Genomic DNA, 115,343 nt, shown 5'->3' with positions numbered 1-115,343 from the left:
TGGCTTGTACCCAACTTCCTGCTATTTCTATCAGCTGTCTTCCTTTATTTTTTCATTCGGTTCACTATTCACTTGAGTGTTTGAATTTTTTCCATTTATATTACTTTTCCTATAAAACAAAGTAGTTTTTGCAAATAGATGATTTCTTCACTAGAACACTTAATAAATTACTCTTTTATGTTTTAAGTTAAGAAAAATATATTTCCATTTTGTTTTCTAGCCTTACTTACACTTCCTGTTAATAACCAAGTATTGATTATACGTCCCATAAGAACGTCTCGATTTTCTAAACATGTACTTAGAAGAAAAATATTCCTGAACATTACACAAATACTCCAATCGTCATTACAAGCGTTAAATGATTTAATCATTGCAGTACAACCAAATACTCCAAATAAAAATTTAGTTATACGAACTATCACTCAATTAATCAATTCTTTGCCTACTGCATCTCTTACTCAAATCTCTGCGTTATTCCAATTTCTATTCCAAAATTTATCTTCGCTCATTAGTTGTTCAAATCTATCCGACCCATTTCTGCAACAAACATTCAGCTTAATTTTACAAGGAACCTTGAACAGTTCACTCTTAAATAATACTGGACCTAAATGAAATCAAGGGCCTAAAGGAGCAACTGGAACTGTTTTTTTGCGTTCCTTAAAAACTTCATATTCATAGCCCCCCTTGTATGGAATGAAGTAACTGATTAACTTTACGAACTTGAAAAACAGTCACAAATTATCTATATCACTCTCTAATCATATTTTCTAATCTTCTAAAATTCTTTTACAAAATAAAAAAGCAGCTGTTAAGCTACTTTACATTCGTTTTATCCCCAAGTGAAATGATATATATATTCTCCCGTTACCCTTTGATTAATCCCATTAATTCTAGCAAACCTCATTAAGTCCGCCCCTTGAAGAAAATACATCGCAAGCATTACTGGCACTTGTGACCACATAAACTGATAAAGCTCCTCGACTCTCAAGTTTGTCGAAACAATTAAATCATTTACAGGTCCTTGATTCCATACAGAAGTTCTAACTGAAATAAACGGAAGATCCTTCCCATTAACCACTATTCTTGCCATGCTTTGAGTTATGTCCACATCAATTCCCTCCATCATTACAAAAATCGGACCTGTGTATTTACTCCTATGGTTATAAATATTCTCGACTTTTATAAATGACTAAGGCAAACCTCTATTTTTCACTTCTATTCAAATGAATTTATTTATTACAGTAAAAAACAAATGAAATTTTAATATTACTCTCCCTCAACTTCCATGTGTATGAACATCGGTTTTTCTAGCATCTAGTTCACCTCCTTAAAAATGCAGGATTTCCCTTTCCAATATTGAATTAGTAACATTTGGAAAGGAGGTGTAACATGGCGGAAATTAAAGTGGGACTTACACAATTTTTAGACTTCACACTGAAAAATAGTGCAGCTAAAACAAATTTTGTAAAGAATTTAAAATCTCAACCTGAATATCACCCGGTTTTTGATTACTGGAAACAATTACGAGAAACTGTTATTAAATTTCATAAAAACGAACTACCTTTTGACTGTTTTGAAACTTTAGTACAAACTGTTGACCAGAAGAAAAAGCAAAACTACATTGATGTTATAAAGCAGTACAAAAAATTTATTAAAAACAAAGACGTCTCTTGGTTTGATCCAGGTAAATCACATTGGTTATCAGATAATTTAATCGTCCGCTCATCGCCTGAACTCGGTTTGCTCATTAATGATGAGCCGCATCTTATTAAACTATTTTTCAAAGGAAAAAAAGAGCGAATTGATAAATATAACATCAACTCAACACTGACATTATTAAATGAATCAACATTTTCAAATGAATATAACGATGTGAATTATACTGTCCTTAACATCCAAAAGAACAGAATGTATACGAATAACTCTATTAATAATGATCATTTAATAGCTCTTGAATCAGAAGCCCACCAGCTTTCTTATTTATGGAATAAGGTGTAAAAGGGTATAGGTATCTCTTTCAATACCTTGTTCATGCGTAATTTGGGCACAATTTTCACAAATCCAATTCGTTTCTTTTAATTGAAGCTCACCTTCTTGTTTCTCACAAACAATGCAAGGTGGGCGTTTTTGTTTCTTCACCCATTTCAACATCCTAATTCCCCTGACTTCTTAACCGCTAAATAATTCCTAAGATGTTCTTATGATCCCTTTCGCGTTCCACATCATGTTTTTTCTTTCACTCTATACAGTGCAGCAATTTCCCCTCTTGTTAGTCACGCTTCTTTCACCCATATTACTTTTTTGGGTTGTGATTATTGCTGGAACTCATATAACGCCGCCCTAATCTCTTCTCTCACAACTTCACGAATACGTTCTTATAACGATTCCTCTAAATTCATACATGCATCCCCTACATCTTTTTTTGAATTTCCTGCTTGTTGTTTCATTCACTCATAAAATTTATGAGTAATGATTATCCACCGTTTACCTTCTCTAAGTACCAGAAAGAGATTGCTTGTTTTATCCGACATTACATTTCAGTCGCTTCATAAACATCTCATAAAAATATGTGAGGAAAAGAACGTTATAGCAATGGCTATCATGAATACAATTTAAATTATCCTACTTATAATAGTAACCTTACAATTCAGAAGTTTGACACAACCCTAGAAAAAGCTTATAAAGAAAAGTGAGGTTCCAACCTAAAATATTAATAGTGAAAAAGGAGAAACAAAACATGAAAGAAATCAAATCTGAACAGGAATTCAAAGACATTATCGCAAGTGAGGAGCCAGTAGTTGTTAAGTTCTTTACTACATGGTGCCCAGATTGTGTGCGTATGGACAACTTTATCGGAGATGTAATGGAAGAGTTCAATAAGTTTGAATGGTATTCTATTAACAAAGATGAATTCCCAAGTATCGCTGAAGAGTATCAAGTAATGGGTATTCCAAGTTTACTTGTATATCAAAATGGTGAGAAACTAGGCCACTTACATAGTGCTAACGCAAAAACTGAAGAGCAAGTTACTGAGTTTTTAGAAGCATACTAAGATTAAAACCCTCTGAAAAATAATTTCTAGAGGGTTTTAATCTTTTTTCACAATTATCTTTCGTAGTTGTTTCGTCATTTCTTCAGAAGTGTAGTATACAGTTTCTTCATGACCAATGTACATAATTACACTCCTTTCCCCTTCATCTCCGAGGTATAAATGGATACCCTTCGTATCACTATTTTCATATGTAATTAGTATATCGTATTGTGGTGTTTCGCCTCTTTTCTTTTGTTTTTTCATGCCATTAAACATATTATTAATTCCATTGATTATTTGTTTGTCTTCCATGTTTAGAAAATAATTTTCATTTAATCCACCGTATCCATTAAAAGTAGATATGGATACTTTAGAAATATTATGTTCCTTCACATTTTCGTTATTTGATGAATTACACCCAATCATTATAAGAACAATACATAGTAAGAAAAATATTAGTTTTTTCATCCTCTTACCCTCCCACCCTTTAATTGTAAAACAATCCCAATTAATTTCACACCCTAACTTTGCACTTTACAACATATTTTTCCTTCACGAAACTTTGTTATCCCCTTCTTAAAAACCTAAAAAACGTCAACAATGTTTGTATAGACCCACACGAGTTTCGTTTGGTACTCTATTTATAGAAAGAAATTCCTTGTAGAAAGGTGAGTGATTAAAATGGATACTCTTTCTCATAAAGAAGCTGATAAAGGTGCGATTGTCAGCATTATGGCCTACATATTTTTATCCTCTATGAAAATCATCATCAGTTATATTACCCTCTCTAGCGCATTACGTGCTGACGGTTTAAATAACTTAACGGATATCGGTGCTTCTTTAGCGATATTAATTGGTCTAAAAATCTCTCGTAAACCTCGTGATCCAGATCATCCTTATGGGCATTCGCGCGCAGAACAAATTGCATCACTTGTTGCTTCTTTTATTATGGCAACGGTCGGTTTAGAAGTTGTTATTAGCGCCATTCAATCTTTTTTTAATCCGAAACAAGCAGCGCCTAATGTACTTGCTGCATGGGTAGCCTTATTTTCTGCTGTCGTTATGTACTTTGTATATTTATATACGAAAAAGATTGCAGCACGAACAAAAAGTAAATCATTAGAAGCCGCTGCAAAGGATAATTTATCAGATGCTCTCGTAAGTATCGGTACAGTAGTAGGTATTGTCGGTTCGCAATTCCAAATGCCTATTTTAGATCCTATTGCCGCTTTAATTGTCGGCCTTATTATTTGTAAAACTGCATGGGAGATTTTCGTAGAAGCTTCTCATATGTTAACGGATGGAATCGATCCAGATAAGATGGAAGAGTATGCTGGTGCTATTGAACATATTGGTGGCGTGGAAAACATCGTAGACATTCGCGCTCGTATGTACGGGAATCAAACGTACGTTGATATTACAATCGAAGTAGATGCTCGTATGGATGTTGGTGAAAGTCATTGTATTACTGATAACATCGAGGCTATGCTCCGGAAAAAGTTTGGCATTTACCATGCACACATTCATGTTGAACCAATGGAAAAAGAACCTATTATGACATAGGTTCTTTTTTAATGAACGCTTTATGAAATATAACACATAAAACGAGCCAGCTACCGCCAGCTGCCCATCCTGCTAATATGTCAGATGGATAGTGAACGCCAAGATATATTCGGCTAACTGAAATAGATAATACAACAAAGCTCGCTATAAAAATAATCAACAATTTTTTATGCAATGTAATACGTTCTTCTGTAATTGTGACGTATGCAATAAATCCTAAAAAAGCAGTAGCATTCATCGTATGACCGCTCGGAAAACTATATCCAGTTGCAGTAACAAGCTGCGTTACATCAGGTCTTGCTCGTTCGTACCATAGTTTAAGCATACTGTTTAAATAACGAGATCCATAATAATTAATTGTTAGAAGTAATGCACTAAGCAACTTTTTTCTAACGAGAAAATACATTACAAGAATGATGAGTAACGGAAAATATATTCTTTTGGAACCGATAAAAGACACCCAAGTAAAGTAGGCTGTCAAGTAATCGTTTCGAAAGCTTTGAATAAAATGCGCGACTATATTGTCAAATTTCTCAATACAAGCGGTATGATACGAAAGTGATAATACGACAAAACAAATGAGTAGCGTAAAACTTAACAAGTATAAATGTCGATATCGTTTCACATACATAACCTCACTATGCAAAAAAATGGAGCGGTTGTTTTAGTTTTCCTCTCCATCTCTTTTTTATGCATAGTTTATTAAAAAATATAATTGTTAATTTTTTCTTGCATTGTTGGAATATCTTCGTTCGTTACTGTAAAGCGAACCACTTTCTCGTCAAGATCAAGCGCTTCCGCAAATAAACCTGCTAATCCGCGAGATTTTCTGTCTACTTCCATAATAATTTCTAAGCGATCGTAAGCGCTTGGTAAGATTAATAATTCTAGTTCATCTAATTTCCCATAATACTCTCCGGAAACAGGAACAAACTCAAATTCTTGTGCAAACGGAACTTGCTTACGTAATCGATACGGTAATTCTTCACATTCTATATGGCGCGCTTTAAAACCTAATTGATTTACACTCTCTAACACACTATTTAATAGTGCATTAGGCAACACTTGAATGTAATCACGATCACTTGGATCTATACTGCGTTTAATATCAAGACCTGTATGCACCCAAACGGTTTTCATTCCAAGTGTAAGCGGCGTTTCAACTGGCATTATAAATGAAAATGGAATTTCTTTTTTTTCATTCGGCTCAACAGAAAAAGGTTCTGTTAAACGAACTCGCTCTAAATCATATGTTGCTGTTACTTTTTTATCATCCACTTCTCGTACATACGACGTCGATAACGTTAAGTAAATGCTTTCAATTTGTTGGCTAACTGAACCACCAGTTATATGAACCTTCCCTAGTATTTCTTCTCCAACAATATACTCATCTTTTTCAAGAACTGTATCTACTTTTGCATTACCAATACCAACACTTGCTAAAAACTTTTGAAACATGGAACCTCCATCCTTTCTAAAGCAAAAGCTATATCTTTTTTTAAATCTTGTACATTCTCATAGTACGGCGTTTTTATTTGTAACATTCGCATAAGCATCTCACGGTTATAATTTTCCAAAGTTAATTCGTCATACCATGGTTTTTCATGTTTTTCATTAGATTCATAGCCTGCATATAATAAAAATAACGAGAAATGACCAAGCGCATAAAAATCGCTACGAAAGTGAACTTCTCGCATCATAGCTTGTTCACCTTCATAAGTTGTAGCTCGTTCATCACCCTCACCCTTCAATTTAGCCAAACCAAAATCAATAATACTAATTCGATTTTCTTTCATTAATATATTCGGAATACGTAAATCTCGGTGAATAATACCTTTACTATGAAACACCGATACAATTTCTAATATTTCATATAAAATTTTAAAAACTTCACGTTCTGTATATGCATGCCCATCTAAGAAAATATAATCTTCGAAATTTTTACCAGGCATATATTCCATCACGAAAAAGCTTTTTTTCTCCCATACGAAATGATCATATAAACTAGGAATTGCATGATGATTTAATGTTTGTAAAATCATTTTCTCTTGTTCAAATGATTTTCTACCAGACTCATATCTTTGTTTACTCTGTCTTAATTGTTTTAAGACTTTATATCTATTTATTTGTAAGTCATTAACGACATATGTAACCCCATAACTGCCCATTCCAATTACTGATTCAATTTTATAACGTTCTGCAACGATTGTATTTTTTCGCAGTGGTCTATCAAATAAAGCTAGTATACGACGCCATTTCATTAGCTACTTGAAAAGAAGCTACGACTTTTACGTTTTCTTTTATAATGCTGATGCCCATAACCAGATGAACGTCGTTTATAATCGCTACTTGAATAAGAGCGACCTCTATGGCGATAATCACTACTAGAATACGAACGATTTTTTTTCCTACCTAATAAAGAATCAATAATTTTTTTGAACATCCCTTCACCTCTTGAGTAAAATTTTCTTTTAATTATACCAATAATTTCTGACTTTATTTGTGACAAGTTTGTAAAGAGTAAAAAACGACGAGTTAAGCCCGCCGTTACTTTCACTCATCCTCTTCATCAAAAACTTCATCAATCATACATTTCTCTAATAAATACTCGAATGTAATATCTGCGAGATCTTCAATTTCTTCTCGTTTTGGGACGTACCCTCTTTCAATTAGTTGCTCATAAAAAAACTCCGCAATCTCTTCCGTATCAATTACGACCTCAATTTCCTTCATGAGCATCACTCCTTTATTTCTGTTTTATGAAAAAATCTCAAAATTATGTATATGAGATTAGAAAAATAGTTTTTCTTTTTTTATAGGTCATATCCTTTGGACGAGATGCATACGATGGTAGTACAAGCTATCAAAAAGGGGGATTTAATTATGGAATACCAATATGAGGTAGAACAAGAAGTAGGGCAAACAAAAGAAGAGTTCATGCATGAAGATCAATGGGCAGACTCTCTTATTAAATGGCTTTTTATTTTTTTAATAATTGTAGGCATACCTTATACTGCATATGTTGTTGTTCAATTCATTCTCTCTTTCTAGTTAACTATTTTTTCTCTGTCAATTTAACTAAATAATTATGAACAACATCCATAACAATTTTGTATTCTTCATCTTTAAATGTATCGAATAACAATTGATAATCGTTATAAATATCAAGTAATCCATCAATGATCTCTTGACGATTTGTCTTAACACTCACTTTTTTTGAGTTGTTAATTGACTTTAATTTCCCTAAATCTAATTTATTCATACCAGCTTTATCTTGTTTCATTTTCTTCAAAATTGCATTTGCCGTTTGAGCATTAGCAAGTAACGTTAAATCTGATTCATCCGCTTCTAACCATTCACCATCCGTAATTCGTGACAATTCGTATATAGTATCTTCCCATGCGTCATTTTTATATCTCCATACTTCTGTACGAAAACCAACAATACGAAACACATCTTTATCATATCCTGTTACTTGCACGAGATCACCAAATGTGAAATTATAGTTTAATTCAATCCACTCAGTTTCACCTTTTTTCATATCTTGCTCTGAAACGTGCTGCAACGTTTGCTCTACGTAAAACCCATCGTGATTATTGACTTCGTAAACGTAAACTCCATCTAAAACCTTCATATTTGTGATTTTACCAACGGTTCCATATAGCGTAATCACGACTATGTCCCCTACGTTATATTTAGGTTGCTTTTTTCTCGCCATCTATATCTCTCCTTTTTTTGACGTCGTGATTTTGATAACAGTATATGCAACCTACATAAAAACGCTTATCACAGAAGCGTATATTCATAAATTTTTTCAATAAAAAATATCACCGTATAAAAAAATTATTTACAACGTAAAAAAAAGCTAGCAAATAGACTAGCTTCACGTCAAAAAATTCATATAGTTCTTATCTCTCTTGTATGTATAAATCCCAAGCTTCATCAAATATAGACATACTTTCTAGCAATCCACTTAACTCTAAGTATGAACTAATTTCATCATAATCTTCAGATTGCTTTGGAAAGCTTAAATCATCATACATTGCTTCTGCTAAATTCGATACTTCATTACTAAATAAAGCTGCACGATGCTTCATCATATAGTGGTAAAATGTCTTTTTCAAAAATATTCCCTGCCTTTCTAACTTGGATACATTATACAAGGCAAAAAAGAAAAAAACCAGCATAAAAGCTGGTTAAAAGTCGAAATAATTTCTTTTTAATAGACGTGGTCTTCCCATTAATTCTTCATATGTTAGTTGTTTTGGTAAATCTTTCGTATAAATTAGAAACAATTGATCTTCTATTTCTTTCACTGTTTGATCTGCTTGATAGTCCATACCACATGAGGAACAAGAAATGCATGGTGTCTCTTGGATTTCAATGGCTTTCGTACCATCTGGTAATTCCCAATATACAGTATTCAAGCTTTCTTTCGCTTCTGTACTGTCACACCACATACAATTCATACTGCATCACCCTCATTTTTTTTGTCGTTTTCTTCTAATTTAGCCATTTGCGATTGATACTTTTTATCTTTAAGTTGATCACGCTTATCACGTTTATCTTTTAGTGATGCATGAGTGTCATTATCTTCATAGTCTTTACGACGGCTCATACGCTGTAAGTCGTCTGGAACAAGGTTAAATTTCTTATCACTCATAAGACCTGCGATACCAACATCTGAACGTTTTTCTTCGTAGTTTGGATAGATTTCCTTAAAGTACCCTTCTGCTCTTCCTGGGATATAGCTCTCTGGCTCTGGATACGTTGTAATAACACCTTCAAAGTTACGAAGCACAACTTTATCTGCACTTTGCGAAATTAAATAGTTTGGTTGAAGCGCAATTTTTCCGCCGCCTCCTGGTGCATCTACAACGAATGTTGGAACCGCATAACCAGATGTATGACCGCGTAAACCTTCAATAATTTCAAGACCTTTAGATACTGGTGCACGGAAATGACCAATACCTTCAGATAAGTCACATTGATAAATGTAGTATGGGCGTACACGGATTTTTACTAAGTCATGCATAAGTTTTTTCATAATTGGAACGCTGTCGTTAATACCAGCTAAAATTACTGCTTGGTTTCCAATTGGAACACCAGCATTTGCTAGCATTTCACATGCTTTTTTCGATTCCTCTGTAATTTCAATAGAAGTATTGAAATGTGTATTTAACCATACTGGATGGTATTTTTTAATAATGTTACATAAGTTTTCTGTAATACGCTGCGGGAATACTACCGGCGCTCTCGTTCCGATACGAATAATCTCGACATGCGGAATCTCTCGTAAATTTTTTAATACATATTCTAAAATTTTATCGTTAATAAGAAGACCGTCACCACCAGAAATTAATACATCTCGTACTTGTGGTGTATCACGAATGTAACCAATTGCATCATCTAATTGTTTCTTCGGCACACCCATTCCAATTTGTCCACTAAAACGACGGCGCGTACAATAACGACAATACATAGAACATTGATTCGTTACTAAGAACAATACGCGGTCTGGATAACGATGTGTTAGCCCTGGAACTGGTGAATCTTCATCTTCATGAAGCGGATCTTCTAAATCATATTTTGTTTTATATAACTCTTCCGAGATCGGTACAGATTGCATCCGAATCGGACAGCGTGGGTCATCAGGATTCATTAACCAAGCATAGTACGGTGTAATATTTAACGGGATCGTTTTTGTTGAAATTTTAACGCCTTCTTCTTCTTCAGGTATTAAATTAATCACTTTCTTTAAGTCATCCAAAGTTTTGATCGTATTCGTTAATTGCCAAACCCAGTCATTCCATTGCTCTTCAGTAACATCCTTCCACAACTCGATATCCTTCCAGTGACGATTTGGTTTGTATACATCATGTAACATTGCTATTCCCCCTTTTTATACGCTCATCCTTTATATAAGCAATAGTTATGCCAACTCTACATTATTGATAAGTAAATGTACGGAGAACGCTATTACATAAACAAAAAAAATATTTGTAAGCACTGTATGAAATCCATACATACTATCATATTCATTACTTTTTATATATGTAAACACGCTTTTATTGGTGCAAACACACAAAAACCGCCAATTATTCGGCGGTTTTGTCGTACTTACTCAATTTATATTGAAGCGTTTGGCGAGGGATACCTAACATTTTTGCAGCTTGTAATATATTGCCTTCCGTTTCAAGTAACGCTTGATCTATTAATTCCTTTTCCGTTTGATGAAGTGCTTCTCTAAGTGGCAATATGCTCTTCTTCTTTGGCAGATTCTCTTTCCGAAATGTACGCGGTAAACAATTGGCTGTTAGTGTATCCCTTTCTGCAATAATGACAGCATGTTCAATTGTATGTTTTAGCTCACGAACATTGCCAGGCCATTGATAAGCTTGTAGTCTTTCTTTCGCTTCCTTATCCATTTGAAGTACACCTTTTTTATAACTTTTATTATATTCGTTCAAAAAATAAGACGCTAATAATAATACATCCTCAGTTCTTTCACGTAGCGGCGGAATATATAATGAAAAGACATTTAATCGATAATATAAATCCGTACGAATTTTATTCTCTCTTAAACATACTTCTGGTGGCTGATTCATTGCGGTAATAACGCGAACATCTACTTTTCTCGTCTTATTATCACCAATTCGACGAATTACACCATCTTCTAATACACGTAGCATTTTCGCTTGTAAATCGAGAGGCATTGAATTCAGTTCGTCTAAAAACAATGTCCCACCATCTACAAGTTCAAATAATCCCGCTCGTTCAATTGCCCCAGTATAGCTACCTTTCGTCGTTCCGAATAATAAACTTTCTAATAACGACTCTGGCAAAGCTGCGCAGTTTTGTGCAATAAATGGCTTGTTCTTCCGTTTAGAAGCTTCATGAATCGCTTGTACAAATAACTCTTTCCCTGTTCCTGTTTCCCCATATATTAAAACATTTGCATCAGTTGGCGCTACTTTTTGTGCTAATTCTTTCGTCTGTTTAAATCTAGCATCATCCGTCACGATCGTCTCAAATGCAACATGCTTTTTAATTGCTTTTTTTCTAGATGACCGCTTTATTTTTGACTGCAAATCTACAATTGTATCCGTAAGTTTTTGAACTGTAGAATAGTCCTTTGCAATTTCAACAGCTCCAGCAATATTTCCATCTATAAAAATAGGTAACGTCGTATTTACTGTACAAATGTCTTCCCCATTTAAATTTTGATAATGCTGAACTTGATGAACAATTGGTTTTTTTGTATCTAACACTTTCATTAACGTACTCGTTTCCCTAGATAAAGAAGGAAACGCTTCTAACAAATGTTTTCCTAACACTTTTTCAATTTTTGACCCATCGTGTTTTGCAGCTACAGTATTATAAAAAATTGTAATACCATTTTCATCTACTGCGTGTATAGCCTCATCAATACTGCCCAAAATCGCTTCAATGACTTCTTGTGTCGAAACTGCTAGCAATGTCATCCCCCCTTTTGCCGAAAATCCAGCAATCACACGCCGAATTTCCGGCATACCTATATGCGATTATAAGCATGACGATTCCGTTCTATTTTTTATACCGTACTATTTAGACAAATCTTTCACCCATATATTCATATCTTCCAGCTTATCGAAAATGTAGCAATTGTTCGCCAGTCTTCCTGTATACGTATAACCTAACTGATGAAAGGCCGCATTCATTCCGAAAGAAAGCGATCGAGCAATTGTATAGGAGCAGAAAATCGATTTTTCTTGCAGTTCTTCTTCTAACTTAATTAGTAAACTTTTCATAAACCCATGCTTACGATATTCGGGTAAAGTAGCACAATTTGTTAATTCTGCATTTCCTTCTTTTATATTCATTTCTGCAGATGCTGTACTAATTATTTTCCCCTCGAATTCGTACACATAGTATATTGTATCGTCTTCCTTCATCGTTTGTTTTACATAACTCGCTTCGTTTAAAGGCGTCGGATAAACTTCAAATACTTTTCCAAAGACAGCTGCTAATTCTTCCGCATCCACTTCTGTCGCTTTTCTTAATAAAAATTTCTCTGGGACTATTTTTTCCTTTACTTCTTTTGCTTTAACACCGCTTAAAATGGTATCTTCCTCAGCCCAATGAATACTATTTCGTCTTTCATCACTAATAAATTTCACGAAGAAGTATGCATCGTGACCTTGAAAATAATGCGGTATTGTTGCTTCCAATAAAAAACCGAAAGAGAGCCATGTAGAAACATGCTCTCCCTTTCCTTTAATAATACATTTAGTGAAAGAATGCTTCTCTGCTAATTCGTCAATTGTTTGGATAATCCTCTCAATATTTCCTGTGTAGTGGTCTACTCGAATACGTTTATTAAAATAGTCTAAAACACCTTCAACTGTATAGCCATTCGTCTGTTCTCTAAAAGATTCATAGTATTTCATTTTTTCACCTCACACCAATCTAGTAATGTACATGCAATTATTTTTGCGGCAGCTATCATTTTATCAACTTCTATATATTCGTTTGGATAATGTGCTACTTTCGTCTCTCCTGGACCAAATACTATCGTTGGTACGTTAGCGATTTGTGTAAATAAACCTCCATCAGTCCCCCACGGAGATGCTTCAATAATTGGTTTGTTCCCTTCGATTTCAACAAAGTTATGCTCTAGTGTCGTAATTAACTCATGATTTTCTTCTAGTTCACCAGGAACCCATCTCGCTCCAAACCACTCTACTTCTACAGGATTTTCAACAAACCAATTGTCCACATCATTTAATTCAGCGATCCAATTCTCAAACTCTTCTTTTGCTGCCTCTATAGTCTCATTCGGCGCAATACCACATCTTCCTTCTAAATTTAATGAATCAGGAACAGAACTTGGCCAGCTCCCTCCTTCAATTTTCCCAATATTAATTGGAATTGGAATCGGGATTCCTTTAAATAACGGGTCTGTAATTCGGGTATTTCTCTTCTCCTCCAATTTTCTCAAATGATCTACAACAAACATACTTTTTTCAATTGCACTTACTCCTTCATAACGTGTACCACCGTGTGCTGCTTTGCCTTTCACATGTAGACGAAACCACATGGACCCTTGTTGTTTCGGGAAAAACTTCATATTTGTCGGTTCTGGAATAATGACACCATCTGCTTTATATCCTCGTAATATAGTCGCTAATGTTCCTGCCCCGCCGCTCTCTTCTTCTATTACACTTTGAAAATAAATATCTCCTTTTAATTCGATACCAGATTCAATAATGGCTTCCATCGCAAGCATCAGTGCGACATTGCCGCCTTTCATATCCGTTGTTCCACGACCATATATACGATTCCCTATTTGCTCACCACTATAAGGGTGATGGTCCCACTGATTCACATCTCCTTCTGGTACGACATCAATATGTCCATTTAATATCATAGATTTCCCGTCGCCACTTCCTTTTAAAGTTGCCACTATGTTCGGGCTATCTGAAAAACTTGTACGCGGTGATACAAAATAAGGATGATCTTTCATTTTAGAAAATGAAGGTTCCCAAATATCAAGATCTAAACCTAGCTCACGTAATTTTTCAATCACAATCGCCTGCGCACCACTTTCATCACCAGATACGCTTTTTTCTTGAATTAATCGTTTTAAAAATTTTACACTTTCCTCTTCATGACTCTCGATATAATCACAAATTTTCTTTTTTAATTGCTCCATATATTACATCTCCCCTCATTCGATTACTAGTAAGTTAGAGCCAATTTTAAAATCAGCTTCTGTATGTTGTTTTATATCTTCCACTGTGTATGGACTCATTAATTCTTGTAAAATGAGTCCACCCTGCGTCACTTCCATAACTGCCATATCCGTAATAATTAAATCTACACATTTCTTTGAAGTTAATGGTAATGTACACTCCGAAACAATCTTTGCATTTCCGTATTTATCGACATGATTCATCACAACAACGACCCGCTTCGCTTTTTGTGCCAAATCCATCGCTCCCCCAATACCTGGAACGCGTTTTCCTGGTACAATCCAGTTCGCTAAATCACCATTCTCACTTACTTGTAATGAACCAAGGATCGTTATGTCTAATAAACCTTTTCGAATCATCCCAAACGCTGTGCAACTATCAAAATAACTCGCTCCTGTAATAAGAGAAGTCGGTAAACCTGCTGCGTTACATAAATTTTCGTCTTCATTCCCTTTTCTTGGCGTAGGTCCCATACCTACAATTCCATTTTCCGCATGAAACATAACATTTATATCGTCAGGAAGATGATTCGGTACAAGCGATGGTATACCAATACCTAAATTTACAATCATACCATTTTGTATTTCTTTCGCCGCGCGCCTAGCAATCTTATCTCTCACTTCTACGCCCATACCCATTTCCAATTCACTCCTTCCGACGGTACGATATAATTTACAAATACTCCTGGGACAACAATTTCTTCTGGATCTAAACTTCCAAGTGGAACGATTTCTTCTGCTTCTACAATCGTTATATCCCCTGCCATAGCTACGTGAGGATTCATATTACGAGCACTTTTATCAAACACAAGATTACCAAACGGATCCGCTTTTTTCGCATATACAATTGCAACCTCAGCAGTTAATGCTGTTTCAACTAAATATGTCTTGCCATTCATTTCAACTGTACGTTTTCCCTCTTCTACAATCGTATCAACACCTACATCAACTAATACACCTCCAAGTCCTACACCACCAGCGCGAATACGCTCTGCTAATGTTCCTTGAGGAGAAAACTCGATTTGTAACCTTCCTTCGTTTAGCTGTCTTCCTGCATTTGGATTTGAACCAATATGTGAAGTAATTAATGATTTTACTCTTTCATTCGTAACAAGACGACCAATTCCTACATCAGGAAATCCCGTGTCATTTCCTATTAAATTTAAATTTGTAACTCCTTTTTCTAAAATCGCCTGTATTAAAGATGGAGGGGATCCAATCCCCCCAAATCCTCCAAACATTAATGTCATATCATCGTGGAACAAAGAAATTACTTCCTCTATCTCTTTTAATTTATCGAATGTATTCGTAATAGTTGTCATGCGATACTATGCCCTCCTTTTTGCATCATTTCTTCTACACTTTTTGCAAAAATTGAAAGTAATTCATCTAACTCGGAATATGTAGTTGTCATCGGCGGTGCTACAAGCAGTGCACTATCTTCTTTTCCTGCTTGCCCTGACACAGCTTGGTATAATAGAAGACCATTTTTAGCTGCAACCGAAATAAGTTCCGACGCTTTTGTAAACGGTTGCAATTCTACTCCAATCAGCAACCCTTTTCCGCGCACATCAGCAATGATTGTCGATTGTTGCTGAACTTTCTGTAGTCCTTTTATTAAATACTCTCCCTTTTCTGCTGTTTTTTCAGGTAGATTATGTTTCTCCATATATTCAATAACAGCTAGAGCTGTTGCTGCAGATAATGGATTTGCACTTAACGTATGCCCACTCATTACAGAACGCGATCCACGTAAAATTGGCTCCATAACACGGTCACTTACAATCGTCGCTGCCATCGGTGTATATCCAGCTCCTAAACCTTTACCAAGAGTCATAATATCCGGTTCTACACCCCAATGCTCCATCGCAAACCATGCGCCAGTACGACCAAGCCCTGTCATTACTTCATCAGCAATAAATAAAATATCGTAATGACTACAAATATCTTTAATGACTTTATAATATTCTTTCGGCGGAACGACTGCTCCTCCAGCTGCTCCGATAATTGGTTCAGCGATAAAAGCTGCGATATGTTCTGCACCAATTCTTTCAATTGATCTTTCTAGTTCAGTCGCACAAGCAAGCTGACAAGTTGGATATACCTTTTGCACCGGACATCTAAAACAATATGGAGCTGGAATAGTTGGATAATCTTCTAAAATTGACACGAAACGTTGTCTGCGCAGTGGATGCCCAGACATTGATAAGGCTCCCATCGTAATACCGTGATAACTCATCCATCGTGACAAAATTTTATGCTTCCCTTGAATACCTCGCTCTTGAAAATGCTGGATTGCAATTTTCATAGCTGTTTCATTTGCTTCCGTACCACTATTCACAAAAAAGCTCCAGTTCAAATCTCCTACACTTAAATCGCTTAATTTCTTCGCTAATTTTTCAGCTGGTTCACTCGTGAACTGTGATCTATAAACGAAAGCAATCTCCTCTGCTTGCTTTTTTATAACATCTGCAATCTCCTTTACGCCATGCCCAATACCTGCCGTAATTGCCCCTGACGAGCCATCAAAATATTTATTTCCGTTTTGATCATACAAATACACACCTTTTCCATGTGAAATCATTGGATACGGCTGACCAACAAGTGGTTTAATTAAGTAATCGCGCATAGCGCTCCCCCATTTCTCCAATTTGTATATATATATGAAGAAAATTGACGTTTCTTTCATAAAAAAGAACCCTCTGCGAAAGCAGTGATTTTATCAAAAAACTATTATAAAATATACAAATGAGTGCTAAATATTAATTTCGAAAACAGAAAATTCAGAACTTAAAATGAAGACCAACCCTTATCTATACGCTCCAATAACCCTCCTTTATATAAAATAAACGCTTCACTACATATTTTCTTAACATAATATCAGCTTCCCTCAATTGCCGACATTGTGTAAACTTCGACGAAACTCCCTTTAAACTCCTTCCTATTCTCCTACTTTATATTGCATATTTTCAAACAAATATCGACAATTAATCCTACTAAATGCATAGCAATTATTTTTATAGAAACCTATATTTCACATACATTCTCCTCCGTTTTATACAATAAAAAAAGAACCGATTAACCACATTAATCAGTTCGGCACGACGCTCTTTTATCGGTTAATACTGCCACTTGCTAACGTAAATAGAAAAAATAATGTTACAAATTCAAGATTCATCCTACATCGTAAAGCACAAAACCTTCCATAACTCCATTCACAATTCCTTTTTGGATATCCCCATCCCAATATTTTATTCCTTTCCTTATATTTAAACTACCTTTCCTTTATAATTTATGTAGGACAATTATCACTTTGTATGTGTATTTGCCCATTATTAAAAAAATCCCTAGTTTCCTAAGGATTTTTGGACATGTTTTCGATATGTTACTTCATACGCTCTTAAGGTTTTTTATTTCGAAATATACATTGTAATCGGTACATCATCATCCAACATAGATGATATATTGCTGTATACTCTAGAAAATTATAAGGCTCTTTCGCCTAAAAAACACTTATCCATAAGCAATACTCTTTATTAATTTTCAACTTTTCTCCTTCAAAAAACAATTTTTTCGCATAACCTCTTTCTTGTTAAGCATATAGTTTTAATGATGACAAAGGAGGAATATTCATGTCTCAATCTGAAATCGAAAAATATGGACAAGAAGCTGCACGTTACGAACAGCTCGCTCGTTACTATCAATTTAAAAATCCGAAAAAATATGTAGAACTATATATGAAATATTACGATGCGCTTACGAAACTGGTACAGGCGTATGAAAAAAGAGATTCACAAGAAGCTGCTTTACCGTCACACATACGTTTTTTTCACTCTGCTTCAAATACACCTGCGGTTGACATTTTAGTAAACGGGCAAAAAGTTATTAAAAATATTTCATTTAAACAATTTAGTCCCTATTTAACATTAGTGCAAGGTAAATACCGTATAGATATTGTCCCTGTTGGAAATGAAACTCCCATCTTTTCAGCTTTAGTACCAATAATGGGGAATCACACTTATACTTTTTCCGCAATAAATAGTGATAATCATCTACAATTACAACCTATGCTTGATAATACACATTTACCAGCTGGTCAAGCAAAAATACGCTTTGCACATTTTTCTCCAGATACCCCTGTTGTAAATGTAGATTTAAAAGGTGGAGATCATTTATTTGAAAATGTACTCTTTAAACAAATAACAGATTTTTTGGAAGTTAGTCCTGGTACAGCAGATATTGAAGTTTCACTCGCCGATAATCCCAGCGTCTTACTAACTATACCGAATTTCAAAGTCGAACCGAACATCATATATACAATTTCACTTTTAGGTTATTCAACTAAAGATCCTAAATTAGAAGCCGTTATACTTACGAATTAAAACAGTCTACACCATTCATTTGGTGTAGACTGTTTATTTTTGAAATACAATTTGAAATTCTGTCCATTCGTTATCTGAACGGCACATGATAGACCCATTATGTTTTTCTACAATTTGTTTACATACAAATAATCCAATACCAGTTCCTAACTTTTTAGTAGTTACAAATGGTTCGAAAATCATTTCTACACTTTCAGCTGGAATCATTGGCCCATTATTTTTTATCACAATTCGAATCGATTGATCTTCTTCAAATACATCAATGATAATTTTCCGTTCTTCTTTCATTGATTCTAGAGCGTCAATTGAGTTCATTAATATATTTAAAAATACTTGTCTCACTTCACTCCGATAGCCAACAAGTGGAATTGGATACGGTAAATTCTTTTCAATCGAAACATTTGCATTGACCAAACTCGGATATAAGAACTGTATAATATCTTGAAACAAATCATTAAGCCAAAATTGTTCTGATTCATTCCACATTTCTTTTTTCGATACGAGTAAAAATTGCGAAATACGAAAATTTAATTGGTCTAATTCATGAGAAATAATATCTAAATAAGATAAACTTGGATGGTCTGCCTTTAATAATTTAACAAATCCCATAATTGAAGTGAGTGGGTTACGGAATTCATGTACAAAACTTGCTGACATTTGCCCTAAAATCGTCAGCCTTTCTTTATGTGTTTCGTTAATATATTGCTGTTTTTCCTCTAAATTTTTTGATATAATTTCCGAGTATTTTAAAACAGTATAATAAATTAATTTATCAAAACAAGTATGTATTTGGGCCATAATCGGTTTCAATTCACGTGCGCTAACATCTAATTCACACATCGCTTCGAAAAGTTCATTTCTTCCCACATTTGCATTATAGACAAAGTCTCCAATATTCGCATCTGCCCCTGCACGTTCAATAGCAATTTTCTCGCATAATGGCTGAAGATAATCTATATCTTTTTCTTCCATAGTAAGTTCGATAATTAACTCTAATAAATCCTCTCCATTTTGAACTGCTTCTAGTTTAAATGGATCTTTATCGGAAATTATCATTTTGTTTTTCCAGTTCTCAACGAATTGGTGCCTGTTGTTTTTCAAGTGCGAACAAAATACTTCTTTAATATCCTTATCGATTGGAAAAACCCCCATTCCCTCCATTTCCATGCGACGAACACCCTTTATATTTTGAATATTAACACAAAAAATGCGATTAGTTAATAGATTATTGTCACATTTTGTTAATATGTGTTGATAAAATTTTTTAATGTCTTTATTAATTGTTTAGATTGATACATTCCATTTCCCTTCCTTTCATTCAAAGTTTTTTACATTCAATGCGACTTTTTTTTGCATCCTGCTTCATTCTTTCGTACAATAGAAAATGAAAGGTGTGAAAAATATGGTAAATAAAAATGTGGAAGATTATCTCCAAGAAGGCATTTACGGCCAAAAGCAGAACAAACCAGAAGAACGTAATATGTATTTAACTACATTACGTGAGCGTGTAGAAATCGCTTTAACTATCGGTCAAGTAATGCAAAGTAATGTATATTCTGAAGTAGCTAGTAGCATGCGCTCTTCTCAATCATTACAAATATTCCTAAATGGTGGCATTGCTTACCCACATTTATCAAAATACATTAAATTAGCAAATGAAAAAAATGTTCCTTTTACAATTGTTCAAAATAAAGGCATAGAAACACCAATCGGTTTAGTATTATCTCATAGCACTGCTGTTGACAAAGAACAAATTTATGTAGAAGATGCTATTTTCAAACAAGAAATGAAGTAAAAGGTACACTTGGTTAAATTAAATCGTTCCGAGAAACGTAAAACAAACAATAAAAAAACGAGTATGGAATCGTAAACATTTCCTACTCGTTTTTTATTAGGATGTTTAAGCTCGATCTACTTTATTTTTTAATACACACTAATTTCATTTCTGTCATTTCTTCTATTGCATATTTAATTCCTTCACGCCCCGTACCACTTTCCTTAACACCACCGTAAGGCATATGATCTACCCTAAACGTTGGAATATCATTAATCATGACACCACCAACCTCTAGCTCATCAATTGCACGCATTGCTTTAAACAAATTATTTGTAAACACACCTGCTTGTAGACCGTAACGTGAATGATTTACTTGCTCAATTGCCTCATCAAATTCTTTAAATGTATTTACTGTCATGAGTGGACCAAATACTTCTTGGCACTGAACAGATACATACTCTGGAACATTTGTTAATACAGTTGGTTCAAAAATCCTTGCATCACGTTTCTTACCACCGTATAAAACAGTTGCACCTTCCTTAATAGCTTCTTGCACCCACATTTCTATTCGCTCTACATCTTTTTTCGAAATTAAAGCCGATACGTCCGTTTCTTCCAGCAATGGATCACCTACAACAACTGTTTCCATCGCTTTCTTTAGCTTTGAAAGAAATTCATCCATTCTCTTTTCATGTACAAAAACACGTTGTACCGAAATACAAACTTGTCCATTGTTTACAAATGCTCCCCATTTTACACGTTCAATTACTTCATCTGTTAATTCTACATCTTCATCAATAATAACAGCAGCATTTGATCCCAGTTCCAACGTAACTCGCTTTAACCCAGCCTTTGCCTTAATTCCAATTCCAACTTTCGGACTTCCCGTAAAAGTAATGGAAGCAACATCATCATTTGTAACTATCGCCTCACCTACAGTTGAACCGGGACCAGAAATAATATTTAAAGCTCCTTTTGGCAATCCTGCCTCTTCAAATAATTCAACTAATGCGTAAGACGATAATGGCGTTTGATCAGCTGGTTTTAGCACAACTGTATTTCCGGCAGCAATTGCAGGGCCGACTTTATGTGCCACTAAATTTAATGGGAAATTAAATGGTGTAATAGCTCCTATAACCCCTATCGGTTTTCGTATTGTGTATGCAATACGCCCATCTGCACCAGGTGCTGCATCAAGTGGCAGTGTCTCGCCGTATATACGCTTCGCTTCTTCCGCTGCAAATTTGTATGTCTGAACGGTACGATCTACTTCTCCCCTCGCAGCACGAATTGGTTTTGCAGCCTCTTTTGCAATAATCTCTGCAAATTCTTCTCTTCTTTCATCCATTTTTTGTGCAACCTTCTCTAAAATAGTCGCACGATCATATGCAGATAATGTATTCATTTTTTTCATTGCATTTTTTGCAGCAGTAACAGCCTCTTGTACATCTTCTTCGGTTCCTTGTGCAATTTCCGCTAACGTTTCTTCAGAATATGGTGCGTATAATGGTTTATAAGTGTTTACAGACTTCCAATCTCCATTTATATATAAATGCTTTTTCATAACTCTTCCCCTTCCAAATATATGTATACAACAATATTTCACCTAGTGAAAGGTCTGACTTATGCCATTGTATCATAGCCCTTATTCTGCCAAAAACATTATGCTCAAAAAAACCCTGCCATATAGCAGAGTCTACGAACTAATTTGTTCTTGAAATGGAATTTGTTTTTCATCTTCTAAAATAACAATTGATTCTACAGTTTTTGTAACTTCTAATCTCTTTATATAGTGTCCATCTAATTCTTTTACACAAAACTTATAATTTTCAATTTCAATGAAATCCTCTTCAGCAATTTCTATATTCTTCGTTAAAATCCAACCACCGATTGTATCAACACCATTATCATCAATTGTTAAACCTAATAACGTATTCACTTCACTAACAAGCACTTTTCCCTCTAGTATTGTTTTCGTTTCACTAACTTGTTGAATTTCTGGCTGTTCATCCGTATCAAACTCATCTTGAATATCTCCCACTATTTCTTCTAAAATGTCTTCAACTGTAACAAGTCCAGACGTACCACCGTATTCATCTATCAATATAGCAATATGCGTTCTTTCTTTTTGCATTTTTAAAAATAAGTCGTGTATTGGGATAGAGTCGATAACTAAAATGATTGGCCTAATATATTGCTCTACTTTCTTATTACTTACTGCATTATGCTGCACAAAATCTGTGAAAATATCTTTAAAGTTTACAAAGCCTATTACGTGATCTTTGTCCCCATCTACAACTGGATATCTCGTATATTTTTCCCGAGACATTTTTTGCAAGGCTTCTTCAGCAGGCATTTCTTTACTTATAATATGCATCTCAGTTCGGGGTACCATTATTTCTTTCGCTATACGATCATCAAATTCAAAAATTTTATTTACATATTTATATTCAGATTGATTAATCTCTCCATTTTTGTAACTTTCTGAAACTAACAACCGTAATTCTTCTTCTGAATGAACCTCATCGTGCCCTTTCGGTGGTTTCAGCCCTAACAACTTCGTAATAATTCGGGCTGATCCATTTAGGATCCAAATAAATGGAAACGCCATACGATAAAAGAAAATTAACGGTTTAGCAACAAACAAACTCACTTGTTCAGCTTTTTGAATCGCGAATGTTTTTGGGGCCAATTCCCCTATTACAACATGTAAAAATGTAATAAACAAAAACACTAAAATTACAGCAAAAATGTCTGCTAGTTGAGTAGAAATGTTCAAATTTACAAAAAGCGTGTCAAACATTTGCTTTAACGCCGGTTTACCAAACCACCCAATCCCCAGAGCTGTAACTGTTATTCCTAGCTGACAAGCAGATAAATATTCGTCTAAGTTTGTAATGACTGTTTTGACAGATGTTGCGCGATTATTTCCTTCTGCAATTAAATAGTCAATTCGTGAACTTCGCACTTTAACAATTGCAAATTCTGCTGCGACGAAAAATGCCGTTAAGGCAATTAAAACAATCACTATACTTATACTATATATGTCCAAATACTTCTCCTTACTTACATTGTAAGCAAGGAAGCCACCTCCTACTTAATTTTATTCAAGTGAAGTAAGCATTCTAATACTCTAAAAAAATTCTACATTAGCAACCACCTTTTTATATATTATATGCATACATAAAAAAGATATTTATCATTATGATAATCTAATTCATTTCCCTTAGTCAAATAGTTCTAAATCTTAAGATAAAACATTTTATATAAACGATATATTCTTCACAGCTTCATTTCGTGAAAAAACACTTTCTTTGCCGATTCCACACTTCTTTTGTCACACTAGAAGGGAACTTCCTTCATAGATCGAAATCATTCAACAGGATATATATAGGAGGGATTATTTTGGAATATAAAACACCATTTATCGCAAAAAAATTAGGTGTTAGCCCAAAGGCTGTTGTCCGGATTGCACAACAATTAAATCTTACGATAGAAAAAAATAAATATGGTCACTTTATTTTCACACAAGAAGATTTAGATCAAATGTTAGAATTCCATCTTTCACAAATAGAGCAGTCTCAAAACTCTCACCCTACTCAAAAAACATCATCAAATGATGTTGAAGAATTAAAAACTCAAGTAAATACAATTGTTCAAGACAAATCATCACATGAATTTGAGCAATTAGCAGCTCAATTAAACACTATTACGAGAAGGCTAGATCGAATGGAAGAACAAATGCAAGATAAGGCAAATGATGTTGTTACGTACCAACTTTTACAACATCGCCGTGAAATGGAGGAAATGTTAGAGCGAATTCAAAAGCTAGAAGCTTCCCTGAAGAAAGAAGAACCAATATATATTACTCCCGATTCAAAACCAACATATGAACGAGAAAAGAAGCCGAAGCGCCGCAAAATGATTTTTAGTATATTTGGATTATAATTTTTAGACCCTTATTAAAATAATAAGGGTCTTTTTTCATGAAGAATGACTTCATATTAAAATAGCATTCTCTTTATTATATATATTCATTTCGCTTTATTTTGTTAACATAATATTTTTACTGTATTCTGCGATTAATGCCTGTGCATGAGCATTCCCTTGAATCACATCTCGAAATTCTTTTAAAGAATACAAATGCGTAGCCCCTTTTCGGGCATGAATTCGCACTGGTACACCTTGTAAAGTATCATGAAACTGAAATGGCTTATCTACCGGTTCAATTGGGAAACCGAGTGTTAATAAATACATATACATTCTTTTTGTCACTGCTGCAATATACCATTCCGCTTTCGTTTCTAATGCATGCATAAATAAAATAGCTGTTAGTCTTTTGAAGTGTCCTCTCCCACGAGACGTTTTCGCAATACTCAACTTGCCTATTTCATACACATTTTTCAAATCTTTCACTAAATCATTTTTAGAAAACGGATAGAAAAACTCAGAATTCGATTGCTCTGGTTCCGTATACTTAATACATTCTACTGTACCAATATGATGTTCATCTTCTATTAATAAAAATCGTGATGGATTTAAATTACGTTCTACGAACATTAAGTTTCTTTCTTCACAAAAATCTCCCCATAGTTGCTCGAACCAAAAATGTTCTTCTTTTGTTTGAACACGCTGGAACATATTTACCCGCCTTTCCCATCGCCGCTCTGTTTTTGATAACGCTTTCACTATCTATCATATAAGAACAAATCTTCGTATGCAACTAAAAATATTTATGACTTATTATATTCTGTAAAACGAATTAAATTCCATCTTAATCGTCTTTTATCCCTCATGTACCGTTCTTCTAACAACATACTTATATTACTTTCAAATTCAAATCGTATAAAGTTGTCTTCCATACAGCATATATTTCTTCTTAATCTAAAAAAATCCTTTATAAAAAAGGATTTTTTTACTTCTTCATGCTTTTTAACCACTTCTCAAAAATTTGTACCATTCCATGTTTTCCGGCTAATTTCTCTTCCCCTTGTTTCGTTTTATATGGATATAATTGCAAAAACACACCACATCCAGACTCAATTTTTTTACTATGCATATGACTTCCTGGATATACACAAATAACTTCATAAATGGCCCTTCGATAATAGACTCTCTTTCCATCCTGTTCTTCTACATATTTTATAGACCAGTACTTATACATTTGCTCAGTTGCCTTCGTATTTCCAACGTGCTGAAAAATGTTGTACATTGGGCTATACTTCACTTCAATAATAATAGAAGATTGATATACGTATTTCCCTTCTTCCTTTACATAACAGTCTAAGCGAATGTCTGGCTTCTTCGTATCTTCTCCATTATAAAAATTACTCCCTTTACTTAATGCAATAAGGGGATGAGTTTCAATTAAATCATTAAATGCGACATGTACTCTAATATCATCTCGGTGTAAAACTACTGTCGTTCCATCCTGTAATCCATCTACATAAAAATGTTCTTGAATTTGTTCACGAATGGAATTTCTAGCCTCAAAACCAATTTGCTCTAACATGGAAATAACGATAAAAAAAGCGTAATATTCATACACTAAAAATGTTGGTTTATAAACAAATAATAAAGATGGAGATTGTTCTGTATATTGTGGAAGTACATCTAAATGCTGCAGTAGTTGTTGATGTGGTATCGGTAAATTATGTGAGTACATGTTACCTGTTTCGGAAACTTCTCTCCAAAATGGAGAATGCATTAAAGTTTGAAAGTATTGTACACTTTCATGTACAAAGTGCGCTAATATTTTATATTCTTGTATCTTCATAGAGCTTTTTCGCAAATCCGCCTCTTTTAGTAAATGAATATTTTTATACTTTTGTTTCTCTCTATCGGTCACTGATCCATTACGCTCAATTGTTTGTATAATCGTTTTTACAGCTTGAAATTCTTCTGATTTCTTTCTTTTTGCTCTTTCTAATATTTCAATTGTTTGGCTCAAAAAACTTTCAGCTTCAAGTAAATAGAAATAAAATTGCATCGCTTTAAATTTAAGAAATGCATTTTCCTTACTATTTTTTTGTTCTATAAACTTACGATTATAATATTTTGCATACGGTTTTCTTTCCGTCACTATGGCTCCTTTTCTCGTTGCTTTCCGCTCTTTTTCTTCCCATTTATATTCATGTATAAATTTTGAACTCGATTCTATTTTCTTAAAAATTTGCTTTATCTTTTTCATTTTTTGCGGCAACTTTCTAAGTAACACTAAATAAGAAGAATCTTCAATATCACTAAGTGCAGAGAAAGTCTTTTTATAATAACCTCTATCTAAAATCAACTCATTCAAAATTGACTTTACATAGTTTTGAATCATTTCAAATTGATCATCAAAAAAATTTTTGGGAACGATTTGAAATGCGCCATAATACGTTCTATCTTCTATATTCACTTCAAAATGATATAATCCACAACGCCACGGATAAAAGAATTCCGTTTTTCCATGTTCATATATTAATACTTTTTGTTTTTTTTCATTTATTTCATATTTTGATTCTTTTATATTTTTCTGTCCCTCATATACTTTATTCCATATAAAAGTAATATTCATTGGACTTTCATAATGGTAATGCAATCTAATTGGTTTTAATTCTTGTACTTTATAAATACATTGAACTAATGCTGTAGTAGATGTACAAAGACGATTTAATAAAATATATTCCCCCTTTGCCTCAGTTCCAATGATTAACTTTAATACAAAAGGGAGTGTTTCTTTCGTATCAACGATTTCTGTTTCATATCGCCCTTCATTTTGCATAGCCATACAGCTCCAGTTCTCTACGCTTTTCTCTTATATATGCTAAAGAGTGTTCAAATGTAGATACTCTGTTTGCAAGTGGCGATTGCAAAAGAGGTAGTAATGTCGCCCCCCTTTTTACGTCTTCAGAAAGTAAAGACCCAACCATCATTTCAGTACCTCTTATTTTCGTCAATACACGTTGCTTGATTTGTAAATCAAATCCCTCTTCTCTACTGATCATATAGGAATGATTATTTTGGAACGGTATATTTTGCAAGTAAGTAGCGATTGCGTTTGCACATCGAAATGAAATTCCCTTTGACATATCATGTGATGACAATACAACATGTAACTTATCTAATAGTTCTAACTCTTCTTCAGAAAACACCTCAATCATCGCTTTATTCCTGACCCAGCTTATACGAAATTCTCCTGCAGTTACTTTCAGAGGTGGTTGTAATACAATTTTCTCTTGTTCCATACACATCTCACAAAACGGAATCTTTTGTAACGTTATTAAATTCGTCCGATCTAATAATCGATCTGAGAGTTCTTTCGTTGTTTCATCAAAATTTACTGTACCTACAAATATAATATTTTCACCAATTTCAATTGTTGATGGAATTGGATTTTCTTTTTCTTGTACACCTTCATACAAATTTAGAATACGGTTTTGCTTTTCAAGTTGAAGAACAGATAGAAATGGAGTAAACCAATGCTCAATATGTGACATATTCATTTCATCAAAAACGATTATATATAGTTGATTTTGATTTTCTTTTGCCTTCATTAACGCCCTAACTAATTTTGTTTCACTTTCAATAAAAGTACCATTTGGGTGAAGGTAACCAAGTAAATCATGTGGTTCTTGATACGATGGTGAAATCGGAATCCAAACCAATTCTTCCCCATACTGTAATCCAAGTGCTTCTGCATAAGCTTGCACAAATCGAGATTTCCCAGCGCCTGGTATACCACCTAGAATCGTCAACATATTTGTTTTCGCACTTATATGGAAATTATAAATGTCCGTTTCATCCAAATATAGCCCTTTGTTACGTACAAAACTTTTTACATACTGTAAAAAGACGGATTCACGCTCATCCCATTCCCATTCATCCTTGTGCACTTTTATTTCCTCTACTTCTACATGCTTACCTTCTTCAGTCATTCGTTTTTTTAATTGCTCATACATGTGATTGCTTACAAAATACAATTGATCTTCTACCGCTATTTCCACATACTTCATCCAGTCATTTAAGTCTATATACTTACATTCCCGCTGCTGTTCAAAATATGCGATTGAACTAATTGATGATGACTTTAAAGATATATTTCCATATAACCTTCCATCGTGCCACAATAATTCGGGAGGCTCAAAGTCTTTCGGATATTTTGGCATTAGAAATGACAAATAGCCATTTCCAAGTTTTCTTTCTAAAGACTCTCCTTTTTTATATTCGGAAACTTTAGGTACTGGAATCATTTTATAGCCATTGGCCATTTCTCGTGGTTCTTCTGCACAAATTAACTCCACGTATATATGTCCTCTTTCATAATAGAGACGAAACATAACCAATTGCTTTTCTAATTTTCTTTTCTTTAATTCCGAAAAGACTTTTTCATTCTTTTTATTGCTACATAAACCTTCAAATACGTATGGTTCATTTTTCAATTGCTCTTGTAACGTGAATGGTATTGGCGATAGGCATTGTACAAAGAAGTTCTCTCCATTCTTCTCTCTCTCTGCTTTTGTAAACTTTCCGATAAACCTCATATAGTACATTCTTTTTATAAAACTTGGCTGAAGAGCTTTATGTAATCTCACCTTCGTCACCTTCTTTTTTTCATACTATTCTTAGTGTATGAAAGAAACGAAAAACTAGAAACAAAAAACCTGACGTTATCCGCCAGGTTCAAAATTAAAACGTATATTAATGAGATGGAAATGTTTTTTTCTCTTGTAAAATGGCATTATGAGCAATTTTCATTTTAGCAAGTACATATCGTAATCGATCTTCAGCGTTTTCATCTGTATTTTGCTGTAATTCCGCCAAATTCTCTACAGCACTCGCTAAATTTTCAATCACTCCTCGTAGTTCAGGATGATGATTAAAAAAGGATTCTTGCACTAATACTTTCCTTACTTCACTCGCTAAATCAACAATTCTGGTTAACTGTTCTTTTTCTTCCATTTTCATCCCTCCTGAATATCTTATGTATTAAATATTCTCTAGACAAAGAAAAAAGCCCTTTATTTAAAAGGACTTTTACATTTTTATATTTCCAGTTAATAACATATAAAGTGATGTGATAGCTGCGATAACAATTGCCCACATTACATATCTCTCAATACCTTTAAAACAACGATTTCCTTTTTCTTTTCTTGCATACATGTAAACAATAATCCCAATTCCATACACGATTGAAACAAGTAATAAATTTTTCAAACCTGCTGCATATAGAAGCCATACAGAATAAGTAGAAGCAATTAAAGCTAACGAACCGTTTTTTACTTTTGCATCTTTTAGTTCGTTTGTAATAACTAATTTAAATTGGAATAACGCTGATAATAAATATGGTACTAAAATTGATGTTGAAGCAATAAAATACATAATTTGATATGTTGATTCTGAAAACAGAACGATTATAAATATAATTTGGGCAACGCCATTTGAGATCCATAATGCCATATGTGGCGTTTGTTTTTTATTTGTTTTCGTAAACACTTTCGGAAACACGCCATCTTTTCCTGCTACGTGGGAAATTTCAGAAACAAGTAAAAACCAGCCTATTAATGTACCTACAAGTGAAGCAACTAACCCGATGTTAATCGCAACGGCGCCCCATGTCCCAACAACATGTTCTAATACATGTCCCATTGACGGGGTTTCTAACACGGAAAGCTCTCCTCTTGTCATCGCTCCCATAGACAAGACAGAAATTAAAATATAAATAGACATTACTAAAATAAGTCCAAGTACTGTCGCTTTACCAACATCTCGGCTATTTTTCGCTCTACCAGATAATACAACCGCTCCTTCAACCCCAATGAAAACCCAAAGAGTTACAAGCATTGTATTTTTCACCTGACCAAGTATAGAGGAAACTGATATAGTTCCTTCTCCCCAAAAATCATGTGTAAATGTATCCCAGCGAAACGCTGTTACCATTACAACAATAAATAATACGATTGGAACTAATTTCCCTATCGTTGCAATAACATTCATAATAGATGCTTCGCGAATTCCAAATAAAATTAGAAAATGAAGCGTCCATAATAAAAGTGATGCACCAACGATAGACGCAACATTATTTCCACCTTTAAAAATGGGGAAGAAATAACCTAATGTACTAAACAGTAACATGATTGTTGCAACGTTTCCTAAAATTCCTGCTAGCCAATATCCCCAAGCACTGTTAAATCCGATATACTCTCCGAAACCAGCACGTGCATAACTATAAATTCCGCCCTCAAGCTCCGGTTTTTGTCTTGCTAACGTTTGATATACGAGCGCGAGTGGAATCATTCCCATCGCTGTAATACACCAACCAATTATTATAGAGCCGCTATTTGCTCCTACTGCTAAATCATGCGGTAAACTAAAAACACCGCCACCAACCATCGTTCCGACTACTAATGCAATTAATGGAAAAAAACCTAACTTCTTTTCTATTTGTACCACCCCATCTGTCATTCTAGGTGTTATGTTCGTTCAACTATTAAAGTCACCTTTTTCTCTAATAGACGTTTCTCTTATATTTTTTCAGGAAAACATTACTTATTCTAAAAGAAAATGAAGAAAAATGGAATACTTTTTTGAAAAAATGTATAAGTATGCACAAAAAAACCGTTCATTTTGTAATGAACGGTCATTTCATACATATAAATTTGTATATTTCTTGTAAAATTAACGAAGTAAATTCTCTTTTTGTAAAAATTGTTTCGCTACTTCTTCACTACTTTTTCCATTCACATTTACTTCATAATTCATTTTTCGCATTTCTTCATCTGTAATCTTCCCAGATAATGTATTTAATACTTTTTCAAGTTCAGGATATTTCTGTAACGTCTCTTTTCTTAATAATGGTGCACCTTGGTACGGTGGGAATAACCCTTTATCATCTTTTAGCACTTTCAGTCCATACTGCTCAAGTTCACTATCAGTTGAATATGCATCGATTACGTTAACATCCCCTGATTGAATTGCACTATAACGTAGTTTCGGTTCCATCGTTTTCACATTTAAAAACTTATAGTTATATAATTTTTGCATTCCTTTATAACCGTCTTCACGATCAGCAAATTCTAATGTGAATCCTACTTTAGCATCCTGTGCCATTTTTCCTAAATCAGAAATTGTATTTATATTATTTTGATCTGCTATTTTTTTCGGCATAGCTAGTGCATATGTATTGTTATACTCCATCGGCTTCAACATAACCATATTATATTTCTTTTCCATTCCAATGCGAGCCTGCTCATATACTTCATCCCGATTTGTGCTTTTTGGCTCTTCTTTCACAAAAGTAGATAAAGCTGTTCCCGAAAACTCAGGGTATATATCTACTTCTCCTGATTTCAATGCTTCAAATACAAATGCTGTTTTTCCAAGACCTGGTTTTAATTCTACGTGTAAATCGGTATCCTGTTCAATAAGCTGCTTATACATTTGAATTAAAATTTCAGGTTCTGATCCAAGTTTTCCGGCAATAACAATATCTTTCTTTTGTGTGTTCCAAAGAAAGGGAGAAGCAATCATTATACAAGTAATACATATCGTCAATATAATACGCTTAGAAGAGCGTTTTGGACTCTCAAGCACTCGAAGTACTACATCAAAGAATAAAGCGAGTAACGCGGCTGGTACGGCCCCTAAAATGATAAGCGCATGATCATTTCGATCGATACCAAGTAATATGAGTTTTCCGAGCCCACCAGCACCTATAAGAGCTGCTAATGTAGCTGTTCCAACAATTAATACCATCGCCGTACGAATACCGGCCATAATAATTGGTAATGCAAGAGGAAGCTCTACCTTCCACAGTCTTCTCCAGCTATTCATCCCCATAGCTCTCGCTGCTTCGATTAAAGATTCATCTAACTCCCTTATTCCTGTATATGTGTTTCGTAAAATAGGTAATAGTGCATACACAACTAATGCAATAATGGCTGGGAGTTTTCCAATTCCTACTAACGGAATTAAAAGTCCGAGTAATGCAAGTGATGGCACTGTCTGCATAACCGCAGAAGTTCCTATTATAAATTCAGCCATTCGTTGTTTTCTCGTTAATAAAATGCCAAGTGGCACCGCAATAATTACTGCAAAAAATAGTGAAATAAGCGATATTTGTAAATGCTCACTTAATGCAGTTAGTAATTCTATTTTTCGCTCTTGGAACGTTTGTATAAAATCAGTCACTGTTTAGCCTCTTTCCTTCATTTGTTCAACAATGTAATTAACAATATGACGACTTGTTAAAACTCCAACATATTGACCATTTTCTTCAACTGGAACGACTTCGTCAGCTCGTACACGAACTAATGCTTCTTGTAAAGAAGAATGCAATGATAATGCATCCCCTTCTACCCGTATACTTTCATCAAGTGGCAATACATCATCTATACTTTTCCCCTCATACCAAGGTTGTCCACGATTTCCAATGAACTCTTCTACAAACTCATTTTTCGGATTATGTATAATACCTTCTGGTGTATCTAATTGAACTACTTTTCCTTCTTTCATAATACAAATACGATCTCCAAGTGATAATGCTTCTTGCATATCATGTGTTACGAATACAATTGTTTTTTGAATCTTCTTTTGCAATTGTACAATATCCTTCTGAAGCTGTTCCCTACTTAATGGATCTAACGCACTAAACGGTTCATCCATAAGAACGATTTTCGGGTTTGCGGCTAATGCCCTTACGACACCAACGCGCTGCTTTTGCCCTCCTGACAATTCATCAGGCATGCGATCGCGATATACGTCTGGATCTAGCCCGACCATCTGTAGCAACTCATCGACACGAGCTTTTATTTTTTCTTTGCTCCATTTTCTCATTTCAGGAACCACTGCAATATTTTCTGCAATTGTCATATGCGGGAACAAAGCAATTTGTTGCAACACATAGCCTATATCCCAGCGTAATTCGTTTATATTATATTGTTGAATATCTTTTCCATCGATTAAAATAGATCCTTCAGTCGTTTCAATTAAACGGTTAATCATTTTCATTGTCGTTGTTTTCCCGCAACCACTCGGACCAATGAGAACAAAAAATTCTCCCTTTTTAATTTCTAAATGCAATGAATCCACTGCTTTCATGCCATCTTCATACGCTTTTGACACATGATTAAATTGAATCACAAATACAACTCCTTTAATGTTGTTTCCTTTATTTTGATGGAATACGGCATTCATTTCAAATGATACGCTTTATAATTAAAAAAGAGCTCAAATTTGAGCTCTAACGGTCGAACAATATCGTTTTCATTATTGCAGCATATTCACGTACATACATTTTTTTCTTAGAACGCATTGGTGTTTCAGCAGCTAATGCCTCCATCTTCATGCCTAAACGCTTTGCAATTATTTTAGTTCTATATAAATGATACGTATTACTTACAACTACCGCATGCTTCACATCATATAAATCCATACTAAACTTGACATTCTCATACGTATTTGTAGATTGATCTTCTATTAAAATACGACTCTCATCTATACCATGTACCATTAAATAGTTTCTCATACTATGAGCTTCCGGTATATCTTCATCTTCCCCTTGACCACCTGAAACAATTACTTTCGCTTCAGGGTGGGAATATAAATATTCCAACGCTACATCCAAACGGTTTTGAAGTGATAAAGACGGTCTATCTCCAAATAACTTTGCGCCTAATATAAGAACGTACGGAGAGTGATTACTCAATTTTTCACGAGCAACATTTTTCATTCGAAACGTCATATAAAGAATGTATAGTGGTGGTAATAATAAGATTATAAGCAAGATCCATTTGTTCATAAATAAATTTGCACTCCCTTTCTTTTTATTATATAGAAAAAGATAGGAAGGCAGAAGTACTTTTTATACGATTGATTTATGACTCCACTCCTAGTTGTTTTTTCACCTCTTTATATACGCTCATATATGCTTTTAATTCTTTAACTAAATCATGAATTAATGGTTTTGCATCTTCTCCCAGTTCACCGTCTTGTACATGAAGTCCATCAAGCACAACTTGTTTTGGGATGGCATTTGCGTATACCCCTCTAGCAACAGTACGCATACTGTTTAATGCGTTAATTCCACCTTTACCGCCTCCTGCAACTGCAAGTAATGCGACGGGTTTATGAACAAATTCACTACTACTTAAGTAATCTAACGAATTTTTCAACGCACCACTCATTGCATTATGATATTCAGGTGTACATAGTACTACACCGTCTGCAGTTTTCACTAACGCCTTTAATTTTTTTACCGCTTCTAATTCACGTTGTGATTCTTCCCCATTATATAAAGGCAGTTCCTCTGCTGCTAAATCGTATAGCTCCCCTTCAAATTGATCGGCAATATATTTTGCCACCACACGCGTTCTACCGAATTTTCTTGGTGTACCATTAATAACGACTAGTTTCATAATTATTTCTCCCCTTTGTTTTCAAGTTATACTTATATATTATCAGAAATTTCTATACAAAACACAATATAAAGAGGGAACTAGCTTGATAAAATAGTATGATAGGCAAAAAAAGAACTCATACGAAAGTATGAGTTCTTCACAATTACGATTCTCCACCATTATGACTCAGTATACCTCTGCTTCCATTCGCTTCAAAATGGGTATACGCTTGTTCTGCTAATTTATTACGTTCTTCTGGTAAAGATATATATTTCAAAATATTTTCTATTATTTTTTCGTACGAAGTAAACACAATTCCTGGCCACTCCATCTCGTCCTCTGGATTACTATTTTCCGAAATAATAAACTTTTTATTTGCCACTGCATAAGATACCCGAGGTGTTTCAAGAATACCTGACAAGTAAAAATGAATATTTAATATAATTTTAGACCTAGCAATCAATTCATTTCTAGCAATTCCCCACGCATTATTTTTAAAAACTATATTTAAATTTGGAGCAACTGCTTTTAATTGATCTAAAATAGCTTGCCGCCTCGAATTAAGAGCACCTATAAACAGTATATCAATGTCTTCAGTGATCTCATCATCAAATGCATCTTTTTTTATTTCCAAAGTTGGAGCATAGTTCATTCCTACATGTTTTATTTCTTTTCCTATCCCTTTTTGTTTTAACCATTCTATATTTTGTTTACTATAATCCCAAATCTCCTTATCTTTTAATAATATTAAATAAAATGGATGTGCATAAGGGCTTCCTTCATATAGCTGTTCTAAATTATAAATAATTGCATTTTTCGGTAGTAGATTCGGGTTATGCGCATACGTATGTGCTCCAAACACAATTGTATTTTTCACATTTTCTAGTATTGTTTCTGATATAATTGCTGTATTTCCCTCTTGCTCCAATCGCCATTTCAAAGCTCGCGCGACATCTATAAAACTACCATACGTCTTTGGGCATATAAAAAGACAATAATCATATTCTTTATTCAAATATGCTTCCATTAGTCTTAAATTATTTTTATATAAATCCACATCCGGATATTTCAGTAAAAGCTCATTTGCATGTTTTTTTGCTACTTTATACATTCCAGCATAATAAGCAGCAATGCACCTTCTTAATTCGATTTTTTCCCGATGCTCTTCTGCTACGTCCATGTCTATAAGAAGATTTGCGATACAATACGCTTTTAAATGATCGCGATCATAATAATAATCTAGTAGTGGCATCAATTCTTCATACGTATTTCCATGCACAGATTCCCCTAATTCTAGCGCCCATCGTATTAATTCCATGATTACTCCACTACTCCTTTAACCGAAAATGTATTTAATAAAATTTCGCATTACTTTCTACCATATTTGCTATATGCAACGGTAACTCTTCTTTTTTCGATTCCAAATATTTTTGTGATACTGCACCTAAATGTTTTTTATGCGGTATATAAAAAGCACTTATAGAAATCTCATAGTCAAATAAGTAATCATACACATGATAATCTACAAATAGAAGATCATTTTTCGGAAAAGGAATTTCCTTCCCTTGCAGGGCATACATCAAAGCAATATTATTTTGAGATTTTAATCGATACATTCTTGCAAGTTGGTATAATGGTTCAGCCCGAGTTGGTCTATATTCCCACGCTCTTTGAAAATAAAGAATAGCTAATGCTGTATTTTGCTCTTCTTGATTCTTTGCATTTTCTATTTCATCAGCTTCTGTTACTTCATATTGTTTATTTGCTGAACGGTTTGCTAATTGTTCATAACAAAATCCTATTCGCAATAACGAATAGAACACCTCTTCAACCCATCCACCTGCTTCCACCCGTTTTTTATACCATTTAATCGAATCTTCAAATTGACTTAAATGAAAATAAGTTTGGGCTAAATAAAATAAATATCTTATATGCAAATCTGGCGTTGTTTCTGGATCATTTAATCCTTGTAACAACAACCTCTCATCTCTCTCAAATTTATCAGCTTTACTCCCACCATCTCCTGGATCGTTAACGACAAGTGTCTCTAGCCTAGCTACCCTCGTATTGTAATCCGCACCAACTTTGGAACGATCTATATCCCAATACTCATGAGTAACACCAACAGATTTCCATGGTAAAGAAGCTTTCAGAAGGCGTGTAAGCCAATACTTAATATGAATATCATATTGCAATGTAAGATAATGGTCTTCCGTTAAACTAGTCTTATCAAAATCAGGATCAACTTCTAATATCATATCCGCATCTAATATTAATAAATAATCTGCTTCTGGATATGTTTTTTGTGCCAATGACACTGCTAAACTTCTGTTATAACCAAAGTTTTTAAATGGTTCATGATGAACTGTTCCAGGGATTTCATTTTCTTTACACCAATTTTCAATAATTTCAGGTGTATGATCTGTTGATCCCGTATCACAAATAGAAACAAAATCTACAATTGATTTTGTAGCATTTAAACATCTTTCCATAATTCTAGACTCGTTTTTAACAATCATACAAAGACATAACTTTTTTTCTTCCCCTGCATTCTTCACTTGCTCATTTCCCATTTAACCACCTCATATTTTATTAACACGCTCTTTTCATATGTAACACCATTTCATAGCTACATTGATGACATAATCATCCTTTTACTATTTATGACAACTTCATTTTATTTATTCTTACTTTTATGTTAGGACATCTTTCATGCTTCACTATATATTTGATACAATCAGTACAAATAAACAGTGATTGACGGTGTTTTTAAAGTAGAGATGTCTTACACTATAAAAAAGAAACTTGCGCCTTTGCACAAGTTTCTTTTCGAAAATCATTTCCTATTTTTTCACAACTTCATGTCCACCGAACTGATTACGAAGAGCTGAAACTACTTTTCCGTGGAATGTATCATCTTCTTGAGAACGGTAGCGCATAAATAATGACATTGCGATTACTGGTGCTGCCGCTTGAAGTTCAAGTGCTGTTTCCACAGTCCATTTCCCTTCTCCTGAAGAGTTCATCACACCTTTAATACCATCTAGTTTTGGATCATCTGCAAATGCCTTTTCAGTTAAGTCCATTAACCAACCACGGATAACCGATCCGTTTGCCCATACTTTTGCAACATCTTCATAATTGAAATCAAAATCACTTTTATCTAACACTTCAAATCCTTCAGCAATTGCCTGCATCATTCCGTATTCAATACCGTTATGAACCATCTTTAAGAAATGACCACTTCCGACGCGGCCTGCATAAGAATACCCATTCTCTACTGCTAAATCTTTAAATAAAGGTTCTAATTGATCATAAATTTCTTTTTCTCCACCAACCATTAAGCAAGCGCCGTATCTAGCTCCTTCTACACCACCTGATGTACCGATATCAACGTAATGTAAACCAAAGCTTTTCGCTTCTTCAGCACGGCGTAACGTATCTTTATAGAATGAATTTCCGCCTTCAATAACGATATCGCCTTCTTCTAATAATGGATATACATCTTTTAATACTGACTCAACAACTTCTCCCGCAGGTACCATTACCCAAATTGTACGAGGGGCTTCTAATTCAGCAATCATTTCTTTTAATGTATGACGAGCAGTAATTCCTAAAGCCCCAGCCTTTTCAACAAGCTCTTTATTTACGTCATATACAACAACTTCATGTTTGTCTTCATATAAATGTTCCGCTAATGGGAATCCCATTTTTCCTAATCCAATTAAACCTAGTTTCATATTAATCAATCTCCCATTCTATACAAATATATTTAATAACGAAATGAGTCCAAGTGCTACAACAGATAATATTGTCTCCATTGCAGTCCATGTTAATAATGTTTCCTTCACAGTCATTCCGAAATACTCTTTAATCATCCAAAATCCAGAATCATTTACATGTGATAAAATTAATGATCCTGCACCTGTTGCAAGTGCTAATAGTTCAACGTTTACACCTGGTGTACTTGCTGCAATCGGTGCTACAATTCCAGCTGCTGTCATCATAGAAACCGTTGCCGATCCAGTTGCGATTCGGATAAGTGCCGCAATTCCCCAACCTAATAATATCGGTGAAATATGAGATTCTTTCGCCATTTCTGCGATTGTCGTTCCAATTCCAGAATCTAATAATACTTTATTAAACGCGCCGCCTGCACCGATAACTAACAGTATGTTCGCAATAGGCCCTAAGCAATCATTTGTAAATTGTAATACTTTATCTTTTGAGAAACCTTTTGCATAACCAAGACTAAAGAAAGAATATATCGTTGCAATTAATAATGCAACGATTGGATCTCCAATAAAGTGCAATACTTGTGCAAGTTGACTTGTTTTGTTTAGCGCGACTTCCGCAATCGATGCACCTAGCATTAGAAATACTGGAAGTAAAATTGTAAACAATGTATTTCCGAAACTAGGAAGCTCCTTCTTCTTATCTCTTTCAATAAATTGCTCCGCTATATCTAATGGTACTTCTTTATGTATACGAGCACCAATCCATTTCCCGTAAAGCGGACCTGAAATGATTGCAGTTGGAAGTCCGACGATTAAAGCATATAAAATTGTCTTCCCTACATCTGCTTTAAAAATACCTACTGCTGCCATCGCTGCTGGATGTGGCGGAACGAGTCCGTGTACAACAGATAAACCTGCTACTAGTGGTATACCGATTGTAATAAGTGATACCCCTGTTTCTACCGCAATTGTAAATACTAATGGAATTAACAGTACAAATCCAACTTGGAAAAACACTGGAATCCCTACTAAAAATGCAACGAACATCATTGCCCAGTGAACACGTTTCTTCCCAAAACGATCAATTAATGTGTTAGCAATTCGTTCAGCACCGCCAGATTCGGCCATCATTTTTCCAAGCATCGTTCCTAATGCTAATACTATCGCTAAAAACCCTAACGTATTACCAAGCCCTAGTTTAATAGAATCGATAATCCCTGGATCTTTTGGTGAAGTTCCAATCAATGGCATTCCCATTGCTAGCCCTACACCAATTGCTGTTAAAATTAACGCGACAAATGGATGCCATTTTACTACCGTAATAAGTAAAAGTAGTATGACAACTGCCGCTAGTACGATCCCAACTACCATTTCTCCCAATCCCCCTATTGTTTACGTTGGAAAGCAGCTATACAATCAAATTCTTCTTTCAAGCGATTGTAAAGTCGTTCATACATATAAAACATTTCTAAATATATAGCCGTATTTTCTTTATTCGGTACATGGTGATGTACAATATCAATCCAATCCTTTACCTCTTCAAGAGAATCAATTTTTCCTACAGCATATAAAGCAACTGCCGCTGCCCCAAGCGCAGATGCTTCATGACTTTCAGGAACAAGCAATTCTTTTCCCATCATATCGGATAGCATTTGTCTCCAAAATGCAGATTTCGCAAACCCTCCTGAAACGCGTATTTCAGTAAGTGGACCTGTACAATCTCTAATTGCGAGTGCCACAGAATATACGCTCATACACACACCTTCCATGACTGCTCGTATAAAATGTTCTCGTTTATGCTGAAGGTTTATTCCAAAGAATGTACCACGCGCATTTGCATTCCAGTAAGGTGCACGTTCTCCAGATAGAAACGGTAAAAATAGCAATCCACCTGCTCCAGCTGGTACACTTTCCGCATATTTAATTAATAAATCATATGGATCAATGCCAAGCTTCCTTGCAACTTCTTGTTCTGGGCTACCAAATTCATCACGTAACCATCTCAGTAATATTCCGCCGTTATTCGTTGGTCCGCCTATCACCCAGTGCTCGTCTGTTAATGCATAACAAAACGTTCTTCCTTTTTCATCTGTATTAACACTTGATGAAATTGTTCGAACCGCACCACTTGTTCCAATCGTAATTGCAGCTGATCCAGGCGATATTGCCCCAACGCCTACATTCGCAAGAACACCATCACTTGCACCAATAACAACTGGAGTATCTTCACGAATGCCCATCTTTTGTGCTAATTCAGGTTTCATACCCGATAAAATATATGTAGTTGGCACAGGTGTTGATAATTGTTCTGATGACATATGTAACATCGTTAAAACATCTTCATCCCAGTTTAATGTTTCTAAATTAAATAACCCAGTAGCAGATGCTATTGAATAATCCACTACGTAACGTGAAAACAATTGATAAATAACATACTCTTTTATGGAAATAAATTTAGAAGCGCTCGCATATAATTCTGGCTCTTCCTCTTTCATCCACAATAATTTAGAAAGCGGCGACATCGGATGAATTGGTGTGCCTGTTCGTCTATAAATGTCATGCCCATTCATATGTTGTAATAATTTTTCCGATTGTTTCGTACTTCTATTATCTGCCCAAATGATAGAACGCGTTAATGGTGCACCGTTTTTATCTACTGCAATTAATGCGTGCATTGCTGTACTAATACCGATTGAAGAAATATCCTCTGGTAACACGTTACCCTTTCCGATGGCAACGCTTACAGTTTTATATACAGCAGCACATATTACATCAGGATCTTGCTCAGCCCATCCGACCTTTGGTTGAATAATTGGATAATCAACTGCATGTGACGCAACGACTTTTCCTTTTTCTGTAAACACAACCGTTTTTGTACTTGTGGTACCGATATCAATCCCGATTACTCTCCCCCTTGTTTCCATGCGAATCTTCCCTTCGTTTCTAGCAAAATATGATCTAGTAAACCGTTTACATGAATTAGTATATAAAATATTTTTTCATTAATCAAGTTTTAAAAAGAAAATTTTTTTCACGATAAAAAATTTATCCCCCTCATTCCATTTCACTTACATACTAAATTTAGATTTTCCCCGCGGTAAAGTTGCGATATATTCGTTACGCAACACACTCTCTTTTTCTTTCATTAACAACACATACATAGTCCTTCCTTACGTTCTACTCATTTGCATGAAAAAGGAGTTGTACAGCAACTACCTCCGCAATGGAAATTTTGTGCACTTTGCTCGTTTTTATTGTATTAAGTTCACTCGTCCTTTTATCTTAATAGTCTTAGAGTGCGGATCCTACTATCACTTTATTAACTTGTAAATATATGTTCCATACTATAAAACCTAATAACATTTATATTTTTCAGAAAAATAAAACAATATTTTAGACTTTATTGTATAATGTTGTAAAAAGATGTCGGAGGGATTTAATGTTACATAAAATATCTCAATTCACAATTAAGCTTTCATCAATTCTTTTATCACTGTTACTATTATTAAATTTACCTTATTTATTTATCACTCAACAAGGATTCACCTTTCAACCAATTTATTTTTTTAACCAGATCGTTACTATGTTAAAACAGGTTTTCTCACCTGAATCATTGTTGGTTATAGGATCAGACCCAAAGTTTGGTCATTTAAAAACAACACCATTATTTCCAACTGTTTTAGAACCTTACCTATATTCGTTTATTGTATTATTTGTGGCCTTTTTGCTTGCGCTCTTTATCTCATCTAGCATGGCATTTTTTTATTTTTTAGCAAAAGATTATATAAAAAAATGGATAAACCGAATTGTGTTCATATTAGAAGCTGTCCCTGATATGATGATGATGATTTGTTTGCAAATATTTTTCATTTGGGTACTTAAGAAATTTGGGGAAGCTCCTTTCACCATTATTTCTTTTAATGAAAATCGCGCTTATTTACTCCCTATTTTATCTTTAGCGGTCTTACCTACATTACAAATGTTTCGGATGATGGTGTTATACATACAAGAAGAACATGGAAAACATTATGTAGAGGTTGCATATGGAAAAGGTCTTTCATCAAGTTATATACTACGCATTCATTTATTCAAAAATATATCTATCCACTTCTTCTACCATTTAAAAACGATTTTTGTTTTCTTACTTTCTAACTTATTCATTTTAGAATTTGTTTTTAATATGCAAGGTATTATTCAATTTTTATTTAAGAAGGCGTTTATTTCACCTCCCGCTGCATTTATTATACTTGTCATGATTATTTTACCGTTTTATACCATTTTTCAAATAATCTCTCTCATGATGAATAGATGGCAAAAACAATTGAAAGGAGTAGCTTTATGAAATCTATTTGGAAATCAAAACGCTTTTTAATCGGCTTTACTTATTTATTCATACTTGTTTCAGCTAGTTTTATTTATAGTTGGTTCTTTAAAGATAACATCCCAAAACCTCCTCAGTTACTTTACAATGACAATAACGAATTACTTGGAAAGGCTCCCTTTCCACCATCGTTAATACCACCTTTTGGATCTGATCGTTTTGGAGAGTCTGTTTTCTTACAAATTATAGAAGGAGCAAAATTCACTATCTTATTAGCTGTGGCAATTAGCTTCTTTCGAATTTTATTCGGAACATGTATAGGAATCCTCTTAAGTTTATATGCTCCAAAATTCAAGAGATTTTTCCAGGCATGCTCAGAAGTTTTTTACTATATTCCTACTTTATTTATCGCATTTATACTCATCACGCCCGTTAATATTGTAATCATATCAAATGCTGATAGATTAGATCCAAATATTTCATTTGCGTTTTATCAAGTACTCGTACTTATTTTCGTCGCTCTGCCTACACTTTCTTTATATATATCCTCAGAGGTTGATGAATTTATGAAACAAGATTATATTTTAAGTTCACAATTATTGGGTGCTAGCCGTTTTCATATTATCAAAAAACACTTACGAGTCTTATTACTTGACCGCTTATTTGTTTTATTTATGGAACATATCGTCCAAACTCTCATACTCGTTATCCATTTAGCGTTGCTTGATATTGTAATTGGTGGGATACAAATGCGTGAACTCTATGACGGAGTACTCAAACCTGTTTCTCTATCGAATGATTGGGCAGGCCTTATTGGATTAAATCGTAATGAAATGAATCTTTCATGGTGGATTATTTTTTATACTCTCGTTTCATTCTTTATTACGATTCTATTTATTAAGCTTATGACAATCGGGATTCAAGATGCACTGAAAGCAAGAGATTCGCAAGTTGTAGCAATTCAAACCGTTCCAAATCATAAAAAATTTGTTAAAAGTAAAGATTCTTTTTCGTTTGTAGATAAAGTGAACCTTTAATCCTTTCTCGTTAGTCGACATTGATAGTAGTGGAATGCAAAGAAGATGATTCCTGTTGAATGCAGGGATCATCTTCTTTCTGCTGTCTAACTTTTTTACATGTCTTTAGCTAGACTCATGCTTTTTATATTTAAAATGAATTATTTGCAATCACAATTATGCTGTTTAAAATCGATTACCATACGTCCTTGAATTCTACCTTGTTCCATTTCTTCGAATACATTTTGTACTTTATCTAGAGAACAAGTTTGAACAACCGGCACTACTTTTCCTTCTGCACCGAACATGAATGCCTCTTCTAAGTCTTTACGAGTACCGACTAGAGAACCAACTACTTCAATTCCATCTAGTACAAGTCGCGGAATGTTTAAATCCATAGTTTCTACCGGTAAACCTACTGCAACGACTTTACCACAAGCACGTACTGCATCAACTGCTGAGTTGAATGCTACTTTAGAAACGGCTGTTACTACAGCAGCATAAGCACCACCAAACTCATCTTGAACAATCTTATCAGCAGGGCCTTGAGAAATTGGATTGATAGTCATATCCGCACCAACCTCTTTTGCTAACGCTAATTTATCGTCATTAATATCTACTGCAATTACCTTTGCACCAAATACGTTTTTAGCATATTGGATAGCTAGGTTACCTAATCCACCACAACCATAGATGACGATAGGTTGACCAGGTTTAATGTCTGATACTTTTATTGCTTTATATGTAGTTACGCCCGCACATGTGATTGATGATGCTTGAGCAGGATCTAATCCTTCTGGTACTTTCACCGCATAATCAGCTGTAACAATACATTGTTCTGCCATACCACCATCTACTGAATAACCAGCGTTCTTAACTTCACGGCAAAATGTTTCTCTACCTGTTACGCAATATTCACAACGTCCACAAGATTGGAACATCCATGCAATACTTACACGGTCACCTACCTTTAGTGAAGTTACATCATCAGCAATTTTCGTAACAATACCTACACCCTCATGACCAAGAATACGGCCATCTGTGTTTCCAAAATCATGATTTGCAACGTGTAAATCAGTATGACAAACCCCACAATACTCTACATCTACTAGCGCTTCACCTGAGTGTAACGGACGTAATTTCTTTTCAATAACTTCAATGTTTGCTTTACTATTTTTATTTACCACTACTGCTTTCATATGTGATCTCCCCTTTAGTGTTTTAGAATTTTAATGAGTTCATCTCACAACTTCTGTCTTCACTGGTTTGGCTAATTATTATGCCAAATTTAAATGTTCAATCATCATTACACGTTCATCATAACATGTAATTTTAAAAGCCTATTGTTAAATATTGAACAATATTTGAATTATTAACCAAATGTTTATTTGAAGGGAAAACCGAAATTGCATCTATGTATAGTTTATTAGAACTCTACGCGGGAGTAAAAAACTCAATTAATAAAGATTTTTTAAAACAGGAAATTATAATCATCAAATTTTCACAAAAAACTATTGGCCAATATAAAAAGCCCTTCAATTGAAGGACTTTTTATATTCGTTTCATCGAAATTGTTTCACGTATACTTTGTAAATTTTGCAACGTCTCTTCTTGGCGTTGTAACGATAACCCAACGTACAAAGTATCTAATAAACTTAACTGTGCTAATCTTGATGAACTTGCTTCTGTGCGGAATTCCGTCTCACGTGTTGAAGTATACAAAGTAATATCAGCAAGTTGACTTAATGCTGATTTCTGATAGCTCGTAATTGCAATAATGTGAGCTCCTCTTGCTTTTGCTACTTCTAACGCTTCCAGTAACCCTTTATTGCTACCAGAATGAGAAATTGCAATTACCACTGCTTCTTTAGTAAGTAAACCCGCACCCATAATTTGAAAATGTGAATCTGTATGAGCAATACAAGAAATACCCGTTCTCATAAATTTATGATATGCATCCATCGCAATAATACCAGAACCACCATTTCCATAAAACTCAATACGACTTGCATCTTGCAATACCTTTACGGCTTGCTCTAGCGCTGTATCATTTAACAAATGCAATGTATCTTGCAGTCCTGTAATATGCGAATGAAAAACTTTTTTAGCAACAGTGACCATACTATCTTCTGCCGATACTTCTTCATGAATATTTTGCATAGGAGTATGTACAATTTCACGAGCTAATGTAATCTTTAAATCTTGAAACCCTTGAAAACCGAGATGCTTACATAAGCGGAATATCGTAGCTTCAGAACTATTCGTAACTTCAGCTAATTCTGTAATAGATTTATGTACAACATCTTGTGGATGTTTCAATATATGTTCGGCAATACTTCGCAATTTCGGTGATAAACCGTTTAACGAAGCTTGAATTTTTCCAATCCCACTTCTTGTACCTGGCATAGCATATCTTCCCCTTCCATCGTAGTTTTATTGTACCTAATTATAGAAAGAAGAAAAACCTTTATTTAGCACTACTATAAATTGAAACTTTAATCAGTGAGAGTATTGTACATCTACCACTAATTATAAGCCCGCAAATAGCGGGATAAATTTTAAATACTCCTATGTATTCTGTCGTAACAAGGGACATAATTATTCATACTTATTATTTCCCCCGTGCTTCACCGCATATAATGCAGCTTGCGTACGATCATCTACTTCCAATTTAGCTAAAACATTTGAAACGTGTGTTTTCACAGTCTGTTCTGTAATATGAAGCTCTGCTGCAATTTCTTTATTACTTCGCCCTTTCGCAATTTCACGAAGTACTTCTTGCTCTCTTTTCGTTAACATGGAAAAAGGTTTTTCTTTTTCTTTTTCTTTCTTGACTGCTGACCGTCCGAATAGTGCTGGTGTTACTTTCGGATGAAAATTCGCATTTCCTTCATGTACTGCAATGATAGAAGCAACAAGTTGCTCTGGTTGTACTTCTTTTAATTGATAACCATCTGCTCCAGCTTCCAGTGCTGGTAAAACATAATCTTGCTCTGAAAAACTGCTTAATATAAGTATCTTTATTGTTTCATCATATTGTTTTATCCGTTTTGTTGCTTCTATACCATCCATCTTCGGCATTGATAGATCCATCAATACTACATCTGGTCTTTCCGTTTGAATGAATATTAATGCCTCTTCACCATTTTCTGCTTCCCCAACTATTTCAAATTCTTCTCTCGTTTTTAAAAAGAATACAAGTCCTCTTCGAACGATATGATGATCCTCAACTAGTAGTAATTTAATCTTCAATCTTCTTCTCCCCTTTAAACCGGCAATTGAATTTCAATTTTTGTACCCTTTTTCAGCTCAGTTTTTATTTGAAATGATCCCCTCATTAACTGAATACGTTCCTTCATACTTTTTAAACCGAGCGCTGACTCTCTTACGTGATCTTGTATAAATCCTATTCCGTTATCCTCTATGTAAAAATACAACTGGTTATTTTCTATTTTTAAAAGAACATTTACCTTTTCACATGAAGCATGTTTTTTACAATTATGTATTGCTTCTTGACTAATACGCCATAAAACTTCTTCTATTTCATCTCCAATTGAAACCATACCATCAATTCGAACTTCCACCTGAATCCCTAACAACTTTCCGTAATTTTTAATTGCTTCTGCTAAACCTTTCTCTAATCCTTCCGGTCTTAATTGCCAAATTAAAAGTGTCATTTCTTGTAATGCTTCCTGTGATAATTCTCCAATATAGCTCAACATCTCTTGCAAGTCTCTATCTTGCGTCATATTTAAAGTACCTTTTGCTGTTAGCATAATAGAAAATAACAATTGTTTTACTGAATCATGTAAATCACGTGCAAGTCGATTTCTTTCAGCTACCACTACGTATTTACGTTCTTTCTCTACTAACTGAATACGTTGTATTGTCGTTCCTATTTGAAATGCAATTGATTCTAGTAATGCTAATTCTTCCTCTGAAAAATGTGTTTTTTGAGGTGAGGCCACATTTAATAGACCAAACTTCTCCGATCCAGACCTAAGGGGAATTGTCGCATGATGCGTAACATCTTCGGTCTCTCCCCAATTACATTCAATCGCATCCTCTATCCGCTTACATTCAATAATATTTGTTGCTTTTTCTAATCTCCCATTCACAAAACGCTCTACACACCAGCAATCTCCTTCACACATCGGCTTCTTCTCTTTCCATGTAAGAGCCGGTGGTAAGTTTTCATCTACAAGCATACGGTGCTTTCCACTTTCATCGATAAAGAATATCCACCCTGTTTGTAAATTCATAACTTGTAACAATGTATGTAACACTTTTTCTAACATGTCCTGTAAGTCTGTTGCTTCATTTAATAATTCAGCAATTGCTTTTAATGCTTCTAAACGATGCATCTCTTTTTCTTCAAAGTTCATTTTCATCACCAACTACCATTATAACATTAAGAAATTTCTAAATTCTACAAATAAAGAAAGAACCGAATTCCTTCAGTTCTTTCTTTAAATTAATCATTTTATTATTGTTTTTCTATCCAATATTAAAAACAGAATTTTGTTAACAAACTGTTCTTGTTCTTCTTTAGCTGTCCGATAAAGATTGTCCACCATGGTTATGCTGTAAACTTTCAGTAGTAACGACCATATTTGCTGCTGGCATTTGCACTTGATTCTTATGGAACATAGACATTAATTCAAACCTTACTTGTCTAGAAGTTTCAAAATAATCTTCTGGCTTTATTAAACCTGTAATACAAAATTCATATCCAACATATTTAAGATTCGGGTTTAAATCTGTGACACCAACATATTTAAACGATTCAACAGCTTCATCCTCTACTTTATAAAGACTCGAAGCCAATTTTTCATTACAATTAACACAAACTTCTTCTAACAACTCCTTAACTCTTATAGGATCTTCCTGATAACTTACCGTAATCCGTTCAATTACGCGCATCCATCCTTTATTAAAATTTTGTATCGTCCTAATCTCTCCGTGTGGTATCGTAAGAAGTTTTCCTGACCATTCACGAATTTGCATAAAACGAATACTAATTTCCTCAATCGTTCCTGAATTTGTTCCGTTAAAAGTAACAAAATCGCCAACACGAAACTCTTTGTCCGCTAATCTCGCAAAGCCTAATATAACATCTTTTAACATCTGTTGTGCAGCAAAACCGATAACAACACCCGCTATCCCTGCACCTGCAATGATACTTTTTATATCTACAAATTGGCTAATTAAATATATGATTAGACTGATGATGATGATATATCTAAAAATAGATCGAATCACACTTTGAATTGTTTGCTCTACCTCTTCATCAAAAAAGCTTGATTTCCTAAAAAACCAATCAATAATGCGGTTAATTACAAAAGAGATAATGATTAGTACTAAAGCAAATAGTAAAAATCTTAAAAGTAAAAACTCTCTTACATAATTAAAAAATTCTTCAGTATACGTTAATAAACTCATCCATACACACCCTTAACTAATGAAAATTTTATGAAAAACTAATTTATTGTCATACCTTTTGATTTCCTTAAAACTTGTTACACTTTCTTCTATAAATATATCCTTTTTTATTATCTAAAGGGAGATAACAATAGAATTTTTTATAAATGACTTTATGTTAAGACCTCAATACTTACCTAAACAAAAAGGGGAATATTAACACAACGCCGAATAGTTCATTTGAAAATATTTTGACTCGCGGAGGTTAACTAACAATGGGCTATATCGAAGAACTAAGAGAAGTTATTGGATCAAGACCACTCAATCTAGCTGGCGTTGCTGTAGCTGTTTTCAATGAACAAGGACAAATATTACTACAACAAAGGCGAAATGGTGTTTGGGGTGTTCCCGGTGGATTTGTTGAACTTGGCGAATCAACAGAAGAAGCCGGAAGACGTGAAGTTCTTGAAGAAACAGGGATTGAAATAGGAACTTTGCAGTTAATACATGTATTTTCCGGAAAAGAATTTTTTGTGAAATTACCGAACGGAGATGAATTTTACCCTATAACAATCGCATACCTTTGCAAAAACATTACAGGTGGTACGTTAAAAGCTGATGGGTTTGAATCATTGCATGTACAATTTTTTGATTTAAATGGATTACCAGAAAAAATTAGTCCATTTATAAAAAAACTAATCAAGCAAAACGTCGTCACAATTTAAACGAAAAAAGAGACCTTTTTTAAAGGCCTCTTTTTTCACTTCACTTCTGCATGTAAGCATGACTTAAAATGTCCAAGTGCAAATTCATGTCCTTGCGCATTAAAAGATGCAACCGCCTTTTCATAAACTACAATTTTAAATCCTTTATTATAAGCATCTACTGCTGTGTGAAGAACACAAATATCAGTACAAACACCTACAAGATGTACTTCTTCTATTCCTCTTTCTCGTAACTTCATCTCTAAACCTGTTCCTGCAAATGCACTATATCGTGTTTTATCCATATAATATACATTCTCTGCATTTTTATATGTTTCGTATACCTCTTGTAATTCACCAAACAAATCTCTTCCATTTGTGCCAGCTATATTATGAGGCGGGAATAACTTTGATTCTGGATGATATACATCATTTTTTTCATGTTTATCAATCGCAAAGACAACGTAATCTCCATTTTCAATATATTGCGTCGTTATATGTACAATTTCCTTCTCAATTTCTTGACCTGGTTTTCCGCAAGTTAAAGCACCTTTTTCCGCTACAAAATCATATGTATAATCAATATTAATAAGAGCTCGTTTCATAACTACTATCTCTCCTTCTTCTGTTTCACAGTAAACAATAGAAAATTTGTTATTACGACATCGTATGTACTATTCGACATTTCAAATGAAATACCTACATTTTTCTTGTAAAACTTACCTTAATTCGAGTTTATCATAAAGTGAAACTTTAATCATTGGAGAGTTTGTTCATCTCCAATGATTATTAGTTAAACCAATCGGACAGTTGATCTCCCACCTAATCTCCTCACATATACCGAGTTTAAGGCGAGGTCTTACTGCCCATTAATGAGGGATATAATAGATACTCAATGGTAAAACAACTAGATCCTATTACTAAGTCATGAATTTGGTAATTAAACGTAATTTGAATCACCTCTTGTATCGTAAACCAAATTACTGCCATCATTATACTAATCAAGACGATACGAATACACCGATTCACATCTTCAACCTCTTTCTCTGTCATAGTAGTAACAAGTGATTTCTTCCTATTTAATCGTATTAGAAAACGAAACAAGTTATTCACTCTTGCACACTCTAGTCCAAATAAAAAAGCACACTACTTTTTTGAGTAATGTACTTTTTATTCTTCTTAAGACGCAGGCTTTGTCTCAAATGTTGCTTGATTAAAACTAATAACCTTTCCTTTCGGGTCATTGTTTTCATACTGAACTGCAGTAACCGTATGATTACCTGTCTCAAGCGTCTTTTCTTTTAATTGTACTGTTGTCTGTGTTGTACTAGTGACTTGATGTTTATCTGCATATACTTGATCTACAAATATAAATGTTTCTTTATCGTTTTGAAAATTAGAAAGCTCTAATTCAACTTGCTGAATTAAAGTATCCTTTTTGATGAATACAGCCGGTATATTACCATTTTCAGAAGTACCGTCTGGTGTAATGACTTTTACTTTTCCTTCTCCAACTGGCACTGCTCCTTCAGGAAATACAACTATATTCTCATTACTTGCATTTACAACTTTTTCTTCCTGCTTTGATTGCGCATCCTCTTTTTCCTGCGGAGCACCGCAACCGGCTAATAACAATACAGACAATCCAGTGATTATGAATTTTTTCAAAATTCATCCCCCCTGTCATTTCATTATAATTTATTATACAAAAATAACTTTTAAATTTTAAAACTAATTTTAAAACTTTCATGAACAAATAGAATCTTGCTCACGATTAATGTATCATATTTTCCTTAATAGAACATTAATTTTTTTTATGAAATAAATAGTAATTCCCTCTTCTCTATCATTTTAGCCCAACAGATGAATTACATACCTGTCCAAAATAAAAAGACATTGTTCATTCAATGTCTTTTTATTTTAGGCTTTAAAAAACAAATGTTGTAATCTCATCTACTTCTTTTCTTGGAAGTTTCTTAGGCTTATCTTTTGGAAAACCGAGTGAAATAACCATATTTATTTGTTTTTCAGGCTCAATTTGTAAATATTGTCGTAGTTCATCTTGAGCTAACAATACCGGCCCTGTCATCGGGCAAGTACCAAGCCCCTTCGCATGTGCAGCCAACATTAAGTTTTGTGCCGCTAAACAGCTACTCTTAATTCCTTCTTCTTCCCAAACTGAATCTGGAACAAAAGCAATTGGATCAAAAATCTTTTCACGAAACTTTGATTCATATGGTGTGGCCAAACATACGATTAATACTGGCGCCTCCGAGAAAGCTGTTGCATATGGTCCGAAAGAACGTGTAAGTAATTTCCCTGCTTTCTCTTCTCCGTTTTCTGCCGCTTTTGCCGCAAGTTTATGTAATGCATCCCATGTCATTTGTTCAATTTCTTTAATTTTCTCTCGGTTCATAATGACCAAGAATTCCCACGTTTGTGAGTTCGTATCACTCGGTGCATAACGAGCACAATCAATAATTTCTTTTATATCACTAGTGGATACTTCTTGTTCTGTAAACTTTCTAACACTTCTTCTACCGTGAATTACTTCTTTAAAATCTTCATAATTCATACATTAAATCCCCTTTTTACAGCGTTTTCAAAACTTGTCCTATGCTTGAATTATATCATGAAAAAAAGCTGGGGGAGTACCAGCTTTTTTCCTCAATATTAATTCGTAACTTTAAACAAACTAATACTTTCTTCATACGCAACTTGGAGTTTTTTTGTAATTGGTCCTCTTTCGCCGGTTCCAAACTGTTCATCACCAATTTGAACGACTGGGAATATTTCAAGTGGTGTCGCTGTAAAGAAACACTCCTCAGCCTCATATACTTCTTGTAGCGAAAATTCTCGTTCTTCTACTTCAATATGTAACTCTTTCGCTAATGTAATAACGTAGTGACGTGTAATGCCGTGTAGAATGAAATTATCAGTAGGATGTGTAATCAATCTATTATTTTTCACCATAAAGAAATTCGAATGACACCCTTCAGTTACAATTCCATCTCGTACTAATATCGCTTCTTGATAGCCTTGTTCGTTTATTTTATTTTTAATCATAATATTAGGGAGCAGATTTAAAGATTTTATATGACAGAACTTCCACCGTATATCCTCTTCTACAGTAACTTTTATTCCTCGTTCCATAGCAGCAATTGGTCTTGGAAATGAAACAATATTTGCAAAATATGTTGGTTGCATATTTGACTCATATACATGATTACGTGCTTGAGCACCTCTTGATATTTGCAAATATACATTCCCGTCTTCTTGAAATCGATTTTTTTCAATCATTTGATGCAACTCTTCCACTAACTCTTCCTTAGTAAACGGTGGAATTAGTTTTATTTCTTCCATAGAATTAAAGAATCGTTCTAAATGTAAATCTAATAAATGTGGCTTCCCATCATATAGTCTAAATACCTCGTATATACCATCACCAAATTGAAAGCCTCTCTCCTCTAATGGAATCATCGGCTGTTCTTCCTTCGTATTTACAATTCTTCCGTTAAACAAAATCCAATCTTTATGAGTAGCTTTCATTCATTCCCACTCCTTTATTCCATAATTGGTTTAATTGTACAACTTATCCACACTCAAAAGAAGGAATTTTCTGTATTTTCACAAATAAAAAAGTACATCACCCATTTAAAGTGATGTACTCGACCATTCATTTACTTTAGAAAATATTTTTCAATATCATCTAACATAAGGTTTGCAGCTACAATACCACCTGCTGTATTCCAAATCACTTCATCTACTTCGAATACTTTATTATCTTTAGAAGCCTGTAACTGCTTAAAGAGCGGATCTTCTGTCCATTCTTTCGCTAACGTGTTTCCTTCATTATTCTTATCCGCATCTTTATCAGATGTGAAATAGAATAAGTAGTCCCCGTCCATATTTGGAATTTGTTCTTTTGTAATTCCTTTTATCGCAAATTCATCTTTATCTTGTAGTGGTGGTCGTTTAAATCCAATATCATTTAATACAACGCCTGAGAATGAATTTTTTTGATAAATACGAACATCACCTGGGACGAAGCGAATAATTGAAACTTTAGAGTTAATTTTATCACCTAATTGTTCTTTTATTCCTGCAATACGCTTTTTATAATCATTAAGAGCATTTTGCCCTTCTTTTTCTTTATTTACAGCTTTTGTATAAAGCGTAAAGTTTTCTTTCCAATCACCGCGCAATGTTTCAGCATATACTGTTGGCGCGATTTCTTTTAACTGCTCGTATATTTTTTCGTGACGCATTTTATTACCAATAATTAAATCCGGCTGAAGCTTCATTACTGCCTCTAAATTAATGTCACGCTCAGTTCCTACTACTTTCGTATCTTTTAACTCATTCGCTAAATGAGGATACCATTCATCCCCAGCTCGTGGTTTTGTCGTTCCAACTGGCGTTACTCCAACAGTTAAAAGTGCCTCAGCACCCTCATTCGTTAAAACAACAACTCTTTTTGGTGTACCATTTACTGTCGTTTCGCCCATTGCATGCTTTACCGTATATGAATCTTTTGCTTTCGCTGATATATCATTTTCCTTTTTCTCTTCTTTACTACATCCTGCAATTACAACCATGAGTATCATAATGCAGAACATAATTAGTTTTTTAGTATGTATCATATGTCCTCCCTAGATGAAATCGATTATCATTAACAATTAAAGATTAATGTATCCTACATATATTGTCAATGTATATCAGAAAACTTTTTTAATATATACTATTTAGATTCTATCCGCTTTTCTAATGTTTCTTTTTAAAACATAGTGCATAAGTATGAAAATAAATGTTGTTATTAAAATGCGTACCCTTGTTATACATAACAAAGATACGCATCCATATTGCATTATCATTTTAATTCCTAATATTGAGTATATTTAATATACGATGGATCATTATATACCCACTGATTTCCACCAAGGTTTAACCAACCATTTTCATTTATATATACTAAATAAGATTCTGGAGAATTTAATTGGCGGATAACTGCAGATGTAGTTGATGGACCACTTCTTAAATTTACATTCATCCCTTGTATATATGCAACCCCAATCGGACTTCCATCACTATTACTTGTCTTTACAAAATTAATGTAAGAAGGATCATTATACACCCATTGTCCATTCCCCAAATCTAACCATCCGTTACTTTCCTGATATACAACGTAAGATTCTGGAGAATTTAATTGACGAATAACTGAGGAAGAAGTTGATGGACCATTTCTTAAATTTACATTTTTCCCAAGGATATAAGCGATTCCCTTCGTTTGAGGTGTCGGTTGTGGGTTAGGAGGTTGTGGATTTGGAGCTACTCCAAAAATAGCCGCTATTCCATTCGCATACGCTTGACTTAGATCTTCAATAAATTGTGGATTTTTTAATAAATTTGCATCAAACGTTGTATCAATAAAGGCAGTCTCAGTTAAAATTGCATCCATTGCGGTTTCTCTTAATACCGCATAATTTTCTTTTTTTGCTCCTCGATCACGAAGACCGTATTTTGTTAATACAGGATTTACTGCTGTATGCATCTTTTGTTGCTTTGCATATGCAGTGCTGCTGTTGGATAACGCATTATAAATATAGCTTTCAAAACCTGTACCCCCGCCGCTATTAATATGAAATGAAATAAAATAATCCGCACCAAAAGCATTGGCAATATTAGCACGTTCCGATAAAGAAATAAACACATCACTATCACGTGTCATTTTAATTGTAATTGGGTAATTTACCGTTAAAATGTCTCGAACGCGTCTAGCAATTTGAAGTGTTAAGTTTTTTTCTACTAAACCATTACCAACAGCACCAGAATCATATCCACCGTGCCCTGCGTCTATAACAAGTTTCATTTTATTGCCCGCCCCTTTCTTGTAATATGTTTGCATTGCTACTCGTCCTATTTTATGTGAAATGTACAAGTTCTGTTACAATTACAAATAAAAAAACCGCCTTATGTAAGGCGGTTTCTATCATCTTGCTTTAACCAATTTAAAATAAATATATACGATTGATAGTGAACATAACGTATGCAAAATAAAATAAATAAAAGTGTTATTCCAGCACCACTATAAAGTAAACCGAACTTTAAAAAAACATTCACAAGTGGTGGAAAGTTCATTAGATTTTGTAATGTACTTAGCATACAAAACATAATGAAAAAGACAGGGACGTATTGTAATTCATACGGCTTTTTTTTCTTACTCATTCTTTTCCGAATGAGTATATGACATAATTCTGCTACTATAAAGCACCCTCCAATTAATACAAGACCAGAAGTCATCGTCATACATCCACCTGCCTTATATTTATTTTATCGCATAAGTAATCATCGTTATATTTTCTTTACATACTCTTCATCTTCTGAAGTAAAACCAAAACTCTCTATGAAAGACTTCGCCTTTTCTGTTAATTCCTCTTGTAGCACTTTTATTTCTTTCACATTTCTTTGTTTCATCATTTCTTCAAATGTAAAATACGTATTTGCACCATAACCGTAACCTTGGTAATCAAAATGAATAATTAGCTGTGATAAAACAGCTCGTTCCTCTTGAACACTATAATCTATTACACCAATATATGTATCATCAACTTTCACACAGTACTTTACCTTTTTCTCACCTAAACTATGCGATTTAAACATTTCTTTAACAACGCTTTCATTTTCTACAGTAACTTTCTCAAACGTAATCATATATTGTCCATCCTTTTACTATTATTGTATCAATAATACTTCCTATTTATGAAAAAAACCTTAAGACCGTATGCGATCTTAAGGTTTTTCTAATTAAACTAAGCTATACGCACGTTTTGTTTCTTCATGGAACTTATTCGTATCGTATTTATGCTCAACATAAATTTGGTGCCATACCATAAACGCAAGTACAGTCCAAATTTTACGGCTATAATCGCCTTTATCTGCACAATGTGCTTCCAGTAAGTTTAATACATACTGTTTGTCGATTAAATGCTCTGTTTTACTCTCGTTTATAATATTGATAGCCCAATCATGCATTTCGTCTTTTAACCAGTGACGAATTGGTACTGGGAATCCAAGTTTTTTACGATCTAATACGTGATCTGGAACGATTCCGCGTGCCGCTTCACGTAAAATAGCTTTCGTAGTTCCGTTAGCAATCTTAAATTCAGTTGGAATTTTAGATGCAACATCAAATACTTCTTTATCTAAGAACGGTACACGAAGTTCTAATGAGTTTGCCATTGTCATTTTATCAGCTTTTAATAAAATGTCACCGCGTAACCATGTGAACATGTCAATGTACTGCATTTTGCTTACATCATCATAATCTTTAATCTCGTTATACAATGGTTTCGTGATATCCATATAGTTAACACTTTCATTGTAATACTTCATTAATTCAACTTTCTCTTCTTCACGGAAGATTTTCGCGTTTCCATAGTAACGCTCTTCAATTGGCGTACATCCACGCTCTAGGAAGCTCTTTCCTTTAAATCCTTCTTTAAGAGCACCACTTAATGCTTTTAGAACGCTCTTACCTGGGCTAGGAATGTAAGAGAACATTTTTAGTGAGTTTGGCTCACGATAAATGTTATAACCACCAAATAGCTCGTCTGCACCTTCACCTGAAAGAACAACTGTTACATGCTTACGTGCTTCTTTTGCAACGAAGTACAATGGTACAGCTGCTGGATCTGCTAAAGGATCATCCATATGCCAAATGATTTTTGGGAACTCATCCATAAACTCTTTCGCTGAAATGAATACGTTATGGTTTTTAACGCCTAATTTCTCAGCAGTTTCTTTTGCAACATCAACTTCACTGAAACCACGTTGTTCAAAACCAATAGAGAATGTTAAAAGATTTGGATTCATTTCTCTTGCGATAGAAGCGATAATAGATGAATCAATACCACCAGATAAGAATGAACCTACTGGTACATCACTGCGCATATGCACTTTTACTGAATCATATAACACATCACGAATTGCTTGGATATGCTCCTCTTTCGTTGCGCTTGAAGCATTGAAATAAGGTTTCCAGTAGCGATGGATTTCCATCTCTTTACCGATTTCTTTTACGAAATAATGACCAGGCTCGATTTTATTAACATCAATTGTTAATGTTTCTGGCTCTGGACCATATTGGTACGTAAAGTAATGTTGTAGTGACGTTGGATTAACGCCTTTATCTTCCATCACATGCATAATACTTTTCTTCTCAGATGCGAAGAATGTAGTATCACCTTGTTGTGCGACGTATAAAGGTTTAATACCGAAGTGGTCACGTGCACCGAAAAGTTTCTTCTCTTCACGATCCCAAATCATAAATGCAAACATACCACGAAGATAGTCTACACATTTTTCTTTCATATGTGCATACAATGCAATGATAACTTCTGTATCAGATTGTGTTGCAAACGTTGCACCTTTTTCAAGTAACATTTCACGTAATTCTACATAGTTGTAAATTTCACCATTAAAAATAATTACATATCGATCATTTTCATAAGTTAGCGGCTGATGTCCTGCCTCTAAGTCAATGATGCTTAAACGGCGGAAGCCAAATTGTACATGTTCATCACGAAAATATCCTTCGTCATCTGGACCGCGGTGGAAAATCATCGTGTTCATATTTTCAAATTGATGTTTTTCTGTTTCTGAAAACTCTCTAGGGTTTTCACATAAACATCCTACAAAACCACACATACTTCTTACCCTCTTTCAGTTTTCATTCTGTCTATATACTACTATATCAACCCTATTTATACTAGCATAATCAATTGAATATGGCGACCAAAAACTATAAAAAAATCACTCCATTTCACATTTTTAACAATTTTTTATGAAAACATGAAAACTAGGCAATCACCTTTCTCCGCTTTTGTCATATGATATTGCAAATTGATTTCTAGGAGGGAATACCATGAGTGAAGAAAAAAAAGACTCTTCTCGCCCACCGGTTCGCAATTATTTAAAGCAAATTGATGATTTCTTCGAGCAAACACCACTTCGCAATGTAATCGCTGATTTAAATCATTTTTTCCAAAAAGGAAACCGTTTATTAACATTCCCTGTAGATTTATATGAAGTTGGTGAAGAGCTTGTAGTTACAGCTGAACTGCCGGGTATCCAAAAAGAACAAATTCAAATTGAAATACAAACTGAATACTTAAAGGTCTCTGTAAAAGAAGAGATACTAGAAGAAGCAGATGAAGAAACATCTCATAACTATTATCGCCGAGAACGTTCCATTTCAGAAGCATCAAGATTGATTAAATTACCGTACTCAATTAATAAAAAAGCAGCGAAAGCTTCGTATCAAAACGGCGTGTTAGAAATTCGGGCACCAAAACTTCCACAACAACATGACATTTTATCCATAGACTAATGCAAAAAAATAAGGGTGCTATGCACCCTTATTTTCAATCCACTAATCGCTTCATATCACGTATAATGTCTTCGTATGGCGTATTACTAATGCCACTATACTTTTTCATTACTTTTCCGTTTTGATCAATTAAATAAAATGATGTACCATGCATGACCTGACCATTCTCCGGCTTATCTACAAGTGATTGGAAATTATCTTTTGAAAACTTCGTAATATCTTCTAACGAATATCCCGTTAATAAATTCCAGTTACTAGTATCCTCTGTAAACTTTTGAATAAAAGCTTTCAGATTTTCCGGCTTATCAAGGTCTGGATCTACACTAAATGAAACAAACTGAACGTCTATCTTCTCTTCTTTTGCCATCTTTTGCAGCTTGGCCATATTTGCAGTCATTGGTGGACAAACTGTTTGACAATTTGTGAACATAAAATCTGCAACCCAAACTTTCCCTTTTAAATCTTTTGTACCAAATGACTTTCCATCTTGATTTGTAAATTGGAAAGTTTCTAAATCCCAATTCAATGGTTTACGAAGCTTTGAACCCGATCCACTACATCCAGCAAGTACAAAGAGACAAAATACAACCATAAGACCAATTATTTTTTGATAACGCTTCATTTATAAACCTCTTTTCTCTATCCTAAATTTAAATAGGTTATGTTTATCATAACAAAAGTTAACACTACGAGAAAATTGTTTACTACATTTGTTCACGAAATCGTACGAATTTACGTATGTTACTTCTTTATTTCAAGCCAATTACTAGACAAAATTTATTTTTTTACTATTATTTCTCTAAATAGAAGTTGCAAAACTAATTTTATTGTTACTTTTGTAAACGCATCCCCCTATTTTTTAACAATTCCTTAAACATTCATCCATGTTATACACTGTATTCCTTAACAACATTTCGGTACAATACAATTACAACGATTTTAAATGAGGTGATGTTCATGACAAAACGTTATGAAAACATGGATAATGTGAGTACAAAAAAATCAATTCGTTCCTTTATACGTTGGCGAAAAGAACGAAAACAAAATAAAAAGGATTTTTCTTTTTTAGTAGAACAATCACCTGTTAAACAAAGTAAATTCCTACAAAACAACTTTGAAAAGACGTCTGTAACTTGGATTGGTCATTCCACATTCCTTATCCAAACGAATGGGCTGAATATATTAACAGATCCAGTATGGGCTACTAAATTAAAATTAGTTCCAAGACTTACTGAACCTGGTCTTTCTATACAAGAACTACCTAAAATTGATATTGTCCTCATTTCACACGGTCATTATGATCATTTAGATTTTTCATCGCTTCGCCAGCTAAATGATGATGTTTTATACCTTGTACCTATTGGACTGAAAAAACTATTTACTCGCAAAAAATTTACTCGTGTAGAAGAGTATAATTGGTGGGAAAATACAATCATTAATGATGTTTCCTTTCACTTCGTACCTGCTCAGCACTGGACGAGAAGATCCTTATTTGATATGAATACATCACATTGGGGTGGATGGATTATTAATAATGAACCAACGAAAGAAACCGTTTATTTTTGTGGTGACAGTGGCTATTTCCAAGGTTTCAAAGAAATTGGCAGACGCTTTTCAATTGATATTGCCCTTATGCCAATTGGCGCTTATGAACCAGAGTGGTTTATGAAAGCATCTCATGTTTCACCTGAAGAGGCAGTGCAAGCTTATTTAGATTTAAACGCTACACACTTTATACCGATGCATTACGGAGCTTTTGCCCTCGCCGATGAAACACCCCGCGAGACAGTAACAAGGCTTCGAAATAATTGGAATTTACGTATGTTACCGTGGGAACAACTGCATGTACTCTTTTTAGGCCAAACCTTTACTTATAATAACGCAACAAACGGTAAGCAAGTAAATGAAAAAATTGAAACATTACACGTATAACGTAACTACTTATTTTCTATATCCAACATATACTATAGAAAATCATAAAGTAAAACTTTAATCAGTGGGTGTTTTCTATGAATGAATATTTACAGACTCGCTATATCATTAGCGGGAGTGCCTGTATAACCCTTCTTATTTCTTACTTTCTATTCACATAAAAAAAAGCTACTTGAAAATTCATTTCAAGTAGCTTTTTATTACTCTGCTAAATACATAAATCCAATTGCACCTGGACCTGTATGAGTACTAATAATAGGCGTTGTAAAGAAAATTTCTGATTGAGCAAATCCACTCACTTTTTCAACAGCCGCTTTTACATTTTCAGCTAAAGGAATTGCTTTCGCATGCGGAATTGCAACAGCTTTTACAACTTTTCCAGCTGTATCTTCCTCAAATAACTTAGCTAACGTTTTTACAATTTGACCTTGGCTACGCACTTTCGTTACAGGGTTATAAACACCATCTTCAAGGCTAGCAATTGGCTTTATATTAAGTAGCGAACCGATAAACGCTTTTCCTTTACCGATACGCCCACCCTTCACTAAATTTTCTAATGTATCTACTACTACATATAAACGAGTATTCTTTCTCACTTCATCTACACGTTTTAAAATTTCTTCTAGTGAGCGTCCTTCATTTGCCATTTTTGCAGCTTCTATTACTTGATATGCTAAAGCATGTGTAATAAATTGAGAATCAACAACTGTTACTTTTGTGTCGGTCATTGATGCAGCACTATTGGCAGTTGCCACAGTACCACTCATTCCACTTGTCATATGAATGGAAAGTACTTCACTTCCATCTTCACCTAACTTGTCATACATTTCTACAAATGTACCCATTGCCGGTTGTGATGTTTTTGGTAATTCCTCTGATTTGATCATTTCTTCAATAAATTCATCAGGTTGTAAATCAACGCGATCTAAATACGTTTGTCCATTTACAGAGATTGATAATGGTAGCACATGAATGCCATACTTTTCGATTACATCCTGCGTTAAATCTGCAGTTGAATCTGTTACAATTTTAATTTTTTGCATATTATATTCTTCCCTTTCCAATACGCTCTCCTTGTTATTATACTAGCATTCCCTGTGCTTTCAACAATTTCGAACAAATTTCACCAAATTAATTATATTTTTATATCTAAAATGAAAAAGACAGAGTTTACTAACCCTGTCCATACTCTGTATCATGCATTTTTTTCAAGGGTATTTGTTTTATATACATTTAAATAATCATTCCACTTCAAACAATTTTGCAAATATTCACGGAAAGAATACGAAAATCTTGGGTGCTTTTGTTTTTGAATTTTTGCAATAAATAATTGAAGACGAGACTGAATTAGAAACGATAATGGATGCTGTGCCTGTAGGACAGGGATTTCGAATATTTTAATACAATCCCCTGTTGAATGAGTGAAATAAAAACTTTTCGTAATCACAATATCAATCCTCTTTTTCATTGGATTTTTGAACTTCCTCTACTTTACGCTATAACACGTTGTTTAAAGTGGAGACTTCTATGAATACAAAAGTATCCTTAGTCAATCCCTGTAGTCCTTTTGGTTAGAAGATTTACACTCTATTTATCCTCCGTCCTAAATATCGATCAGACAGGAATCCCGTTATCCGTATATTGCTTAATAATTTTAGTATAAACTTAGCAAAGCGCAAAGTTTGTCTAAATTTTGGAGATTCTATAATTTTTTTCTTCTATATATTGTATACGTTTATGTCTAAAGTATAACAAATAAATAAAAAAAGTGCCTTTATAACGAGGCACTTTTCGACTGTATTTCTTCTTCTCTTTTCTTTTTCCGCTTACTGACAATCTTTGATAAAGCGATACTAATTTCATAAATACAAATAAGTGGTACCGCTACTAAACTATGTGATAAAAAATCCGGCGGTGATATACACGATGCAATGATAATCAATGCTACGTAAGCATACCTTCTTATTTTTATTAGCAATTCCGCCGTTAACAGTCCAATACTCGTTAAAAACATGACAACTACAGGTAATTCAAAAATTACAGCAAATGGAACTGTTAAATTAAGAACAAAATGAAAATACTTTTCTGTCGTAAACATCGTATTAAACATTTCATTACCTATCGTAGTTAAAAAATGAAATAAAAACGGCATTACAACGAAATATCCAAAACATAAACCTGCAATAAATAATATAGACAATACCGGTATATACATTACTGTCATTTTTTGTTCATTTGGATGTAAACCCGGTTTTACAAATAACCAAATTTGTATAGCAGCAAAAGGAATTGTACAAACGATAGCAAATACTGTAGCAATCGAGAAAAAAATCCATAATACATCACTTGGACCGAGAACAGTTAATTTCATTGGTAAATCTTTTACTAGCCAAAAATAAATATCCTTCGTAAAAGTAAATCCGATAATTAAAAATAGGACAAAGGATAGTACTGTATATATTACTCGTTTGCGAAGCTCAACAATATGTTCTACTACGCTCATTTCCCGATCTTCCATCTCGTTCACCACACTTTATTTATCCATTTCGAGGAAAATTCATTACATTTTTTCTTTCTTTTCCTTCTCTTGAAATGCATCATCAGTCAATTCTTTCGTTGATTTTTTGAATTCTTTTAACGTTTCCCCTAAAGCCTTTCCGATTTCTGGCAATTTTTTCGGCCCAAACAAAATGAGTACAGCTACTAAAATTAAAATTAATCCTGGAAAGCCAATATTTGAAAACATTTCTCCATCCCCTTTATTAGTAGATTCCTTGTCCTACTATTGCATAATTTTATTTTGTCAAAAAAGTTTGAAAACGTCAACAAATCCATTGCCTTTTGTCAAAAAAATTCAAAAATATAATCAATTATACAAATTTCATTTTCTATTGCCCTTGTGTATGATATGGTAAGGGAAATGACATATTATTTTATGATAGTAGAAAGGATTTGCATTATGACTGAAAAAATGACACGAATGACGCATTTTGTGAAAGAAGAAATTGCAAATGCAATTACACATGGTATCGGTGCCATTTTAAGCATCCCTGCCTTAATTATATTAATTATTCATGCCTCTAAGCATGGTACCGCATCTGCTGTAGTTGCATTTACGGTTTATGGTGTAAGCATGTTTTTACTGTACTTGTTTTCGACCTTGTTACATAGCATTCATCATCCAAAAGTAGAAAAATTATTTACTATACTAGATCACTCAGCCATTTATTTATTAATCGCTGGCACATATACTCCTTTTTTACTTATTACGCTTCGCGGACCATTAGGCTGGACGTTACTCGCTATTATATGGACACTAGCACTCGGAGGTATCATCTTCAAAATTTTCTTTGTACGTCGCTTTATTAAGGCATCAACATTATGCTATATCATAATGGGATGGCTCATAATCGTTGCTATTAAACCACTTTATGAAAATCTAACTGGACATGGTTTTTCACTACTTTTAGCAGGTGGAATTTTATATTCTGTAGGGGCTATATTCTTCCTTTGGGAAAAGTTACCTTTCAATCATGCCATTTGGCATCTTTTCGTTTTAGGTGGTAGTGCGATGATGTTCTTCTGCGTACTCTTTTATGTCTTACCTACAGCATAAAAAAGGTTTCAGCTTATATTAAGCTGAAACCTTTTTTATTACTTATGTAATTGTGATGCGATAACATCCTGTGTATGCTTCGTTAATTCTTTAATATCCATATTCGCATACTCTTCAGGTGTAATCGGCTTAGAAATTGTTACTGTTGCATGAGCTGGTTTCATACGGTTTCCATTCGCTTCAAACATTTTATATGTCCCATCTAACGTTACAGGTAAGATTGCTACACCTGACTTTACTGCAAGGTGAAAACTCCCAGCCTTAAACTCTCCAATTTCGCCACCCTTACTTCTCGTCCCTTCTGGGAAGATTACGATAGAATGCCCGTTCTTTAACAGCTCAATTCCATCTTTAATCGCTTGAAGAGATTGACGACGATCATTACGAACCATAAATACACAATTCATAAGTTCCATCCAAGTTGGTACAACTGGAAACTTCTTAATCTCTGCTTTTGAAACAAATCCAATTGGTTTATTTAAGTAACCTAGTAAAACAGGAATATCCATATTACTCTGATGATTACTTACAACTAGTACCGGCTTATCTTTTGGAACATTTTCCAGACCATTTACTTCAATTGCCCCACCAGCTACACGTACCATTTTCTTACCAAACCAATTTGTCGTTTTATACACAACATTATCTTTTTCTTGTGGCGACATCGTATTTACTTGTCTTTTCAGACGCCACATTCTCGGTGTAATCGCAATTACGATTAAAATTAAATAAAAGATTTTAAAAAACGTTTGAATCATACAGAACCCCCACCTATTATCATTCCGACCTTCATTATACTAGACAAACGAAGGAAAAAGAAGAAAAAATGTCCAAACAGCAAGTGCTTGGACATTTTTAAGTATTCTATATTAGAAACGTTTTGCTAATTCACGAGCATTAGCAATTGCTGCTTCTTTAATTTCTGGTGCTTTTTCAGGGTTTGCATTCATACCTTCAACTGCAATGTATTCAGTTTCATTTACACCGATGAATCCTAATACTGTTTTTAAGTGATTGCGGCCGAAGTCTACAGCTGCGTATGCTCCTTCAGAATAAACGCCACCTGTTGCTTGAATATGAAGTGCTTTTTTGCCTTCTAATAAGCCAACTGGACCATTTTCAGTATACTTGAATGTTTTACCTGCGATTGCTAAGTTATCTAAGTATGCTTTTACTACTGGTGGATAGCTAAAGTTCCACATTGGAGTTACGAATACATAACGATCTGCATGCATAAATGTTTCTAAGTTTGTGTTCATTGCTGCAACTTTTTGTTGTTGAACTTCAGTTAAAGTTTCAAAACCTTCACCTGCTGCAAATTTACCCCAAGCAGCGAATACATCTGCATCGATTACTGGGACTGTAGTGTTGAATAAATCAATTGTTACAACTTCGTCTTGTGGATGTTCGTTTTTATAAGCCTCGATGAAAGCTTCCCCTACTGCCACTCCGAAAGAACCTTCTGCTGAATTTGGATTTGCTGTAATAAATAGTACTTTTGTCATTGTATTCTCTCCCTTTTACACATTTTATCTTTAATTTGAGATTTATATTTCGAAAGTAAATAACTTACCTTATGTAAGTATAATACAAAAAGTCATGTTCAATGTCAATAAAAAATAGCTGCTTTTTTTTCGTAAGTTAATAAACACTATCTTTTCAATACGTTTTGGTGAAACAAAAAACTACCTCCACATTCCATGGAGATAGTCTTCATCATTTTCTATTTTTGAAACACATGTTTCACTTTTTCAGCTGGAATATTACTTCCGCCTCTACCTTTTACATCTTCAATCATCATTGTAATGACCATATCTGGTGAATTCAAATCAAATGCAGCGAACCAGCCTAGTTCTTTTCCTTCGGCCTCTTTCGATACTTTTAATTCCGCTGTCCCTGTTTTTCCAGCAAGAGTCATTCCATCAATTTTAGCAATTTTCCCTGTACCGTCTGGATCATTAATTACTTTCGTCATAGCAGTTTTTAATATATCCTGATTTCCTTTAGAAATTACATTTTCTTTCCAAGCTTTTGGTTGTTTATCTGTTTTAATAATATACGGTGATGGAATCGTTCCATCATTTACAATTGGCGCATACGTTAAAGCTAAATGAAGAGGAGTCATTAATACTTGTCCTTGTCCATATCCTGTATCTGCCATTTGAATATCATTTTTAATACCATCATTTGCGATTTTAGAAGCTGGGAATCCATATTCAATTGGTAATTTCTCATCGAATCCGAATTTTTTCGCTTCACTCATAAACTTGTCTTTTCCGATTTTCAAAGCTTCTTGTGCGAAATAAATATTATCCGAGTATTTCATCGCCTTATCCAAATCAATCGGATTTGCATCTTTCACACGTGTTACATAATAATTACCCCAAGAAGAATCTTTTGTCCATTTTAATCCTTCAATTTTCAACTCTTCTTTTGGATCAATCGTTTTCGTTTCAAGACCAATTGCAGCTGTAATAGGCTTAAATACAGATCCTGGAACTGATAATTGTGTAAATCGATTCGTCATCGGTTTTTTCGGATCATTATTCCATGCTTCGCGTTGTGCCTTCGATGTCCCTCGTGCAATTATATTAGGATCATATGCTGGACTACTTACTAGTGCAATTGTTTCTCCACTTTTCGGATTAATTGCTGCACTTGAACCAGCTTCGCCCTTCATTTCATTATACGTTTTTTCTTGAACAGCACTATCAATAGTTAAAGTTACATTTTCTCCATCAACAGCATCTGTTTTTGCTAAATTTTTAATTTCTTTTCCTTGCGCATCTTCTACAAAGACACGGCCACCTTTTTTACCGCGTAGCTTTTCCTCTAATACTTGCTCTAAACCGGCTTTACCAACTGGATCATCAGCTTGATAGCCTTTCTTTTGTAGCGTTTTTAAATCTTCAGCATTTACCTTTCCAATATAACCAGTCAGATGAGCTGCCGCTTCCCCTAACGGATATGTACGAACATTTACAGGTTTTGTTGAAACACCTGGTAAATCAATGTACGTATTTTGCGTTGCCCCCTCAGGCAAAATTCCAATTGGTACGAGATACCCTGGTTTTACCCATTTAGCAGCTAGTTTTTGATCAATTTCTTCTACAGACATATTTAATAACTTCGCTACTGTCTCTTTCGTTTGCGGAGCAGTATCGTCTAATTTTTCTGGAACTATTCCAATTTCAGAAGCTTTCCCATTCGTTGCAAGACCTTTTCCATTACGATCGTATATTTCACCACGTTTTGGCTCTGTCGTTTGCATACGCACTTTACTATCTTTTGTCATACCTGGGAATATAAAATCAGGAGTCCAATCTATTTTCCAAGATTCTTTATCTCCATCTTTTTCTTTCACCATTTTTGCTTCATGGGCAAAATTGATTTTACCACCGACTGTATCCATACTTACTTTAAAAGGAACAGGACCTTCATCTTTTTTATCTTCTTTTACTTCTCCTGCTTCTACTTTTAAGTTTTTCACTTCAATGCCAGAATAAATTTTTTCATATTTCTCAGTGAACTCTTTCTTCGAAATATCTTTTTTTGCCTTTTCTGATAATTGATCATACATTTCTGCAAATTTTTGTTTATTCCATGCTTTTGTATATGTATCAAACGCTTCTTGTGGTTTTTCTTCTTTACCGCATCCAACTAACATGAACGTTAAGCAAAGAAAAAGAATCCCCCATATCTTTCTCAATCAATTCTCCTCCTCTTTCTATATGAATACTTTTGAAAATTTTAGCATTTTTACATGCTAGATTTCATTATAGCACTATTGAATATCATCTATAAACTTATATTAACGAATACAAATAAAAAGATTGATGTGAATTTCACATCAATCCTTATTATTATTGTTGTTTCTCATATACATGATAATAGTACGTATACGGATTCTTTTCATCCGTTAAACCTTTTTCAACAAAAACTTCTTTCCAATTTGTCATATCCATTTCTGGAAAGAATGTATCACCTTCAAATGCGTAGTGGATTTTTGTTATATATAACTTGTCTACGTAAGGTAAAAAGAGATCATAAATTTGCGCTCCACCAAAAATAAAAATCTCCTCTTCATTTTTGCATAGTTCAAACACTTCTTCTACAGAATGTGCTACTTCACAACCTTCAACATGATACCCTTCATTACGAGTTACAATAATATTACGTCTTCCAGGCAGTGGTCTACCAATCGCTTCGTAGTTCTTTCTGCCCATAATAAGTGAATGGCCCATCGTTGTTTTCTTTACATACTGCAATTCACTTGGTAAACGCCAAGGTAAATTATTATCTTTGCCAATTACTCTATTCTCGTCCATTGCGACCATAAATGAAACAATCATTTTTTCATCTCCTCTACAATTATACTGCAACCGGTGCTTTAATTGCTGGGTGTGGATCATATCCTTCAATTGTTAAATCTTCCATTTCAAAATCGAATACAGATTTCACATCTGGATTTAATGTAAGTTTCGGGAATGGACGTGGTTCACGTGCCAATTGCTTTTCTACTTGTTCAAAATGATTCGTATAAATGTGTGCATCTCCAATTGTATGAACAAATTCTCCCACTTCAAGATCACATTCATGTGCAATTAAATGTGTTAGCAGTGAATAACTTGCAATGTTAAATGGAATTCCAAGGAATATGTCACCACTTCTTTGATATAGCTGACAAGAAAGTTTGCCATCTGCTACATAAAATTGGAATAACGTATGACAAGGTGGTAATGCCATACTTGGTACATCTTCAGGATTCCAAGCAGAAACAATTAAACGACGTGAGTCCGGCGTTTTTTTGATCATTTCAATTACATCTTTTAATTGATCAAGTGTCTCACCAGCTGTCGTTTTCCAAGCACGCCACTGCTTACCGTATACGTCTCCTAAATAACCAAATTTATTTGAGAAATCATCATCTTCTAAAACGTTCTTTTTAAACAATTCCATTTGCTCATCGTATTGCACTTTAAATTCTTCATCTTGTTGTGAGCGAAGACCGAAATCAGTCATATCAGGACCAGTATACTCATCGCTTTCTACCCAGCTCTTAAATGCCCATTCATTCCAAATATTATTATTATGCTGCAATAAATAACGAATATTTGTATCACCTTTCATAAACCAAAGCAGTTCACTTGCTACAAGGCGAAATGGCACTCTCTTTGTCGTTAATAAAGGAAAACCTTTACTTAGATCAAAACGCATTTGATATCCAAATACAGATACAGTGCCTGTCCCTGTACGATCTTCTTTCTTCGTACCATGCTCCATTACATGGCGGCATAAATTTAAGTATTCATATTCAGCATGTTTCATATGTAGTAAAACCTTCTTTCAATCTTATATGAAATTTATCATAACATGAAAAACAGTGAATTTAATAATCTTGATTAATAAAATTTCATTTCAATAATTCTTACAAAATTATTAACTTTCCATAATTAAAAAGGTTTTCATTTTCTATTACCGAAAGTATAGTGCGGTAGGATAAAATTTATATTTGGAGGTTAGAAGTATGTCTAAAATTGAAACTCCTGTTATGACTTCTTTACAAACAACGGTTGAAAAAATGATGAAGGATTTAAACGTTCCTGGAGCTGCTGTGGCTGTTATAAAAGACGGTGAAGTTATTATTTCAGAAGGATTTGGCTATCGAAATCTAGAGACAAAAGACACTGTTACACCGAGTACTCGGTTCGCAATCGGTTCCTCAACGAAAGCTTTTGGCACACTTTCATTAAGCTTATTAGCACAACAAAAAAAGTTTAATTGGGATACTCCTATCCAGTCTTATATACCTAACTTCTCTTTATCTGAACTACTTGCTAGCTCACAAGTTACCGGACGAGATTTAGCTTCTCATCGAACTGGTGTAAGCCGTCATGAGGCTCTTTGGTATAGCTCTTCCTTATCTCGAAAAGATCTCGTTGAAAAAATAAAACATTTACCACTTGATGCTCCGTTTCGTACAGCATTTCTTTATAACAACTTAATGTATGCGACAATTAGTTATATTGTAGAAAACATTACGAATCAAACATGGGAACAATATGTTGCAGAACATATTTTAGAGCCTTTAAATATGGATCAAACAAACTTCTCTGTTACAGACTCACAAAATACAGATGATTATGCATTACCTTACGTTGAAAATGACGGTAAAATAAAAGAAGTTCCATTCCATAACATCGATACGGTCGGCGCTGCCGGGTGTATTAATTCTACAATTGAAGATATGGCAAATTGGGTCCTTCTTCACTTAAACGAAGGGAAATTTGGAGATCATGAATTAATCTCCTCTGAATTATTACAACAAATGTATACACCACATAATTCCATTCCAGATCAACCAGTTTTATCACTTCCGGAATCTCCATTAAATAGTTATGGTCTTGGTTGGTTTATTAGCGCTTACCGTGGTAATAAGGTAATTCATCATGGCGGTAATATTGATGGGTTTTCAGCACTTGTTTCATTCATACCAACAGAAAACATAGGCCTTGTTATTTTAACGAATGCTGGAGACACATTACTACCTACTTATCTCGCTAATCAAATTTATGACGAACTACTTGAATTAGAATTCATTGATTGGCATAAACGTGCTGTAGAAGATACTGAAAAAATGAAGGAAATGATGAAAGAAGCAACTGAATCCATTCCTGAACAAATTAAAGGGACTACACCTTCTCACAAGTTAGAAGATTATACCGGTATTTTCGAGCATCCTGCATACGGAACATTACGAGTATACAAACGAGATGATTCGTTATTTGTACAATTTATGGGGATGGATATTCAATTAGCTCATCATCATTACGACATCTTCTCTGCAAAAGTTGATTTATTCCAAATGAAAATGAGTTTATTATTCGCTTATGAAATGAATGTAAGTGGTGAATTCCCATCCCTTCAGTTACATGTACCAGCTATGTTAAGTACGCAGCCGCTTGTATTTAAGAAAATCAAATAAATATTTTAATAGAGGGAAGATAACACTTCCCTCTATTCCCCTTTTCTCTATGCAAAAAAAAGGATAATACGTAAAGGATACAGAATTCTATTATTCAACTAATTAAATTATTAGGAGGAAAAGCTGTGTACACAGAAATTTTCAAAGAAATTGTTTCGATTACTCATCACGATTATTCAGGTTGTATAGATAAGAAAGGATGGGACGATCCTACTACATATTTACAGACAGTCGAGAAACTAGAGAAACAAGGAGAACTAACACCAGTACAATTTACTGAAATTGTAGGTGATTACTTACTAGATTTTAAAGATAATCATATGTTTTTTAAAGTGCACTCTAACAATCAACCTCTTAACAGTATTGGCTTCCAGGTGAAAAGATACGAAGACCGCCTATATATTACATCCACTTCACATGAAGTAAGAGTGAAAAAAGGACAGTCAATTTTAGCATTAGATAATATGAAAATTCCTGAGCTATTAATAAAATATAAGAAATATTTAAATGAGAATACATATGAACGCGAAAAATGGGATTATGTTTTATTACAATCATCAACTTGTACACTTATAAATGAAGATGGCGTAATCGAAACCATTACTTTACAAAAGTATAAACAAAATGAATACACGCCTATTTATTCATTTAAACAGCATAATAAAGACACACTCTTAATTACTTTGACTGATTTCGCAAATACTGAAGCGATTAATAAATTATTAGACTCACACAAAAATGAGCTTAATTCTTTTCCGAACTTAATTATTGATGTGCGTTTGAATCGTGGTGGAAGTGATGATGCATTTTTTAAATTACTTCCTTACTTATTCGAAGACAAAGAGATCTCCCTTTTAGATTCTTCAGATACAATGCAATTAAATCATACAGAACGAAACTATCAATTACGTATGAAAGACATCGAAATGGAAGATTATGATTCTTTAGACGAACTTTCCAAATTATTCACAGATATATTTATTCAAGATTTAAAAAGGAATTATAAAAAAGGATTCGTTACATTTGATACTTCTGAGTTACCAAAAGAACTTCAATCATTAAAAATACACGGACGAAAATCACCTTGTAGAGTAGTTATATTAACAGATGTTACATGTGGAAGTTCTGGTGATTCTTTTGTAAAAGTTGCAAAAAAATCATTGAAAGTAAAAGTAATAGGTCGTCCTACTGCTGGTTTAAATGATTATTCTAATTTAGCGGTAATGGAATGGGCTGATACATTCGCACTTTACTACCCTACTTCACGGCTCTCTATTATAGATAAAGGCGAAGGAATGTCCGGAATTGGTATACAACCGCATATACATATCCCCTGGACTCCGGAACATATACAGGAAGATGTAGATTTAAAGTTAGCATTACAACTGCTTCAAAATGAAGAATGGTAAAAAAATAAAGGTAGATGTGAATCACACCTACCTTTCCTATTTCATAGCAATCTTTTCTGGCTGAAACCAGATTGGCTTTAATAACTCAAAGTTTTTATGATCCTCTAAAACGATAGTAAGGCGTTCTAACGTATCCTCTAACATATGCGGTGCTGCTCGTAAGGACCACACAACTGATGAGAAAACTGTCATGCCAACGTACACCGCATATAAGTTCCAGAACTCCTCTGGTATTCCCCCATTAAAGTAGCCTTCTATTTGTCCGATTGAATACGGAATACTAATGTCTCTTGCAAATAGTGCAATTTTTACGAAATCATGAAGTGGGTCACCCCAATCATAGCCATTAAAATCAACAACACCTACATATTTCGCATCACGTACAATTATATTTTCTAAATGAAAATCATCGTGTTGAAATCGATTTGGGCGGTTCTTTAAATATATTTCATTTTCATCTATAAACTTTATGATTTTATCATCATTTTTTATTTTTATTCCACATGTTTTATATGCCTCTACATATTTTCGATGTTTTTCCATTGCTCTTTCATACCATGGAAGGATATCCTTAGGAGCTTCATATGTATGCATTTTTGCTAAATCTTTTCCTGCTTCTATACCAATATCATATTGTTCTTTTTGTTTATATGTAGGCAATAGCTTCTTCGCATCTTCCCCTTCTAAATATGAAAAAATGCCATAGCATACACCTTCTTCTGCCAACAAACCCATTTCAATTGGTTTTTGTGCTTGCACACTACGGTTTTGCATTTCATTTAAAATTTGAAACTCTATTTTCTTTCTTTCATACTCTTTTATATCGCCTGTCCGTAATAAATATTTTTCGTTATTCGCACTCGTAATTATATATTTCTTATCCGGTGAGAAACCTTTGGAGATTTCTTCAATATTAACTGCATCTTTTACTATTTGTATATTGTTTTGCCACGCTGTAATTGTTTTCATTTTTATTCCCCTTGCATTTCTACATTTGATGTATACGCTACTTCTACAATAAACCCATTCGGATCGTAAAAAGAAATGGATTCCTCCAAATTTGCTACCCAAAATTCAATATGATGAATACCTGCTCAAAGTGTATTCATATTAAGAATACGCCCCTTGTACTACTTGTACAATTTCCATTGGTGTATTGACCATATAATCTGGTGCATCTTTTTTCACTGTTTCAATAACATCATACCCCCAAGATACCCATATTACATTCACCCCAGCCTTTTTACACGCTGCTACGTCTCGCTGTTCGTCACCGACGTATAACATATCTTTCTCTGTTATTTTTTTCGATTTTAAAAATCTTTTTATCATTTTATCTTTACCGAACAAATTTTTAGAACAATATACCTCTTGTATATTTTCTATATCATTATTGTGTAAAAATGCCCGAATATGCTCTTCTGAGTTAGAAGATATAACGGCAATTCCGTATCCTTTTTTATGCAGTTCATCTAATACATCCTTCATCCCATGAAACAAAATAAGATCTTTTATAGCGGGTTGATACAATTTATAAAACTCCAGCGCTAATATCGGTAGTTTATACAATGGTACATCAAGTTGTTTACATCTCTCTGGCATCGTTAATTTACGCAAATACTCAATTTCTTCTTCCCTTACCGTTTTATATCCGTGCTTTTCAGCAATTTGATTATAAATTGGTACAAATATATTTTGTGAATCTACTAATGTGCCATCAAAGTCAAAAACAATATATTTTTGCATTCCCATACTCCCTTACTTCTTTTTTCCTAAACCTATTTTATTCAACAATATAGTTGCCTTACCCTTCTATAAGCATAAAAAAGAACAAGATTTTCTCTTGTTCTTTTTAAGAAAGCCACTTTGGCGGTACATTCGTATTCCAATAAATATTCCCTAATTCATGGTGTCCTGAGTACCCATCATCAAAACGGTGATAGTGGAAATTAAAATAATAACCATCTTGCGGTGGATGATCTCTTCTTACATGAAATCGCAATAAGTCATTTCCTGATTTCGTGTCATACACATGAAAAATCTTTTCATTATTTCCGCCAGCTGGTCTTTGAGAAATTGCTAATGATTGCAATGACTCCTCTGGCACATCACTTGCAAGCTCGGCAATTGCCTCTTCAATTTTCGGTAATATTACATCTTTAAACTCATCTTCAATTACTGGACCAATTTTAGTGCCAAACTTTTGCATCGACTGCTTCTCTGCTTCTTGCATTGCGTACGTAATAAAAGTATCAGTGGTTAACCTGTCATTCGTTTCTTCATATGTATAGGACGTACTCTCCAAATTTTGTTGCCCAGCTGTGCTCGTAGGCTTGTCCGCAGCTTTGGCATTATCAAGCAATATGGAAGGAGGCGTCACTAAACCAAATGTAAATACGGTAATTAATGCGACTAAGGTTTTTCTAAACCAATTTGGCATGTATGTTCCCTCCCCTTTCACTCATTATGTTTTATATAACGGTTGTACCTTCTATTATACAAAATGATTGTAATTTTTGCACTTTACAATTTTGTTAACGTTCACATATTTTTCACTTGAATATGAAATTGTAAGATTTCATACAATATAAATACAACAACAATGAGGAGGCAATCAGATGACTTTAGATGTCATGTATTCCGCTGCAAGCATACTCGTTTTAGTATATTTCCTTTATCAATGTGTAACAGATTAAAAAAAGAGCCATTTTCCGGCTCTTTTTCTATGGTAAAAATACAATCCAACCAATCCATACTATAAAAATAATCCCGGCAATTACAGCTGGTAATAAATAAAAATGAGAAAGTATAACTATTCCATACAAAAGCAGTACTGGAAGTAATAAATAGCGATCTGCCTTCCATCTTAACAGTAGTAATTTTCCTTCATCACAATATAAATGAAGAAACATTTTTTTCGTAAATTCATTCCAATAATCGCGCGCATAACGAGAAATTGCAACTAAAGAAAATACAAGAATAATAGCTACAATCCACCTCGGACTCATGATAATACTTACAGTACTTATACATACAATTTGAATATAAAATATTCGTGCACTACTTGTACGGAAAAATTCTTTTAAAAAGGATTCAACAATACGAGAATCTTTTTTCTTCCCTAAAAACTTTTTAGAACGTGGAAACATCCACGGCTTTTTATTCGAACTACTCGGTTTAGCCGCATGACCACCAACTTGCATAATCCCACTCGTCCAGCGCATACTTTCTTCTTTCTCTTTCTCAACTTCTTTAAAAAAGCAATTTTTATAATTTAGTTTTTCTTTTATTAATACGATGATTAATAAAACTGCTAGACCGATACATAGTATAGAATAAAAGGAATTTTTATAAATAAGAAACAGACTCAATCCAAAAAAGGATAGACTTATAGAAAATATCACATTTTTTACAATCCATATTAGCCATCGTTTCCCCACACGTATATGAATAAATCTCGTTAACAACGATAACATAAATCGAAATGCAGTAAAGAATAGCCAAAATAATATGATTTGTACCTGCGCCACTCCAATACTTTTCATCAACACGGGTAACATAGCAACTACTACCACTACATTCGTTATCGCTATTCGAATGAACGTATATGTCATGCCATACTGGATTAACTTTTGCATGTGAGTGGGATAAGAAATTAAAAATAAACTATCCGCTTGTTCAAAAAATGAGCGAACTCCTCTAGAATATGTAATCACATAAAATGCGAGTAGACCTAATCCGAAATAAACTGTCTCTCCCATCGATAATTCTTCCATCCATAGTGAACGATAATAAATCCCTATAAATATAAGTGCAGGAATAATAATATATAGTGCAACCGTCCAATCAGTTATAGAACGTATGGACTTCCATTTACGCCCCAGTTCATGGCGCAATCTTTTATAAAATTGTTGTTTAATCATGCTGTTCACGCCTTACGATTACATCAAAACAGTCTAATAATGAACTCCCTGGCATTTCCGCTAACGTTTGGATAGATTCTAAATGTCCATCTGCGACTAATGTACCTTGTGAAATGAGTAAAAATCTCTCACAAATTCTTTCAGCTGTATCTAATACGTGCGTACAAAGTAAAATTCCTGCGCCACGTTCTTTTTCTTTATATAAATAACTTAAAAACTCTTTCGTAGCTACTGGATCTAAACCGATAAAAGGTTCATCAATGATATAAAAATCTGGTTCAGTTAAAAATGCCAAAATGAGCATCGATTTTTGTTTCATACCTTTTGAAAACTTTGATAAATACTCATGTTTATGTTTATCCATTCGAAACATATGTAATAACTCTTCTGCTTTTCTTTCCCAGCTTCCTACCTCATTCTCGCGAGCAGCCATTAATAGTTCGATATGTTCCCAAAGCGTCAAATAATCATAATATGTCGGGTGTTCCGGCACGTATGCATAAGGATTTTTCTTTTCACCAAATGATATTTCACCAGTCATATTTACAAGTAAACCGAGCATCGTTTTAATCGTCGTACTCTTCCCAGCACCATTCGCACCAATAAGTGCAACTAATTCACCTTTTTCAATTGAAAAGGCAATATCATGAATTGTCTTTTCTCCTATATCATATCCGGCAGAGCGGATATTCACTTCTAACATACATTCCCCTTCTTTCCATTTCCAATACAATCAAGGAAAAGAATAACATATAACTATCTATATATCATTATAAAATATTTATTTTCGTTGCAGGAATACATACTTTTTAACAGAATATTTAATGTTTGATTACATTTTATTGGAGTGGATTATATGTCTTTTCAAATTCGTGAAGCTACGATAGGCGATATAGATGCACTTTGTTCTTTAACAACAGAATTAAAGGGTTCCTCTATTTCCTATGAAGATATGAACAACCGATTGCAATTCGTACAAATGAGTCCGTTTGATTTTTTATATGTTTATGAGGAAGAAGAAACCATATGTGGATTACTTGGGTTTCGTATACGTGAAAATTTAGAAGATGTAACTCGTTATGGAGAGATTTCAATTATTAGTGTTGATTCTACAATACGACGGAAAGGCATTGGACAAATATTAATGGATTATGCGGAGCAATTAGCAAAGACACATAATTGTATCGGCACATGGCTAGTCAGTGGAACAAAAAGAGTAGAGGCACATCCTTTTTACAAAAAATTAGGATATGAAGTAAATGGATATCGATTTGTAAAACATTTTTAAACTACTTTTTAATTGAAAGGACTATAACTATGACAAACATCGAAGCAATTTTTATTGATCGTGACGGTACAATTGGTGGTGACACTACAATACATTACCCCGGATCTTTTACATTATTTCCTTTTACAAAAGCAGCTCTGCAAAAACTAAAATCTCAAAATATAAAAATTTTCTCTTTCACAAATCAGCCAGGTATCGCGGATGGGATAGCAACTGTAGCTGATTTTGCACAAGAATTAATAGGTTTCGGCTTTGATGATATTTACGTATGTCCTCACAAACACGGTGATGGTTGTGAATGCCGTAAACCAAGTACAGGTATGCTGCTGCAAGCAGCTGAAAAACATGGGCTTGATTTAAAAAAATGCGCTGTAATTGGTGATCGCTGGACTGATATCGTTGCAGGCGCAACAGTACATGCGACAACGATATTAGTTCGAACAGGCGCTGGATATGATGCTTTACATACGTACCGAGACAAATGGGCACATATTGAACCAAACTACATTGCAGAAAACTTTGAAGATGCTACAAATTGGATTTTAAATCAACTATAATACAAATTAAAAGAGACGTTTTCACAATGAAAACGTCTCTTTTAATCTTATATTTTTTTAAAACGTTAATTCATAATGAAAATAACGATTATCTCTCAAATAACCATTTTCAGCATATAATCGCTGTGCTGATAAATTATCAATCTCCGTTTGTAATTTTACACCTTTTGCACCATTTTCTAATGCAAATTCTTTAGCAGCTTCTAATAATTTTTTACCTGTTCCTGCCCCGCGCTTAGTTGCTTGTACAAATAAATCATTTAAAATCCATAATTCTTTCATCGAAATGGAAGAAAATGATGGATATAATTGTGTGAAGCCAATATATTTGCCGTCTTCAACTGCAACAAAAATAACGGATTCTTTTCTCTCGATTCGACTTCGCAAAAATACTTTTGCTCCTTCTAAATCGGAATCTTGTCTATAAAACATACGATAGTTATTAAAAACTGATGCTAGTCCATCTAAATCTGCAATTGTTGCCTCATATATTCTCATTTTACTCCATTCCCCTTCCAATACTGTCTCATTATATCCGTTGCCCATTTAGGCTGTACAATTTCTTCTTTCGGCATAAACTCTTTCATTATCGGCTTTATATCCAATATAGGTGTGCCATCAATAGCATCTAACCCCTCAACAATAATTGATTTACCTTCTCTTTTGATCACCTTTACAATTGTTGCTCCTATGCGATTCGGACGATTTTTCCCGCGCTGTGCAAAAATGCCTACTTTAGGATAATCATTATTATTTCTAGGATGTCTAGCAAAATATTGAATTTGTTCATCAGTTACTTTATGAAAATAAAAAACAACTTCAATATGAGAAAAATCTTCAATCCCTTGTATACTTTCCTCTGTATACATTTCAGTTACAGTAATACAGGATCTTACTTCTCCCCACTCATCATCTTTTATTTCCTTTCTTTCATTATGTACAAATGCGATTGGTTGAACTGAAAACATACGCATTCCCCCTCAATTGTAACCACTTACATTATAAAATATTTTCTGAATGTTTTCCACAAACTTGAACTAGGTTACATAATATAATTATAATCTATTTTGTAAAGCGAAATTAACTGCTTCAACTGCATGTATATAAGTTGTGTCAAATACCGGAATGGATATGTCTTCCTGTTTTATTAATAACCCTATTTCTGTACAACCTAATATGATTCCTTGTGCCCCTTCTTTTACTAACTCTTCTATAACTCTTTTATAATACTCTCTAGATTGGGATGTTATCTTTCCTAAACACAATTCTTTATATATTACTTCATTTATTTTATCTCTATCCTTTTCTGATGGAACCATTACTTTTATATGATTCTCTTCTATGCGTAACTTATAAAAATCTTGCTCCATTGTATATTTAGTTCCAAGCAAACCAACCCTTTGAATATCTTTCCTTTTAATTTCTTTCGCAGTTGCATCAGCGATATGTAAGACTGGAATATGAATATTCTCCTTTATTTTCTCAACTACTTTATGCATTGTATTTGTGCAAATAATTATAAAATCTGCTCCTCCCCTCTGTAACGAATATGCTGCATTCCCTAATACTTCTCCCGCTCCATTCCAATTTCCGTTAGACTGGAATCGCTCAATCTCTTCAAAGTCCACACTATTAATCATACATTTTGCTGAATGTAACCCTCCTAATCTCTCTTTTATTTCTTCATTTATGATTCGATAATATTCAGAAGTTGATTCCCAACTCATACCACCAATTAAACCTATTGTTTTCATTACACAAACACCCACCTTATACTGTTTTTCAAAAATAATCACAACATTTTATTATGTATATTATACATAATAAAACAAGACTTTACGTTTATAATATAAAGTCTTGTTTTAACTATTTCCAAGGAAATTTTATAAGAATATTCTGAAATTAATTACCGAATGTTTTTATAGAATCTTCATATTGATAATGAAAACATTCTCGATACAACTGTTTAATTTCATCATATGATGGCACACGTGGATTATTTGCTGGACTTCCACTTTCAATTGCATCTGATGCCATTTTAGAAATAGCTTTTTCAAATTCAACCTCACCAATTCCGTATTCTTTTAAATTTGGAATACGAAGATCAAAACAAAGTTTTTTTATTTCTCCCAGCGTGTAGTCGGCTACTTCTTCATCACAATAGGAATACAAATCTTTATTTAAACAACGACCAATATCCGCTAGTCTTTTTACTGCACTAACTTTTGTATATTCTAAAACTGTAGGTAATAGTATTGCATTCGATATACCATGTGGTACATGAAATAACGCTCCTACCGGCCTTGACATTCCATGAACTAACGTAACAGATGCATTTGAAAATGCGATTCCAGCTTGTAAAGAAGCAATCATCATCGCTTCTCTTGCCTCCATATTCTCTCTATCTTCATATGCACTACGTAAATATTTCATAATACTTTCAATAGCGGAAAGTGCAAGTACATCGGTAAGCGATTGTGAAACTTTAGAAATATATGCTTCGACTGCATGACATAATGCATCTATCCCTGTTGCTGCTGTAATATGAGGTGGTACCGAACGCGTTAAAATTGGGTCAATAATCGCTACTTGCGGTGTGAAATTTGGATGCTTCATCATCATTTTTACATCTGTTCGTTTATTCGTAATTACTGCTACACTTGTTACTTCCGATCCAGTACCAGAAGTTGTTGGGATTGCAATTAGTGGTAGCGGATCTTTGTCTATTTCCATATCTTTTTGGACATAATCTTCCACTTCTCCACCATTTGTATATAACACCGCAACTGCTTTCGCCGCATCAATACAACTTCCACCACCAATACCAATAATAAAATCACACTTTCCTTCTTTACAAATAGTTAACGCTTCTAACACGTGTATATTTGTAGGCTCAGCATTTACTTTATTATATGTAATAACAGTAATACCTTTCGTATTTAATTGTTGCATACACCTCTCAACATATCCTAAATTCTCCATAATTGTATCCGTAACTATAAACGCTCTTTTCCCCAACTTCTTAGATTGTTCCCCCAGCTTTTCTAGCGAATTTCTTCCATATAATACGGACTTCGGCATACGAAACTCAGCAACTTCTTGCAAGTACCCCACCCCTTCTTACCCTAATTAATGTTTTAGTTTATAAAATATCGACTTAATAAATTCCTGTTGCAGTATAGAATGCAATTACTAAAAATACAGCAACCGTTTTCAAAATTGTAATAGCAAATATATCTTTATATGACTGTTTATGTGTTAAACCTGTTACTGTAAGAATAGTAATAATAGCTCCGTTATGTGGTAATGTATCCATTCCTCCCGATGCCATTGACACGATACGGTGCATTACTTCTAATGGAATATCAAATTGATTAGCCGTTGCAATAAACTTATCTCCCATCGCACTTAAAACAATTCCCATTCCTCCTGATGCAGAGCCTGTAATACCGGCTAAAATATTTGTCGTTACTGCTCCATTCACTAGAGGATTTGTGAATGTGGCAGAAATACCATCTCTCATAATGGCGAATCCTGGAAGTGCTGCAATGACACCACCGAATCCAAACTCAGCTCCTGTATTCATCGTTGCAAGTAACGCTCCACCAATACTTGTATTCAATCCAGCTTGAAATCCTGTTACTACTCGTTTCCAATATAATAATAACGTTGTTACAATACCTATAATAAGTGCTAATTCTACTGACCAAATTCCAACTACTGCACTTAATTCTACTTTTCCAAATGCTTTCATGCCAATTGCAGAAAAATCAAAACCATTCGGATACCACTTCGGTATCATAATAGTAAAAACTTTATTCATTACACCTACTAAAATAAGTGGTATAAAAGCAATCACTTGCTGAACTCTTGTAATTTCAATGCTTTTCAGTAATGGCATATCTTTTTGTTCTACTTGCACTTGCAAAGAAGCTGCCATTTCAGTATCCCCATCGTTAAAACCAAAATACCCTTCTCCTGCTGCCTTCGCCTTCTTACGTCTACTCTCTAAATATAGTAATCCTAACGTCAGTACAAAAATTGCCCCTACAATACCCAGTATCGGCGCAGCATAAATGTCCGTTTTAAAAAATGTTGTAGGTATTACGTTTTGAATTTGTGGTGATCCAGGTAGCGCATCCATTGTAAATGTGACCGCTCCAAGTACAATCGTTCCAGGGATTAAACGCTTCGGAATATTCGCTTGTCGAAACAGCTTAGCTGCGAACGGATATACAGCAAACACTACTACGTACACACTAACGCCACTATACGTTAAAATAGCACCCATTAATACAATCGCTAAAATCGTACGTTTTTCACCAACTAACTCTATAATTGTCTTTGCAATCGAGTCTGCAATTCCTGACATTTCTACTACTTTTCCAAATATTGCCCCAAGTAAAAATACAGGGAAATATAGTTTAATAAAACCTACCATTTTCTCCATAAAGATATTCGAAAAGAAAGGTAATACAAAACTAGGCTCTGTTAAAAATACCGCAAATAATGCAAATATCGGTGCAAATAAAATAACAGAAAACCCTCTATATGCTACAAACATAAGTAAACTAAGTGCTAATAATATAATAACTAGCTCCAATCATACCCCTCCTTTAAACTGAAAATTCAAACTTTTATTGATAAACTTCTACTAATCTTTTATTTCTGACATCCCTCCTCTTATTCATACAAATTTTTCATGCTAAAAATGTCTAATTATAAGTATTCGATTACATATGAAAAATCCCTTTAAACATAAAGTGAAACTTTAATCAGTGGGGGGTTTGTACATCCCCCACTGATTATTAGTTGAACCAATCGGACGTTTACGGACAGTTGATCTCCCACCTAACTTCTTTGCTCCAACTGAATTTTGAGGTGGGAGTTTTACTGTCCGTTAACGCGGGATAAACGAATTCATCGTCATACGTTATAAAGGGATTGCTAGTCTCTATATTTACTGCTTTATCAAACTATTGTCTACACAAAAATGATGTAGTTCTTTTACATCATTTACTATATGAGTTGCACCAAATTCAGTCAATTCTGTTTTACTACCATAACCGTATAAAACACCAATTGAAGCAATCTTATTATGATTCGCACCGATTATATCGTGCTTTCTATCTCCAATCATAACAATGTCTTCTTTATTAAATTCTTCATTTGTTTGTAAAATATGAGCAATGATTTCTTCTTTCGTTATTCTTGTACCATCTAAATTACTTCCAATGATACTTTCGAAATAATTCGTTAGTTGAAAATGATCTAGTACTTGTTTTGCAAATACAGTAGGTTTTGAAGTTGCTATAAATAAATGATTTCCGGTATCTTTTAATTGTTTTAAGAGATTTGGAATACCCTCGTAAACATTATTTTCTAACAATCCACGCTGCTTTACATACTCTCTGAAATAAAAAACAGCTCGTTCAACTTCTCCTTCGTTCATATTGTATCTCTCTACGAATGATTGCTGGATGGGTGGACCAATAAATGAATCTAACTCGCTTACATGTAATTCTTCAATTCCAACCTTTTTTAATGCATATAATACTGAATTTATAATTCCTTCTTTCGGATCCGTCAAGGTTCCATCTAAGTCAAATAGAAATGTTGTGTACAAATTTAATCCCCCGCTCCTATTTACTTTGCATATTATATAGAAGGCTTTTTCATGCCTACCTTTTACTATACTATCATTATTTATCTTTTCGGAAATTTCTTCTTCTATGTCACATACGTTCAGTTACAAAATGGAATACATATGATAAAGTAAAAAGGTTATAATTATTTTAATAGAAACTGGTGAATCTAATGTCAATAACCTTAATTGTTATAATGGTTTTCACAATTGTTATTCACGCGGTTGAAACAAGCTCTTATAGTATTCGATTAGCTGGAGTGCGTTTAAAGAGAATTGCTGTTGCTTTGTCTGTCGTAGGCATGGTGTTACTTATATCAAGAACATCTAACATGCTACAAGCCTTTTTAATCGGCGGGATTGTCGATGAGGCAAAACGAGACGCTTCCATTAATTTAGAACATACTATACGGCTCGTTCTATTATCCGCTTCTGTCGGTACTTTACTTGCAATTATACTGTATCCAACTTTGACCAAATTATTTGGATACGTCATTCAAAACTTTGAAACAGATGGTTCTTTCATTCGAATGATGAAAACAAATAACATTCAAAAATTAAAGTACACAAGAAAATACGTACGCTTTCCAAAATTAGAAATGATTCATAGACTGCGTATCGGTGGTATTCCAAAACGTATTATGCTTATTAACATGTTTGCTACTGCAATTTATACAGCTGGTGTTCTTTCAGCCCTATACGCTTCTTTTTTACTTCCAGCTTACGCAACAAAAGCTACTACAGCTTCTGGCCTTATTAATGGTTTTGCTACTATTTTATTAACAGTGCTGCTCGATCCACGTATCGCTCTTTTAACAGAGCGAGCTCTTCAATCAGAAGAAGGTGCAGAAGCAATGAGTAAAATGTATGGTTGGCTAATGATTTCTAGACTTTTTGGTACGTTATTAGCACAACTGTTATTCATACCAGGTGCTTACTGGATCACATGGATTATTAAACTGATGAATTAGTCCTCTATAAAAATAGTAGGTGGGATAACAAATGACTATACAAACAGAGCAAGATATAATTCGCTTAATCGAAAACGACGAATGGATGATGGATATATTACAAATGGCAAAATCACTAGAGCTACCAGATTGGTGGATTTGCGCCGGATTTGTTCGCTCTAAAGTTTGGGATACTTTACATGACTACGAAATACGAACGGCTACACCAGATATTGATGTCATTTATTTTGATCAATTACATACAGATGAGGTATATGAGCAATCACTAGAGAAAGCACTGGTAAATATGGATGCTTCTATACCTTGGTCGGTAAAAAATCAAGCTCGTATGCATGTAGTGAATAATATGCCACCGTACTCTTCTTCCGTTGATGCTATTTCTAGGTTTCCTGAAACAGCGACCGCTTTAGGAGTTACGCTTGACGAACTAAACAACGTCATATTAACAGCCCCATGTGGTATTGAAGATGTTCTTTCCTTACAAGTGAGGCCAACAGCTCATTTTCTTGAAACAAAAGAACGTATACATATGTACAAAAACAGAGTTATTAAAAAGAATTGGCAAAGTAAATGGCCAAACATAACAATCACATATCCAGAAATTTAGAAAGGGTGCTTCTCATTTATAGAAGCACCCTTTTCTTCATTTCAAAAAATGCATGACTGTTTCTGCAAATCTATCTGCTTCCTCATAATGCGGTGTATGACCACTCTCTTCGAATACAATACAATCCCCATTTTGAGCATCTTTATTAAATATTTCAATTTGTTTTTCACACGTTACTGCATCGTGTTTTCCTACAATTAATAACATTGGATTTTGTATATCTTTTATTTTTTGTAATAATGAAGTATGAACTGCTCCTTCTACTTTTAATCTATCAAAATGAATTTTGGAGCGATTTGAAAATACTTCCCACTCTTCATCACTATACAAACTCTCGTCTGTCACATCTTCCTTATAATTGTAAATCCCCATTCTATTTTCTTCTAATTCATTGCTTAGTCTTATATAAGCATCTAGCAACTCTTCTGAAGTAGCATTGCTAGATGAATAAGCGATGGACTCTTCTGCTACTTCTTCTTTTCCATACTTTTTTAATAAATGCCCTGTCTTTTGTAACAAAGCTCTACTTGTTAATGCAAAATCGAAAGTTGGCGCTTCAAATATGATTTTCTCTATTGAACTTGGATATATCGAAGCATATAACAATGCTACATATCCACCGAAAGAATGTCCAATGACAGACCATTTCTCAATTTGTAATACTTTTTTTAGTTCCTCACAGTCTTCAATCAAATCATTTAATCCAAAAGCTTCGTCCTCAGTAATTTCTTCTGAGCGACAAACACCTCTTTGATCTATCATTATTACATATAAAGAATCTTTTAAACGTTCCGCTTGATGAAATGAAAAATTATAGCAACTTTCTCCTGGTCCACCATGCAAGTATAGGACTGGTTTATTTTTAAGATTTCCATACGTTTCAACGTATAGCTTTTTCCCTCTAATGTTCATGTATTTCCCTGTTCCCATCAAATTCGCCTTTATAATCATCACCTTCTTTTTTACTGAATATTATAACATCCTAGATTAAATAATCCCTATTACATTTAAAAAGACGATGATTATTGCAAGTGGCGCTACAAATCGAAGTAAAAACGCCCAACAAGTAAATACTTTCTTTCCATAATTTCCACCTACAAAAAACTCTGCTTCTAGCACCTTCTTTTCCATTTTGAATGAAACGAAAATACTAATAAATAGTGCTCCAAGTGGCATTAATATATTACTAGATAAGAAGTCTACTGCATCAAAAATATTCTTTCCGAAAATCGTAATATCACTCCATATTCCAAATGATAACGCGGATGGTATACCTACTAAGAAAATGCCGAAACCGATTATCCATGATAATTTCGTTCTCTTTTCTTGTTCACCATTTGCTAATGCTGAAACAACTGTCTCTAGTAGAGAAAATGCCGATGTTAATGTTGCAAATGTAAATAGTGCAAGAAATACTGTTAAGAACAACCCACCGAATGGAATTTGACTAAACACAGATGGTAATACGATAAATAGTAATCCAGGCCCTTCTGTCGGCTCCATTCCTAATGAAAATACGGCCGGAAAGATAGCAAGACCTGCAAATAATGAAACAAATAAATTCAATCCAACAATTGTAACTGCTGATTTTGGTAAACTTTCTTTTTTATTTAAATACGAGCTATAGGTAACCATAATCGAAATCCCGATACTAATCGCAAAAAATGATTGTCCCATCGCGAATAAAATACTTTCTGAAGTAATCTTTGAGAAGTCTGGTTGTAAGAAAAACTTCACACCTTGTATTGCATTATCAAGTGTTAATGAACGAATAATAAGAGCAACAAATAAAACGAACAATGCTGGCAACATATATTTACTTGCTTTTTCAATTCCATTTTGTACACCCTTTGATACAACCCAAATCGTAATGAACATAAAAGCGAAATGTCCCATAATCGCCCAAGCGGGATTTCCAATTGTTTCAGTAAATAATGCTCCATAATTTTGTCCCGGAGTAATAAGTTGTCCTGTTACTCCTCTGAATAAATAAATTAACACCCATCCACCTACAACACTATAAAACGAAAGTAGTATAAAACATGTTCCAACGCCAAGGCGTCCAATCCAGTGCCATCCTGTATTAGGTGCGATACTTTTAAATGCTCCAACTGCTTGTTTCTGCGTACTGCGTCCAATCATAAATTCAGCTATAAGTAATGGTAGTCCAATTAATATAGTAAATAATATAAAGATTAAAAAGAATGCTCCTCCCCCACTCTTCCCAGCGATATAAGGAAACTTCCATATTGCGCCAAGTCCAATTGCTGATCCTGCTGCAGCCATTATAAAACCTAATTTCGAAGTCCATTGCTCCGTCTGTTTCATCTTATTTCCTCCTAATTAAATTACTCTATATAGATAATTAAATTTTATAAACCAATCCGAATAAACCCTCCATTTCTATTTCCATAAAATAAAAAAATGGCTCAACGTCTCTATATAAAGAGACGCTAAGCCATTTACTTAACGCGGTACCACCCTTATTGATTCCATTATGAATCCACCTTAGTAGTAATCGTTTGATTACAAACCTAATATCGAAGGTTAACCGTTAAGATTTACTAAGAATGTGATTCCGTTCCACCTTACTGCTCCTAGGCGAGTTCAGGATGTCATTTGACTATGTCACACCAACCCATAGCTCTCTGTACAAATATACGACCTTACTACTCCTATTCAACACATTTAAATATTTAGAATATATTTTCTTTTGAAATTAATATGAAGTATATCGGTTATATTTGTAACTGTCAAGGGATATATTAAAATTTGGTGAGAAAACTCTTTTATTTTTCATTATCCTTCGTCATCATCATCACCGTGATCATCAGTACCTTCTTCTTGATCATCGTCATCTTGTTGTTGAGATGACTCCTTTTGCTGAATAGCATTATTTACCGCTGTAGTAGACATGACTTCACCTGTTATTGTATGTACTCTTACATCAACTGTTTCTGTTTGTTTTTTTATTATAATTTGGTAGGTAGACGTACCATTTATATTGACTACACTTACATTCTCGATTAATCCGCCTGGTACTTTTTGTAACGCAACTTCTTTCGCCTGCTCTTCTGTAACGACTTTTTGTATTTGTGAAGTACCAATAAAAGCACCCGTCGCTTCTTCAATTTCTACCATTACATTCTCATTTGCACTTTTCTCTATCTCTATTACATATACATTTTTTTCGTTCTTTTTCTCTAGTCTTATCCCTTTCACATTCCCTTGTACTTGCTGCACTGCAATCTCTTTTGCTTGCTGCTCTGTAACTTTTGTCGTTTGTTTCTGTAACAATTGAATTTTGCCAGTTGTTTTTTCAATCTCAACTATTGTACTTTGAGTAGCATTTGTTTCTATCGTTATAACAAACACTTCTATCCCATTTCTTTTTTCTAATATAATTTGTTTAATGATCCCCTGTACTTTCTGAAGTGCCATTTCTTCCGCTTTTTCTTTCGTTATTGTATTACTTTTTAATGATATTTCTTTTGCACGTTTTATGTTACCACTTTGAGCATCTACTATTATTTCATATGAGCCTTTTTCATTTAAAAGGTTTACCTTATATACATCTTGTTCCCCTTTGTTTACTAATTTCATATTTTTTATTTTTCCAGGATACTGTTCAGACACAATATTCTGAATTTGTTTTTCGGATAATATTTTTTCTCCTTGCTTAGAAACAATACGTTGTGATACAAAAGCTACACTTACAAGCACAAAACAAAGTAACAATGCAACCTTCCATTTCTTTTTCATTTTCAAGCTCCTATCTCTTTATAAAAAACGAGGCAAATATACGGTAACTTTCGTCCATTTTCCCTCTTCACTTTCCAGTTGTATATTCCCTTCATGAGCATCAATAATTTGTTTCGCAATCGACAATCCTAGACCTGTTCCTCCTGTTTCCCTACTCCTCGCTTTATCAACTCGAAAAAAGCGATCAAACACTTTCTGTATATCCTCCTTAGGAATTCCCATACCGTAATCTTGAATAGAAAAAAAGACTCTTTCCTTTTGTATTCCTACTATCAAATCGATTGAATCTTTACTGTATTTCATTGCGTTATCCAATAATACTACTAATACTTGTTTTATTTTTTGTTCATCAATATTTACAACAATCTTTTCTTCCTCTGTAATAACACGAAAATCCCGATTATATGTTTTTTCTAGTTGTTCCGCAGTCAACTTGCATAAACGAACTACATCTGATTCTTTCGTTTCCAACTTCCACTCTGCACTACTGTTGGCAAGCAGTAACATTTGATTTGTCATGCCTTTCATTCTTACTGCCTCTGAGTATATCGCTTCTACAGATTCTTCTAAAACATCTTGTTTTTTCATTCCCCATCTTTTTAATAATTTTGCATAACTTTCAATAACTGTTAACGGTGTTCTCAATTCATGTGAAGCATCTGAAACGAACTGCTGTTGTTTTTCAAAGTTTTGATGTAATAAATCTATCATTTTATTAAATGTCGTTCCCATTTTGTACAATTCATCTTTTGATTTTTTCTCTAGCGATATCTTTTTGAATATCCCTCTATCTTGTATATGCTCCATTGTTTGTATTAAAGAGTTTACAGGTTTTAAAATTAGTTTACTTAACATTCTGCCCGCAAAAAAAGACGGAATTAAAACGAAAAGTGAAGCAATAACTAATACATTTTTTAACATATTCAAATTCTCTTGCAAACTATCTAAACGTTCTGTCATTTCTAACGAAACGATTTTCCCATCATTCCAAATAATTGGCATTTTTATATAAGCGAATTTCCCACCATTCTTCTCATAAATTCCCGCCGATTCTTTTCTTTCAAATTTCGTATTTACTGCTGGGATTGGTTTTGTACTATCCACTTCTTGTCTAATCATTACATTTGAATTTTCATTAATAACTCTAATCATACCGTTTGAAGGTAAGTATGGTTGTAGTAGATTTACTGCGTCTATTTCTTTTGCTGATTCCGCATTCATTCCTTCTATAATATGTACTGCCTCACGTTTTAATCGTTCTAACTCTCCGTTCGTTGTAACTTTATAAAACAAAAAGTATATAGAACTATTAATAAGTAACAAAATAAGTAGTAACCATACTGTAGAGAATAAATATATTTTATTTTTAATTTTCATATACTACACCTTTAAGACATACCCAACACCTCTAACAGTGTGAATAAGTGGTACGTCCACATTACAATCTACTTTTTTACGTAAATATCGAATATACACATCGACAACATTTGTATCACCATAATAATCAAATCCCCAAACATTCGTTACGATCTGTTCTCGATTTAACACTTGATTTTCATGCTTCATTAAAAATAGTAATAAATCAAACTCACGTGGTGTTAATTCCACTAAATGATTCTCTCTTTTCACTTCTCGTGTTTTCTCATCTAAATATAAATCTGCAATTTGATAACTACTATTTTCCTCTTCTTTTCTTACGTTTGAAATTCTTAAACATGCACGAATTCTCGCTAAAAGTTCTTCTATTTGAAATGGCTTTGTAAGATAATCACTTGCTCCTTGATCTAAGCCACTTACTTTATCAACAACTGAGTCACGAGCGGTTAATAAAATAATAGGTATTACAGCATTTTTCAAACGTATCCTTCGAAGTACTTCTAACCCACTTATATTTGGAAGCATTACATCAAGTAAAATTAAATCCCATTTACTAGCTTGAAACTTTTCCATTGCCTCTGTTCCTGTTTTAGCAATCTCACTTTCATATCCTTCAAACTCTAATTCTAACTGCACGACACGCGCAATCTTTTCTTCATCCTCAACAATTAAAATCCTTTCTCCCATAAAAGCCTCCCGCATTATATAATCTTTTCATACCATTTCAGTATAACAAGTAATACTTTCCTCCAAAAGAAATAATACCCAATATTCTTTTCGACTTAATAAAAAAAATCAGGAATGAATTATATTCCTGATTTTTAGAGAGACAATCCAACCCACTGCCAATATGCATAGTAAAATACAACCATTACAAACATATACATAACACTTAAATAGCTACTTAACTTTAATAAATCTTGCGGCTGAAAAGTTTCTCTATCACTTTCTTGAAATAAAAGTAATGCTTTAGAACTGACTGGAAAGGTTAAACAATAATTCATGCCAACAATGCCTAAAAATAGTACAGCGACTTCGTTTAGCTGTAGACTACTTGCAAAGTATAATAATGGCGGAATAAAAATTACCACTCTCGTTGTGTGAGATGTAATATATAAATGTGATGTGACTGAAAGAATAACAATTACGAGTAACACGATGAAAATGGATTGCTTATTAATTAGTTCTGTTACTAAAAATAACTTCTGCATAATCCATTGCGCTGCACCACTCTCCATTAAAGATTTCCCTAATGCAATTGCTGCTCCAACAAATAAAATTAAGTTCCATGAGACACCTTTTAAACTTTCTTTCCACTGCATCACGCCCAGTTTTGGCAAAGTTAATAAAAACACTCCGATTATCGTTACAATTGCAATTTCCAAACCGTGAAACGACTCTGTTAACCAAAAAGCTACCATTGCTATTAAAGTACTGATTGTATACTTTTCATTTCGCGATAATTCAAACTTAACTTTTTTCTGTTTCAGTTTTGTTTTTACTTCCTCTTTGTCTAAAAATAAAAATAATATTACACGACAACTTATAAAGCTCATTATGAATCCAAATGGAAATCCCCATATTAACCACTCCACAAATGTAATATCCTTATTATTAAATTCCTTTAACATATCTAGGGCAATTAAATGGGAACCTGCACCAATAATTGTAGAACTTGTTGAAACTAAAATAACAGTAGGCATTAAAATTGCTAATGCTTTCGTAATTCTTCTACTCCCAATTTCTTTTGATATAGCTTGAAAAACAGGTAATACAACCGCTGCGCGTCCAGATGTTGATGGAATAAAGAAAGCGAGTATTTGAATAATCATTGTCAAAATCCCGCACAAGCCCAAAATATTCCGAGCACGATTTACAACAAAGCACGTCATTTTCTCAGCTAAACCGGTAACTTGAAGTGCCCTTCCTAAAATAAAGGAACCGATCATAAGCCAAATGACATCTGAAGCTAACGAATCAAATAAAAAATCTTGCTTTGCTGTTCCTGAAATAATTAGAAATAGAACAGATCCAAGTGCGATATAGGCCGAATTTATCGTTGTTGTTGTCCATAATATAATTGCACAGCAAAATCCAAACAAACTCCATTTCGCTTCCATCGTTAATGACGATGGAAGCAAAAGAACTATTTCTACTATTAATATAAGTGCTATGGGCAGAATCCAAGATGGCTTAGTTTTCGGATGATCAGTACTGTTCACATGTAATTCCACTACATTTTTTTCAATCATGATACGTACCCACTTTTATTCAACCGAGAAGCGATTTGATAACCAACTAAAACTGTACGCATCGTACCCTCTGTACAATCACGAAGCCATTTCTCCGCATTAGAAAATGCATTTTCTAATGAAGATGGCATTGGTAATATACTTGTATATGCATCAATTCCATAATCGTAATTAATACGTGCACCTTTACCGACTGTCCCAACTAATGCGATTACTGGTAATCCATATTTTTTTGCGCATTTAGCCACCTCAGCTGGAATTTTTCCACGTGGTGTTTGAAAATCTATACTTCCTTCCGCAGTAAATACAAGATCACACGCTAGCAATAGTTTATTTAAATCCATATACTTCATAATAATATCGTATCTCGGATGAAGCGTTGCACCAATTAAAGCTTGCAGTCCAGCACCAAGTCCGCCAGATGCACCACTACCTGGCGTATGATGTACATCTATACTTATATCTTTTTTTATAACAGAAGCATAGCGCTCCAGTGCTTTTTCTAGTTCTATTACTTGGGCTTCGTTAGCACCTTTTTGCGGACCGAATACTCGCGCTACTCCCTGCTCGCCGCATAATTGATTAAACCAATTACAGGCAACATCGATTTGAACATGCCTTAATCTAGGATCTACTTGTGATGTATCTATGTTTGAAACTTGTAATAAAGAGGTTCCACCTTGAATTTGTATTTCCTTTCCATCTTCATTTAAAAACTTTACACCTAACGCTTCAGCCATACCAGCTCCGCCATCAGATGTTCCTGAATCACCACACCCTATTAATATACGATCTACCCCTTTATTTAAAGCTAATTCTATTAACTGCCCAACACCATGAGTAGTCGTTTTTCTAGGATCACGTAAATTTCTCGGTACAAGGCGTAATCCTGCTGCAGCAGCCATTTCAATAACAGCTGTACGCTCACCATTTCTCGTTTCAAAAACACCAAAATAAGATTGTATCTGTTCTCCTACAGGTCCCGTTACTTCTACTTCATACATTTTTCCACCAGTAATATTTATAATTGCCTCTGTAAAACCTTCCCCACCATCCACCATTGGTAAAGTCTCTACAGTAGCTAACGGCATGACTTTTAAAATCCCTTCTTTCATTACATCAGCAGCTTCCTTCGCCCCTAAACTTTCTTTAAATCCTGATGGTACAACTAAAATACGCATGTAATATTTCTCCCTTCACCTTGTATATCTCTTTCGTTTCTAAGGCTTATACTAAAGGTGAAAAAAGAGAGAACAATTAAGCTTACATTAAAATTTGGTGAGAAAGTGCTGAGTTTTATGAACTAAAAAATCCGTTGTACTATAAAATAGCACAACGGATACATTTCCTTCCCTTATTATTAAGGGATAAGTCTTGTACAGTCCCTTGGAAAAGCACTCGCCTCTCGTACATTTGTTAATTCTAATAGTTTGTATACAACTCTCTCTAATCCAATTCCAAAACCACCATGCGGGGGACAACCGTATCGGAATGTATTTAAATAAGATTGAAATGTATCTGGATGTAATCCCTTTTCATTAAAAGAAGCAAGTAACTTTTCATAATCATGAATTCGTTGTGCCCCTGATGTTATTTCTAATCCTTTATATAGTAAGTCGAACGAATCAGTAATAGACGGATTCTCATTATTCGGCATCGTATACATCGGCCTAGCTTCTTTCGGATAATGTGTAATGAAAACTAACTCACTCTTATATGTTTCCTTCACATATTTCCCTAGTAGTTTTTCACCTTCTGTATCTAAATCCCCACTTGGCGACTCTTTCCGGTATTTATTTTTCAAAATTTCTTGCGCTTCTAACAATGTAATTTTCGGTATTTCTATAATAACAGGTACTTCTATTTGTAATAGTTGTAGTTCTTTTTCACAGTTTTTTGCTACTTGTTGAAACATATATCGTAAAACATCCGTTTCTAATTGCATCACTTCATAAAAATCATGAATAAATCCAAGTTCTACGTCTAACGATATATATTCATTCAAATGACGGGAAGAATTATGATGTTCCGCTCTGTAAACAGGTGCAACTTCAAAAACACGTTCTAACCCTCCAGCTACCATCATCTGTTTATAAAACTGTGGTGATTGTGCTAAATAAGCTTCTTTTTGAAAGTATGGAAGTTTAAAAACATTCGCTCCTCCTTCTGCCCCTTGTGAAACAATTTTCGGAGTAAATATACGTGTGAAATCGTTCTCTATAAGAAATTCACTAAAGCTCTGAACGAGTGTAGATTTCACTTTAAATATCGCCGCGGTTCGCTCATGTCTTAATGATAATACCCGCTCATTCAGTAGTTGATCTAAACCAATTTGTAACTTCTTTTTATTTATTTCAAACGGAAGTGGTTCTGCGCCATTTAATATTTTCACTTCGTGAGCAAGCACTTCAACCCCTAACTCTGTTTTCGAAGTCTCTACAATTTCACCAACGACTTGAACGACACTTTCCACATCTACCTTATATCCAGCTAATTCATTTTCTAATACACATTGCATAACTCCCGATCGATCCCTTATTAATAAAAAACTAACATTACCTAGATGACGAATCTTTTTTACCCATCCTTGAAGTAATACAACCTTTCCACCTTGCTCCGTACATTCTTTTGTGAGTGAACGCTTCATTATTGACCCCATTATTTTTCCCTCCATTAATTTTATATTTATTTACATTATTGTTGTCATCGTCATCATCCACGGTCACTCACCTCCTTTAAAAGAATACAAAAATCCGCCCCTATAAATAGGGACGGATTGTTCCGCGGTACCACCCAAATTGTCATAATGACCATCTTAGCCCTGATAACGGTAGGTACCGTTTGCTTTTACTAATTATCACGTTCAAAGCAACACTCACAGGTGTCTTTCCATCATGCGGTATCGCAATCTTCTCAGCAACCGATTGCTCTCTGTAGACCTTTGCATCATGTACTTTTCCTGATCCTCACTTTTTATATTTACAGAGTATTCTATCTCTTCACTTTATAAAACGCAAGCCTTTTTTAATATATTTTGATTTTTCATATCCAATTTTGTACAATCTCCTCTAAAGCCATTCCACGTGAGCCTTTTAGTAATACAACATCCTTTTTCGTTATAACTTTTAATACTTCCTCTGCTATCTTGGCTTTACTATTAAATGACTGTACTTTTCCTGTATCATATTTCTTTCTCGCTTCTTCCGCTACAATTTCAGCTAACTCTCCATAAGTGAATACATATTGAATGCTCTCTTCATTTAACATTTTACCAATTTCTCTATGATATGTTTCAGCATTCTCCCCTAACTCCAGCATATCCCCAATTACTATCATTTTTTTCTTATAGGCATTTAATATCTGTAACGTTTCAATTGCAGCCTTCATTGAAGAGGGACTGGCATTCCATGCATCGTTAATAATTGTAAACCCTGTTTTAGCAGTTAAAAATTGAAAGCGCATATGAGTAATATTTACTTGTCGCAATGCTTTCTGTATTTTTTCTGTAGTGACATTATAAAATTGACCTACGGCGATTCCGACAATCGTATTTAAAATATTATGTTTTCCATGTAAGGGAACATCGTACTGTATTTTTGAATCATTTAATTTAAAATGAACACCATATTCATCTAATTGCACGTTTGTTGGAATCAAATCATTTGTATACTTTTCACCAAATGCCTTACAATTTATACTCGATAGATTCTTATTTTTCAAAAGCAATGGTTCATCTCCATTATACAAACATAATCCTTCACCTTTTAATCCATCAATAATTTCTAATTTAGCCTTCGCAATTTCTTCTTTTGATCCAAGCGTCTCTAAGTGAGAATGGCCAATCATTGTAATGATTACTACATCTGGCTGTGCTATTATTGATAAGTTTCGAATTTGTCCTTTTTCACTCATCCCCATTTCAAGAATTAAAAACTCTGTATCTCGTTTCATCTCTAAAATTGTTAATGGTAAACCGATTTGACTATTAAAATTCCCCTTTGTTTTATGCACACGATGAGTTGTACTTAAAATCGTGCTTATTATATCTTTTACCGTTGTCTTACCATTACTACCTGTAATTCCAATTACTTTTACATTTAGCTCTTTTCGATAAAATTGTGCCAATTGTTGCAAAGCAAATAAAGTGTCATCTACAAATATAATTGGCATCCCTTTTGGCGGAGTGCCGTAAGACTTTTTCCATAAGGAAGCGACAGCTCCATTATCGAATGCCTCTTTCACATAATCATGTCCATCTTTCACCCTAATGATTGGAACAAATAAATTTCCTTCTTTAATGCTTTTGGAATCTATGCAGACACCATGTATCTCTATGTGATGAAACGATTCTTGTAACCCTTCACCACCTACTACTTCTTCAAGTTTTTTCAAATTCATTTGAATCAAATTATCACCTCTTTCCATTTTATTACATAATTTCCATTTCATTTACGCATATTAATAAAAATTTTATAGCGAGGTGTTTATATGAAAAAAGCGATTAGTTTCTTTCTTCTTTTGTTATGCCTAATTGCAGTGAATGAAACATACGCCTATTCACCAAAATCTTTACCAATCTCCCAAAACTCTGATCAATGGAAAGTGAATATTGATGAACCGAAGAACATAGATAAAAATATGCTTCAAGCTAAAGAAGATGAATTTAAAACATATCAATTTTCAGTAAAAAATGTTGGTAACAGTGAAGTATATAACGTACAAGTCGAAGTATTCCGCAACGAGCCAAAAACGAAAACGAAATATGAACTTTTCTCACGAAAGGAAAGTCGCTTAGCAAGTGGAAAAACTGGATTTGAACATACTAATTTTCCAGTTGCCACAAAAGCAGATGAAGTTGATGTAATCATTACTTGGCAAGAACACCCTTTCCGCTCTATGAGAAACGGTCAAAAAGTTGAGTCTAGAAAATTTAAAGAGCATTTTGTTTTTAAAGACGAAAAAAACAACTAGAATGCGGATGAATTTACATTAGCATTCATATAGCTTACTTTACTAGTACCAGTTCTTAAGCAAATTAAAAAGTCGTGGCTTATAAACGCCACGACTTTTTATATTAATTCGTACTAATTCCTCTTGCTGCCCAAATACGATCGATATCAGCAGCATGTTGTCCGCCATATAAAAGAGCATCCGCTTGCTTAATCGCTTTTGCTCCATCACTGAATTTAGAGTTTGGTGTTAATGACCAGTGTGATTGTAAAATAATTTTCGTTGCTACATCACGTCCAAAAGCTTGTGCCATCTCATATTGACCTTGTGCCCAAATTTCCCCATCATCATGTACCTCATTTGTAACATCTTTCGGATACACTTTATTCGTATCTAATCGGCGCAAGCACGTCGGATCTGAACTAGAATAAGCAGCCGCATCCCATTCTCCAACACATGCTTTTCCGTAGCCTGTTGTCGATACTGCATCTTCATACGTAGCACCTAAGAAGTCACCAAATCCTTCTCCCATCGCTCCGCCTTCTGCTGAACTACCAAAGCCAGGAACTTGGTTATCTTGAATTGAATGTCCGTATTCATGTGCGATAATACCAGCATCTTCTGCATCATCTACTCCGCCAGTACCAAAAGTTAAAGCTTTCGTTGTCGGAGAATAAAATGAGTTATCCGCCGTCGTTCCATTCACATTCACTTTAATAGAGCGATTATTAATATTTTTAAAACCTAACCCTTGAATGTAACGCTGTAATGTATCGATATGATAATACGACATAACATCTTCAAAGCTATCATTTGCACGTGTATAGTTAAATTGTAAATTTGTAGATTTTGTTTTTGCTTTTGAAGAAATTGTTACATACTCTCCAATTAAAAATCCTGTCCCATCTAAACCTTTTAACGTAACAGTCTTCAATTGATTCGTTAACGCTGTTGAATCCGCATCGTTATTATCTTTTAAGCCTACTTTACTACCACTAGATACGACTGGGTTAGGTAAAAATACTTTTCCTGTCCCTTCAGCTTTTCGGTTTATATCAACCTTTTTAATTAACTTCCCATTTTCTGCATCAATAAATGTTTCCCATGCACCAAACGGGTTATTAGAATGGACTACAACTTTATATACTGGACGAGCAATTCCCTCTTCAACAATATATCCGAATTCTTTCTCTGTAGGAGCCCATAAGTTTTGCTCACTTGCTTCTCCAACATACGCCATTGATTTTTGTATTGCATCTTTTTCACTAATTTTTGTCGTTACTTCCTTCACACCTTTGACGGATTGATAATCAGAAACAGCAAGTACGCCCTTTCCCTCTCCGTTAAGTGTAACTGTAATTTGTTTTGAAAATACAGGCGCACCATTAACAACTTGTTGGAATCTAACATATGAAGCTACTGACGTTTCTGTTGTAGAAATATATTGCAAGTCTGAAAGGTCTGTTTTCAATCCATACTGTGCAGCATTTTCTTTTAAATATTCAGTTGCTTTTTTCTGCGGCGAATAAGCTTCTAGCTTTACTTGCTGTTGTTTTTCCAACGCCGAAACCGTAGAAATCGTCCCCATTACTAATGGCACAGTCATTGCCATTGCCACCATTTTTTTATTAAACATAGAACCACTCCCCCCTAATAAAGTAGCTCAACCTTATCCCATTACCACTAGGCAATCATTCCCCACAACATGGGGGGATAAAAATTGAATCTACGAGTAATTCTCTATAAACAATTCTATTACCTTTCCATTTAGGGTCAGTGAAATTTTCTCAATATTTATGCGTAAAGTGAAAACAATACTTTAGAAAGAAATTTCTAAAGTCATTCCTTATCCCTGAAACTTTTCATATTACTGTTTAAAAAAATAGACTTTTTACCTAACGGTAGGTTGAAAAAATTATTAATGAATGATACGATTTAAATAACCTTTTTTAGGAGGATCTATTATGAGTAAAAGTGAAGAAACACTCTCTTCAATAATGGAAGCAAGTTATCGCCTTTTTGCTACGTACGGTATTGCTAAAACAACTTATACGATGATTGGTGAGAAGGTTGGTATCGCAAAACCATCTATATATTACTACTTTAAGTCTAAAGATGCCTTGATTGAATGTATTTTTACTGAATTATGTAAAGCTATGCAGTTCTCTTCGTATTTTCATACAGAAGAATTTACGAAAACAAATTTTATTGAAAAATGTATTGCAATTGGCCTTAAAATAATTGATGAACAGCGAAACGACCCTTATTTTAATCTTGTGTTACAAGAATATGTTTTACTATCTTCAAGAAACAATATGTACAAAGATCGATTACTAACTGTGCAAACAGAATATTTACATGGATTTGAGGTACTCCTTACAAAAGCAAATAAACTTCAATTAATTGAAAATAAAAATCTAGTTTCAAAAGCTCATATGTTAGCATTAGTGCTTGATAATATCGGGAATTTTATGATGATTGATGCAAAGATAGATTATAAACAAATTTGGATTGAAGCTGTAAATAGCATTTTTGAAAGAAGGGATTGAAGTGAATACAAAAAAGCGCATTATCGGCTTAGATTTCGCTAGAGCTTTGGCGATGTTTGGTATGCTACTTGTTAATTTCATGGTGATAACAGGTGCAGAAGGAAATGGTCCCCCTTTTTTAATAACCCTCATGTCACTATTTGAAGGTAGAGCTTCTGCTTTGTTTGTTATACTTGCAGGCATCGGTATCACTTTAATGACTAGGTCAGCCGTTGCTAGCAATGAAAAAATAAAAATTTCTAATAGCCGAAAGACCATATGGAAACGATCACTATTCTTATTTATTTTAGGATTACTACTATATGGACTAGAGTGGACTGGGGATATAATACACTACTACGGTGTTTACCTTTTCGTCGCTGCATTACTCATTACAGTACGCAAAAAACTATTACTTTTTCTTTCTATCATTATTTTATTAATCGCACAAGCTCTTCAGCTTACTTTCAATACTTTCGAAGGTTGGGGAGCACCTACTCCATTCATAAACTATGTAGACTTCTGGACAATACAAGGTTTTCTTCGCAATTTATTCTTTAATGGCTATCACCCTATTTTCCCTTGGTTCTCGTTCTTCTTAATCGGTATGATAATTGGCAGGTTAGATCTTCATAATAAGAAAATTAGAGAAAGATTACTCTTACTGGGTATTACAATTACAATATTGTCAGAACTTTTATCAAAAGGGCTTACTCACTTTTTTATTCCATATATCGGCAAAGAGGCTGCCACATTTTTATTTAATACAGGACCCATCTTACCAAATGTATTATATATTTTATCTGCTACAGGATCCGCTATTGCTATATTAATCATTTGCCTCAACATCGCTGAAAAATATAGAAATAATTGGTTTGTCACTTCCATTGTACAAACAGGACAATTAACATTAACTCATTATGTCAGCCATGTATTTATCGGTATTGGGACGTTAATTCTATTAAATAAAATGGAACAACAATCACTACTATTCGTTTTATTATTTGCTAGTGGATTTTTCATTTTCAGCATTTTAATTAGTGTGTTATGGGGAAAGAAATTTTCTAGAGGACCTATCGAATGGATTATGAGGAAATTAGCCGGATAAATTTCCATCATACAAAAAGGAAGTTGGAATCATTCCAACTTCCTTTTTTCTTTAATGAGCCGCGCTTAATTTAATTCGAACTTTCGCTTCACCTAAAGATAGTTCATCGTCTTCATTCGTTAAGTGATCAAATGTAAATTGCTTAACGAGTAAATTTTCTTCCAATAAATCTTTATGGTTCGTTAATGTTCGTTGTAGTTCTTCCTCTGTATCAAGAATAACATCTACTCGTAAATTAACCGGTAAATTTAACTGCTTACGATATTCTTGAACCGCTCGAATGAATTCACGAGCTACTCCTTCTTGTAACAATTCTTCCGTTACATTCGTATCTAACATAACTGTATATTGTCCGTTAGTCGTATTAGAAAATCCTGATTTTGCGACTTTCTCTACCAGTACATCTTCAGCTGTTACAACTACTTCTTCTCCTGGTGCTGCTTCGTAAACTGCTCTTTCTGTAGATACAAAATGTTGCACTTCTTCTTTTGGTAATTGTTTTAGCCATGTATTTACTGCATTCACATTTTTACCAAGCTTCGGCCCAGCTGTTTTAAAATTCAGCTTTAATTGATAGGACGTATATTTCGTTTCATCGAGTTCAACATGAAACGCTTTGACATTTAGCTCATCCATGACGATATCACGATAAGATTCCCAATCCATATCATTTTCATTATGCGCTAGTAATACAAGTTCTGCTAACGGCTGTTTTACTTTTAAAGAATGCTGATTACGATTACTTCTTCCAAGTTCAACAACCTGTAAAACTGCATCCATTTCCTCTTCTAATTTCGGCTGAAGTAGTGATTCATTTACAACTGGATAATCCTCTAAATGAACGCTACTTGCAGTTAAATTCAAATGAATATCTTCAGCGACAAACGGTGTAAATGGTGCAATTAATTTACTAATTGTTACAAGTACTTCATGAAGTGTCTCATACGCAGCTGCTTTTTCAGCATTCATACCAGACTCCCAGAAACGATTACGTGATCGTCTTACATACCAGTTACTTACTTCATCTACAAGTGCCGCGATTTCACGAGCTGCATTCGTAAATTGATAATCATCAAGTGCTGTTCTCACTTTTTTCGTAGTGCTATGCAATCTTGATAATACCCATTCATCCAATTTCGTCCGCTTTACATCATACGTTTCTTTCGGATTATACCCATCTAAATTTGCATATAAAACATAGAAGCTATACACATTGACTAATGTATCTACAAACTTAGATTTTGCTTCCAGTACTGTTCTTTCAGAAAAACGTTTCGCATTCCACGGTGCACTGTCAACGAGTAGCGCCCATCTTAAAGCATCTGCACCAAACTGATTTACTAAATCAACTGGATCTAGTGCATTCCCTTTACTTTTAGACATTTTCTGTCCTTCTTCGTCTAATACATGTCCTAGTGATAACACTCGTTTATAAGGTACTTTTCCTGTATATAGTGCTGATACTGCTAATAAACTATAAAACCATCCGCGTGTTTGATCAATGCCTTCTGCAATAACATCCGCTGGAAACTGTTCTTCAAATAACTCTTTATTTTCAAATGGATAATGATATTGCGCAAATGGCATGGAACCACTATCAAACCAAACATCAATTACTTCTGGTGTACGATTCATTGTACTTCCGCATTTTTCACAGCAAACTTGCACTTCATCTACATATGGCTTATGCAATTCCAAATCTTCCGGTGTTTCTTTTGTACTATGCTTTCTTAAATCAGCAATGCTTTTCGGTGCGAATTGATGATCGCAACTTTCACATTCCCATACGTTTAATGGTGTTCCCCAATATCTATTTCGGCTAATATTCCAGTCCACCATATTTTCTAAAAACTTACCAAAGCGTCCATGTTTCATATGGTCTGGATACCAAGTAACAGAATCGTTATTTTGCAAAAATGTATCTTTAATTGCAGTTGTTCGGATTAACCAACTCTCTCCTGCATAATAAAGAAGTGGTGAATCACAACGCCAGCAATGTGGATAGCTATGTTCATACTTTTCTTTATGATACAGTAAACCTTCCTTCGCTAAATGACGAACGATATCCACGTCACAATCTTTAACAAATTTCCCTTTCAAAAATGGTACTGCTTCTGTATATTCACCTTTCTCATCTACAACATGCAAGAATGACAATCCTTCACTTTGAACGACTCTATAATCGTCCTCCCCATATGCTGGAGCGATATGAACGAGTCCTGTACCACTATCTGCCGTGACAAAATCTGCTGCGATAACGTGATAGCCATTTGTAACTTCTTTCATTGGAAATGGCGGCATATAAGATGTGTTTACTAATTCTTCACCTTTATGAACAGATAATACTTCATAGTCTTCTTTTAATACATCTTGTACACGTTCTTTCGCAACAATGTATACATGACCTTCTTGTTTCGCTTTCACGTATTCCATATTTGGATGTACAGCGAGCGCAACATTTGCTGGAAGTGTCCAAGGTGTCGTTGTCCACCCTAGGAAATATTCATTTTCACTATCTTTTACTTGAAACTTAACTGTTGCACTTAAGTCTTTTACTGTTTTATACCCTTGTGCAACCTCATGTGAACTTAGTGAAGTTTGACAACTTGGGCAGTATGGTGAGACTCTATGCCCTTTGTACAATAATCCTTTTTCATGAATCGTCCCTAAAATATGCCATACACTTTCGATATATGGATTCTCTAGCGTAACGTATGGATCATCCATATCTACCCAATAACCGATGCTTTCAGTGAATTCACGCCACTGCTTCTCATATGTGAATACACTCTCTTTACACTTCTGAATAAATGGCTCAATTCCATACTCTTCAATTTCATGTTTACCAGAAATACCGAGTTGCTTCTCAACACCTAATTCTACAGGTAAACCGTGTGTATCCCATCCCGCTTTTCGTAGCACTTTATAACCAGCCATCGTTTTATATCTCGCTACTACATCTTTAATTGTCCGTCCAAGTGCATGTCCGACGTGTGGTAAACCGTTCGCCGTTGGTGGTCCTTCATAAAATACGAAAGACTGTGCGCCTTCTCGATTCTGAATTGATTGCTCGAAAATGTTTTGCTCGTTCCACTGCTTACGAATACGTGTTTCTCTCCCTACAGCTGACTCTTTTACATCTACTTTCTTCATCTACAATCACTCCTTTGAATGTTTTAAAGCACACAAAAAACCCGTCCCTATGAAGTAGGGACGGGTTTAACCGCGTTACCACCCTAATTCTATTAGCTCTTCGCTAATAGCACTTAGCAACGTACTATCATACGTGTTCTTTGTAACGGTAGACATCCGTCCGGGCTTACTTATTTTCAGCCTCGGCTCCTCGGAGATGATTTTCAAATAACGTCTGCACACCGGCTTTCAGCTATACACCGGCTCTCTGGGGAACAATTCATTATTTTACTCGTTCTCGTCTTCAGATTTGTATACTTTATTAAAAGCTATTTTATGCCATTGGGCAATAAATTGTCAACTAATTCGAAATATATATTTAATTATACCCTTTTTTCACAATTCCTATACAATTATTTCTTAAATTCTTGTATTCCAGCTAAATCTTCATCTTCTTCAATAAGCTCAGCAAAGAATCTTGATTCATCCTCACGAAGAACAATTTCAAGCTCTTGCTTCGCCTCTTCAATTCTATTTAACTGTGCTAAATAACAAGCGCGATCATATCTTGCTAACAAATCACTCGCATCTATTGTTAATACATCATTTGTTATTTTTTCTGCCTTTAGTGTTTGTCCGGCACCATGATACGAAGATGCTAAAGAAAGAAGAATTGCTGCTTCATTTGGATGATGTATAGAAGCATTTTCTAATACATGAATTGCCTCTTCAAACCTTTCTTGACTTTGATACATTTCTCCTAAAGCAAGAAACGCTCTACTTACAAACGGTGTTTGCTCCATTAATTGTAAGGTAATCTTTTCTGCTTTTCTTTCTTCTCCTATTTTAAAGAATACTTGTGCTTGTAAAAGAAGCGTATCATAATCATCTGGTAACTCTCGAACCATTTGCTTCGTTAATTCTGAAGCATCCCGTAACATATCTTCTTCCTCACACGCCATGAAAAGATTTACAAGTTGCTTCGCTACATCGTAATCCCATTTATTTTCTAACGATGTTTGCAATACATCTATCGCCTCTTTATACATCGCCACATTCTCGTAAAATAGTGAAAATCGCTGCGCTGCCATACTATTTTTTTGATTTAACTTTAACGAGATTTCATACAAATCAATGATTGTAGTAATAATCGAAATTTCTTTCGCACGGTTTTTCATACGATAAAAAGCTCTCGTAATGATGGATTTTTTCGGCTGTTCATTTTGTTGCCGTTCAATCCATCTTTCCGTCACCGCAGATGCAGCATACATAAATGCCATACTTCTTTCTGCCTTCTTCACCTTTAATGTATGAAGAAAATCTCGTATGTTAGACAATTTCTTATGTTGTTCTATCGCTTTTACATACACATCAAATATTTGTTCATTATTTGCATCTTTTTGTATAACTTTCATTGCAATTTCAATTGCTTTTGCATTCCTTTTTTTCACTAACACTTTGGCATAATGATATAGAACTTCTATATGCTCACTATCTAATTGAAGTGCCTCTTCAATCTGTGCTTGTTCTTTATCTATTTCATCCATCGCTCCAAACACATATGCAATCGCATCTAATCGCCATATTTCAGGTGCTTCGTCCGCTAATTGTTCTAGTTCTGTCAGTAACTCTTCCTGAAGACTCATTTCTACTGAAAGCTGTGCCAAATATTCCATATTAATATGCATCGGCTCTTCTTTCATAGCCTGAACCATATGACTTTGTTCTTTAGAACGGTTTTCTTCTTTTTCGTATATTTCCGCAAGCTGTAAATGTACACCGACGAAATTCCCATCAAGCTCTAAACAAGTTTCATACGCTTGCTTTGCTTCTGTCAATTGCCCTAATGCCATAAGTGTTTCACCAATTCGGTAATACGGTAATGCCGTTTCCTTTTGTTCTATCGCCTTATTATACCTTTTCATCGCTTGGCCGTACTGCCCAATAGATTCATATAAAATACCTGTATAACAACCGTATTCGCTTATTTCATTTCTTTCTTTGTGTAACGTTCTTAAGAATGCTATACCTCTTTGTACAAATACCGTTCCTTTAATTCGATTCACATATTCATCTAACGCACTTGCCACATTATATTCGCTCTGCTTTATACCACTCTCTAACTTAGACAAAGCTACTTTAAACCCTTCTTCATTTCCACCAAGTTCAATCTCAGCATCCCATAAAACCATTCCCGCATTCATAAGAAAATCTTGGCTCTTTTCAATTTGTTTTTCAATACCGAGAATATATTGTTTCGCTTCCTTGTATTGTTCTTTCGCCATATAAACTTGCGTAAGTCCAAAGTGAGAATAAACATCATCATGATTTTCTTCTAAAGCACGATTATACAATGTTTCTGCTTCTTCCAGACTATCATTTTGAAAATGATAGTCACCGAGTTTTACGTATAGAGGTGCCTTATCGTCACAATTCTCAATACCTTTTAATAAAATTTCTTTCGTACTTTCCTCATCCTTCAAATCAGACTCGTATATTTCCGAAAGTTTCGTATAGATGTAAGGTGCATTACTATCCAAATAAATCGCTACTTTAAGCCCTTTTATCGCTAAATGTAATTTCCCTAAATGATGCGCACATCTCGCGCGCTCATACCATACATGTGCCTCATTTTTATTCTCTCTTAATAGGTCATTAAAAATTTCATACGCTTCTTCATATCTTTCTAAATCTATTAATATTAATCCGTGATTCGTTAAAGTGAATCTTTCTGGAGTACGTTCTAAAGCAACTTGAGAAAACTGCAACGCCTTTTCAGATTGATCGATATACATGTATGATAAAGCGAGAAAACTCCAAGCAATCGGCTGATCTGCGTCTAATTGTAATGATGAACGAAAACTTGAAATCGCTTCTATATAACTTTCCTGTTCAAAAGCATATCTTCCGTTTATTAAATGATATAAAGCACGATTATTTTTCTTCTCAACACTTGTCAGCATTTGCCCGGCTTTTTCTAATTCTTGAAGGCGAATAAAGCACTGCGCACCATGCAATTTAACAAAATCTGAGTTCGGAAACTTCTCCATTAACTTTTCAATACAACATATAATAAACTCATTATCTACTTCAACATCTAAATGCTTAACCGTATATAACCACGTATTCGGATTATCACTCGTCTCTTTTAAAAATTGTACTAAGTTATAAATCCCCTCTTTATCATGTTCATCTAAATGATCCGTAAGAGAAAAAATAGATTTAAAATAATGATTTTCTTCTTCATTTAAAAATGCTAATTGCTCCTTCTTTTCTTTCGGAACAAACGTAATCGCTAAACAACCTGTGTAACGATATTTTTCTTGTAACTTACTATATTCCACAATAACTGGTTCTATAAAGTTCGGATCTTGAACATAAAAAGCTTGTAACGTATCATCATATCCAGATAGCACTTGTACATGTGAAGCATGCTCAATATCTATACTTAATAAAACAGGAATCCCTTCATCCAGCAGTCTCTTATAATTTTCCTCATTACCTTTAAAATAACGATATTCATAACCTAATTCTTCTAAATAAGAAACAGTATCTGAAAACTTTGAGCCTGTCATATCAAAAATAAACTCTGCTATTTCATCTTGTGTACATTTTTCTCCCCATAACTGCAACATCATTTCTAAACTTGTCGGAACACAATAATTATCCTTTTGTACAATAGGAACTATCGGTAAATGCACCTTTTTTCCATCTGGATTTTTTTCTAAATTATGATATAAAGACTCTTTTAAACTTTTTTCTTCTTTTAATAACTGTTGTAAATCTACAAGTTTATTCATTTTGTAAAGCGCTTCTGCACGTAAATGTACAAAGTAAGCTTTATACGCATGATAAGGAAGCTGATTATTTATGTTATCTATTACCGCTAACATTTCTTCATACTTCCTTAAATCTAATAAATATTTTACCTTTTCAAAATGAAAATATGGTACTTGTGGGAACTTTACAATCGCATCATCAATTAGCTGTAATGCACGTTTTTGTTCTCCTTGATTCGCATATAATTGTGATAATAAATAGGTAGATAGCTCTTCACAATCTTTATGCTGCATGCCGGCTATAAATTGTTCTTCTGCTTTCTCCCATTCACCTGTATGCATATAGACGTAGCCCCATTTATCAAATACGGCACGTGAACTGTACTCCTCTGCCTTTTGCATATAGATTAGGGCTTCTTCATTTCGTTTCATTTCCAACAAACATCGTACTAACGTAAAATATGTTTTCGCTAAAAGATCAGCTTCTATTTCTTCTTTACTTACCTCTTCTAATGAGTCTTTTAACAACTGTTCTACTTCAAGTATTTTCCGCTCATCAATTAACTCATCACAATATAAAGAGAGCGTTCTCACATTTGGGAATTTTTTGTAGGCGTAGCGAATGAGGAATGAACTGTATTGGTGCATAAGCCCTTCATCAGTAAGACGTATTAATATGTCAAACTCCTTATGTGAAGGAACACTAGCAAGCCAACTCTTCAAATAAGATAAAGTATTCTTTTCTTTTATATATGAAATTTCATTATTTATTTCCTGTAATCCATCTATAAATCTCTTGTCTTTCAAACAAGCATCTAACTGCTTAAAATCTAGCATGTATTCACCTCGAATATTTATTTGTACTGCTACTTGCTTAGATTTTACACATCATATTGTAGGTATTCAACTAAAATCTCTTATAATAGATGGTATTAATTAATATTATTCAAATTTATAACAAAATATAGTAAAAATGATTATTTTCCCCCATATTTTGTTTAATTAAATGGAATAACGTAACATGAGGAGCTTATCTTTTGGAAGCTGAAATCCGTACATGAAATTATATCGGCGATTTTCAAAATATATCAGCGATTATACAGTGGATATCGACTTACCGACAAAAAATGACAATCCTCAATATACCTCTACCTTTTAACATTCTATGTCACCAAATGTAATTTTCATATTCGGAGCATATACTAAAGACGAATGCATTTGAAATGCTTTAAAAAATCGGAGTTCAGCTTCATATTGTGCTAGCGCATCATCATATATTAACCCTCTAGACATTAAACGTTCTACAAATTGCTGTTTATCACCCGGATCACCTGCAATTCCCTCTTCTTTTAACGAATGATACAACCTTTGTTTATCATTATGATGCATATTAGAATCTAAAAAGTTCACTTTATCACTTACTCTACATTGAATATTTTTTACGCCTAGTTCACTTAAAAATATCGGTATTTTCATACCAATATTTCCATCTTTTCCGCTTCTCTGCATGTCACTTTCAAATAACTTCTGCAAAGCACCTAGCCTAATAATTTCCGATTGATTCTCTCCATTTAAAGAGTATGAAGACATATTTGATATCCAATGTGGTTCAAAACAGATTATTTTTCCGTTCCTTTTAACTGAATGCATCATTTTTTGTACCATCATTTTGGGCGAACTCATATGTAATAAGAAAGCATGACAAATTGCTATATCGTATGTATCTTTCAATTCAATTTCTGTAGCATCTCCCTCAAGAAATTCTGTCTCATACGGAAGTAAACGAAACAACTCTCTCGCTTCAGATAATAATGTTTCTCCACTATCAATGCCTGTATACTTTGATCCTTCTGGAAGTAAAGGCATTAATATTAAGCCTAAATAACCATATCCACAACCATAATCAACGATATGTACTGGCTTAGTAACCTTCCACACAGTATTTATTAAAAAGCTTACATAATCATCATTGTAATATAGATCTCTCGTGTTTTTTAAATATGTTAGTTTACTGTTCCAATCGTATGTTTCCAAGTTTAACGCCTCCTTTTTATATATGACATTACAATTCTCCATTTAATATGGACATTCCTACACTTGAAACAATTCTAGAAAAGTTTAGATTTAATAAAATTAAACTTCTGCTTTCACATTTTCTATAAAAATAAATAGGCATACATATCTACTATGATACGTATACCTATTTATTTTACATCTCCTCAGGAGCCTCTACCCCTAGTAAACGTAATCCCTCTTTTAATACAACTGTCACAGCATACACTAATGCAAGTCTGCTGTCTTTCTCTTCACTCTCTTCCAATATACGTACATTTCCGTAATATTTATTGAACGATTGTGCTACATCTAATACGTATTTTGAAATAATAGATGGCTCATTTTTATTGAAGGCTGCTTCAATTACTTGTGGAAACTTATTAAGTAATTTTACGACGCTCCAGCTATGATCATCTTTTAATGCAAACATACACGTTTCAAATTCTACACTTTCTTTTCTTAAAATAGAGCAAGCACGTGCATGTGTGTACTGTACGTACGGTCCTGTTTCACCTTCAAATTTCAGCATATTTTCTAATGAGAATTCAATATTATGCATACGCTCATTTTTTAAATCATGGAAGATAACTGCGCCAGCGCCGACTTGCTTTGCTACTTCTTCTTTCTGTTTTAAGTTTGGATTTTTCTCTTCAATATTTTGTTTTGCAAGGTCGATTGCTTCTTCAAGTACTTCTTCAAGTAAAATAACTCTTCCTTTACGTGTCGACATTTTCTTACCATCTTTTAAAATGAAGCCAAACGGTACGTGTTCCATACCATCAACCCAAGTATAGCCAAGCTTTTTTAATACAGTGAAAAATTGATTGAAGTGTAAACTTTGTTCTGGGCCAACTACATATAACGCTTTATCAAACCCAAATGTATTTTGACGATATAACGCTGCCGTTAAGTCACGCGTTGCGTAAATCGTCGCACCATCTGATTTTCTAATTAAGCAAGGCGGCATTCCCTCTTCTTCTAAATTAACGACTAACGCGCCTTCAGACTCTTCAAGCAAATCATGTTCTTCTAAAATTCCAATAAAATCTTCCATTAAATTATTATAAAAAGCTTCTCCTTGAAAATTAGTAAATTCAACACCAAGAAGTTCATAAATACGAGAAAATTCTTTTAAGGATTCGTGACGGAACCAATTCCAAAGCTCAACTGCCTCTTCATCACCTTCTTCTAATTTCTTAAACCAAGCGCGCCCTTCTGATTCTAGTTCTCCGTCGTCTTTTACCTCTTCATGGAATTGAACATATAACTTAAATAATTCACGGATTGGATCCTCTTTAACTACTGCTTCATTTCCCCATTTTTTATAAGCAGTAATTAACTTTCCAAACTGTGTTCCCCAATCCCCAATATAATTAATTCCTACAACTTCATAGCCGCATTTTTCAGCGATATGTTTCAGTGAATTTCCAATCATTGTAGAACGTAAATGCCCCATTGAAAAAGGCTTCGCGATATTAGGAGAGGAATAATCGATAACTACAGTCTTTTCACATCCTAAGTGATTTTGACCGTACTCTTCTTTCTCCGCTAAAATCGTTTTTAATACTGCATCACTTACAGTTTCACGATTTAAAAATACATTTACGTAAGGACCAACAGCCTCTACTTTCGTAAAAAATGGATCACTTAATTTCTCCGCAACTTCCTTTGCGATAATAGCTGGTGATTTTTTATATTGCTTCGCAAGTGAAAAACATGGAAACGCTGCATCTCCGAATTCATCTTGTTTCGGTGTTTCAATTAAATCTAAAATTTGTTTTTGCGTTAATCCATTCGTGAAAATATTGAATAAACTTTCCGCAAACTGCGTTTTGTAATCCATATTACAACCTCCTTAATTTTTAAAACACAAAAAACTCGTCTCTAAAAAAGAGACGAGTTTTAACCCGTGGTACCACCCTTGTTGTTCATTACGAACCACTTTCCCGTTTATAACGAGGACAGGGGGCCTCGGCTTACTCTACTATTCATTCAAGAAGCATCTCCGAAGTGCGCTTCATCTTTTTCTTCCGCACTAGGCTCACACCATCCCTAGCTCGCTTTCCTTCTAAAAAAGACTACTCTCTTCATCACAGATAGTATATTTAATTAATTATTGCTTATTATACATCTTTTCAAACAATTAGCAAGGGTCAATTACACCAAAGTGAAACTTCGCACTTTTTCTTTTGTATACGTGAAAATTGTGTTTTTCAAATCTAGAACTACGGAAATGATCTTTCAAAACGACACGCTTTCTCGCCACACGCTTCGCTTCCGCAATTGTTTCGTCAGTAATATCATGATACAAAGCGAAGTGTTTTAATCCTTTTATTCCATCTGATTCTATAACAGTTTCTTCAAACATTGGATCAAGGTACACGACATCATAACTATTATCTTCACATTGTTTTAAAAATGAGTAATGCTCCGTTTGCTTTACATTGATTCGTTGCATTGCTTCATCAATTTCAGAAACGGATGAAGACCATGTTTTCAAACCATTTCCCATGATGTAAGCCATATATTCATTGCCTTCAAGTCCTGTTACTTTTCCACTTTCACCAACAATATAACTAGCTACAATACTATCTGATGCCATACCGAGCGTACAATCTAACACTGTCATTCCGTTCTCTAATTTAGCAGCTTGTACAAATGGATCGTGTTCTCCTCGCATTAACCTTTTCACACGAAACATCGCTGAGTTTGGATGAAAGAAAAATGACTCTTCCGTTCCTCTCGGATAAATAGCTAATCGATTTTTCCCTACGACAAGTACATCTTGTTCATACTGCTCATGTAGTTTATGTACTGGTATGTCATTACGTTTAACGAAAGAACGATTTAATTCTGTTGCTACCTTATTTGCATAATCTGTCATTTCTTTGCTGGTTCTTCCTGCTGTTGTTACGATCATTGTTTCACCTCTATATAAAGAAAAGAGGGAGATATACTCTCCCCCTTCTTTAGCAATTCTTTTCGAAAGCTTGTTCTAAGTTCGTAATAATTTCGTCCATAGTTGCACCTTCAATTTCATGACGGTGAATGAAGTGAACAACTTCTTTTCCTTTTAATAATGCCATAGATGGTGAAGATGGAGGAATTTCTCCGAAGTATTCACGCATTTTTGCAGTCGCATCTTTATCTTGACCTGCGAATACAGTTACAAGATGATCAGGTTGTTTTTCAGCACGAACAACTGCTTGACCTGCTGATGGACGTGCTAAACCAGCTGCACAACCACAAACTGAGTTTACAACTACTAAAGTTGTACCTGCCGTGTTTTCCATAAATTCTGTTACAGCTTCTTCTGTAGTTAACTCTTCAAACCCAGAACGCACTAATTCTTGACGCATTGGGATTACCATTTGGCGCATGTATTCTTCATAAGCATTTGACATCGTGTAATCTCTCCTTCAACTTTCATTCCAAATTCATCATATCACGCTCTATTACTAGGTGCAAAAGAAAGATAACGATGATTTCATTTTTTTGTAGGGATTTCACAAACCCCACCGCGGCAATGTCCAACTGGGACAAGTTTTCTATTGTTAGCGATATAATCGTATACTTTACTTCCAAATCCAAGTACGATAGACAGTTTTATAAATGGAACGGCAAACCAATAAGATGGAACGGACTTTGCTAATACATGTATGCTATGAATCCCGTCATACCACTTATTATTTTTTAAAATATACAATCTTTGTTCCATCTTGCTTTGTAGTTCTTGAGAAAGTTCATACTTCTCAACTACATCTTCATCTCGAAATGAAACAAATTGCATCTTACCCTTTTTATCTAGTTTTTTCGTACGTTCTGCAACCGCCGTACACATCGGGCACCAACTATCATAGAAAACAATCATACATTATTCCCCTTTACGAGACTCCGTCATTTGTTTCCATACAGAACCTTTTGCTTCTTCTCCGCCCTCAATACGCTCTAATGCTAGACGAGCTTGCATTGCTACTTCAAACTCCGGATCATCTTGCGCTGCTTTTAATGCAGGAA

The 115,343-nt window shown here is 34.3% G+C and carries 111 protein-coding genes, 3 pseudogenes and 4 other annotated features (2 of these 118 only partly in view); of the genes and pseudogenes, 23 read left to right on the top strand and 91 right to left on the bottom strand.

Going from position 1 to position 115,343, the window contains the following annotated elements; translation table 11 throughout:
• Nucleotides 1–93: pseudogene (locus DN392_RS31410) on the bottom strand (DUF6944 family repetitive protein) (its annotated part extends 68 nt beyond the left edge of the window); the annotation flags it as partial.
• Between the two features lie 234 nt (nt 94–327).
• On the opposite strand from DN392_RS31410, the pseudogene DN392_RS30920 reads away from it, so the two are divergent.
• Nucleotides 328–603 (top strand): annotated as a pseudogene (locus DN392_RS30920) (collagen-like repeat preface domain-containing protein); the annotation flags it as partial.
• Nucleotides 604–829: 226 nt separating this feature from the next.
• Here the strand turns inward: DN392_RS30920 and DN392_RS19370 are convergent.
• Complete coding sequence (locus DN392_RS19370) at nt 830–1,183, bottom strand: hypothetical protein (RefSeq protein WP_046955713.1); 354 nt, start codon at nt 1,181–1,183, stop codon at nt 830–832.
• 206 nt (nt 1,184–1,389) lie between these two features.
• Here DN392_RS19370 and DN392_RS19365 point away from each other — a divergent pair, with 206 nt between their 5' ends.
• Nucleotides 1,390–1,998, top strand: a complete 609-nt coding sequence (locus DN392_RS19365) for a hypothetical protein (protein ID WP_061672167.1) — start codon at nt 1,390–1,392, stop codon at nt 1,996–1,998.
• On the opposite strand, the gene DN392_RS30460 is transcribed toward DN392_RS19365, so the two are convergent.
• On the bottom strand, nt 1,981–2,151 hold the full coding sequence (locus DN392_RS30460; protein ID WP_000922286.1) for a hypothetical protein: 171 nt from the start codon (nt 2,149–2,151) through the stop codon (nt 1,981–1,983). The two genes, DN392_RS19365 and DN392_RS30460, sit on opposite strands and share 18 nt — an antisense overlap.
• Nucleotides 2,152–2,737: 586 nt before the next feature.
• Here DN392_RS30460 and DN392_RS19360 point away from each other — a divergent pair.
• Nucleotides 2,738–3,052, top strand: coding sequence for a thioredoxin family protein (locus DN392_RS19360; protein ID WP_000658777.1), 315 nt, complete (start codon nt 2,738–2,740; stop codon nt 3,050–3,052).
• 36 nt (nt 3,053–3,088) lie between these two features.
• Here the strand turns inward: DN392_RS19360 and DN392_RS19355 are convergent, their stop codons facing one another.
• Nucleotides 3,089–3,499, bottom strand: a complete 411-nt coding sequence (locus tag DN392_RS19355) for a YhfM domain-containing protein (protein ID WP_000733264.1) — start codon at nt 3,497–3,499, stop codon at nt 3,089–3,091.
• A gap of 213 nt (nt 3,500–3,712) precedes the next feature.
• On the opposite strand from DN392_RS19355, the gene DN392_RS19350 reads away from it, so the two are divergent.
• Nucleotides 3,713–4,594, top strand: a complete 882-nt coding sequence (locus DN392_RS19350) for a cation diffusion facilitator family transporter (protein WP_000380378.1) — start codon at nt 3,713–3,715, stop codon at nt 4,592–4,594.
• Here DN392_RS19350 and DN392_RS19345 read toward each other — a convergent pair.
• From DN392_RS19345 to DN392_RS19325, 5 genes are all read right to left on the bottom strand, one after another.
• Entirely contained in the window at nt 4,584–5,219 is a 636-nt protein-coding gene (locus DN392_RS19345; protein WP_000833364.1) for a phosphatase PAP2 family protein, read from the bottom strand. The two genes, DN392_RS19350 and DN392_RS19345, sit on opposite strands and share 11 nt — an antisense overlap.
• Before the next feature lie 77 nt (nt 5,220–5,296).
• Nucleotides 5,297–6,052 carry a sporulation protein gene (locus DN392_RS19340; protein ID WP_048563103.1) on the bottom strand — a complete coding sequence of 252 codons (756 nt, stop codon included), beginning with the start codon at nt 6,050–6,052 and terminating at the stop codon, nt 5,297–5,299.
• Nucleotides 6,034–6,855 (bottom strand): serine/threonine protein kinase, encoded by an 822-nt coding sequence (locus tag DN392_RS19335; protein ID WP_000872030.1) that lies wholly within the window; start codon nt 6,853–6,855, stop codon nt 6,034–6,036. The genes DN392_RS19340 and DN392_RS19335 overlap by 19 nt, the downstream gene beginning before the upstream one ends.
• Nucleotides 6,855–7,037 carry a hypothetical protein gene (locus DN392_RS19330; protein ID WP_000473373.1) on the bottom strand — a complete coding sequence of 61 codons (183 nt, stop codon included), beginning with the start codon at nt 7,035–7,037 and terminating at the stop codon, nt 6,855–6,857. Before DN392_RS19330 ends, DN392_RS19335 begins: the two co-directional genes overlap by 1 nt.
• Before the next feature lie 110 nt (nt 7,038–7,147).
• Nucleotides 7,148–7,327 (bottom strand): YozD family protein, encoded by a 180-nt coding sequence (locus tag DN392_RS19325; RefSeq protein ID WP_000658451.1) that lies wholly within the window; start codon nt 7,325–7,327, stop codon nt 7,148–7,150.
• A gap of 150 nt (nt 7,328–7,477) precedes the next feature.
• On the opposite strand from DN392_RS19325, the gene DN392_RS19320 reads away from it, so the two are divergent.
• Complete coding sequence (locus DN392_RS19320; RefSeq protein ID WP_000456535.1) at nt 7,478–7,645, top strand: DUF3930 family protein; 168 nt, start codon at nt 7,478–7,480, stop codon at nt 7,643–7,645.
• A 4-nt stretch (nt 7,646–7,649) separates the two neighbouring features.
• Here the strand turns inward: DN392_RS19320 and DN392_RS19315 are convergent, their stop codons facing one another.
• From DN392_RS19315 to DN392_RS19270, 10 genes are all read right to left on the bottom strand, one after another.
• Entirely contained in the window at nt 7,650–8,312 is a 663-nt protein-coding gene (locus tag DN392_RS19315; protein ID WP_000101496.1) for a hypothetical protein, read from the bottom strand.
• A gap of 190 nt (nt 8,313–8,502) precedes the next feature.
• On the bottom strand, nt 8,503–8,718 hold the full coding sequence (locus DN392_RS19310; protein WP_000750728.1) for a YozE family protein: 216 nt from the start codon (nt 8,716–8,718) through the stop codon (nt 8,503–8,505).
• A 72-nt stretch (nt 8,719–8,790) separates the two neighbouring features.
• A complete protein-coding gene (locus DN392_RS19305; RefSeq protein ID WP_000995761.1) occupies nt 8,791–9,063 on the bottom strand; it encodes a YokU family protein in 273 nt (90 codons plus the stop codon).
• Nucleotides 9,060–10,481: a lysine 2,3-aminomutase gene (gene kamA / locus DN392_RS19300; RefSeq protein WP_000902132.1), complete on the bottom strand. Its 1,422-nt coding sequence runs from the start codon at nt 10,479–10,481 to the stop codon at nt 9,060–9,062. The genes DN392_RS19305 and kamA overlap by 4 nt, the downstream gene beginning before the upstream one ends.
• Before the next feature lie 211 nt (nt 10,482–10,692).
• Nucleotides 10,693–12,078 (bottom strand): arginine utilization transcriptional regulator RocR, encoded by a 1,386-nt coding sequence (rocR, locus tag DN392_RS19295; RefSeq protein WP_080349946.1) that lies wholly within the window; start codon nt 12,076–12,078, stop codon nt 10,693–10,695.
• Between the two features lie 99 nt (nt 12,079–12,177).
• Nucleotides 12,178–13,023: a putative beta-lysine N-acetyltransferase gene (ablB, locus tag DN392_RS19290; protein ID WP_000878612.1), complete on the bottom strand. Its 846-nt coding sequence runs from the start codon at nt 13,021–13,023 to the stop codon at nt 12,178–12,180.
• Nucleotides 13,020–14,288 carry a peptidase gene (locus tag DN392_RS19285; RefSeq protein ID WP_048563106.1) on the bottom strand — a complete coding sequence of 423 codons (1,269 nt, stop codon included), beginning with the start codon at nt 14,286–14,288 and terminating at the stop codon, nt 13,020–13,022. Before DN392_RS19285 ends, ablB begins: the two co-directional genes overlap by 4 nt.
• A gap of 15 nt (nt 14,289–14,303) precedes the next feature.
• The gene (locus tag DN392_RS19280; protein ID WP_000525266.1) at nt 14,304–14,966 is read right to left on the bottom strand and encodes a CoA transferase subunit B; all 663 of its coding nucleotides are present in this window, start codon (nt 14,964–14,966) and stop codon (nt 14,304–14,306) included.
• Nucleotides 14,951–15,649, bottom strand: coding sequence for an acetate CoA-transferase subunit alpha (gene atoD, locus DN392_RS19275; protein WP_000208097.1), 699 nt, complete (start codon nt 15,647–15,649; stop codon nt 14,951–14,953). Before atoD ends, DN392_RS19280 begins: the two co-directional genes overlap by 16 nt.
• Nucleotides 15,646–16,956 (bottom strand): aspartate aminotransferase family protein, encoded by a 1,311-nt coding sequence (locus tag DN392_RS19270; RefSeq protein ID WP_001205889.1) that lies wholly within the window; start codon nt 16,954–16,956, stop codon nt 15,646–15,648. The genes atoD and DN392_RS19270 overlap by 4 nt, the downstream gene beginning before the upstream one ends.
• Nucleotides 16,957–17,959: 1,003 nt before the next feature.
• On the opposite strand from DN392_RS19270, the gene DN392_RS19265 reads away from it, so the two are divergent.
• Nucleotides 17,960–18,709: a DUF4397 domain-containing protein gene (locus tag DN392_RS19265; RefSeq protein ID WP_000083267.1), complete on the top strand. Its 750-nt coding sequence runs from the start codon at nt 17,960–17,962 to the stop codon at nt 18,707–18,709.
• A gap of 33 nt (nt 18,710–18,742) precedes the next feature.
• On the opposite strand, the gene DN392_RS19260 is transcribed toward DN392_RS19265, so the two are convergent.
• Nucleotides 18,743–19,876 carry a BA2291 family sporulation histidine kinase gene (locus tag DN392_RS19260; RefSeq protein WP_000425100.1) on the bottom strand — a complete coding sequence of 378 codons (1,134 nt, stop codon included), beginning with the start codon at nt 19,874–19,876 and terminating at the stop codon, nt 18,743–18,745.
• A 235-nt stretch (nt 19,877–20,111) separates the two neighbouring features.
• Between DN392_RS19260 and DN392_RS19255 the strand changes: the two genes are divergently transcribed.
• Nucleotides 20,112–20,504: a YueI family protein gene (locus tag DN392_RS19255; protein ID WP_000247570.1), complete on the top strand. Its 393-nt coding sequence runs from the start codon at nt 20,112–20,114 to the stop codon at nt 20,502–20,504.
• A gap of 121 nt (nt 20,505–20,625) precedes the next feature.
• Here DN392_RS19255 and DN392_RS19250 read toward each other — a convergent pair whose 3' ends face one another.
• Nucleotides 20,626–22,050 carry an aldehyde dehydrogenase family protein gene (locus tag DN392_RS19250; RefSeq protein ID WP_000716467.1) on the bottom strand — a complete coding sequence of 475 codons (1,425 nt, stop codon included), beginning with the start codon at nt 22,048–22,050 and terminating at the stop codon, nt 20,626–20,628.
• Between the two features lie 132 nt (nt 22,051–22,182).
• Nucleotides 22,183–23,538, bottom strand: a complete 1,356-nt coding sequence (locus tag DN392_RS19245) for a hemolysin family protein (protein WP_002108356.1) — start codon at nt 23,536–23,538, stop codon at nt 22,183–22,185.
• Nucleotides 23,539–23,891: 353 nt separating this feature from the next.
• Here DN392_RS19245 and racA point away from each other — a divergent pair, with 353 nt between their 5' ends.
• Nucleotides 23,892–24,434: a chromosome-anchoring protein RacA gene (gene racA, locus DN392_RS19240; RefSeq protein ID WP_000456016.1), complete on the top strand. Its 543-nt coding sequence runs from the start codon at nt 23,892–23,894 to the stop codon at nt 24,432–24,434.
• 96 nt (nt 24,435–24,530) lie between these two features.
• Here racA and DN392_RS19235 read toward each other — a convergent pair whose 3' ends face one another.
• The 14 genes from DN392_RS19235 to gntK all read right to left on the bottom strand — a co-directional run bounded on the left by DN392_RS19235 (nt 24,531) and on the right by gntK (nt 41,525).
• Nucleotides 24,531–25,127 carry a hypothetical protein gene (locus DN392_RS19235; RefSeq protein WP_000487799.1) on the bottom strand — a complete coding sequence of 199 codons (597 nt, stop codon included), beginning with the start codon at nt 25,125–25,127 and terminating at the stop codon, nt 24,531–24,533.
• A gap of 274 nt (nt 25,128–25,401) precedes the next feature.
• Nucleotides 25,402–27,252 carry a hypothetical protein gene (locus DN392_RS19230; RefSeq protein ID WP_061672164.1) on the bottom strand — a complete coding sequence of 617 codons (1,851 nt, stop codon included), beginning with the start codon at nt 27,250–27,252 and terminating at the stop codon, nt 25,402–25,404.
• On the bottom strand, nt 27,242–29,062 hold the full coding sequence (locus tag DN392_RS19225) for an AAA family ATPase (RefSeq protein ID WP_001236571.1): 1,821 nt from the start codon (nt 29,060–29,062) through the stop codon (nt 27,242–27,244). Before DN392_RS19225 ends, DN392_RS19230 begins: the two co-directional genes overlap by 11 nt.
• 106 nt (nt 29,063–29,168) lie before the next feature.
• A complete protein-coding gene (locus DN392_RS19220) occupies nt 29,169–29,429 on the bottom strand; it encodes a hypothetical protein (protein WP_000391453.1) in 261 nt (86 codons plus the stop codon).
• A gap of 75 nt (nt 29,430–29,504) precedes the next feature.
• Complete coding sequence (locus tag DN392_RS19215; RefSeq protein ID WP_000129474.1) at nt 29,505–30,932, bottom strand: basic amino acid/polyamine antiporter; 1,428 nt, start codon at nt 30,930–30,932, stop codon at nt 29,505–29,507.
• Nucleotides 30,933–31,145: 213 nt separating this feature from the next.
• Nucleotides 31,146–32,657 (bottom strand): ABC transporter permease/substrate-binding protein, encoded by a 1,512-nt coding sequence (locus DN392_RS19210; protein WP_000129146.1) that lies wholly within the window; start codon nt 32,655–32,657, stop codon nt 31,146–31,148.
• A 3-nt stretch (nt 32,658–32,660) separates the two neighbouring features.
• Nucleotides 32,661–33,608: an ABC transporter ATP-binding protein gene (locus tag DN392_RS19205; protein ID WP_088321171.1), complete on the bottom strand. Its 948-nt coding sequence runs from the start codon at nt 33,606–33,608 to the stop codon at nt 32,661–32,663.
• A 100-nt stretch (nt 33,609–33,708) separates the two neighbouring features.
• Nucleotides 33,709–34,266: a YdcF family protein gene (locus DN392_RS19200; protein ID WP_001045797.1), complete on the bottom strand. Its 558-nt coding sequence runs from the start codon at nt 34,264–34,266 to the stop codon at nt 33,709–33,711.
• Between the two features lie 76 nt (nt 34,267–34,342).
• Nucleotides 34,343–34,882 (bottom strand): NADPH-dependent FMN reductase, encoded by a 540-nt coding sequence (locus DN392_RS19195; RefSeq protein ID WP_088321169.1) that lies wholly within the window; start codon nt 34,880–34,882, stop codon nt 34,343–34,345.
• 145 nt (nt 34,883–35,027) lie between these two features.
• Nucleotides 35,028–36,182, bottom strand: coding sequence for a CgeB family protein (locus DN392_RS19190; RefSeq protein ID WP_000420437.1), 1,155 nt, complete (start codon nt 36,180–36,182; stop codon nt 35,028–35,030).
• A gap of 34 nt (nt 36,183–36,216) precedes the next feature.
• The gene (locus DN392_RS19185) at nt 36,217–37,437 is read right to left on the bottom strand and encodes a tetratricopeptide repeat-containing glycosyltransferase (protein WP_048566476.1); all 1,221 of its coding nucleotides are present in this window, start codon (nt 37,435–37,437) and stop codon (nt 36,217–36,219) included.
• Nucleotides 37,438–37,707: 270 nt separating this feature from the next.
• Entirely contained in the window at nt 37,708–38,604 is an 897-nt protein-coding gene (gnd, locus tag DN392_RS19180; RefSeq protein WP_000765992.1) for a phosphogluconate dehydrogenase (NAD(+)-dependent, decarboxylating), read from the bottom strand.
• A gap of 18 nt (nt 38,605–38,622) precedes the next feature.
• Nucleotides 38,623–39,972: a GntP family permease gene (locus DN392_RS19175; RefSeq protein ID WP_000260198.1), complete on the bottom strand. Its 1,350-nt coding sequence runs from the start codon at nt 39,970–39,972 to the stop codon at nt 38,623–38,625.
• Nucleotides 39,973–39,986: 14 nt separating this feature from the next.
• Nucleotides 39,987–41,525, bottom strand: coding sequence for a gluconokinase (gene gntK / locus DN392_RS19170; protein ID WP_000450015.1), 1,539 nt, complete (start codon nt 41,523–41,525; stop codon nt 39,987–39,989).
• Nucleotides 41,526–42,040: 515 nt separating this feature from the next.
• On the opposite strand from gntK, the gene DN392_RS19165 reads away from it, so the two are divergent.
• Entirely contained in the window at nt 42,041–42,943 is a 903-nt protein-coding gene (locus tag DN392_RS19165) for an ABC transporter permease subunit (RefSeq protein WP_000902495.1), read from the top strand.
• Nucleotides 42,940–43,959, top strand: a complete 1,020-nt coding sequence (locus tag DN392_RS19160) for an ABC transporter permease (RefSeq protein WP_000836587.1) — start codon at nt 42,940–42,942, stop codon at nt 43,957–43,959. Before DN392_RS19165 ends, DN392_RS19160 begins: the two co-directional genes overlap by 4 nt.
• 140 nt (nt 43,960–44,099) lie before the next feature.
• On the opposite strand, the gene adhP is transcribed toward DN392_RS19160, so the two are convergent.
• The 5 genes from adhP to DN392_RS19135 form a co-directional block, all read right to left on the bottom strand.
• Nucleotides 44,100–45,137, bottom strand: a complete 1,038-nt coding sequence (adhP, locus tag DN392_RS19155; RefSeq protein WP_000649133.1) for an alcohol dehydrogenase AdhP — start codon at nt 45,135–45,137, stop codon at nt 44,100–44,102.
• 352 nt (nt 45,138–45,489) lie between these two features.
• On the bottom strand, nt 45,490–46,344 hold the full coding sequence (locus DN392_RS19150) for a MurR/RpiR family transcriptional regulator (RefSeq protein ID WP_001119633.1): 855 nt from the start codon (nt 46,342–46,344) through the stop codon (nt 45,490–45,492).
• Between the two features lie 192 nt (nt 46,345–46,536).
• Nucleotides 46,537–47,190, bottom strand: coding sequence for a response regulator (locus DN392_RS19145; RefSeq protein WP_088321167.1), 654 nt, complete (start codon nt 47,188–47,190; stop codon nt 46,537–46,539).
• 14 nt (nt 47,191–47,204) lie between these two features.
• Nucleotides 47,205–48,323 carry a two-component system sensor histidine kinase CasK gene (gene casK, locus DN392_RS19140; RefSeq protein WP_002108365.1) on the bottom strand — a complete coding sequence of 373 codons (1,119 nt, stop codon included), beginning with the start codon at nt 48,321–48,323 and terminating at the stop codon, nt 47,205–47,207.
• A gap of 163 nt (nt 48,324–48,486) precedes the next feature.
• Entirely contained in the window at nt 48,487–49,380 is an 894-nt protein-coding gene (locus tag DN392_RS19135) for a mechanosensitive ion channel family protein (RefSeq protein WP_061672160.1), read from the bottom strand.
• A 254-nt stretch (nt 49,381–49,634) separates the two neighbouring features.
• On the opposite strand from DN392_RS19135, the gene DN392_RS19130 reads away from it, so the two are divergent.
• Nucleotides 49,635–50,084 carry an NUDIX hydrolase gene (locus DN392_RS19130; protein ID WP_033658857.1) on the top strand — a complete coding sequence of 150 codons (450 nt, stop codon included), beginning with the start codon at nt 49,635–49,637 and terminating at the stop codon, nt 50,082–50,084.
• 35 nt (nt 50,085–50,119) lie between these two features.
• Here the strand turns inward: DN392_RS19130 and DN392_RS19125 are convergent, their stop codons facing one another.
• From DN392_RS19125 to asnB, 10 genes are all read right to left on the bottom strand, one after another.
• Nucleotides 50,120–50,668 carry a cysteine hydrolase family protein gene (locus DN392_RS19125; protein WP_000816769.1) on the bottom strand — a complete coding sequence of 183 codons (549 nt, stop codon included), beginning with the start codon at nt 50,666–50,668 and terminating at the stop codon, nt 50,120–50,122.
• Between the two features lie 241 nt (nt 50,669–50,909).
• Nucleotides 50,910–51,176, bottom strand: coding sequence for a hypothetical protein (locus DN392_RS19120; protein ID WP_080482985.1), 267 nt, complete (start codon nt 51,174–51,176; stop codon nt 50,910–50,912).
• Nucleotides 51,177–51,242: 66 nt separating this feature from the next.
• The gene (locus tag DN392_RS19115) at nt 51,243–51,731 is read right to left on the bottom strand and encodes a putative periplasmic lipoprotein (RefSeq protein ID WP_000713484.1); all 489 of its coding nucleotides are present in this window, start codon (nt 51,729–51,731) and stop codon (nt 51,243–51,245) included.
• 259 nt (nt 51,732–51,990) lie between these two features.
• Nucleotides 51,991–52,638, bottom strand: coding sequence for a nitroreductase family protein (locus tag DN392_RS19110; protein ID WP_001105300.1), 648 nt, complete (start codon nt 52,636–52,638; stop codon nt 51,991–51,993).
• A gap of 98 nt (nt 52,639–52,736) precedes the next feature.
• On the bottom strand, nt 52,737–53,612 hold the full coding sequence (gene dat, locus DN392_RS19105; RefSeq protein ID WP_048566480.1) for a D-amino-acid transaminase: 876 nt from the start codon (nt 53,610–53,612) through the stop codon (nt 52,737–52,739).
• A 131-nt stretch (nt 53,613–53,743) separates the two neighbouring features.
• Complete coding sequence (locus DN392_RS19100) at nt 53,744–54,706, bottom strand: ABC transporter substrate-binding protein (protein WP_048566481.1); 963 nt, start codon at nt 54,704–54,706, stop codon at nt 53,744–53,746.
• 239 nt (nt 54,707–54,945) lie between these two features.
• Nucleotides 54,946–55,932 (bottom strand): N-acetylmuramoyl-L-alanine amidase, encoded by a 987-nt coding sequence (locus tag DN392_RS19095; RefSeq protein WP_000779885.1) that lies wholly within the window; start codon nt 55,930–55,932, stop codon nt 54,946–54,948.
• A 101-nt stretch (nt 55,933–56,033) separates the two neighbouring features.
• On the bottom strand, nt 56,034–56,363 hold the full coding sequence (locus tag DN392_RS19090; protein ID WP_000200466.1) for a hypothetical protein: 330 nt from the start codon (nt 56,361–56,363) through the stop codon (nt 56,034–56,036).
• A gap of 51 nt (nt 56,364–56,414) precedes the next feature.
• On the bottom strand, nt 56,415–56,774 hold the full coding sequence (locus DN392_RS19085; protein ID WP_000627516.1) for a GNAT family N-acetyltransferase: 360 nt from the start codon (nt 56,772–56,774) through the stop codon (nt 56,415–56,417).
• A gap of 93 nt (nt 56,775–56,867) precedes the next feature.
• A complete protein-coding gene (asnB, locus tag DN392_RS19080; protein WP_000333826.1) occupies nt 56,868–58,769 on the bottom strand; it encodes an asparagine synthase (glutamine-hydrolyzing) in 1,902 nt (633 codons plus the stop codon).
• A gap of 217 nt (nt 58,770–58,986) precedes the next feature.
• Here asnB and DN392_RS19075 point away from each other — a divergent pair, with 217 nt between their 5' ends.
• Nucleotides 58,987–59,451, top strand: a complete 465-nt coding sequence (locus DN392_RS19075; protein ID WP_001288089.1) for an Hsp20/alpha crystallin family protein — start codon at nt 58,987–58,989, stop codon at nt 59,449–59,451.
• Between the two features lie 34 nt (nt 59,452–59,485).
• Here the strand turns inward: DN392_RS19075 and DN392_RS19070 are convergent, their stop codons facing one another.
• Entirely contained in the window at nt 59,486–60,073 is a 588-nt protein-coding gene (locus tag DN392_RS19070; RefSeq protein ID WP_000833345.1) for an SCO family protein, read from the bottom strand.
• Nucleotides 60,074–60,408: 335 nt separating this feature from the next.
• Between DN392_RS19070 and DN392_RS19065 the strand changes: the two genes are divergently transcribed.
• Nucleotides 60,409–61,383: an MBL fold metallo-hydrolase gene (locus DN392_RS19065; RefSeq protein ID WP_088321165.1), complete on the top strand. Its 975-nt coding sequence runs from the start codon at nt 60,409–60,411 to the stop codon at nt 61,381–61,383.
• A gap of 200 nt (nt 61,384–61,583) precedes the next feature.
• Here the strand turns inward: DN392_RS19065 and DN392_RS19060 are convergent, their stop codons facing one another.
• From DN392_RS19060 to DN392_RS19045, 4 genes are all read right to left on the bottom strand, one after another.
• Nucleotides 61,584–62,426 carry a DegV family protein gene (locus DN392_RS19060; RefSeq protein WP_033657798.1) on the bottom strand — a complete coding sequence of 281 codons (843 nt, stop codon included), beginning with the start codon at nt 62,424–62,426 and terminating at the stop codon, nt 61,584–61,586.
• 152 nt (nt 62,427–62,578) lie between these two features.
• A complete protein-coding gene (locus DN392_RS19055) occupies nt 62,579–62,830 on the bottom strand; it encodes a DUF2535 family protein (RefSeq protein ID WP_000629012.1) in 252 nt (83 codons plus the stop codon).
• A gap of 327 nt (nt 62,831–63,157) precedes the next feature.
• Entirely contained in the window at nt 63,158–63,901 is a 744-nt protein-coding gene (gene tatC / locus DN392_RS19050) for a twin-arginine translocase subunit TatC (RefSeq protein WP_000390128.1), read from the bottom strand.
• Nucleotides 63,902–63,943: 42 nt separating this feature from the next.
• Nucleotides 63,944–64,129, bottom strand: coding sequence for a twin-arginine translocase TatA/TatE family subunit (locus tag DN392_RS19045; RefSeq protein WP_000492443.1), 186 nt, complete (start codon nt 64,127–64,129; stop codon nt 63,944–63,946).
• 213 nt (nt 64,130–64,342) lie between these two features.
• Between DN392_RS19045 and trhA the strand changes: the two genes are divergently transcribed.
• Nucleotides 64,343–64,999, top strand: a complete 657-nt coding sequence (gene trhA / locus DN392_RS19040; protein ID WP_000136880.1) for a PAQR family membrane homeostasis protein TrhA — start codon at nt 64,343–64,345, stop codon at nt 64,997–64,999.
• A 38-nt stretch (nt 65,000–65,037) separates the two neighbouring features.
• Here trhA and DN392_RS19035 read toward each other — a convergent pair whose 3' ends face one another.
• The 5 genes from DN392_RS19035 to DN392_RS19015 form a co-directional block, all read right to left on the bottom strand.
• On the bottom strand, nt 65,038–65,757 hold the full coding sequence (locus DN392_RS19035; protein WP_000616595.1) for a lysophospholipid acyltransferase family protein: 720 nt from the start codon (nt 65,755–65,757) through the stop codon (nt 65,038–65,040).
• A gap of 111 nt (nt 65,758–65,868) precedes the next feature.
• Entirely contained in the window at nt 65,869–66,504 is a 636-nt protein-coding gene (locus tag DN392_RS19030; protein ID WP_000170044.1) for an FMN-dependent NADH-azoreductase, read from the bottom strand.
• A 218-nt stretch (nt 66,505–66,722) separates the two neighbouring features.
• Nucleotides 66,723–68,708, bottom strand: a complete 1,986-nt coding sequence (gene pbpC / locus DN392_RS19025) for a penicillin-binding protein 3 (RefSeq protein WP_001227226.1) — start codon at nt 68,706–68,708, stop codon at nt 66,723–66,725.
• Nucleotides 68,709–68,862: 154 nt separating this feature from the next.
• Nucleotides 68,863–69,351: a dihydrofolate reductase gene (locus DN392_RS19020; RefSeq protein WP_000637215.1), complete on the bottom strand. Its 489-nt coding sequence runs from the start codon at nt 69,349–69,351 to the stop codon at nt 68,863–68,865.
• 19 nt (nt 69,352–69,370) lie between these two features.
• Nucleotides 69,371–70,327 carry a thymidylate synthase gene (locus DN392_RS19015; RefSeq protein ID WP_000679623.1) on the bottom strand — a complete coding sequence of 319 codons (957 nt, stop codon included), beginning with the start codon at nt 70,325–70,327 and terminating at the stop codon, nt 69,371–69,373.
• Between the two features lie 199 nt (nt 70,328–70,526).
• On the opposite strand from DN392_RS19015, the gene DN392_RS19010 reads away from it, so the two are divergent.
• Nucleotides 70,527–71,984 (top strand): serine hydrolase, encoded by a 1,458-nt coding sequence (locus tag DN392_RS19010; protein WP_048566482.1) that lies wholly within the window; start codon nt 70,527–70,529, stop codon nt 71,982–71,984.
• A gap of 125 nt (nt 71,985–72,109) precedes the next feature.
• Nucleotides 72,110–73,393, top strand: coding sequence for a S41 family peptidase (locus tag DN392_RS19005; RefSeq protein WP_061672159.1), 1,284 nt, complete (start codon nt 72,110–72,112; stop codon nt 73,391–73,393).
• 36 nt (nt 73,394–73,429) lie between these two features.
• Here the strand turns inward: DN392_RS19005 and DN392_RS19000 are convergent, their stop codons facing one another.
• From DN392_RS19000 to DN392_RS18975, 6 genes and pseudogenes are all read right to left on the bottom strand, one after another.
• Nucleotides 73,430–74,362: an aminoglycoside phosphotransferase family protein gene (locus DN392_RS19000; protein ID WP_000849650.1), complete on the bottom strand. Its 933-nt coding sequence runs from the start codon at nt 74,360–74,362 to the stop codon at nt 73,430–73,432.
• 5 nt (nt 74,363–74,367) lie between these two features.
• Nucleotides 74,368–74,481 (bottom strand): annotated as a pseudogene (locus DN392_RS31280) (aminoglycoside phosphotransferase); the annotation flags it as partial.
• Between the two features lie 22 nt (nt 74,482–74,503).
• Nucleotides 74,504–75,139, bottom strand: a complete 636-nt coding sequence (locus tag DN392_RS18990) for an HAD family hydrolase (protein ID WP_046955676.1) — start codon at nt 75,137–75,139, stop codon at nt 74,504–74,506.
• A gap of 106 nt (nt 75,140–75,245) precedes the next feature.
• Entirely contained in the window at nt 75,246–75,833 is a 588-nt protein-coding gene (locus tag DN392_RS18985; protein ID WP_001134419.1) for a YpjP family protein, read from the bottom strand.
• Nucleotides 75,834–76,116: 283 nt separating this feature from the next.
• Nucleotides 76,117–77,316: an ABC transporter permease gene (locus DN392_RS18980; protein ID WP_000595453.1), complete on the bottom strand. Its 1,200-nt coding sequence runs from the start codon at nt 77,314–77,316 to the stop codon at nt 76,117–76,119.
• Complete coding sequence (locus tag DN392_RS18975) at nt 77,309–78,019, bottom strand: ABC transporter ATP-binding protein (RefSeq protein WP_061672158.1); 711 nt, start codon at nt 78,017–78,019, stop codon at nt 77,309–77,311. Before DN392_RS18975 ends, DN392_RS18980 begins: the two co-directional genes overlap by 8 nt.
• 153 nt (nt 78,020–78,172) lie before the next feature.
• On the opposite strand from DN392_RS18975, the gene DN392_RS18970 reads away from it, so the two are divergent.
• Together DN392_RS18970 and DN392_RS18965 are read left to right on the top strand one after the other, a co-directional pair.
• The gene (locus DN392_RS18970; RefSeq protein WP_000009790.1) at nt 78,173–78,604 is read left to right on the top strand and encodes a GNAT family N-acetyltransferase; all 432 of its coding nucleotides are present in this window, start codon (nt 78,173–78,175) and stop codon (nt 78,602–78,604) included.
• 29 nt (nt 78,605–78,633) lie between these two features.
• On the top strand, nt 78,634–79,161 hold the full coding sequence (locus tag DN392_RS18965) for an HAD-IIIA family hydrolase (RefSeq protein ID WP_000181713.1): 528 nt from the start codon (nt 78,634–78,636) through the stop codon (nt 79,159–79,161).
• Nucleotides 79,162–79,218: 57 nt separating this feature from the next.
• Here DN392_RS18965 and DN392_RS18960 read toward each other — a convergent pair whose 3' ends face one another.
• The 6 genes from DN392_RS18960 to DN392_RS18935 form a co-directional block, all read right to left on the bottom strand.
• The gene (locus tag DN392_RS18960; RefSeq protein ID WP_001223876.1) at nt 79,219–79,659 is read right to left on the bottom strand and encodes a GNAT family N-acetyltransferase; all 441 of its coding nucleotides are present in this window, start codon (nt 79,657–79,659) and stop codon (nt 79,219–79,221) included.
• Entirely contained in the window at nt 79,656–80,129 is a 474-nt protein-coding gene (locus DN392_RS18955; protein ID WP_000493248.1) for an SAM-dependent methyltransferase, read from the bottom strand. The genes DN392_RS18960 and DN392_RS18955 overlap by 4 nt, the downstream gene beginning before the upstream one ends.
• A gap of 87 nt (nt 80,130–80,216) precedes the next feature.
• The gene (locus DN392_RS18950; protein ID WP_048566485.1) at nt 80,217–80,915 is read right to left on the bottom strand and encodes an aspartate/glutamate racemase family protein; all 699 of its coding nucleotides are present in this window, start codon (nt 80,913–80,915) and stop codon (nt 80,217–80,219) included.
• Between the two features lie 148 nt (nt 80,916–81,063).
• Entirely contained in the window at nt 81,064–82,266 is a 1,203-nt protein-coding gene (gene eutG, locus DN392_RS18945; protein ID WP_001158512.1) for an alcohol dehydrogenase EutG, read from the bottom strand.
• Nucleotides 82,267–82,318: 52 nt separating this feature from the next.
• Nucleotides 82,319–83,764 (bottom strand): GntP family permease, encoded by a 1,446-nt coding sequence (locus DN392_RS18940; protein ID WP_061672157.1) that lies wholly within the window; start codon nt 83,762–83,764, stop codon nt 82,319–82,321.
• 357 nt (nt 83,765–84,121) lie between these two features.
• Nucleotides 84,122–84,787 carry an HAD family hydrolase gene (locus DN392_RS18935; protein ID WP_061672895.1) on the bottom strand — a complete coding sequence of 222 codons (666 nt, stop codon included), beginning with the start codon at nt 84,785–84,787 and terminating at the stop codon, nt 84,122–84,124.
• A gap of 191 nt (nt 84,788–84,978) precedes the next feature.
• Between DN392_RS18935 and DN392_RS18930 the strand changes: the two genes are divergently transcribed.
• Both DN392_RS18930 and DN392_RS18925 read left to right on the top strand, forming a co-directional pair.
• Nucleotides 84,979–85,776 (top strand): lipid II flippase Amj family protein, encoded by a 798-nt coding sequence (locus DN392_RS18930; protein ID WP_000028923.1) that lies wholly within the window; start codon nt 84,979–84,981, stop codon nt 85,774–85,776.
• Between the two features lie 31 nt (nt 85,777–85,807).
• The gene (locus tag DN392_RS18925; protein WP_048560538.1) at nt 85,808–86,383 is read left to right on the top strand and encodes a nucleotidyltransferase family protein; all 576 of its coding nucleotides are present in this window, start codon (nt 85,808–85,810) and stop codon (nt 86,381–86,383) included.
• A gap of 36 nt (nt 86,384–86,419) precedes the next feature.
• Here the strand turns inward: DN392_RS18925 and DN392_RS18920 are convergent, their stop codons facing one another.
• The 9 genes from DN392_RS18920 to DN392_RS18880 all read right to left on the bottom strand — a co-directional run bounded on the left by DN392_RS18920 (nt 86,420) and on the right by DN392_RS18880 (nt 98,199).
• A complete protein-coding gene (locus tag DN392_RS18920) occupies nt 86,420–87,334 on the bottom strand; it encodes an alpha/beta fold hydrolase (protein ID WP_081113635.1) in 915 nt (304 codons plus the stop codon).
• 36 nt (nt 87,335–87,370) lie between these two features.
• The gene (locus DN392_RS18915; RefSeq protein WP_000814514.1) at nt 87,371–88,711 is read right to left on the bottom strand and encodes a sodium-dependent transporter; all 1,341 of its coding nucleotides are present in this window, start codon (nt 88,709–88,711) and stop codon (nt 87,371–87,373) included.
• A 115-nt stretch (nt 88,712–88,826) separates the two neighbouring features.
• Nucleotides 88,827–89,075 (bottom strand) — a binding site (T-box leader).
• Nucleotides 89,076–89,182: 107 nt separating this feature from the next.
• On the bottom strand, nt 89,183–90,145 hold the full coding sequence (locus DN392_RS18910; protein WP_048566486.1) for a PepSY domain-containing protein: 963 nt from the start codon (nt 90,143–90,145) through the stop codon (nt 89,183–89,185).
• An 18-nt stretch (nt 90,146–90,163) separates the two neighbouring features.
• The gene (locus DN392_RS18905) at nt 90,164–91,522 is read right to left on the bottom strand and encodes a HAMP domain-containing sensor histidine kinase (RefSeq protein WP_061672896.1); all 1,359 of its coding nucleotides are present in this window, start codon (nt 91,520–91,522) and stop codon (nt 90,164–90,166) included.
• Between the two features lie 3 nt (nt 91,523–91,525).
• Complete coding sequence (locus tag DN392_RS18900) at nt 91,526–92,209, bottom strand: response regulator transcription factor (protein ID WP_061672897.1); 684 nt, start codon at nt 92,207–92,209, stop codon at nt 91,526–91,528.
• 134 nt (nt 92,210–92,343) lie between these two features.
• Nucleotides 92,344–93,774 (bottom strand): SLC13 family permease, encoded by a 1,431-nt coding sequence (locus DN392_RS18895; RefSeq protein WP_088321163.1) that lies wholly within the window; start codon nt 93,772–93,774, stop codon nt 92,344–92,346.
• Nucleotides 93,771–94,955 carry a glycerate kinase family protein gene (locus tag DN392_RS18890; protein WP_064469576.1) on the bottom strand — a complete coding sequence of 395 codons (1,185 nt, stop codon included), beginning with the start codon at nt 94,953–94,955 and terminating at the stop codon, nt 93,771–93,773. The genes DN392_RS18895 and DN392_RS18890 overlap by 4 nt, the downstream gene beginning before the upstream one ends.
• A gap of 179 nt (nt 94,956–95,134) precedes the next feature.
• Complete coding sequence (aspS, locus tag DN392_RS18885) at nt 95,135–96,433, bottom strand: aspartate--tRNA(Asn) ligase (RefSeq protein ID WP_000534851.1); 1,299 nt, start codon at nt 96,431–96,433, stop codon at nt 95,135–95,137.
• 105 nt (nt 96,434–96,538) lie between these two features.
• Nucleotides 96,539–96,750: a binding site (T-box leader), on the bottom strand.
• Nucleotides 96,751–96,816: 66 nt separating this feature from the next.
• Nucleotides 96,817–98,199: a UDP-N-acetylmuramoyl-tripeptide--D-alanyl-D-alanine ligase gene (locus tag DN392_RS18880; protein WP_033658769.1), complete on the bottom strand. Its 1,383-nt coding sequence runs from the start codon at nt 98,197–98,199 to the stop codon at nt 96,817–96,819.
• Between the two features lie 63 nt (nt 98,200–98,262).
• Here DN392_RS18880 and DN392_RS18875 point away from each other — a divergent pair, with 63 nt between their 5' ends.
• The gene (locus tag DN392_RS18875; RefSeq protein WP_000709311.1) at nt 98,263–98,745 is read left to right on the top strand and encodes a hypothetical protein; all 483 of its coding nucleotides are present in this window, start codon (nt 98,263–98,265) and stop codon (nt 98,743–98,745) included.
• Nucleotides 98,746–98,848: 103 nt separating this feature from the next.
• On the opposite strand, the gene DN392_RS18870 is transcribed toward DN392_RS18875, so the two are convergent.
• On the bottom strand, nt 98,849–100,360 hold the full coding sequence (locus DN392_RS18870; protein WP_064460252.1) for a M36 family metallopeptidase: 1,512 nt from the start codon (nt 100,358–100,360) through the stop codon (nt 98,849–98,851).
• A 328-nt stretch (nt 100,361–100,688) separates the two neighbouring features.
• On the opposite strand from DN392_RS18870, the gene DN392_RS18865 reads away from it, so the two are divergent.
• A complete protein-coding gene (locus tag DN392_RS18865) occupies nt 100,689–101,273 on the top strand; it encodes a TetR/AcrR family transcriptional regulator (protein ID WP_000045221.1) in 585 nt (194 codons plus the stop codon).
• A gap of 1 nt (nt 101,274) precedes the next feature.
• On the top strand, nt 101,275–102,360 hold the full coding sequence (locus DN392_RS18860; RefSeq protein WP_131233630.1) for a DUF418 domain-containing protein: 1,086 nt from the start codon (nt 101,275–101,277) through the stop codon (nt 102,358–102,360).
• 51 nt (nt 102,361–102,411) lie between these two features.
• On the opposite strand, the gene ileS is transcribed toward DN392_RS18860, so the two are convergent.
• From ileS to DN392_RS18820, 8 genes are all read right to left on the bottom strand, one after another.
• The gene (gene ileS / locus DN392_RS18855; protein ID WP_064460251.1) at nt 102,412–105,513 is read right to left on the bottom strand and encodes an isoleucine--tRNA ligase; all 3,102 of its coding nucleotides are present in this window, start codon (nt 105,511–105,513) and stop codon (nt 102,412–102,414) included.
• A 53-nt stretch (nt 105,514–105,566) separates the two neighbouring features.
• Nucleotides 105,567–105,806, bottom strand: a binding site (T-box leader).
• 99 nt (nt 105,807–105,905) lie between these two features.
• Nucleotides 105,906–110,108 carry a bacteriocin-processing peptidase family protein gene (locus DN392_RS18850; protein WP_088321160.1) on the bottom strand — a complete coding sequence of 1,401 codons (4,203 nt, stop codon included), beginning with the start codon at nt 110,106–110,108 and terminating at the stop codon, nt 105,906–105,908.
• A 318-nt stretch (nt 110,109–110,426) separates the two neighbouring features.
• Nucleotides 110,427–111,305 carry a class I SAM-dependent methyltransferase gene (locus tag DN392_RS18845; protein ID WP_071742706.1) on the bottom strand — a complete coding sequence of 293 codons (879 nt, stop codon included), beginning with the start codon at nt 111,303–111,305 and terminating at the stop codon, nt 110,427–110,429.
• Nucleotides 111,306–111,480: 175 nt separating this feature from the next.
• The gene (gene argS / locus DN392_RS18840; protein WP_071742708.1) at nt 111,481–113,169 is read right to left on the bottom strand and encodes an arginine--tRNA ligase; all 1,689 of its coding nucleotides are present in this window, start codon (nt 113,167–113,169) and stop codon (nt 111,481–111,483) included.
• Between the two features lie 45 nt (nt 113,170–113,214).
• Nucleotides 113,215–113,429: a binding site (T-box leader), on the bottom strand.
• A gap of 40 nt (nt 113,430–113,469) precedes the next feature.
• Nucleotides 113,470–114,246, bottom strand: a complete 777-nt coding sequence (locus DN392_RS18835; protein ID WP_064469582.1) for a class I SAM-dependent methyltransferase — start codon at nt 114,244–114,246, stop codon at nt 113,470–113,472.
• 49 nt (nt 114,247–114,295) lie between these two features.
• Nucleotides 114,296–114,730 (bottom strand): BrxA/BrxB family bacilliredoxin, encoded by a 435-nt coding sequence (locus DN392_RS18830; RefSeq protein WP_000063705.1) that lies wholly within the window; start codon nt 114,728–114,730, stop codon nt 114,296–114,298.
• Nucleotides 114,731–114,813: 83 nt separating this feature from the next.
• Nucleotides 114,814–115,197: a thiol-disulfide oxidoreductase DCC family protein gene (locus DN392_RS18825; RefSeq protein ID WP_000634892.1), complete on the bottom strand. Its 384-nt coding sequence runs from the start codon at nt 115,195–115,197 to the stop codon at nt 114,814–114,816.
• 3 nt (nt 115,198–115,200) lie between these two features.
• Nucleotides 115,201–115,343, bottom strand: the 3' end of a protein-coding gene (locus DN392_RS18820; protein ID WP_064469584.1) for a conserved virulence factor C family protein. It continues 985 nt past the right edge of the window; 143 of the gene's 1,128 nt are visible here — the last part of the coding sequence; the start codon falls outside the window, past its right edge; the stop codon is at nt 115,201–115,203.

Origin of the sequence: Bacillus sp. BB51/4, from assembly GCF_008368845.1 — a bacterium.
Lineage (GTDB): Bacteria > Bacillota > Bacilli > Bacillales > Bacillaceae_G > Bacillus_A > Bacillus_A wiedmannii.
This window is presented reverse-complemented; position numbering and strand designations above follow the sequence as displayed.

Excerpts from the sequence above, each read along its gene's own strand:
- DN392_RS19365 (WP_061672167.1), top strand. The coding sequence starts at position 1,390 with ATGGCGGAAATTAAAGTGGGACTTACACAATTTTTAGACTTCACACTG.
- DN392_RS30460 (WP_000922286.1), bottom strand. The coding sequence starts at position 2,151 with ATGTTGAAATGGGTGAAGAAACAAAAACGCCCACCTTGCATTGTTTGT.
- DN392_RS19360 (WP_000658777.1), top strand. The coding sequence starts at position 2,738 with ATGAAAGAAATCAAATCTGAACAGGAATTCAAAGACATTATCGCAAGT.
- DN392_RS19355 (WP_000733264.1), bottom strand. The coding sequence starts at position 3,499 with ATGAAAAAACTAATATTTTTCTTACTATGTATTGTTCTTATAATGATT.
- DN392_RS19350 (WP_000380378.1), top strand. The coding sequence starts at position 3,713 with ATGGATACTCTTTCTCATAAAGAAGCTGATAAAGGTGCGATTGTCAGC.
- DN392_RS19340 (WP_048563103.1), bottom strand. The coding sequence starts at position 6,052 with ATGTTTCAAAAGTTTTTAGCAAGTGTTGGTATTGGTAATGCAAAAGTA.
- DN392_RS19335 (WP_000872030.1), bottom strand. The coding sequence starts at position 6,855 with ATGAAATGGCGTCGTATACTAGCTTTATTTGATAGACCACTGCGAAAA.
- DN392_RS19330 (WP_000473373.1), bottom strand. The coding sequence starts at position 7,037 with ATGTTCAAAAAAATTATTGATTCTTTATTAGGTAGGAAAAAAAATCGT.
- DN392_RS19325 (WP_000658451.1), bottom strand. The coding sequence starts at position 7,327 with ATGAAGGAAATTGAGGTCGTAATTGATACGGAAGAGATTGCGGAGTTT.
- DN392_RS19320 (WP_000456535.1), top strand. The coding sequence starts at position 7,478 with ATGGAATACCAATATGAGGTAGAACAAGAAGTAGGGCAAACAAAAGAA.
- DN392_RS19315 (WP_000101496.1), bottom strand. The coding sequence starts at position 8,312 with ATGGCGAGAAAAAAGCAACCTAAATATAACGTAGGGGACATAGTCGTG.
- DN392_RS19305 (WP_000995761.1), bottom strand. The coding sequence starts at position 9,063 with ATGAATTGTATGTGGTGTGACAGTACAGAAGCGAAAGAAAGCTTGAAT.
- kamA (WP_000902132.1), bottom strand. The coding sequence starts at position 10,481 with ATGTTACATGATGTATACAAACCAAATCGTCACTGGAAGGATATCGAG.
- rocR (WP_080349946.1), bottom strand. The coding sequence starts at position 12,078 with ATGACATTGCTAGCAGTTTCGACACAAGAAGTCATTGAAGCGATTTTG.
- ablB (WP_000878612.1), bottom strand. The coding sequence starts at position 13,023 with ATGAAATACTATGAATCTTTTAGAGAACAGACGAATGGCTATACAGTT.
- DN392_RS19285 (WP_048563106.1), bottom strand. The coding sequence starts at position 14,288 with ATGGAGCAATTAAAAAAGAAAATTTGTGATTATATCGAGAGTCATGAA.
- DN392_RS19280 (WP_000525266.1), bottom strand. The coding sequence starts at position 14,966 with ATGGGTATGGGCGTAGAAGTGAGAGATAAGATTGCTAGGCGCGCGGCG.
- atoD (WP_000208097.1), bottom strand. The coding sequence starts at position 15,649 with ATGACAACTATTACGAATACATTCGATAAATTAAAAGAGATAGAGGAA.
- DN392_RS19270 (WP_001205889.1), bottom strand. The coding sequence starts at position 16,956 with ATGCGCGATTACTTAATTAAACCACTTGTTGGTCAGCCGTATCCAATG.
- DN392_RS19265 (WP_000083267.1), top strand. The coding sequence starts at position 17,960 with ATGTCTCAATCTGAAATCGAAAAATATGGACAAGAAGCTGCACGTTAC.
- DN392_RS19260 (WP_000425100.1), bottom strand. The coding sequence starts at position 19,876 with ATGGAAATGGAGGGAATGGGGGTTTTTCCAATCGATAAGGATATTAAA.
- DN392_RS19255 (WP_000247570.1), top strand. The coding sequence starts at position 20,112 with ATGGTAAATAAAAATGTGGAAGATTATCTCCAAGAAGGCATTTACGGC.
- DN392_RS19250 (WP_000716467.1), bottom strand. The coding sequence starts at position 22,050 with ATGAAAAAGCATTTATATATAAATGGAGATTGGAAGTCTGTAAACACT.
- DN392_RS19235 (WP_000487799.1), bottom strand. The coding sequence starts at position 25,127 with ATGTTCCAGCGTGTTCAAACAAAAGAAGAACATTTTTGGTTCGAGCAA.
- DN392_RS19230 (WP_061672164.1), bottom strand. The coding sequence starts at position 27,252 with ATGCAAAATGAAGGGCGATATGAAACAGAAATCGTTGATACGAAAGAA.
- DN392_RS19220 (WP_000391453.1), bottom strand. The coding sequence starts at position 29,429 with ATGGAAGAAAAAGAACAGTTAACCAGAATTGTTGATTTAGCGAGTGAA.
- DN392_RS19215 (WP_000129474.1), bottom strand. The coding sequence starts at position 30,932 with ATGACAGATGGGGTGGTACAAATAGAAAAGAAGTTAGGTTTTTTTCCA.
- DN392_RS19200 (WP_001045797.1), bottom strand. The coding sequence starts at position 34,266 with ATGAACAAATGGATCTTGCTTATAATCTTATTATTACCACCACTATAC.
- DN392_RS19195 (WP_088321169.1), bottom strand. The coding sequence starts at position 34,882 with ATGAAACTAGTCGTTATTAATGGTACACCAAGAAAATTCGGTAGAACG.
- DN392_RS19190 (WP_000420437.1), bottom strand. The coding sequence starts at position 36,182 with ATGGAATTAATACGATGGGCGCTAGAATTAGGGGAATCTGTGCATGGA.
- DN392_RS19185 (WP_048566476.1), bottom strand. The coding sequence starts at position 37,437 with ATGGGAAATGAGCAAGTGAAGAATGCAGGGGAAGAAAAAAAGTTATGT.
- gnd (WP_000765992.1), bottom strand. The coding sequence starts at position 38,604 with ATGAAACTAGGTTTAATTGGATTAGGAAAAATGGGATTCCCATTAGCG.
- DN392_RS19175 (WP_000260198.1), bottom strand. The coding sequence starts at position 39,972 with ATGGTAGTTGGGATCGTACTAGCGGCAGTTGTCATACTACTTTTACTT.
- gntK (WP_000450015.1), bottom strand. The coding sequence starts at position 41,525 with ATGGAAACAAGGGGGAGAGTAATCGGGATTGATATCGGTACCACAAGT.
- DN392_RS19165 (WP_000902495.1), top strand. The coding sequence starts at position 42,041 with ATGTTACATAAAATATCTCAATTCACAATTAAGCTTTCATCAATTCTT.
- DN392_RS19160 (WP_000836587.1), top strand. The coding sequence starts at position 42,940 with ATGAAATCTATTTGGAAATCAAAACGCTTTTTAATCGGCTTTACTTAT.
- adhP (WP_000649133.1), bottom strand. The coding sequence starts at position 45,137 with ATGAAAGCAGTAGTGGTAAATAAAAATAGTAAAGCAAACATTGAAGTT.
- DN392_RS19150 (WP_001119633.1), bottom strand. The coding sequence starts at position 46,344 with ATGCCAGGTACAAGAAGTGGGATTGGAAAAATTCAAGCTTCGTTAAAC.
- casK (WP_002108365.1), bottom strand. The coding sequence starts at position 48,323 with ATGAACTTTGAAGAAAAAGAGATGCATCGTTTAGAAGCATTAAAAGCA.
- DN392_RS19135 (WP_061672160.1), bottom strand. The coding sequence starts at position 49,380 with ATGAGTTTATTAACGTATACTGAAGAATTTTTTAATTATGTAAGAGAG.
- DN392_RS19130 (WP_033658857.1), top strand. The coding sequence starts at position 49,635 with ATGGGCTATATCGAAGAACTAAGAGAAGTTATTGGATCAAGACCACTC.
- DN392_RS19125 (WP_000816769.1), bottom strand. The coding sequence starts at position 50,668 with ATGAAACGAGCTCTTATTAATATTGATTATACATATGATTTTGTAGCG.
- DN392_RS19110 (WP_001105300.1), bottom strand. The coding sequence starts at position 52,638 with ATGAATTATGAAGATTTTAAAGAAGTAATTCACGGTAGAAGAAGTGTT.
- dat (WP_048566480.1), bottom strand. The coding sequence starts at position 53,612 with ATGAAAGCTACTCATAAAGATTGGATTTTGTTTAACGGAAGAATTGTA.
- DN392_RS19100 (WP_048566481.1), bottom strand. The coding sequence starts at position 54,706 with ATGATACATACTAAAAAACTAATTATGTTCTGCATTATGATACTCATG.
- DN392_RS19095 (WP_000779885.1), bottom strand. The coding sequence starts at position 55,932 with ATGAAACTTGTTATAGACGCAGGGCACGGTGGATATGATTCTGGTGCT.
- DN392_RS19090 (WP_000200466.1), bottom strand. The coding sequence starts at position 56,363 with ATGACTTCTGGTCTTGTATTAATTGGAGGGTGCTTTATAGTAGCAGAA.
- DN392_RS19085 (WP_000627516.1), bottom strand. The coding sequence starts at position 56,774 with ATGATTACGTTTGAGAAAGTTACTGTAGAAAATGAAAGCGTTGTTAAA.
- asnB (WP_000333826.1), bottom strand. The coding sequence starts at position 58,769 with ATGTGTGGTTTTGTAGGATGTTTATGTGAAAACCCTAGAGAGTTTTCA.
- DN392_RS19075 (WP_001288089.1), top strand. The coding sequence starts at position 58,987 with ATGAGTGAAGAAAAAAAAGACTCTTCTCGCCCACCGGTTCGCAATTAT.
- DN392_RS19070 (WP_000833345.1), bottom strand. The coding sequence starts at position 60,073 with ATGAAGCGTTATCAAAAAATAATTGGTCTTATGGTTGTATTTTGTCTC.
- DN392_RS19065 (WP_088321165.1), top strand. The coding sequence starts at position 60,409 with ATGACAAAACGTTATGAAAACATGGATAATGTGAGTACAAAAAAATCA.
- DN392_RS19060 (WP_033657798.1), bottom strand. The coding sequence starts at position 62,426 with ATGCAAAAAATTAAAATTGTAACAGATTCAACTGCAGATTTAACGCAG.
- tatC (WP_000390128.1), bottom strand. The coding sequence starts at position 63,901 with ATGGAAGATCGGGAAATGAGCGTAGTAGAACATATTGTTGAGCTTCGC.
- DN392_RS19045 (WP_000492443.1), bottom strand. The coding sequence starts at position 64,129 with ATGTTTTCAAATATTGGCTTTCCAGGATTAATTTTAATTTTAGTAGCT.
- trhA (WP_000136880.1), top strand. The coding sequence starts at position 64,343 with ATGACTGAAAAAATGACACGAATGACGCATTTTGTGAAAGAAGAAATT.
- DN392_RS19035 (WP_000616595.1), bottom strand. The coding sequence starts at position 65,757 with ATGATTCAAACGTTTTTTAAAATCTTTTATTTAATTTTAATCGTAATT.
- DN392_RS19030 (WP_000170044.1), bottom strand. The coding sequence starts at position 66,504 with ATGACAAAAGTACTATTTATTACAGCAAATCCAAATTCAGCAGAAGGT.
- DN392_RS19020 (WP_000637215.1), bottom strand. The coding sequence starts at position 69,351 with ATGATTGTTTCATTTATGGTCGCAATGGACGAGAATAGAGTAATTGGC.
- DN392_RS19015 (WP_000679623.1), bottom strand. The coding sequence starts at position 70,327 with ATGAAACATGCTGAATATGAATACTTAAATTTATGCCGCCATGTAATG.
- DN392_RS19010 (WP_048566482.1), top strand. The coding sequence starts at position 70,527 with ATGTCTAAAATTGAAACTCCTGTTATGACTTCTTTACAAACAACGGTT.
- DN392_RS19000 (WP_000849650.1), bottom strand. The coding sequence starts at position 74,362 with ATGAAAACAATTACAGCGTGGCAAAACAATATACAAATAGTAAAAGAT.
- DN392_RS18990 (WP_046955676.1), bottom strand. The coding sequence starts at position 75,139 with ATGCAAAAATATATTGTTTTTGACTTTGATGGCACATTAGTAGATTCA.
- DN392_RS18985 (WP_001134419.1), bottom strand. The coding sequence starts at position 75,833 with ATGCCAAATTGGTTTAGAAAAACCTTAGTCGCATTAATTACCGTATTT.
- DN392_RS18980 (WP_000595453.1), bottom strand. The coding sequence starts at position 77,316 with ATGATTAAACAACAATTTTATAAAAGATTGCGCCATGAACTGGGGCGT.
- DN392_RS18975 (WP_061672158.1), bottom strand. The coding sequence starts at position 78,019 with ATGTTAGAAGTGAATATCCGCTCTGCCGGATATGATATAGGAGAAAAG.
- DN392_RS18970 (WP_000009790.1), top strand. The coding sequence starts at position 78,173 with ATGTCTTTTCAAATTCGTGAAGCTACGATAGGCGATATAGATGCACTT.
- DN392_RS18965 (WP_000181713.1), top strand. The coding sequence starts at position 78,634 with ATGACAAACATCGAAGCAATTTTTATTGATCGTGACGGTACAATTGGT.
- DN392_RS18960 (WP_001223876.1), bottom strand. The coding sequence starts at position 79,659 with ATGAGAATATATGAGGCAACAATTGCAGATTTAGATGGACTAGCATCA.
- DN392_RS18955 (WP_000493248.1), bottom strand. The coding sequence starts at position 80,129 with ATGTTTTCAGTTCAACCAATCGCATTTGTACATAATGAAAGAAAGGAA.
- DN392_RS18950 (WP_048566485.1), bottom strand. The coding sequence starts at position 80,915 with ATGAAAACAATAGGTTTAATTGGTGGTATGAGTTGGGAATCAACTTCT.
- DN392_RS18930 (WP_000028923.1), top strand. The coding sequence starts at position 84,979 with ATGTCAATAACCTTAATTGTTATAATGGTTTTCACAATTGTTATTCAC.
- DN392_RS18925 (WP_048560538.1), top strand. The coding sequence starts at position 85,808 with ATGACTATACAAACAGAGCAAGATATAATTCGCTTAATCGAAAACGAC.
- DN392_RS18920 (WP_081113635.1), bottom strand. The coding sequence starts at position 87,334 with ATGATTATAAAGGCGAATTTGATGGGAACAGGGAAATACATGAACATT.
- DN392_RS18915 (WP_000814514.1), bottom strand. The coding sequence starts at position 88,711 with ATGAAACAGACGGAGCAATGGACTTCGAAATTAGGTTTTATAATGGCT.
- DN392_RS18910 (WP_048566486.1), bottom strand. The coding sequence starts at position 90,145 with ATGAAAAAGAAATGGAAGGTTGCATTGTTACTTTGTTTTGTGCTTGTA.
- DN392_RS18905 (WP_061672896.1), bottom strand. The coding sequence starts at position 91,522 with ATGAAAATTAAAAATAAAATATATTTATTCTCTACAGTATGGTTACTA.
- DN392_RS18900 (WP_061672897.1), bottom strand. The coding sequence starts at position 92,209 with ATGGGAGAAAGGATTTTAATTGTTGAGGATGAAGAAAAGATTGCGCGT.
- DN392_RS18895 (WP_088321163.1), bottom strand. The coding sequence starts at position 93,774 with ATGATTGAAAAAAATGTAGTGGAATTACATGTGAACAGTACTGATCAT.
- DN392_RS18890 (WP_064469576.1), bottom strand. The coding sequence starts at position 94,955 with ATGCGTATTTTAGTTGTACCATCAGGATTTAAAGAAAGTTTAGGGGCG.
- aspS (WP_000534851.1), bottom strand. The coding sequence starts at position 96,433 with ATGGGGTCAATAATGAAGCGTTCACTCACAAAAGAATGTACGGAGCAA.
- DN392_RS18880 (WP_033658769.1), bottom strand. The coding sequence starts at position 98,199 with ATGGAAAGAGGTGATAATTTGATTCAAATGAATTTGAAAAAACTTGAA.
- DN392_RS18875 (WP_000709311.1), top strand. The coding sequence starts at position 98,263 with ATGAAAAAAGCGATTAGTTTCTTTCTTCTTTTGTTATGCCTAATTGCA.
- DN392_RS18870 (WP_064460252.1), bottom strand. The coding sequence starts at position 100,360 with ATGTTTAATAAAAAAATGGTGGCAATGGCAATGACTGTGCCATTAGTA.
- DN392_RS18865 (WP_000045221.1), top strand. The coding sequence starts at position 100,689 with ATGAGTAAAAGTGAAGAAACACTCTCTTCAATAATGGAAGCAAGTTAT.
- ileS (WP_064460251.1), bottom strand. The coding sequence starts at position 105,513 with ATGAAGAAAGTAGATGTAAAAGAGTCAGCTGTAGGGAGAGAAACACGT.
- DN392_RS18850 (WP_088321160.1), bottom strand. The coding sequence starts at position 110,108 with ATGCTAGATTTTAAGCAGTTAGATGCTTGTTTGAAAGACAAGAGATTT.
- argS (WP_071742708.1), bottom strand. The coding sequence starts at position 113,169 with ATGGATTACAAAACGCAGTTTGCGGAAAGTTTATTCAATATTTTCACG.
- DN392_RS18835 (WP_064469582.1), bottom strand. The coding sequence starts at position 114,246 with ATGATCGTAACAACAGCAGGAAGAACCAGCAAAGAAATGACAGATTAT.
- DN392_RS18830 (WP_000063705.1), bottom strand. The coding sequence starts at position 114,730 with ATGTCAAATGCTTATGAAGAATACATGCGCCAAATGGTAATCCCAATG.
- DN392_RS18825 (WP_000634892.1), bottom strand. The coding sequence starts at position 115,197 with ATGATTGTTTTCTATGATAGTTGGTGCCCGATGTGTACGGCGGTTGCA.